Here is a 115,343-nt window from a genome sequence, read left to right as displayed (position 1 = left end):
CCTATCTCGGACTCACCCGGCACATCTGGAAGGTCCCCTACCGCGACGTCGTCGACATGGCCCGCGCGGCCGTCGTCGGAGCCGCCGACGCCCTCTTCATCAGCTGCACCAACCTCCCCACCTACGACGTCATCCCCCAACTGGAGGCCGAGCTGCGGATGCCCGTGCTCTCGGCCAACCAGGTGACGATGTGGGCCGCGCTGCGCGCCATCGGAGTCCGCGCCGTCGGCCCGTACCAGGCGCTGCTCGACCCCGTCGCGCGCAGCGGCCCGGCGGCCATGACCGGCACCCAGCCACCGCCGCGGAGCGAAGGGGGACCAACTCCCGAGGCCGCCCTGGCCGGCCCGCCGGTCCCGCCCGACGCGGAAGCGGGCGACGGTCCCGAACCGCCCCCGTACCTCCCCGACGACCCGGGCCGGCGGCCCCCGGCCTGAGCCCGGCCCGCCGCACCACCGCACACCGCACCCACCACCCGCAAGGGAGACCTGCATGGCATCGGTCGGCTTCCTCTACCCCGGTCACTCCGCCGAGGACGACTACCCCCGGCTGGAGGCACTCCTGGGCGGCGCGGTCGGCCTGCCGCTCGTCCACACCGACATCGGCGAGGACGCCCACCGCGTCGACGCCCTGCTGGAGATGGGCTCCGCGGCCCGCCTCGCGGCCGGCGTCGCCGCGCTGCGGGACCGCGGCGCCGAGGCCGTCGTCTGGGCCTGTACGAGCGCCAGCTTCGTCTACGGCTGGGAGGGCGCCCAGGAGCAGGTGCGGGAGCTGTCGGCCACCGCCGGGCTGCCCGCCTCCAGCACCTCCTTCGCCTTCGCGCACGCCGTCCGGGCCCTCGGCGCCCGGCGGGTCGCGATCGCCGCCACCTATCCGGCCGACGTCGCCGAGTACTTCCACGCCTTCCTCAAGTCCGCCGGCACCGAGGTCGTCGCCACCCGGGGCAGCGGCATCATCACCGCCGCCGAGGTCGGCACCTGGGGCCGTGAGGAGGTCCTGGAGCTGGCCCGGGCCGGCGACCACCCCGACGCCGAGGCCGTCCTGCTGCCCGACACCGCCCTGCACACCGCCGCCCATCTGCCCGCCCTCGAAGCCGCACTCGGCAAACCGGTCCTCACCGCAAATCAGGTGACGGTCTGGGAGGGCCTGCGCCTGCTGGACCGCCCCCTGGCCTGCCCCGAGCTCGGCACGCTCTTCTCCCGCCCGGCCCGCTAGGTCCCGACCGACGGGTCCGCCAGACCCCGACCGGCGGGTCCGCCAGACCCCGACCGGCGGGTCCGCACGGGCCCGCCCCGCCCCTCCCGGCGCCCGGCCCACCGCCTTACGGCACACGGCCCCCGGGCGCCTCCCACCGCTTCCCGCCCCTCACCCGTCCGGACGCATCGCCCCACCCGGGAATAACCGGAGAACTGCTCCGGTTACCCCCTCGCAGACCCGCAGACCACCGACGTCAGAAGCGCGACGCGAGGAGGACCCGCACCGTGAGCGGCGAAGACCAGCAGACCCCGGGCACCGACGGCAAAACCGGGGACGACGGCATACGCGGCACCGCCCTGGGCACCGCACCCGTCCCCCTGTCCGTGCTCGACCTCGTGACGGTCGGCGCCGGCAGCACCGCCACCGCCGCGGTCCGCACCGCCGCCGACATCGCCCGCACCGCCGAGCGCCGCGGCTACCACCGCTACTGGGTCGCCGAGCACCACTCCATGCCCGGCGTCGCCTCCTCCTCGCCCGCGGTGCTCCTGGCCCACCTCGCCGCACACACCGAGCGCATCCGCCTCGGCTCCGGCGGCGTGATGCTGCCCAACCACGCCCCCTTGGTCATCGCCGAGCAGTTCGGCACCCTGGAGGCGATGGCCCCCGGCCGCGTCGACCTGGGCCTGGGCCGCGCCCCCGGCACCGACGGCGCCACCGCCGCCGCCCTCCGCCGCACCGAGAGCCTCCACGAAGGTGCCGATCAATTCCCGCAGCAGCTCGCCGAGTTGACCCGGTTCCTCGACGACGACTTCCCCGACGGCCACCCCTACGCGCGCATCCACGCCGTCCCCGGCCCGATCCAGTCGACCTCCCCCGGCGGCGTCCAGTCCCCGCACCGCCCGCCCCTGTGGCTGCTCGGCTCCTCCGGCTTCAGCGCCCGCCTCGCCGGCACCCTCGGCCTGCCGTTCGCCTTCGCCCACCACTTCTCCGCGGCCAACACCGTCCCCGCCCTCGACCTCTACCGCGCGTCCTTCCGCCCCTCCGAGGTCCTCGCCGAGCCGTACGCCCTGATCGGCGTCTCCGCGCTGGCCGCCGAGGACGAACAGCAGGCGCTCCGCCAGGTCCGCACCGGCGCCCTCGCCATGCTCCGGCTGCGCACCGGCCGCCCCGGCCTGGTCCCCACCCCCGAGGAGGCCGCCGCCCACCACTTCAGCGCCGTCGAGCAGGACTTCGTCGACGGCTGGCTCGGCAACGTCGTCCACGGCACCCCCGACGCCGTCCGCCAGGGCCTCGACGACCTCGTCAAGCGCACCGGCGCCGACGAGCTGATGCTCACCGCCAACGCCCACACCGGCGAGGCCCGCCGCCGCTCCTACGACCTCATAGCCGACGCCTACGGGCTCCCGCAGCACTGAGGCGGCGGCGCGGGGCGCGCGGCGGCTCAGCCGCAGGCGCGCCCCGCGTCCAGCAGCGCCTCCACCCGGTCCGGTGCCACCGGCCGGGAGTAGAGCCAGCCCTGCCCGGTGTCACAGCCGATCCGGCGCAGCCGCTCGGCCTGCTCGGCGCTCTCCACGCACTCCGCCGTCACCGTCAGCCCCAGCCGGTGCGCCAGCGCGACCAGCGCCTCGACGATCATCTCGTCCGCCGGATTCGGGTGCTCCTGCGACCGGAAGCCGTGCACGAACGACCCGTCCAGCTTCAGCACCGACACCGGCAGCCGGCTCAGATAGGCGAGGTTGGAGTAGCCGGTGCCGAAGTCGTCGATGGCGATCCGCACCCCCATGTCGCTGAGCGCCTGCAGCGCCTGCAGCGGCCGTCCCGCCGACCCCATCACCGCGGACTCGGTCAGCTCCAGCTGGAGCAGCCGCGGCGGCAGCCCGGTCTCCGCCAGGATCCCGGCGACGTCCGCCACCAGGTCGGAGTCCCACACCTGACGCACGGCCACATTCACACTGACGAACAGCGGCTGGTCCCCGGGGTGCGCCAACTGCCAGGCCCGCGCCTGATAGCAGGCCCGCTCCAGCACCCAGCGGCCCAGCTCCACGATCGCGCCGTTCTCCTCGGCCAGCGCGATGAACCGATTCGGCGACAGCACCCCGAACTGCGGATGCCGCCACCGCACCAGCGCCTCCACCCCCTGCGCCCGGCCGTCCCCCAGCCCGACCAGCGGCTGGTACTCCAGCGTGAACTCCCCGCGGTCCACCGCCGGCCGCAGCGTGCTGGACAGCGCCTGCCGGGTCATCCGGTGGGCGTTGCGCTCCGGGTCGAAGAGCGTCCACCGGGCCTTGCCGTCCTCCTTCGCCCAGTACAGCGTGGTGTCCGCGGCCTGCATCAGCCCCGTCGCGGTGGTCCCGTTCGCCGCCCGCTCCACCACGCCGATGCTCGCCGACACCGACATCCGCTGCCCGGCCAGGTCGAACGGCCGCTGCAGCGCGTCCAGCGCCGACTGCGCCAGCTCCGCCAGCTGGTCGGTGCCGGTGGAGTCCTCCACCAGCAGCGCGAACTCGTCCCCGCCCAGCCGCGCCACCAGATGCCCGCCACGGCCCGGCCCGCGCTCCGCGGCCCGCTCGGCGCAGCGCGTCAGCCGCTGCGCCACCGCGCTCAGCAGCCGGTCGCCGACCCGGTGCCCCAGGGTGTCGTTGACCGCCTTGAAGCCGTCCAGGTCCAGATAGCACAGCCCGATCCGGCCGGTGCCGGCCCGCTCGAACGAGGCCGCCTCCAGCGCCGCCGAGAGCCGCTCGAAGAACAGCGTGCGGTTGGGCAGCCGGGTCACCGGATCGTGCATCTGCAGATGCCGGAGCCGGGCCAGCAGATCGTGCCGGTCGCTGATGTCCGCCGCCGACAGCAGCACCCGCTCCTCGCCGCCCAACGGCCCCTCGGTCACCGGCTCGACGGTCACCTCCACCCATACGGAGGTCCCGTCGGAGCGTTTCAGCCGTCGGGTGCAGCGCAGCCGCTCGCTGCGGCCGCACAGCACCTCGCGGTACGCGCTCCACACCCGCGGGTCGGCGCCCAGGTCGGTGAGGTCGGCGGCGGTGGCGGCGACCAGCTCGTCCGGGTCGGCGCCCACCAGGGCACCCAGCGCGGGATTGGCGGCGAGCACCAGCCCGTCGCGGTTGAGGACGGCCATCGGCAGGCTCGCGGCGAGGAAGGCGGCGCGGTAGTCGCCGAGCGAGGCGGCGGTGCCGTCGCAGCGCGCCGCGGCGTCGCAGGGCGGGGAGGCGGACCGGGCGACGGGGTCTTTGGTCGAACCATCACGCTCCGTCACCGATGGCAGTGTTGCTCCGGACGTGCGGCCCGGGCTGTCGGGGTGTCCGCTCACTGCTCGCTCCCGCATGGCGCTTGTCTCGTGACGGAGGGGGGACCTCGCCCTGGAAAGTGTGGCGATCATAGAGGCTGGCACGAGGGCCGATCCAGCGACGAAGCCGTGACCATCCGCACGCATGACGGAAGTTCAGCCAAATCTGCCCGGCTCTGTTCGCCCCTATTGCACCTTTAGTCGCTTGTGACTTTCCGTTACGAGACGGGGGAGGCGCGCGGGTCACCCCTTCGGGCTGCCATATCAGGACGAAGAGCATGAAATCACCTCAGGGTAAGTGGGTGTCCCGAATCCACCCCTGGAGGTCCACGTGCCGCGCGCCCAGACACCCCACGGGGTGGATCGCCGACGCATGCGGCGCGTCGCAGCCATCGCCACCTCCCTGAGCGCGCTCATCGCGACCTCCATCGTCACCGGCCCCGCCACCGCCTCCGAAGCCGCCCTCTCCTGCGCCCTGGGACGCACCGACGCCCACCACTCCGAAGGCGTCGACAGCTGGAACGGCGACTACCCCCGCCCCGACCACCGCCTCGACGCGGTGATGATCTACCTCTCCTTCCCCGACGCCCGCCCCACCTCCACCCCCCAACAGCTCTCCGGCGACTACTTCCCCGCCACCGACCGCTTCTTCGAGCGCGCCTCCTACGGCAGGTTCCGCCTCCGCACCCACGTCCACCACCACTGGGTCCGCATGCCGCACCCCTCCACCTGGTACGGCATACAACGCGACTGGGACACCGGACGGCGCTCCGCCTACCTCCGCGACGCGGTCGCCGCCGCCGACCCCGTCATCGACTTCAGCCGCTACGACCTCGTCTACCTCGCCGCCGACCCCGGCGCCCCCGGCGTCGACTCCGACGCCACCAAAGTCGTCAACCTCGACCAGCCGATGCACGTCGACGGCGTCGACATCAGCCGCTTCGTCACCGTCTTCGAGCACAGCCCGCCCGACCGCAACGTCCTCGCCCACGAAACCGGCCACGTCTTCGACCTGCCGGACCTCTACCACCGCCCCGAGAACGGCCACGGCGACTGGGACACCTACGTGGGCGACTGGGACCTCATGGGCAGCCAGTTCGGACTCGCCCCCGACCCCTTCGCCTGGCACAAGTGGCGCCTGGGCTGGATCACCGACAGCCAGGTCGACTGCGTCTCCCTGGACCGCCCCCGGATGCACGCACTGCGCCCCCTCTCGGCGCCCGACGACCCCGCCGACCGCCACCGCCCCCGCCTCCTGGTGGTCCGCACCGGCCCCGAGACCGCCCTCGCCATGGAAGCCCGCGCCGCCGAGGGCAACGACCGCTCCATCTGCACCGAGGGCGTCCTCGTCTACCGCATCCGCAGCTCCACCGCGTCCGGCTCCGGCCCCGTCCGGGTCCTCGACGGCCACCCCGGCACCTCCGCCTGCTGGGGCACCTCCGTCTATCCGCCGCTCGCCGACGCCCCGCTCGGCGTCGGGGAGAGCCTCAACGACACCGAGGACGGCGTACGCGTCCAGGTCGGGGGCCGGTCCGCCGACGGCGAATGGGCGGTCAAGGTCACCCACAGCACCGCTTAGTACGCGGCGCCGCCCAGCGCACGGCAAGCCCTGTACACGGCAACGGACCCCACGTACGACGAAGGCCCCCACCGGAGTGAGGGCCTTCGACCGTCTGTGCGCCGCCAGGGACTCGAACCCCGGACCCGCTGATTAAGAGTCAGCTGCTCTAACCAACTGAGCTAGCGGCGCCTGCTGACGGGGAAAACATTAGCATCCTGGCCGGGGAGGGCAAAAATCGATTCCCCTCAGCCGCCCGTCCGCCCCGTATCCACACCCTGAACAGCCAGTTCATGGTGCTCGCGGGCAGTCTCCCGATCGGCCCCCAGCCCACCCCGCGCGGCCCGCACACACGCCCACAACAACACCTCGGGCCCCGGCAACCACGGCTCCCGCACATCCGGCGCAACCAGCCAACGCGAGGCGGCGCCGCCCTCCCGAACCCCGGAACCGGTGAGGCCGTCACCGCCGCCGAACCCGAACCCGGCACCGACGAAGCCGACGCCGTCCTCGGCGAACCCGCAACCGGCGAAGCTGCCACCGCCCTCGGCGCCCCCGGAGGCGGCGAACCCGACGCCGACCTCGGCGAAACCGGGACGGGTGGACCCGGGACCGGACTCGGCGGGCCGGGGAGTGGTGAACCCGCGCCCGGCCGCCTGCCCCCGCCGACCACCCGCCCCGCCCGTCCTCGCCGCGCCCGTTCCCGTCCCACCCTCGGTGTGACCCGCGGCCTGGGGATGCAACGGATGCAACGGCGGTACCGTCACCGCGTCCCCGCTGCCGTGGCACAACAGGGGCGGGACCGCGCTGCCCCACTCCTCCCAGGCCAGCAGCGCGGGCAGCCGCTGGGCCGTCCCGGGGGCCGCGAACAGCAGGATCCGGCCGCGGTGCATGGCCACCGGCCCCGACCCGGGGCCGGCCGACCACAGCCGGTCCACCATGCGCCGCCCGAAGAGCGCCGGGGCGTTGATCACGTCGAAGACCGTCCCGCACGGCAGCGTGCTCGGCGCGGTGGGCCGCTCCGCCCACAGCCGGTGCTGGCCCTCCGGGTGCGGGCTGGCGGAGGCGAGCCAGTCGGCCCCGGCGAGCGTGACGTACGCCGTGGTGGGGAAGGCCAGGTTCCGCGGAGTCTCAGGCAGCCATTCGCTCATGGGACCGGTCTATCGACTCCCCGCGCCCCGCCAGAGCCGATTGGCGGAAACCGGGACAGGACGGCGCGCCGGGGAGTATCTTCTCCTCCCGCATATGCCAGGGGCCCATGATCTTGACCCAAGAGCCGAGAGATACCCCTTGAGCACCATGTGACTCCCGTGACGGGAAGGCGCCGGTGACGGGAAGGTCCCGGCACGGCCCCGCCGCGGGAAGACCCCCGTCACGGGAAGACCCGCGCTGCGGGAAGGGGAGGCGGGCGGCCGCGCGGACGGCACCGCCGCGGACGCCGGTCCCGGCGTCGTCTGGCGGCAACCGGAGCCCGCGGCTCGGCTGACCGGGGCCCGCGGCTCAGTCGGCGTCGGGCGGCACCGTGCTGCCGCTGCGCAGCAGGCTCCGGCCGAACTCGACCATCTTCTGCGCGTAGTCCTCGGTCCAGTCGGCCCGCTCGGCGACCTCCGCCAGCGGCAGCCGGTCGAAGCGACGGGGGTCGGCCAGCTGGGCCGCGGCCATCGCCTGGAACTCCGTCGCGCGGTCGGCGGCGGCGCGGAAGGCGAGCGTGAGCTCGGTCGCGCGGCCGAGGAGCGCACCGGGATCCTCCATCGACTCCAGCCCGAAGAAGTGCTCGGGGTCGGCGGTGGCCTCGGGCGGCTCGAACAACAACTGCGCGGGCCTCATGCGGCGGGGGGCGGGCGCCGTACCGCGGGGATCGGGAGCCGGCTGCGGCTCGGACATGTACCTACCTCCATCGTTGTGTGCCGCATTCCATTGTCCCGCCCGGCGCAAGGGGGCCGGTGGGCGCTTCCCGCGTCAGGGTCGGGGGGGCTGGATGGGAGGCGGGGCGGTGGGGAGGTGGGTTGGGTCGAGGCTCTCGTTGGCGTTGGCGTTGGCGTTGGCTGGCTCTGGCTCTGGCTCTGGTTTTGGTTCTGGTTTTGGTTTTGGCGGTGCGGTGGGTTGGGCGGGGCCTGGTGGGACGCCGTGGGGGCCGCCTGCCTCCTTCCTTGTTCCGGCAACGATTACGGAGCGTGAGAAGTTCCTGACTCGATCACTTAGTGTAGTTGGGTGGGCGGGGTGGCGTTAGGGATGTGGATGGCGGCGGATAGATGGGGAGGACGAGTGAAGGGGAGGGTGATGAACGGGGTGGGGGTGTGCGGGCCTGCGGGGTGATCGGTTGAGGCCGGGTCGCGCCCTGGGCCCTGTCGTCGAACTCCCGTCTGCCGTCCGGCGCCCGGCACGCACTCTCGCCGCACCGGACACCGCCCGGTCCGCCCTCCGGGCGAGCGACGGGAGTTCGACGACAGGATGACGACAGGATTCAGGGGCGTAGGGGGATTCGGTGTTCGTTCAGGTGGGAGAGGACGGCGTGGTTCGCTTCCCAGCCGTCGGGGAACTTCACGGTGACGCCCAGTTGGACGGGTTCCGTGGCGGGGTGCTCGTCGAGGAGTTCGGCGACGCCGGCGCGGCAGACGACGATGCAGGAGTGCCGGTGCCGGGAGGCGAGCACGCACAGCCGTCCGGTCTCCAGATGGAAGGCGGTCGCGTCGGGGCGGCCGGAGAGCGGGTGGAGGACGACGGTGACGTCGAACTCGCGGCCCTGGAGGCGGTTGGCGGTGTCGACGGCCACGCCGGTCACGCCGAGTTCGGCGAGGGCGGCGCGGACGGCCGCGGCCTGGTCGCGGTGGGCGGTGCCGACCGCGATCCGGGCGGCGGTCAGCGGCGCGGGTGCGTCGGCCTGTTCGCTGGTGGCGGCCCCGCCGCGGTCCAGGAGGCGGCGGACGACCAGGGCGAGGGCGCGTACCGCCTCCGGGTCGGTGCGCGGGGTGCGCCGGGCGGGTAGTTCCAGCAGCCCCCAGCCGGACTCCGCGGCCTCGTCCAGGACGCGGTCCACGGCCGAGCCGTCGCCGGCCACGCCGAACGCCAGCCGTCGGTCGCCGGGCCCGGTGCCGCTGCGGAACGGGGTGTACGGGTAGAACGCGCCGGACACCAGGGGCGCGGCGGAGGCCGGCAGCCGCCAGGAGACGGGGAGGCGGTGCTGCGGCAGGTCGGGGTTGTGCGCGAGGAGGGTGGAGACGGCGCTGGCGGACGGGTCGTAGGAGAGGCCGGCCCACTGGTCGGCGCCGACCACGCTGAACGGGTCCAACTGGCCCGGGTCGCCGACGAAGAGCGCCCGCTCGAAGAGGCCGGCGACGCTCAGCAGCGCGTCCGAGCGCATCTGGTACGCCTCGTCCACGATGGCGTGCCGCCAGGGCTCCTCGACCTTGGTCCAGGCCCACTTGGCGGCGGTGGAGACGACGACGTCCATGGCGGCGAGGTCGGCGATCCGGGCGGAGGTGCGGACGGCGGGGAGCTCCGCGAGGGCGGGGTCGAAGGCGCCGGGTTCGCTGGAGTGGAGCCGGCCCACGGGGAGGTCGGGGTCCTTCGCGGCGAGGCGCAGGACGAGGTCGTCCACCTGGGCGTTGGTCTGCGCGACGATCATCAGCCGGCGGCCGGCGGCGGCGAGTTCGCGGGCGGCGCGGACGACCAGGGTGGACTTCCCGGCGCCCGGCGGGGAGTCCACGACCACGCCGCGGCGGTTGCTGTGCAGCGTGTCGCGGAGGATCGCGTCGGTGGCCTCGGCGGCCGCCGCGGCGGGGTCGGCCGGCGGCGGCACGGACAGGGGCGGAGGGGGAGGGGGCGTCATGCCGGGGCGTTCTCCGGGGAGTTGGCGGGCGGTGGGTGGTGGGGGACGGCGCGCGGACGTCCGGCCGGGGACCGGTGCGGGAGCCCGCATCTTGCAGAGGGTCCACATCTCGCAGAGAGCCCACGTCTTGCAGGGGCCCCGCATCTCACGGAGAGCCCACACCTCGCAGGGGCCCCATACCTCGCGAGGGTCCCGCACCTCACAGGAGATTCGCCCCTCACAGGAAGTCCTCCGCCGTCACCGCGTCCTCGGCCGCGGCCGGTGGTGGCACGTCGGCGGTGTCGGCCGGCGGGCCGCCGTGGGTCCAGGGGGTGTCCTCCGGTTCCGGGAGGGTGGGGCCGCCGCGCGGGGCGTGTTCGAAGAGGGTCCAGCACAGGATGTCGCCGGGTTCCGGGACCGAGCCCGGTTCGGGGGTGCGGCCGCGGCCCATGCCACCGGTGAGCCGGAGCACCGGCGCGCCCGGGTCGTCGTCGGCGTGGGCGACGAACTCGGCGGTCTGGCTGCGGCCGTCGGCGAGCGCGCGGTGGAGCTTGGTGCCCTCGGCCAGCGGGGGGCGGTCGCCGGTGTGCAGCGTCACCAGGGGGCGCGGCATCGGCCGGGCGCCCTCGGAGAACGCCGTCTCGACGGCGGTGACCGTGCCCCGCAGTGCCTCGCCGGTCAGCCGCCGGGCGGCCATCACCAGAGGGTCGTCCAGGGCTTCCTGGGCGTCCAGTTGGGCCTGTGCGGCCTCGCGGGCGGCGAGTTTCCGGGCGGCGGTGACCGCGTCGTCCCGGGTGGGCTGCGGGGGTTCGCCGGCGCGGATCCGGTCGCGGTGGGCGGTGTACGACCAGCGGTCGCGCTTCCACCGGTCGGGGACGCGGGCGCCCTCGGGGAGCGCGCGGAGCAGGTCGACGCCCTGCCAGACGGCGTCCCAGGTGGGCCGCAGCCGGCTCTCGACGAGGGCGCGGATCTCTTCCGCGGCACCGGGGCTTCCGGCGTCGTGACGGGCGATGGCGGGGGCCAGCAGCCGGTTGTCGAAGGCGGGGTCGGTGGCGGGGCCGGCCGGCGGGCAGTGCAGTTGGCCGTCCGCGTCGCGGGCCCCTTCGGCGAACGCGGCGGCCTCCTGGGCCGGTACGCCGGGCGGCGGCGCGATCCAGGCGAGCAGCGCGCCCAGGTGCTGGTCCTCCAGGGCGCTCTGGCCGGTCGCCCAGTGGCGGGTCAGCAGACCCGTCATGGACTGCAGCAGGCAGGAGCCGGGCACCCGGGCCCGCTCGCCGAGGTGGGTGAGCCAGCGGCCCAGCAGCGGGACGTGCGGCGGCGCCGGGTGGGGCGTCTCCGGGTCCTGTTCGGCCGTCCGCCGGAACCGCATCGAGCGGCCCAGCAGCCGGACGTACTCGACGCCGGCGGCGCCGGGCACGATCAACTGCGGGGCGTCGGTGCACAGTTCGACCTGCACGGGGACCTTCTTGCCGGTCTCGGCGTCGGTCTCCTTGCGCTCCTCGTACTCGACGTCGTCGGCGAAGCCCTCCACGTAGGGCAGCACCGCCTCGGCCAGGTCGGCGAGGAAGGCGAACCGCAGGTCGCGGTCGCGGGGCTGGGGGACGGTCAGCAGCAGGGGCTTCTCCCGGTCGGTGCCGACCAGTGCGCCCAGCGGGGCGCCGGCCTCGCCGGCGGTGGTCAACGGGACGAGGACCAGCGGGTGTTCGGCGAGGTGGCGGTGGCGGACCGTGGTCAGCGGCCGGGCGCGGCCGGCGGCCACCGCCTCCATCCGGGCCAGTGTCTCGACGAGCGTCATGCGTCCTTCCCCTTCCCGTCCCGGGGCGCGGGTACGGGGGCGGCGCCGGAGAGTGCCTCGGCGCGCAGTGCGGCGGCGGTGCGGAGGGCTTGGACGGCGGGGTCGTCGAGGGCACCGGCGTCCGTGTCCGGTGTGCCGGCGGCGGCCGCCAGGGCCTCCTCGATGGTGCGCAGTCCGCCCAGTTCGCCCCGTACGGAGCGGCCCAGGGTCTCCACCGCGCCTTCCTGGCGGGCCCGCCCGCGGCAGTGGAAGGCGAGTTCGCAGGCGGCCAGGCACTCGGGGGCGTAGGCGGCGGGGACCGCTTCGACGGCCTCGGTCAGTTCCGGGGCCGGGCGGGTCGCGGTCCGGCCGTCGTCGGCGAGCCGGAGGTCGAAGGTGGTGCCCGCGGGGAGCGTGGCGGCGATCTCCTCGACGCGGGTGAGCCGGGCCAGCTGGCGGCGGGTGGTGGCGAGCTGCTTGCGGACGTCGACGGGGGCGGCGGTGGGGAGGTTGGAGAAGTCCTTGGGGCAGACCAGCAGCATCCGGTCGCGGACCCGTACGGGGCGGCCGGTGTGTGCCGCGGCGTGCTCGGCGACCGCCTCCAGGGCGAGGACGTACACGGCCGCCTGCCGGGCCGCGGCGCCGACCTTGGCGGCGTCCGCGGCGCCGTCGATCAGGGGGAAGGACTTGATCTCGACGACGGTCCAGGTGCCGTCCGGGTGCACCACCACGGCGTCCGGCTCGACGTAGGCGGGGGAGCCGGCGACGTCCATGGCCAGCAGCGGGTGGTCCAGCAGTGCCCAGCCGCCGGCGGCGGCCGCCTCGCGCAGGGCCAGCGCGGTGCGGGCGGCCCGGCCCTCGGGTCCGGCCGCGGACAGGTCGGGGCGGGCCACCGCGTCGTCCTCGGGGACGGCGGTGCCCGGTGCGAGCCGCTCGCAGAGCAGCCGCAGCAGCTCCGCGCCGCCGTCGGCCTTCACCCGGGCCTCGAAGGAGTTGCCGCGGGCCAGCGCGAACTGTGACTGGCCGTAGGGGGCGGGGGAGCCCAGTGCGTGGGCCAGCGCGCCCTTGTCGACGCCCGCGCCGTCCAGGAGTGCCCGGCGCCGGCAGCCGGGGTTGGCGGCGAGCGCGGCGAGGGCGCGGGCGTCCAGGGACCGGGGGCGCACGCCGGGGCCGCGCAGTTCGGTCAGGCGCTGCCGCAGACTGGGGACCTTGGTCGTGGCCGCCGCGGGCCGGCTTTCGCGGGAAACGTTCACCTGCCGAAGTCTGGCATCCGGGGCCCCTGGTGCGGGCACGGTCCCCCGAGGTCGTCGAAGGCCCCCGGCGGGTTCCGCGGCGGGTGCGCGATGATGGAGGGGCCGCGGTCAGCGCCGCCCGCGCCCCGCCCAGCACGACGAGAAGCCGGGACACCGGCGAGAGGTACGACCCATGGCACCGCGCATACTCCTGGCCCGGCACGGACAGACGGAGTGGTCCGTCTCCGGCCGGCACACCGGACGCACCGACATTCCCCTGCTGGACGAGGGGCGGCGGGGCGCCAAGCTGCTGGGGGAGCGGCTGCACCGCGCCCCCTTCGACGGCCTGCCGGACGTCGAGGTCCGCACCAGCCCCCTGGTGCGCGCCAAGGAGACCTGCGAGCTGGCGGGCTTCGGGGGGCGGGCGCAGGAGTGGGACGCGCTGATGGAGGTCGACTACGGCGCGTACGAGGGGCTGACGCCGGCGCAGATCAAGGCCGACCGGCCGGACTGGCTGATCTGGCGGGACGGGGTGCCGGCGGGCGAGACGCTCGCCGAGGTCTGCGCGCGGGCCGACGCGGTGGTCGACTGGGCGCGCTCGGCCGACCGCGACGTGCTGGTCTTCGCGCACGGCCACATCCTGCGGGTGCTGGGCGCGCGCTGGCTGGGGCTGGACGTCTCCTTCGCGGCGCGGCTCCGGCTGGCGCCGACGTCGCTGTCGGTGCTCGGCTGGGCGTACGGCGAGCCGGCCGTGGTGAGCTGGAACGAGACCGGCCACCTGGACTGAGCCGGCGACGCACCGTGCGGGGCGCGGCGGCGGCCGGACCGCGGGTCAGACCGGGCGGTGTGCGGTGGGCGCGCCGGCCGCCCGGTGCCGGCGCAGGAAGTCGGCGACCGGGCCGCAGCTGCGGTAGGGGCGGAGTGCGGTCGCCACGCCGTCGAGCATCGTCCGGATGCGGGCCGAGCGGACCTGTTCCAGCAGGGCGAGGGTGCGCAGGGCGGCCGCGGCGGCCTCCTCGGCGGCGCCGCCGGCCGCGAGGTTGCCGGCCAGTTCGGTGCTGAACAGCGCGATGTTGCGGGTGAAGTGCGGGTCCTGCCGGGCCACCGCGCGCCGGGCGTGGTCGGCCGCGCGGCCGTGTTCGCCCAGTGCCGACCAGCACTGGGCGGTGAGGCCGGCGAGTTCGGCCTCGCCGTAGAAGCTCATCCACTCGGGGTCGTGGTCGCCGGGGCCGGCAGCGAAGAGCCGCTCGGCGCGGGCCAGTGCCTGGGTGCAGCCGGTGCGGTCGCCGAGCCCGGCCCAGCCGCCGGCCTCGCGCAGTGCCAGCAGCGACCGCAGCCGTGGTGAGCCGAGCCGTTTCGCGGCCTGTTGGGCGGCCTGTGCGGCCCGTACGGCCTCGCGCGGCCGGCCGGCGTCGCGGGCCAGGAAGGCGGTGTTGCAGAACGCGTGCGCCTCCAGGGCGGCGTCGCCGCAGACCCGGGCGGTGGACAGGGCTTCGGCGTAGTGCGAGCGGGCGTCGTCGAAGCGGCCGGAGTCGTGTGCCAACCAGCCGACGGAGATGGCGAGTTCGCCGGCGCCGGCGTGCAGCCGGTCGTAGACGGCGCGGCGTTGGACGCCGGCGTCGAGCAGTTCGTAGGCGGCGCGCAGGGGTTGGACGGCGCGGTGGTAGAGGCCGTCGGCGCCGTGCCGGTCGTCGAGCAGACGGATCCGGCGGACGGCCTCCTCGACGGCGGTGGCCTCGGTGGCGCCGGCCCGGGCGCCGGGTGCGGTACGGGGTCCGGGCACGGTCGCCGACGGGGGGAACGGTGCGTGCGCCGGGGGACAGAGGCCGGCCAGGCCCAGGGCGGCCGCCGGGCCGCCGGTGATGAACGCGCGACGTAGCACGTCGCTCTCCTCGCAGTTCTGGATACGGGTATCGCGGTGGTCGGGGTCGATCGCCAGGGACGCGGCGCCCGTACGCGCCCCCCGTCCGCGTACCGTCTCCCGCGGCGCGAACCCCATGTCGGGCAGCGTCAGCCCGGGGAACATGTGCCGGAACACCCGTTCGTAGGCGTAGTTCGGGCACCGGATCTCCCCGGACTCGACGCGGCCCACATAGCGGGCGTCGCACGAGACCTGCTCGCCGATCTCACGGGCGGCCCGTCGGACCGCCGCCGCGAACTCGCCGGGCGACAGCCGGCCGCGCAGCTGTCGGAAGGCGGAGTTCGGGCGGGCGGGTACGGTGCGGGACGACGCTGAACGCTGAGCTTGCGACGCCATGGCGGACCTCTCCGTGCCCCAGGGCCCGCCCGGTGGTTTCACGGCCGGGTCCGACCCCGATCCACCGGCAGGCCCTCCTCCGTGCCATCGTGTGACCTGGGGCGCTTCTGACGGATCCCCGTGGACGTCACGGGGATCCGTCAGAAGCGCCCCAGCCGCATCCTGGCGGTGCGGCGGGACGACGGTACCGGCTGTGACGGGTCCACCACCCTGAGTTTGGCTACAAACCGGAATATCTCACCCGCGATCCGCCATGAAGTGCCATCCTTTGCAGCGTTCCGCCGCCGTAGCTGTTGACGCGTTTCCCCGTTGGAGACGGTGTAAAGGGTGTGGCGCGTGCAGGAGGAGGGGTTCTCCGTGTGGGAGACCGGCGTCAGCAGGGGCGGCAAGGAGTCCGCGGGCCGGATCGCGGCCCGCGAGGGGCGCACCGCCCCGGGGATCGTCGCCCAGCCCTGTGACCTGGTCACGGTCCCGGCCCGGCAGGGGCTGGAGGCGGTGGACATCCTGCGGCTGCGGGACGGCGTCGGCCCGGTCCTGCACGACGGTGCCTGCGACACCCTCGGTTTCCTGGTCCCGCCGGGGACGGCCGACGGCTGGGACGTGCCGGGCAGCGCCTGCACCCAGACCTCCGGGCGCGGGATCTCCCTGGCCGGACCGGCGGACGGGCCGCACGCCGGACCCGGCGGCGCCGTGCCGGAGCCGCCGGTGCAGGGGACCGGCTGGCTGGTGCCCCCGGAGGGGGCCTACGCCGATGCCACCGACCCGGTGGTGCTGCGGGCGGCGCTGGGCGAGGCGGCCCGCACGATCGAGGCGGTCGACCGCTGCCAGTGAGGCGGGGGTGGCACGCGGTGCGGCGGCGGGGCGCCCCCGGGCCGTCCCGCCGCCGCACCGCTCCCGGCCGGTCAGCGGTTGGAGAGCGAGTGCCCGTCCGGGGCCGGCGCGGGTGAGGGGTCGGGCAGCGAGAAGCCCGGGGGCAGGCCCGGGGGGCCGGCGGGCAGGTCGGCGGGTTCCGGCGCCGGGTGGTTCCGGCGGGCGGTGGCCAGCGCCTGCTCGTAGACGGCCGTCAGCTCCCGGGCGCTGCGGTCGATGTCGTAGCGGTGCACCACCGGAGGCACCGGCAGGCGGCCCGGTTCGGTGCGCCGCAAGTCCCTGAGCACGGCGGTCAGTTCGTGGACGCCGTGGCCGAAGCGGCGGGCGCCGGGGGCCTGGTCCTCGGGGAGGTCGTCGACGGCCGGGCAGCTGCCGTGGAGGACGTGCAGTCCGGACGCCAGGGCCTCCAGGACGGCCAGGCCGAACGCCTGGTCGGGGGCGGGCGAGACGAAGGCGTCGGCGGCCGACAGCATGCGGGGGACGCCCGGGCCGTCGCCGGGGACCGGTCCGGGCTCGCCGCCGTCGGCGCCGAGCAGGTGGATCCGGTCGCCGGAGCCGAACTGCCCGGCTGTCCGCCGCAGCAGTTCCAGTTCGGGCCCGTCGCCGGCCAGCAGCAGGTGGACGCCGGGGAGTTGGGTCACCGCCCGGACCAGGACGTCGAACCGCTCGCCGGGCACCAGCCGGCCGGCGCCGCCGACCACGAAGGTGTCGGGCGACAGGCCGAAGCGGGCCCGGAGGGTGGCCCGGGCGGCCGGATCGTAGGCGAAGCGGTGCGCCTCGATGCCGTTGGGCACCACGTGGATCCGCCGCTCGGGGATGCCCCAGCGGCGGAGCCGGGCGGCGACGGTGTCGGAGACCGCGACGGTCGCCGAGCCCAGCCGCTCGGTGGCCCGGTACAGGGTGCGGACGCCGCGGGTCAGCCGGCGGCCCTCGATGACGGCGTCGCCCAGCGAGTGCTCGGTGGCGACGATCGCGCGGACGCCGGCCCGCCGGGCGGCGATCCGGCCGTAGACGCAGGCCCGGTAGAGGTGGGTGTGGACGAGGTCGGGGGCGGTGTCGCGGATCAGGGCGGTCAGGCGGGTGAGTGCGGACAGGTCCCGGTTGCCGGTCATGCCGAGGTGGGTGACGGGGGTGCCGTCCGCCTCGATGGCCTCGGCGAGCGGGCCGGGGTTGGTCAGGGTGACGACCTCGCAGTGGGCGGGCAGCCGGCGCAGCAGCAGCCGCAGCTGCTGTGCGGCGCCGCCCACTTCGAGGCCGGTGATGACGTGCAGGACTTTCACCGGATCCCTCCAAGGGGTAGCGGCCAGGGTGGCCTGGTCAGCGGTCGGGTCGGCCTCGTCGGGGGCGGGCGCACGGCGGTGCGGCGGCTGCGGGGTGCGGGCGGCCGGCGTGGTCATCGGGCCGCCCGGCGCGGCAGCGGCCGGCACGCGGCCCGCAGCAGGATCCGCAGGTCCTGCCCCGGCGACCAGCCGTCGATGTAGAGGTTGTCGAAGCGGGCCCGCTCCTCGGCGGGGGCGCCGTCGCGCAGCCCGTGCACCTGTGCCAGGCCGGTGAGGCCGGGCGGCATCCGGTGCCGGGCGGCGTAGTCGGGGTGGCGGCGGGCGAACTCCGCGGCCCGGGCCGGCCGTTCGGGGCGCGGCCCGACCAGGCTCAGGTCGCCGCGCAGGACGTTCCACAGCTGCGGCAGCCCGTCCAGACGGGTGCGGCGCAGCCACCGTCCGAGGCGGCCGGGCCGGGCGCCGGGGCGGGCGGTGCGGAACCGCAGCACGGCGCAGCGGCGGCCGTCCCGGCCCAGGCGCTCCAGCCGGCGGATCACGCCGGGCCCGTCGGTGATCCGCAGGGCCAGCGCGCAGCCGAGCAGCAGCGGCGCCGCCGGCAGCAGCGCCGCGGACGCCAGGACGAGGTCCAGGGCCCGCTTGGCGGGGCCGCCGGGCCGGGCGCCGGCGGCCTCCCACGGCCGGCAGGCGAAGCCCCACAGGTGGCCGGTGCCCGCTCCGGCGGGCCGGCCGTCGCGGGCCGCGGCGGCGCCGGCCAGCCAGACGGCCGTGCCCTGGCCGAGGAACCGGCGGAGCAGCGCCGCGGCGTACGGGTCGCTCTCCGGCGGCTGCAGGAACACCGCGTCGCGGACGGTGTGGCGGATGACGGCGCGGGTGACCGCGTCGGACGAGCGGAGCGCCGGCGGCGTCGCGCCCGCCGGGTCGGTGCGCGGGGCGGCCGGCCCGGTCGGCACCACGCCCACCGGGCGCAGCCCGTACTCCGGGTGCGTCCGCAGCGCCGCGGCCAGCTGCCGGGCGACGGGTTCGGGGCCGACGAGGAGCGCCGACCGGGGCCGGCGCCGGGCGACGGCGCGCCGCACCCGGTACACGGCGGCCCGCCCGGCCGCGGCCAGCGCCGTCTGGGCGGCCACCGCGGCCGGCAGGGCGACCGGGCCGAGCGCCTGCCCGGGGCGGAGCGCGGCCAGCGCCGCGGCCGCCGCGCACCAGGTGGTCGCGGCCCGGCCGAGCAGCGGCCCCAGTTCGTCGAGGGCGGCCGGTGCCGGGCCCGGGCGGTGGTGCCCGGCGCGGAAGGTGAGCAGCAGCAGGAGCGGCACCAGGCCGGCGAGCAGCGCCGGGTCGGCGCCCACGAGGAGCGCGGCACCGGCGGCGGCCAGGGCGTCGGCCGCGGTCAGCAGGGCGGGGGCGGCCCGGCGCGGCGCGGTCCGGGCGGGGAGGACCGGCGGGGGCGGAAGCGCCGGGCGGGCGGACGGGGCGGCGGGGCGGGGCAGTGCGCCGGCCGGCGGCCGGGGGCGGCCTCCCGGGCCGGCGGGGGGCGCGTCCGCGCGTTCGGCCGTCATCGTCCGCCCCGCGCCAGGGCCAGGGCGGGCGGCACGGCGAGCAGCTCCCGGTAGAGGTTGAGCACCGCGCCCGCCGTGCGCCGCCCGTCGTGCGCCATCCGTACGTGGTCCCGCAGCCGTTCGCCGAGCGCGGCGCGCCGGTCCGCGTCGGTCAGCAGGGCGCTGACGGCCCGGGCCAGCGCGGCCGGGTCGTCCGGCGGCACCAGGCAGTCGTCGTCGGCGCCGGCCGGCAGGCACTCCCGGGCCCCGCCGACGTCGCTGAGCACCACGGCCCGGCCGCAGGCCATCGCCTCCAGGGGGACCAGCGCCATCCCCTCCCACCGGGACGGCACCACCACCAGGTCCGCGGCCCGGTACCAGGGGACGGGGCTGTCGGCGGCGCCCGCGAAGAGCACCCCGGGCGGCGCGGCCCGGCGCAGCGCCGCCAGGTCCGGCCCGTCGCCGACCAGCACCAGCCGCGCGTCCGGCACCTTGGTGGCCACCGCGGGCCAGGCCCGCAGCAGCGTCGACTGCCCCTTCTGGGGGCACAGCCGCGCCACGCACACCACCAGCGGCGCGCCGGCCGGCACCGTCCCGCGCAGCGCGGGCAGCGAGGTCCGCAGGATCTCCCGGGTCTCGTCGTCGGTGGGCGAGAAGCGCCGCAGGTCCACGCCGTTGGGGATCACCACCCACCGGCCGGCGACCCCGGCGGCGGTGCCGCGGGTCCGCTGCGCCTCGCTGACGCACAGCATCCGGTGCGTCCAGCGCGCCGCGCGCCGCTCCCAGACCGGCGCCGTCCGGGCGAGCAGCCCGCCGACCGCCTCGAACGGCCAGCAGTGCGGCTGGTGGACGGTCGGGATGCGTCCGCGCACCGCGCGCCGGGCGACGAACCCGGCCCGGGCGCCGTGGACGTGCACGAGGTGCGGGCCGGTGTGCCGGACCAGCCGGGCCAGCCGCCGCGACGCGGACAGCGCCGACCCCAGGGTGCCGCGGGCGTGCCACAGCACCACCTCGGCGCCCGCGGTCGCGGCCTCGGCGTGCAGGGTGCCGCCGGGCGGCGCGGCCACCACCACTCGCAGTCCGGCCGCGACCTGGGACCGCACCAGGCCGGCGACGACCCGGGCGATCCCGCCGTCGACCGGCTGGGACACATGCAGGACGGTGAGCCGCTCCTGGGACGGCGGGTCTTGTGGCGGCACGCGCACTGCTCCCCTGATTACCGGGCTGTCAGGACTCCGCGGGAATTGTCGACGCCGCCGCTCAGCGCCCGAGATCGGCCTGGACGAAGAGCGCGCCGAGCAAATAACCCGCCTTTCGGGTGGTGAAGCGGAATGCCAGCCGATCGCCCCCGGACCGGAGCGCCGGCGTGAGGTCGAAGACCTCGGAACCGAAACCGATGCCCTTCCGGTGAGCGGCTGCGCCGGGCGCCCGTCGACCGAAATCCAGATCTGCGGAACGGACCGCGCGATTCGCCGGACCGGCGGAATCGCGTCGCGCGACCGGAGTAATGCGACCGGTCCGAGCCGAGACTTTCCCGTGGTTTTCCCGCGTTCCGTGGTATGCCACGACGCCGGCCCGTCCCCGGGAATGCGCCGGAATGCCCAGCCCGGCCAGTTCCACCGCGAACGTCCGGCGGCGGCCGCCCAGCGCCTCGAATCCGTCCCAGAGCGCGAGCCGCCGCAGCGGCTCCGCGGGGTTCTCGTAGGCGACGACCAGCACCCAGCCGCCCCGGGCCCGGGCCCCGGCCCGGGAGCTGCCGGAGCCCGCCCGCGCCACCGTGTAGGTGCCCGCGCCACCGCGCCGCACCAGGGGGGTGACGTCGGCGGCGGCCTGGTAGTCGTCGCTGCGGGCGGTGGTGCGGCGGCCGATCGGGCCCTCCGCGCGGATCCGCTCGTAGGAGCCGCGGGGGCTGCCGAGCAGCACCTGACCGGCGTCCTCGGCCGCCCGGTGCCCGCCGGCCCGCAGGTCGCCGCCCCAGTAGAGCCGGGCGTAGCGCACCCGGGAGCCGGCCGGCAGCCGCAGCCGGGCGCTGCTGGAGCCGTCGGTGCGCGGATCGCCGTCGACGTCGCGGCGCGCGGTGCGGCGGGCGTGCCGGGGCGCCGCACAGGCCGGGCCGGCCGGCCCCGTGCGCCGCGCCGCCGGCCGGCAGACCACCGCGGCCCGCCCGGTCCGCGCGATACCGCCGTGCCCGGTCATGTGGAAGCGCTCGGCGAAAGGAATTCGGGAGGATTCCCCGGGCGGCGGGGCGGCCGCGGCCGAAGTCAGTGCGGCCGACAAAGCCAGGGCCGCGAGCGCGCATACGGCGCCGCGCCCGGTCAGCTCCCTCGACTTCGGCATGTCGTCCTCTCCGACTCCGACTCCGACTTCAATCAGTCAAACAGGAGAGCACTCTGGCAGAAATCATGTTGGAAATCGCGGCAGGCGCGCCGCAGCGTCGTCCGGGGTTTCCGTCGGCCGCCTGCCAGCCAGTCAGCCTAATGAATCCGCTTAAGTGGTAACGCCCGTATCCGTAACCCATATTGTTCGTTGTGTCCGATGCCCCATACGCGAACTGAAAAGGAGAATGGGATGAAGCGGTTCGTCAAGACCGCCGCGATGGCTGCGGCCTCCTCAGCCCTGGTGCTGGGCGGCGCGGGCGTCGCGACCGCCTACGAGGGCGGTCACCACGGCCGTAGCCACCACGGACGGTTCGACGAGGGCGGGCGCCACCACGGCCACGGAGCGCACGCCAAGGGCTTCGCGGCGAAGTCGCCGGGCGTCCTCAGCGGCAACGTAATCCAGATCCCGATCGACATTCCGATCAACGCGTGCGGCAACAGCATCGACTTCATCGGGCTGCTGAACCCGGGGTTCGGAAACATCTGCGTCAACAAGTGACCCGGTGCCGGTCCGAGGGGACATCGGACCGGCCCGGGCCCCGGCACACCAGGCGGACTGCCCGCGGCCCCGGCCGACGGGCGGTCCGCCGCCTGCTTTGCACCTCCTGACCTGCGGATTCCGCCCGACGGTGGGACGCCATACTGGAGTCATGGCGAGAAGCAGAAGCGGGCGCGGCGGCCCGGAACCCGTCACCGGGACGGTCGGCGGCGGCGTCGCGGAACTGCGGCCCGACCGGGACCGGCCGCGCGGCTGGACGCTGCTGATCGACGGCGCCCCGCAGTCCCATGTGGACCTCGACGACCCGGCGCACCTGGAGTTCTCCTACCAGCGGCGGCTGGGCCACATCGCCGACCTGGCGGCCCCGCCCGCCGCGCCGCTGCGCGTCGTCCACCTCGGCGGCGGCGCGCTGACCCTGGCGCGGTATGTCGCCGCGACCCGGCCGCGCTCCACCCAGCAGGTCGTGGAGATAGACGCCCCGCTGGTCGACCTCGTCCGCGAGCGGCTGCCGCTGGAGCGGACCTGGCGGATACGGGTGCGCGGCGCCGACGCCCGGGCCGGCCTGGCCAGGGTCCCGGACGGCTGGGCGGACCTGGTCATCGGCGACGTCTTCGCCGGCGCCCGTACGCCCGCGCATCTGACCAGCGTCGAGTTCGTGGCGGAGGTGCACCGGGCGCTGCGGCCGGGCGGCTGGTACGCGGCCAACCTCGCCGACGGGCCGCCGCTGTCGTTCCTGCGCGGCCAGATCGCCACCGTCCACACCGTCTTCCCGGAGCTGGCGCTGACCGCCGAGCCGGCCGTGCTGCGGGGCCGGCGGTTCGGCAACGCCGTGCTGCTCGCCGCCGACGGGCCGCTGCCGGTCGGCGAGCTGACCCGGCGGGCGGCCGGCGACCCGCACGCCGGCCGGGTCGAACACGGCCGGGCGCTGCGGGACTTCACCGGCGGCGCGGTCCCGGTCACCGACGCCACCGCGGTCGCCTCCCCGGCCCCGCCCGACGGCGTCTTCACCTGACGGACGACCGTCAGTCCGGCTGACGGACCGTCGACTCGCCTGCTATGCCGTGCGGTTGGTGATCTGGACGAACGGCGGGTGGCCGTTCCAGCTGCAGATCACCGACGAGTGCGAGCCGCCGCCGGTGAAGTCGACCCGGAGCCAGCCCTGCTGCTTCCACACCTGCATCTGCCAGCCCGCGTTGGGCGTCGCGGACACCAGCTCGGCGGCGTCGGCTCCCAGGGAGAGCACCACCCGGCCGCCGGCCGTGGCGTAGCTGCGGACCCGGTCGCCGGCGGACGCCGGGGCGCCGGCGCCGGGGGTGTCGGAGGGGGTGGGGGAGGGGCTGTCGACGGGGCGGGACGGAGGGCTGCTCCGTGGCGGCCGGTCGTCGTCGGAGGGGGAGGGGCTCGCGGACGGCGGGTCGGAGGGCTTGGGCCGGTGGGTGGAGGAGACCTGCGGCAGGGCCGAGGCCGCCACCTGGTCGGACAGCGGCAGTGCCCGCGGCGCGTCGTAGGCCGTGCCGGACAGCACGGTGTGCACCCCGAACCACGACAGGGCGACCGCGGCGCCGGTCGCCAGCGTCCAGGCCGCCGCATGGACCAGACCTCGTCCCGAACTCCCTCGCTCCATGCGCCCTATGGGACCACGCCGGCCGGGCGGAAGGACAACCCCGTGCGCACGGGCTTGACGGCCGGTGGACGGGAACGCAGCGCCGTGTCCCCGGCCCGCGGCGGCACCACGGCAACCGCCACAAGAGGGACGGGGCGTATGTATGCGGAGAATTCCGGGCACAGTGAGCGGACCATCGTCCACGTCTCCGGGAGGCTCCTGAAATGCGCCGTATCGCAGCCGTCGTTGTCGGAACGCTCGTCGCGCTGGGGGTGTTCACCGCATCCGCGAGCGCCGAACCGGACCCCATGGCGGGGGACGGCGCGTACGGCACCCGGATCATCGACCAGCAGGCCGGCGACACCAGCATGGTGATGCCGCACTAGGGCCCGCGCCGGAAGTCCCGTCGTCCGCCCGAAGAGCCGCCCCGCGCCGTCCGGTTGTCAACCGTGCGCGGGGCGGCTCCCTCGTATGGCGTACGGTGCCGCCCATGGTTCGAGTGCTCGTGGTCGAGGACGACCAGTTCGTACGCTCCGCGCTCATCCGGCACCTGACCGACGCCGGGCACGCGGTGCGCAGCGTCGGGACGGCGCTGGAGGCGCTGCGCGAGGTGGCGCAGGTCGGCTTCGACCTGGTCGTCCTCGACCTCGGTCTGCCCGACCTGGACGGCGGCGAGGCGCTGAAGATGCTGCGCGGCCTCACCGACGTCCCGGTGATCATCGCCACCGCCCGGGACGACGAGACCGAGATCGTCCGGCTGCTCAACGACGGCGCCGACGACTACCTCACCAAGCCGTTCTCGGTCGAGCACCTCTCGGCCCGGATGGCGGCCGTGCTGCGCCGCTCCCGGGGCGCGGCGCCCGGCGCGGAACCGCCCTCACGGGTGATCCGGGTCGGCGGGCTCGCCATCGATCCGCTGCGCCGCCAGGCCGAGTTGGACGGCACCGCCCTGGACCTCACCCGCCGCGAGTTCGACCTGCTGGCCTTCCTCGCCGAGCGCCCCGGCGTGGTCGTCGCCCGCCGGGAACTCCTCGCCGAGGTCTGGCGGCAGTCCTACGGGGAAGACCAGACCATCGACGTCCACCTGTCCTGGCTGCGCCGCAAACTGGGCGAGACCGCCGCCCGCCCCCGGTACCTGCACACCCTGCGCGGCGTCGGCGTGAAGCTGGAGCCGCCGCGATGAGCGACGCGCGCGAGGCCGCCCGGCCGCGGACGACGGTGATGGCCGCGCCTCTGCGCCTCGTGGGCGGAGAAGCGAAGAGTCAGACGCAGTGCGACGCGCGCGAGGCCGCCCGGCCGCGGACGACGGTGATGGCCGCGCCTCTGCGCCTCGTGGGCGGAGAAGCGAAGAGCCAGACGCAGTGCGACGCGCGCGAGGCCGCCCGGCCGCGGACGACGGTGATGGCCGCGCCTGCGCGCCTCGTGGGCGGAGCGGCGAACGGCCGGACGCCGTGAGGTGGGCCCTGGTCAAGGTGGCCCTGGCGGTCACCACGATGGTCGTGGTCGCGTTCGCGGTCCCGCTGGGGCTGGTGGTCCGGGAGATGGCGTCCGACCGCGCCTATTCCAACGCCGAGCGGCAGGCCGCCGCCCTCGGCCCCGTCCTCGCCATCACCACCGACCGCACCCAGCTGGAACGCGCCCTGGCCAGCGCCGAGACCGGCCCCGGCGACCGGATCGGCATCCATGTGCCGGCCGGCGGCGCGGGCGGCGGCCCCGCCGAGATCGGCGCCCGCCGGGCCGCCCCGGCCGATGTCGCCGTCGCCGTCCGGCTCGGCCGGGCCTCCATCGCCGACGTCCCCGGCGGCACCTCGCTGCTCCAGCCCACCGCGGTCGCCTCCGGCATCGCGGTCGTCGAGGTGTACGTCCCCGACGACGCGCTCACCAACGGCGTGGCCACCTCCTGGGCGGTGCTGGCCGGCGTCGGCCTGGCGCTGGTCGTCGGCTCGGTCGCGGTCGCCGACCGGCTCGGCACCCGGCTGGTGCGCCCCGCCGAGCGGCTCTCCGCGGCCGCCCACGACCTGGGCCGCGGCGACCTCGGCGTCCGCGTCCGGGAGGACGGGCCGAAGGAACTGCGCTCGGCGGCCAGCGCCTTCAACTCCATGGCCGACCAGGTCGTCCAACTCCTCGCCAACGAACGCGAACTGGCCGCCGACCTCTCGCACCGGCTGCGCACCCCGCTGACCGTGCTCCGGCTCAACGCCGCCTCCCTCGGCGACGGCCCGGCCGCCGAGCAGACCCGCGCCGCCGTCGAACAGTTGGAGCGCGAGGTCGACCGGATCATCCGCACCGCCCGCGCCCAGCGGGAGCACACCGTGGCCACCGCCGCCGCGGTCGGCTGCGACGCGGCCGAGGTGATCCGCGAGCGGATGGACTTCTGGTCGGCGCTGGCCGAGGACGAGGGCCGCACCGCCCGGGTCGCCGGCGCGGACCGCCCGGCGCGGGTGCCGGTCGCCCGCGCCGACCTCGCCGCGGCCCTGGACGCCATGCTCGGCAACGTCTTCCGGCACACCCCCGAGGGCACCGCCTTCGCCGTCGACGTGCACAACGCCGACGACGCGGTGATCGTGCTGGTCTCGGACGCCGGCCCCGGCATCGCCGACCCGGCCGCCGCGCTGCGTCGTGGCCACGGCGGTGGAGGCGACGGTTCCACCGGCCTCGGGCTGGACATCGTGCGGCGGCTGGCGGAGTCCACCGGCGGCGACGTCCGGATCGGGCACTCCGTGCTGGGCGGCACCGAGGTGCGGGTCTGGCTGGCCCTCGACGGGCGGCGGGACCGGCTCGGCGGCCGGCGCGCCCACCGGCTGCGGCGCCGGATCGGTGCCCGGGTGTTCGGCACCCGGGGCCGGCGGGCCGTCCGCGCCGCCGCCCGGGGCCCCCGCTCTTAACCGGCCCCTTCCGCTTCCTTAAGGCGGCCATAATTCCGCCAACCGCCGTACAGAACCCGGCATTTGTCCGTTTCGCTGCCGATAGCGTGCGAGGCGCACCTCCCCCTCGGTGCGCCCCCACCCCCATGTGACGACAGGCAGGCACGAGATGAGTTCCTCCGCACACCGGCGCCGGCCCAGCCGCCGGACCAAGCTGATCGGCACGGCGGTGGCCGGCACGCTGGCGGTCGGCGGCGGGTTCGCCGTCGCCGGCGTCGCGACGGCCACCAAGGCCCCCCGGCCCGCCCCCGCCACCGGCGCCCCCACCGGCACCGCCGCCAAGGCCGGCTTCGCCCCGTACGTCGACACCTCCCTCACCCCCGCCTACGACCTGACCGGCACCGCGCAGAAGACCGGGGTGAAGCACTTCACCCTCGCCTTCCTCACCTCCGGCGGCGGCTGCGTCCCCAAGTGGGGCGGCACCGGCGACCTCGGCGGCGACGCGGTCGCCAAGCAGATACCGGCGCTGCGCAAGGCCGGCGGCGACGTCCGGGTCTCCTTCGGCGGCGCCAACGGCACCGAACTGGCCGCCGCCTGCTCCTCGGTGTCCGACCTCGCCGCCGCCTACGGCAAGGCCGTCGACCAGTTCAAGCTCACCAAGGTGGACTTCGACATCGAGGGCGGCGCGCTGCCCGACACGGCCGCCAACACCCGCCGCGCCCGGGCCGTCGCGCAACTGCAGAAGCAGCACCCGGGCCTCGACGTCTCCTTCACCCTCCCGGTGATGCCCGAGGGCCTCACCCAGGACGGCGTCAACCTCCTGGCCAACGCCAAGCAGAACGGCGCGCGGATCTCCGCCGTCAACATCATGGCGATGGACTACGGAGCCTCGTACCACGGCAACATGGCCACCTACGCCACCCAGGCCGCCACCGCCACCCAGGGCCAGCTGAAGAAGGCCCTCGGGCTGAACGACGCGGACGCCTGGCGGACCGTGGCGGTCACCCCGATGATCGGCGTCAACGACGTGCAGGGCGAGGTGTTCAAGCCCGCCGACGCCGCCACCCTGGTGAAGTTCGCGCAGAGCAGGCACCTGGCATGGCTGGCCATGTGGTCCGCCACCCGCGACCGACCCTGCCCCGGTGGCCCCTCCAACTCCGCCCAGCCGACGTGCAGTTCCCTCGACCAGGCTCCGCTGGCCTTCACCAAGGCGTTCGGCGCCTACACCGGCTGACCCCCCACCGGTCCGGGCCCGCGGGCGCCCCGGACTGCCCCCGAGGCGGGGCGCGACGGCACCACCCCCCACCCGTCGCGCCCCGCCGCCTCTCTCCGCCGCACCGGTTTTCCGAGTGGCCGCACCTCCTGGTCCGCCTCCTCGCCGTGCCCGGCGGCGGCAGCTCAGCCGCCGCCCCGCACGGCGTCCCGGAACGCGATCGGCGTGAGCCCGGCCTGCCGCTGGAAGAACTTGCTGAAGTTGGTGGCGTCCGCGAAACCCAGCCGGTCCGCGATCCGCGACGCCGACTGGTCGCCGTGCGCCAGCAGCCGCTTGGCCTCCAGCACCACCCGGCGGTCGATGAACTCCTTCGCCCCGACCCCGGCCGCCGCCTCCGTGGCCCGCGACAGGGTCCGCGGCGCATAGCCCAGCGACCGGGCGTAGTCCGCGACCCGGCGGCTGCGGGCGAACCCCCGCTCCACCGCGTCCCGGAACCGCAGATACGTCTCGCTCGCCTCGCACGTCCCGTCCTGCGGGGCGTCCTCGGCGCCGCCCGGATGCGCGGCCCGCAGCACCAGGACGGCCAGCAGATGCCGCAGCACCTCCAGGTGCACCTCCAGCGGCAGCCCGCCCAGCGCCCCGAACTCCCGGTGCAGTTGCGTCAGCGCCTCGTCCAGCGCCCGGGCCGCGGCGCCCTCGGGGTGCCGCACCGCCGGCCCGTACCAGTCCTCGATCCGGGCCGCGGCCGCGGTCGCCGGGTCCAGGAAACCGGACTCGAAGAGCACCAGCCGCCCCTCCGCACCCGTCAGGTCCCCGAAGTGCTGCACCTGCCCGGGCCGCGACCACAGCAGGTCGCCGGGGGCCAGCAGGTGCTCCCGGAAGTCGACGCAGTGCACCAGCCGCCCGCGGTCCAGGAGCAGCAGGTGGTGGAAGCCGGGCCGGTGCGGGGTCGACAGCCCGCAGGCGTCCGCGCGCTCCCGCAGCTCGGCGAGGGTCAGCACCTCCACCCCGGCGGGCCGCCCCGCCGGTGCGGAGAACGCCACCGCACGGATCGCCGCTGCGTCCTCTCGGGGGTCCTGTCGCTTTCTCACCATGACCCGTCGCCTCGCTACCCCGGAATCTCCCGCTGATACCCCTAGCGTAGGAGACGTCAGCACGGCTGATGGCGGAAAACGGCAGCCGCATCCGGCGGCCGGAACACCGCGCTCCGCACCCGGGCGCACCCCGCCCGCATCGAACCACCGGGAGAACCCAGCATGTCCAAGATCGCTCTGTTCGGGGCCAACGGCACCATCGGCAGCCGCATCCTCGACGAGGCCCTGCGCCGCGGCCACCAGGTCACCGCGGTCGTCCGCGACCCCGCCAAGGTCACCACGACCCACCCGGCGCTCACCGTGGTCTACGGCGACGCGCTCGACTCGGAGTCCGTCACCGAGGTGGCCAAGGGGCAGGACGTGGTGGTCAGCGCGGTCGGCGGCGGCGACGGCGCCGGTCACATCGCCACCATCCGGCCCGCCGCCGAGGCGCTGGTCGAGGGGTTGCGGAGGCTGGGCGGCGACGCGCCTCGCCTGATCACGGTCGGCGGCGCCGGCTCGCTCCGCAAGCCCGACGGCGTCCAGGTCTGGGACACCGAGGGCCTCCCGGTCCCGCTGCTCCAGATCATGCACGCGCACGGCGACGCGCTGGACTTCTACCGCACCGTCTCCGACGTCCGCTGGACCAACCTCAGCCCGGCCGCCTCCATCGAGCCCGGCGAGCGCACCGGCAGCTACCGCACCGCCGCCGAGGACCTGATCGTCGCGGCCGACGGCAGCAGCCGGATCTCCACCGAGGACTACGCCGTCGCGCTCCTCGACGAGCTGGAGCAGCCCCACCACATCGGCGAGCGCTTCACCGTCGGCTACTGAGCATCGGCGCCCGCCTCCCGCGGCGGCACCCGGCCGGGAAACACCCGAGGCCCCCGATCCGTGGATCGGGGGCCTCGACAGTGGGGTGAGTAACGGGACTCGAACCCGCGACATCCTGGACCACAACCAGGTGCTCTACCAGCTGAGCTATACCCACCAAGACCGGTGCTGTGTGGTTCCTTTTCCCCACCGGCTGAGAAAAAGTGTACAGGTTCCAAAGGGGTGCTCGCTCCCAGGTTTCGTGCCCCTGGGAGCGAGCTGCGTCACTGTGCCGCCGACTCCGGTTCGGAGGGCAGCTTGTGCTTGGCCGCGATGGCCTTCGCGGTCTCCGAGTCCGGCCCGGGCTGGGGCACGAACACGGCCTCCCGGTAGTAGCGCAACTCCGCGATGGACTCGCGGATGTCGGCCAGCGCCCGGTGGTTGCCGTTCTTGTCCGGACTGTTGAAGTACGCCCGCGGGAACCAGCGCCGGGCCAGTTCCTTCACGGACGACACATCGACGATCCGGTAGTGCAGGTAGCTCTCCAGCGTCGGCATGTCGCGCAGCAGGAAGCCGCGGTCGGTGCCGACGGAGTTTCCGCACAGCGGCGCCTTCCCCGGCTCCGGCACATGCTGGCGGATGTACTCCAGCACCTGTGCCTCGGCCGACTCCAGCGTCGTCCCGGCATCCAGCTCGGCCAGCAGCCCGGAGGCGGTGTGCATCTGCCGCACCACCTCCGGCATGGTGGTCAGCGCCTCGGCCGGGGGACGGATCACCACATCCACTCCGTCACCCAGCACGTTCAGTTCCGAATCGGTGACCAGGGCGGCCACCTCGATGAGCGCGTCACTCGCCAGCGAGAGTCCGGTCATCTCGCAGTCGATCCACACCATGCGATCGTTCATACGTCTCACCCTACGGGGCGCTCCCGCTGACCGGGCAGTACGGGCCTGGCGGCCCCCCGCCCGACCGGGGTCTCCGGAAGCCGTGCGGCGTACCCCTCCGGCGCCGGCTTGCCCGCGTCGGCCACCTCGGCCAGCGCGTGCCCGCCCAGCGCGGCGGCGGAGAACCGCTCGCTGCCCAGTGCCGCCCGCTCGCGCTCGGGACGCTCGGCCCGCTCCGGGCGCAGCGCGGGCTCCGGTGCGCCGCTCTGCGGCCGGCGGGCGCGGTAGGCCGCCCGGTAGGCCGCGGGCGAGGCGCCCAGCTGCCGCCGGAAGTGGCCGCGCAGCGCGACCGGCGAGCGGAACCCGCAGCGGCCGGCGACCTCGTCCACGGAGTAGTCGGAGGTCTCCAGCAGCCGTTGGGCCTGGAGGACCCGCTGGGTGATCAGCCACTGGAGCGGAGCGCTGCCCGTGAGGGAGCGGAACCGCCGGTCGAAGGTGCGTCGGCTCATGTACGCCCGCGCGGCGAGCGTCTCCACGTCGAACTGCTCGTGGAGGTGCTCCAGTGCCCAGGCGACGACCTCGGCGAGCGGGTCGGCGCCGATCTCCTCCGGTAACGACCTGTCCAGGTAGCGCTGGTGCCCGAGGTCGGACGCGGTCCGCCGGGGCGGGACGACCAGCCGGCGGGCGAGCGCGTTGGCCGCGTCGGCGCCGTGGTCGGTGCGCACGATGTGCAGGCACAGGTCGATGCCCGCGGCGGTGCCCGCGGAGGTGAGCACGTCCCCGTCGTCGACGAAGAGTTCGCGCGGGTCCACATGGACGGACGGGTAGCGCTTGGCGAGCGTCGGCGCGTACATCCAGTGGGTGGTGGCCGGTCGGCCGTCGAGCAGTCCGGCCGCGGCGAGGACGAACGCCCCCGTGCACAGCCCGACGATCCTGGCCCCTTCCTCGTGGGCCCGGCGCAGTGCGTCGAGCGCCGCGGGCGGCGGGGCCTGGGTGATGGAACGCCAGGCCGGTACGACGACCGTCCCGGCACGGGAGATCGCCTCCAGCCCGTAGGGGGCGGAAAGTTCGAGCCCCCCGGTCGTGCGCAAAGGCGCGTCTTCGCCGGCGCACACAAGTAGCCGGTACCTCGGAACACCGGCGTCCTGTCGGTCGATACCGAAGACCGAGAGCGGAATGGAGCTCTCGAAAATGGGTCCGCCGCTGAAGAGGAGCACCGCGACTATTTCGCGGCGTCGTCGGGCGGCGAGCTTGCGTGCGGCATCTGGTACGGCAGCGGAGTCCTGGCTCATGGCGCTTAAGCCCCCCTCGGTCGTCTCGCCCTCTCGGTCCTGCACAGTTCCCCCGCCGTCACTGACCAAGATCGAATCTACTGTGTCCCGTGAGGATGGAGTGCCAAGTTCACCACCCGCTGGTATGTCGATATGGCAACTTGGCGCGAAGCATTCGATCACGAAGCGTTCCACTCGTCGGGCCTGCATGGGAAGTGCGCGTCTCGGCTCTGCCCGTTCGCAATAGGGCACAACCATGCCCACCGGTCCTTTCCTCCCTGCTCACGCCTGGGTTGTGGGGGGTCCGGGGCACCGTGGGGATCCGGACCGGAAGTTGGCTGAAAACGGTCGTGCGCAGACTTGCGGACGCCTCAACCGGCCGGCGTGCGCCCCTTGTAGAGGTGTCCGCCCCCTTGTACTCCCGCCCCGGTACGTCCCGTTCCGTCCCCAAGTTGTCCCATGCCTCCGGCACCGGGCGTGGGCCTGTGCGCCGGGACCGCCGCAACACTCCGCACTGCGCGCGGGTCGCCGCCGCGGGGCCGGCGGCGGCGCCGGGCGGGCCGCTCCGGACGAGCCCGCCGGGTGATCGCGGAGCCGGGCGCCGGTGCGCGGCCGGCGGCGCCCGGGGGTACGACGCGGCTCACCGGGTCGGGTGATCCACGGCGCGGTGCCGGCGCGGCGGGGATCACCGTGGACGGGCCGCCGCCGCGACGCCGTCGGCGATCACGGGCGCCGCCGGGGGTACGTACGGGGGCAGGACGGGGCATTGCCATCCGCGCCACGCTCCGGCATGCTCCGGGGAACGCTTGCGGCCCCGGACCGCCCTGTGCGGGCCTCCGATGGCCCGTGGGCGTTCTGGGCAGTGGAGGAGTAGCGCCGTACTCTTGGGGTATCGGCTTGGAAAGATGATTCCCAGTCGTATCGTTCCTCTTTGAACTATGGCTCCCGCTCCTTGATCGAGCCGCCCAGGTCAACTGCCGGATCAAGTCAATCGCCGTTCCCCGTTCGCCCCTCCGCTAAAGAGGACGTTCTCGCCGAGACACCCATGGCCGGTCACGAAACCCCCGAACCCGCGGACCGCAAGCAGGTCGCCGATCCGACGGCGGACCTCGAAGCGGCGGAACAGAAGCGCCACTCCTGCGATCCCGCCTTCCGGCACGGCGTCGTCGTCGGCTTCGACGGCTCCACGTCGAGCGAACGCGCGTTGGCGTATGCAATCGGTATGGCGCGGCGCCTGGGCTCCGGCCTGATCCTCGTCCACGTGGCCAACCGGCTGCCGACGACGGTGTGGGCGGGCTGCGAACCCCCGGTCTTCGTCGACGTCCCCGACCACCGCACCGAGGTGCTCGGGCTGGAGCTCGCCTGCGCCGACCACCTCTCCGAGGTCCCCTGGATCCTCGTCGAGCGCGGCGGCGACATCTGCCACGAACTGGAGGAGGTCGGCCGCGAGTACGAGGCCGACGCCATCGTGGTCGGCTCCACGCACGGTCTCGTCGGGCGGATCTTCGGGTCGGTGGCCGGCCGGCTGGCGCGCCGCGCCCAGCGCCCGGTCATGGTCATTCCCTGACGCCCGCAAGCGTCCCGCCCCGAGCCGGACGGCGCCGAACTCCCCTGTCCGCGGGCCCCGTTGATCGACTCTCCTCGGCATGTCCACAGTTGAGGGGGCGTCATGGGGATTGTGGGCAGCGGACTTCCGGTTGCCGGCCGGAGGTTGGCCGGGTGCCGGTGACGGGTAGAAAACGGTCACCGCGACGTGCTGCCGGCCGGGAAGTGACGGATCCCGGGGCGGCGGCATCCCGCCGGCGCAATGGGCGACGCCGGCGAAGGGGAGGCGCCGGCTCCGCGTGCGTACGGTGGCACGCACGCGGAGCCGGCGCTCGCCCTTTGCGCCCGAGCCGGCGCCGCTTTCGCGGAGGGGGCCGGGCGCCGTGGGGGTTGCTCAGTTGTCGCTTCGGTGGGACGGGGGATGCGTTTCACCGAAGCGTGGGGTGTCTCCCGTTGCTGTGCGGTGGACTACTCCACCGTCACCGACTTGGCGAGGTTGCGGGGCTTGTCGATGTCCCGGCCCAGGGCCAACGCGGTGTGGTAGGCGAGGAGTTGCAGCGGGATGCCCATCAGGATCGGGTCCAGCTCGGGCTCGTTCTTCGGGACCACGATGGTGTGGTCGGCCTTCTCCTGCTCCTGGTGGGCGACGGCGAGGATCCGGCCGCTGCGGGCCTTGATCTCCTCCAGCGCGGCGCGGTTCTTCTCCAGCAGGTCGTCGTCCGGGACGATCGCCACGGTCGGCATGGCGGGCTCGATGAGCGCCAGCGGGCCGTGCTTGAGCTCCGAGGCCGGGTACGCCTCGGCGTGGATGTACGAGACCTCCTTGAGCTTCAGGGACGCCTCGCGGGCCACCGGGTAGCCGCGCACCCGGCCGATGAACATCATCGACTTGGCGTCGGCGTACAGCGCCGAGAGCTTCTTGATGTCGTCCTCGCCCTTGAGGATCTCGTCGATCTGGCCGGGCAGCTTCCGCAGGCCCTCGATGATCCGCTTGCCGTCCGCGACCGACAGGTCCCGGATCCGGCCCAGGTGCAGGGCGAGCAGCGCGAAGGAGACCACCATGTTGGTGAAGCACTTGGTGGAGACCACGCAGACCTCCGGGCCGGCGTGCACGTAGATGCCGCCGTCGGTCTCCCGGGCGATCGCCGAGCCGACCACGTTCACCAGGCCCAGGACCCGCGCGCCCTTGCGCTTGAGCTCCTGGACGGCGGCCAGCACGTCGTAGGTCTCACCGGACTGGGAGACCGCGACGTAGAGGGTGTCGGGGTCCACGACCGGGTCGCGGTAGCGGAACTCGGAGGCCGGCTCGGCGTCCGAGGGGATGCGGGCCAGCTCCTCGATCATCTGGGCGCCGATCTGGCCGGCGTGGTACGAGGTGCCGCAGCCCAGGATCTTCACCCGGCGCACCGCGCGGGCCTCGCGGGCGTCGAGGTTGAGACCGCCGAGGTGGACGGTGGAGAAGCGGTCGTCGATCCGGCCGCGCAGCGCCCGGTCCACCGCCTCCGCCTGCTCGGAGATCTCCTTGTGCATGTAGGTGTCGTGGCCGCCCAGGTCGTAGGACTCGGCCGCGTACTCGACGGTCTCCGGCGTCGCCGTCGTCCGCGAGCCCTCGGTGGTGTAGGTGCGGTAGTCGTCGGCCTTGAGGGTGGCCATCTCGCCGTCGTCGAGGGTGACGACCTGGCGGGTGTGCGAGACCAGCGCGGCGACGTCGGAGGAGACGAACATCTCGTGCTCGCCGATGCCCAGGACGACCGGGGAGCCGTTGCGGGCGACCACGATGCGGTCGGCAAAGTCGGCGTGCAGGACGGCGATGCCGTAGGTGCCCTCGACGTGGCGGAGCGCCTCGCGGACCTTCTCCTCCAGCGTGGCGGCGGCGGAGCCGCCGATCAGGTGGGCCAGGACCTCGGTGTCGGTCTCGGAGGCGAAGACCACGCCGTCGGCGGTCAGCCGGGCGCGCAGGTCGGCGGCGTTGTCGATGATGCCGTTGTGGACGACCGCGACCTTGCCCTCGGTGTCGAGGTGCGGGTGGGCGTTCTCGTCGGTGGGGGCGCCGTGGGTGGCCCAGCGGGTGTGCGCGATGCCGGTGGAGCCCGCGAAGCGCTTCGGCAGCCGGGACTCCAGCTCCCGCACCCGGCCCTTGGCCTTGGCGGTCTTCAGCCCGCCCGCGGCCTTGCCGGTGCCCTTGGCGTGGATGGCGATACCGGCCGAGTCGTAGCCGCGGTACTCCAGGCGCTGAAGGCCCTCAAGCAGCAGCGGCGCGACGTCGCGCTTGCCGATGTATCCGACGATCCCGCACATACGGTGACCCTTCTCGTTGGCGTTCATGGGTGCCCGGCCGTCCGGCCGGTGCTGGTGTGAGTCCTCGCGGTCAGCCGTAGACCAGGCGGCGCAGCTGGCGCAGCGAGAGCGACGGGGGCGACACGGCGCGGTGCGGCAGCTCGTGTGCGATCCGCTCGAAGATCACCTCGTTCCGCAGCCCCTGGGACTGCAGCTCGCGGTGTCTGCGGCGGACGTAGCCCTCCGTGCTCTCGTCGAAGTACGCCAGCACGTCCTGCACCACCCGGGCGGCCTCGCCGCGCTGGAGCGGCGTGCTGCGGACCAGGTGGTCGATGAGGTCCTCGTGGGACGGACGGCGTTCGAGCACCCGTAGATACTGCGGGGCCGCGGCGGGATTCGCAAGAAATCTGCCCGATATCGGGCAGGTATCGCGGATCATGCCGGAATCCGGTCCAGACCTTGACCGGTTCCCGGGCCCGCGGTACGCATGGTCACCGCCCGGTCGCTCCATGCCATACGGACGGTGCGCCCGCGCCGGGACGCGCCGCCCGCCGAACGCCCCGCGGCACCCGCCGCCGACCCAGCTCGCCGAAGGGACCGTCCATGAGACGACGCAGACTCCTGTTCTCGCTGCTGCTGGTCGCGGCTGCCGGGACGGTGACCACCGCGGCCCTGCCGCAGCAGCACGCCGCGGCCGCCGCCCCCGTCCCGCTCGGCCGGGTGATCCCGGCACCCGCCTCCGTCCGCCCGGCCGGCGGCGCCTACACACTCGGCGAACGCACCCGGATCCGGGTGCCCGGCAACTCCGGTGAGGCCCGCCGGATCGGCGGCTACCTCGCGGACCTGCTGCGGCCGGCCACCGGCCTCCCACTGCCGGTCACCACCCGCGGCGGCCCGGACGGCATCGTCCTGCGGCTCGGCGGCCGGGACAGCCGCGGGCTCGGCACGGAGGGCTACCGGCTGACCTCCGGCGGCCGCGCGGTCACCATCAGCGCCGCCCACCCGGCCGGCCTCTTCCACGGCGTCCAGACCCTCCGCCAGCTGCTGCCGGCCGCCGTCGAGAAGCGCACCCGCCAGCCCGGCCCCTGGCGCGTCGCCGGCGGCACCATCGCCGACAGCCCGCGCTACGCCTACCGCGGCGCGATGCTGGACGTCTCCCGGCACTTCTTCACCGTCGCGCAGGTCAAGCGGTACATCGACCAGCTCGCCCAGTACAAGATCAACCAGCTGCATCTGCACCTCTCCGACGACCAGGGCTGGCGGATCGCGATCGACTCCTGGCCGCGGCTGGCGACGTACGGCGGTTCCACCCAGGTCGGCGGCGGGCCCGGCGGCCACTACACCAAGGACGACTACCGCGAGATCGTCCGCTACGCCGCGGACCGCTATCTGACCGTGGTCCCCGAGATCGACATGCCCGGCCACACCAACGCCGCGCTCGCCTCCTACGCCGACCTCAACTGCGACGGCCAGGCGCCGCCCCTCTACACCGGCACCAAGGTCGGCTTCAGCTCGCTGTGCGTGCCCAAGAAGACCACCTACGACTTCGTCGACGACGTCGTCCGGGAGATCGCCGCCCTCACGCCCGGCCGCTACCTCCACATCGGCGGCGACGAGGCGCACTCCACCAGCCACGCGGACTACGTCGCCTTCATGGACAAGGTGCAGCCGGTGGTCGCCAAGTACGGCAAGACCGTGATCGGCTGGCACCAGCTGACCGGGGCGCACCCGGCCAGGGGCGCGCTCGCCCAGTACTGGGGCTACGACCGGACGGGCGCGGCGGAGCGCGCGCAGGTCGTCGACGCGGCGAAGCACGGCACCGGGCTGATCCTCTCGCCCGCCGACCGCGCCTACCTCGACATGAAGTACGACAGGGACACCCCGCTGGGCCTGGACTGGGCCGGCCTCGTGGACGTCCGGCGCGCCTACGACTGGGACCCGGGCGGCTACCTGGCGGGCGTGCCCGGCACGGCGGTCCGGGGCGTCGAGGCGCCCCTGTGGTCGGAGACGCTCACGACCTCGGCCGACGTCGAGTACATGGCCTTCCCCAGGCTCCCCGGCATCGCCGAACTGGGCTGGTCCCCGGCCCACACGCACGACTGGAACGCCTACCGGACCCGCCTCGCCGCCCAGGGCCCCCGCTGGGACGCCCAGGGCGTCAACTACTACCGGGCGCCGGGGGTGCCGTGGGGCGACGGGCGGTGAGGTGACGCCTGCGCGGCGGGGCCGGGAACGCCGTCCCGGATCCGCCGCCGCGTCCCGCGCCGGCTCCGGAGCGACGGAGCGGGCTCAGGCCCGCGCCGGGGTCGCCCGCTCGTCCGCGTCCGCGAGCCAGAAGTACACCGGCGGCAGCCCGAGTTCGATCGCCATCAGCACCACCTGGAAGCCGTCCGGCCACCCCGCCACCGCGATCGACAGCACCCGGCTGAGTCCGCCCAGCAGGAACACCCCGGTCAGCAGCCGCACCGCCACCGCCGGGATGGGCATCCGCCGGGCGGCCCACAGCCAGGCCAGCCCGTACCCGGCGAAGATCGCGCCCATGAACCGGCCGAAGCTGTCGACCGTCGCGTCGCCGTCTCCGGCGCCCGGGATCGCCGACATCCCGGCGACCACGTGGAGCAGTCCGATCGCCACGCACGCGATGCCCATCACCCACGCGAGTACCCGCAGAGTCCTGGCCATGGCCCGGATCACCGCCCTCTCCACGCTTAGTTGACACGTGTCTACCAAGGTAGCGGTCACTAGTAGACGCGTGTCAAGTAACCTTCTTCCATGCCGCCCCGCCAGCGCCTCACCCCCGCCGACCGCCGCGCCCAGCTCCTCGCCGTCGGCGCGCAGCTCTTCGCCGCCCGCCCGTACGAAGAGGTGCTGATGGAGGACATCGCCGGACGGGCAGGGGTGTCCCGCGCGCTGCTCTACCGTCACTTCCCGAACAAACGTGACCTTTTCGCGGCGGTCTACCAGCAGGCGGCCGACCAGCTGCTGGTCAAGAGCCGGTTCGACCCCGCCGACACCCTGGTCGAGCAACTCGTCGAGGGCATGGAGGCCCACCTCGACTACTTCGTCGCGAACCGCAACGCCGTCCTTGCCGGCAACCGCGTTCTCGCCGGCGACCCCGTCATCCAGACGATCATCGCGAACGAGCTCGACGCCCTCCGGGCCCGCCTGCTGGGGGTCCTCCCCCTCGCGGACGACGCCGCCCGTGAGGCCGTGTCCCAGGTGCTCAAGAGCTGGCTGGTGTTCGTCCGGGTGCTCGTCGTCGACTGGCTCACCAGGGAAACCTGCACCCGGGCCGAACTCCGCGACGTGTGCGTGGGTGCCGTCCTCGGCGCCATCCGTCCGCTGCTTCCCACGGATCCCGCGCCCGACTGGCCTCGTTGACCTGCGCCCTTCGCCGTGGGTGCCTGTGCCGGTGCCCTTCGCCGTGGGTGCCGGCGGCGGGGCGGGCGAGGCGGGCGGGCCCCGGAATATCCTTCCGGGGCCTGCGCGTTGGGGCCCCGCAGGGGGCGTTGTGGACCCCTACGGGATCCGTTCGGGCACCCCCGAGGGGGTCGCCCCCCCCCGAGGCCCCGAGGCCCCGAGGCCCCGGAGCTGCCGGTCGCTACAGCCCCAACTCCCGGGCGATCAGCATGCGTTGGACTTCGCTGGTGCCCTCGCCGATTTCGAGGATCTTGGCGTCGCGCCACATGCGGGCGACCGGGTACTCGTTCATGAAGCCGTAGCCGCCGTGGATCTGGGTGCCCTCGCGGGCGTTGTCCACCGCGACCTCGGAGGAGTGGAGCTTGGCGAGCGCGGCCTCCTTCTTGAACGGCTCGCCGTGCACCAGCCGGGAGGCGGCGTCGCGCCAGGCCAGCCGGGCGGTGTGGGCGCGCATCTCCATGTCGGCGAGCTTGAACTGCACGGCCTGGTTGGCGCCGATGGGGCGGCCGAAGGCGTGGCGCTCCCTGGCGTACTTCAGCGACTCGTCGACGCAGCCCTGGGCCAGGCCCGTGGCCACCGCGGCGATGGCGATCCGGCCCTCGTCGAGGATGCGCAGGAACTGGGCGTAGCCGCGGCCCTCCTCGCCCACGAGGTTGGCGGCCGGGACGCGGACGTCGGCGAAGGACAGCTCGCGGGTGTCGGAGGCGTTCCAGCCGACCTTGGAGTACGGGGCGGCGACCGTGAAGCCGGGGGTGCCGGACGGCACGATGATCGCGGAGATCAGGGGCGAGCCGTCGGGCCGGCGGCCGGTGACCGCGGTGACCGTCACCAGGCCGGTGAGGTCGGTGCCGGAGTTGGTGATGAAGCACTTGGTGCCGTTGATCACCCAGCTGTCGCCGTCCCGGACGGCGGTGGTGCGGGTGGCGCCGGCGTCCGAGCCGCCGTCCGGCTCGGTGAGGCCGAACGCGCCGAGCATCTCGCCGCTGCACAGCTTCGGCAGCCAGGCGCGCTTCTGCTCCTCGGTGCCGAAACGGTAGAGGGGCATCGCGCCGAGCGAGACCCCGGCCTCCAGGGTGATGGCCACCGAGGAGTCGACCCGGGCCAGCTCCTCCAGGGCGATGCCGAGTGCGAGGTAGTCGCCGCCCATCCCGCCGTACTCCTCGGGGAACGGCAGGCCGAACAGGCCCATCTGGCCCATCTGGCGGACGATGTCGTAGGGGAAGGCGTGCCGTTCGTAGTAGTCGCCGATCTGCGGGGCGACGACGTCGTGTGCGAACGCCTCGACCGTGCGCCGGAGTTCTTCCAGCTCGTCGGGCAGGCGGTGGTCCAGGGACATGGGTCACTCCTTGTGGGAGAGGGCACGGACGGTGCGCGAGGGGCTGGGGCGGCCCAGGACGTCGGCCAGCCAGACGCTGGTCTCGACCAGCCGCCCCAGATCGACACCGGTCTCGATGCCGAGGCCGTGCAGCATCCATACGAGGTCTTCGGTGGCGAGGTTGCCGGTGGCGCTCCTGGCGTAGGGGCAGCCGCCCAGGCCGCCCGCGGAGGCGTCGACGGTGGTGACGCCGTGCTGGAGCGCGGCGAAGGTGTTGGCGAGGGCCTGCCCGTAGGTGTCGTGGAAGTGCACGCCCAGCCGGGAGGTGGGTACCCGGGCCTCGTTGAGCGCGGCGAGCAGGTGCTGGACGTGGCCGGGGGTGGCCACGCCGATGGTGTCGCCGAGGCTCAGCTCGTCGCAGCCGAGGTCGAGCAGGGCCCGGCAGACCCGGACGACCTGGGTGATCGGCACCGGGCCCTCCCAGGGGTCGCCGAAGCACATCGACAGATAGCCGCGGACGTGGATCTTCTCGTCCCGGGCGCGGCGGACGACCGGCTCGAACATGGCCAGTGCCTCGTCGACGGTGCGGTTGAGGTTGGCCCTGGCGAACGACTCGGTGGCGCTGCCGATCACCGCGATCCGGCGGGCGCCCAGCGCCAGCGCGCGTTCCAGTCCCCGCTCGTTGGGCACCAGCACCGGCAGCCGCCGCGGGTCCAGGTCGTCCACCATCGGGAACAGCCGCTCGGCGTCGGCGAGTTGGGGAACCCACTTGGGGTGCACGAAGCTGGTGGCCTCGATCACCGGCAGGCCCGCGGCGGCCAGCCGGCGGATGAACTCCGCCTTGACCTCGGTGGGGACGACCGTCTGCTCGTTCTGGAGGCCGTCGCGGGGGCCGACCTCGTGGATCCGTACGCGGGTGGGCAGGCCCTCCGCGGGCACCTCCATGGGGAGCCCGGTCACCGGGGGCGTGGTCGTGCCGCTCATGCCGTGGCCTCCTCGTCCGTGCGCGGGGTGGTGCCGTCCGGGGGCGGGGCGTCGTCCTCGTGGGGGGCGACGACGGCCAGCACCTGGTCCATGGCGACCGTGCTGCCGGGGGAGACGTCCAGCTCGGTGACCGTGCCGGCGTGCGGCGCGGAGATCACGTGCTCCATCTTCATCGCCTCCACCACCAGCAGGCCCTGCCCGGCGGTGACCTCGTCGCCGACGGCGACCTTGACGACGGTGACGGTGCCGGGCATCGGGGCGGCGAGGGCGTCCACGCCGTGCCCGCGGGCCGCCGCGCGCAGTGCCTCGGCCACCGGGTCGTGGTCGGTGACGTGCCAGGCGTCGCCGTCCCGGCCCAGCCAGTCGCCGCCGCGGTGGAAGGTGTGCCGGACGCCGTCGACGGTGACCCGCACCTCGTCGTCGGTGACCGCGAAGTGCTCCGGGGCGGCGCCGGGCCGGACGTCGTAGGCCACCGGGTCGTGGCCGGGGACCCGCAGCCAGTGCCGCACCGGGGCGGGCGTGCCGCCGAGCCGGAAGCCGGTGGGGGTGGCGAACGGGTCGCGCCAGCCGTGCTCGCCGGGGGCCGGCTCCAGGGCGGCCTGGCGGACCGCGGCGGCCGCCGCGTAGACCTCGTCCGGCACCGCGGTGTCGACGAGGTCGGCCGCGACCCGCTCGACGAGGCCGGTGTCCAGCTCGCCGGAGACCACGTCCGGGTGGGCCAGCAGCCGGCGCAGGAAGCCGGCGTTGGTGGGCACGCCCAGGGTGACCGTGGCGGCCAGCGCGGCCCGCAGCTTCCGCAGGGCGCTCGCCCGGTCCGGGCCGTGTGCGACGACCTTGGCGAGCATCGGGTCGTAGCGGCTGCCGACCTCGGCGCCCTCGGTGAGGCCGGAGTCGGTGCGCTCCCCGTCGCCGTGCGGCTCGCGCAGGGTGAGGACCGTGCCGCCGGTCGGCAGGAAGGCGGGGGCGCCCCCCTTGACGGACAGGGTCTCGGCGCAGATCCGGGCCTCCACGGCGTGCCCGGTGAAGGCGAGGTCCTCCTGGGCCCAGGGGAGTCGCTCGCCGGCGGCGACCCTCAGCTGCCATTCGACGAGGTCGAGTCCCGTGATGAGCTCGGTGACGGGGTGCTCCACCTGGAGACGGGTGTTCATCTCCATGAAGCAGTAGCCGGCCGGGTCCTTGCCGGGGACGATGAACTCGACGGTGCCGGCGCCGCGGTAGCCGCAGGAGCGGGCCGCCTGGACGGCCGCCGCGCCCATCGCGGCGCGGGTGGCCTCGTCCAGCAGCACCGAGGGGGCCTCCTCGATGATCTTCTGGTGGCGGCGCTGGAGGGAGCACTCGCGCTCGCCGAGGTGGAGGACGGTGCCGTGGCCGTCGGCCAGCACCTGGATCTCGATGTGCCGGGGGCGGTCGATCCAGCGCTCCACCAGCAGGGTGTCGTCCCCGAAGGACGAGCGGGCCTCGCGGCGGGCGGCGGCGATGTCATCGGCCAGTTCGGCGGCGTCCCGGACCAGGCGCATGCCCTTGCCGCCGCCGCCGGCCGACGGCTTCAGCAGCACCGGCACGCCGATCTCCCGGGCGGCGGCGGCCAGTTGGGCGTCGCTCAGCCCACTGCCCGAGGAACCGGGGACGACCGGGACGCCGGCGGCGCGGACCGTCTCCTTGGCCCGGATCTTGTCGCCCATCAGCTCGATGGCGTCCGCGGGCGGCCCGATGAACACCAGCCCGGCGTCGGTGCAGGCGCGGGCGAAGGCGGCGTTCTCGGCGAGGAAGCCGTAGCCGGGGTGGACGGCCCGGGCGCCGGTGCGGGCGGCGGCGTCCAGCAGGTGCTCGATCGACAGATAGCTCTCCGCGGCCGGGGCCGGGCCGATCCGGACCGCGGTGTCGGCCTCGCGGACGTGCCGGGCGTCGGCGTCCGCGTCGCTGTACACCGCGACCGAGCGGATGCCGAGGGCGCGCAGCGTCCGGATGACGCGGACCGCGATCTCCCCGCGGTTGGCGACCAGGACGGTGTCGAACAGGCCGGTGTCGAAGGTGGTCATAGGTCCTCTCACATCCGGAAGACGCCGAAGCCCGGCGCTGCGCCGTCCCGTTGGGGGAGCGGGGCGTTGGCGCACGCGGTCAGTGCCAGGCCCAGCACCTGGCGGGTCTCCAGCGGGTCGATGACGCCGTCGTCCCAGAGCCGGGCGGTCGCGTAGTAGGCGTTGCCCTGGGTCTCGTACTGGGCGCGGATCGGGTCCTTGAAGGCGGCCTCGTCCTCGGTGCTCCACTCCTCGCCGCGCGCCTCCAACTGGTCGCGCTTGACGGTGGCGAGGACGGAGGCGGCCTGCTCGCCGCCCATCACGGAGATCTTGGCGTTGGGCCACATCCACAGGAAGCGGGGGGAGTAGGCGCGGCCGCACATCGAGTAGTTGCCCGCGCCGTAGGAGCCGCCGACGACGACGGTCAGCTTGGGGACGCGGGTGCAGGCGACGGCGGTGACCATCTTGGCGCCGTGCTTGGCGATGCCGCCCGCCTCGTAGTCGCGGCCGACCATGAAGCCGGAGATGTTCTGAAGGAAGAGCAGCGGGATGCCGCGCTGGTCGCACAGCTCGACGAAGTGGGCGCCCTTCTGGGCGGATTCGGAGAACAGGATGCCGTTGTTGGCGACGATCCCCACCGGGTGCCCGTGGATGTGGGCGAAGCCGGTGACCAGGGTGGTGCCGTACTCGGCCTTGAACTCGGCGAAGCGGGAGCCGTCGGTGATCCGGGCGATCACCTCGCGGACGTCGTAGGGCGTGCGGGAGTCGACCGGCACCGCGCCGTAGAGCCCCGCCGGGTCGGCCTTGGGCTCCTCGACGGGCCGGACGGCCCAGGGGAGCGGCGGGCGGTCGCCGAGGGTGGCGACGATGGTGCGGACGATCCGCAGGGCGTGCGCGTCGTCCTCGGCGAGGTGGTCGGTGACGCCGGAGGTGCGGGAGTGCACCTCACCGCCGCCCAGCTCCTCGGCGCTGACGACCTCGCCGGTGGCGGCCTTCACCAGCGGGGGGCCGCCGAGGAAGATCGTGCCCTGGTTGCGGACGATGACCGCCTCGTCGCTCATCGCCGGGACGTAGGCGCCGCCGGCGGTGCAGGAGCCGAGGACCGCGGCGATCTGCGGGATGCGGGCGGCGGACATCCGCGCCTGGTTGTAGAAGATCCGGCCGAAGTGCTCGCGGTCGGGGAAGACCTCGTCCTGCATGGGCAGGAAGGCGCCGCCGGAGTCGACGAGGTACAGGCACGGGAGGCGGTTCTCCAGCGCCACCTCCTGGGCGCGCAGGTGCTTCTTGACCGTCATCGGGTAGTACGTGCCGCCCTTGACCGTGGCGTCGTTGGCGACGATCACGGTCTCCCGGCCGCTGACCCGGCCGATGCCGGCGATCACCCCGGCGGCCGGCGCGGCCCCGTCGTACATCCCGTCCGCGGCCAGCGGCGCCAGCTCCAGGAAGGGGGAGCCGGGGTCCAGCAGGGCGTCGACGCGGTCGCGGGGCAGCAGCTTGCCGCGGGCCGTGTGCCGCGCCCGGGCCTTCTCGCCGCCGCCCAGCCGGGCCGCGGCCAGCTTCTCGCGGAGCTGCTCGGACAGCTCGCGGTGGGCGGCCTCGTTGGCCCGCCAGGCGTCGGACGCCGGGTCGTCGGTGCCCGCCAGCACCGGTGCCTGCTCGATGGCCTCCATCGCCATGGGCCCCCTCGCTCGGTCGGCTGCCCCGGAGCACCGCGGGGCGTGCTCGGGGCCATACGCGTTAATGGTCGTTAACCTCTCGTCCTTCAGGTTAACGACCACTAACCCGCCTGTCTACAATCGACCCCATGAGCAACGCGCACGCCCCCGCCCCGACCAGCCGCCGCGAGCAGATCCTCAAGGAGGCCGCCCGGCTCTTCGCCGAGCGCGGCTTCCACGGCGTCGGCGTGGACGAGATAGGGGCGGCCGTGGGCATCTCCGGCCCCGGGCTCTACCGGCACTTCGCCGGCAAGGACGCGATGCTCGCCGAGCTGCTCGTCGGGATCAGCGAACGGCTGCTGGCCGGCGGCCGGATGCGGGTCGACGAGGGCGGGGAGAGCCCCGCGGCGGTGCTCGACGCGCTGATCGACGGGCACATCGACTTCGCCCTCGACGACCGCCCCCTGATCACCCTGCACGACCGCGAGCTGGACCGGCTGCGGGAGGCCGACCGCAAGCGGGTCCGGCAGCTCCAGCGGCAGTACGTCGAGCTGTGGGTGGAGGTCGTCCGGCAGGTCCACCCCGCGCCCGCGGAGTCCGAGGTGCGGGCGGCGGTGCACGCGGTCTTCGGGCTGCTGAACTCCACCCCGCACCTGGGGCGCCCCGGCTCGCTGCCGGGCCGCACGGAGATGGCGCACCTGCTGCACCGGCTGGCGCTGGGCGCGTTCGCGGCGGTCGATGCGGACGGGGCCGCAGGGGTCGCCGAGGGCGTCGTGGCCGCGCACCGGGCGGGCTGACGGCGGGGCTCCCACCGGCCGGCAACGGCCCCGCCGCACCTCTGGACAGTGCAGGTGACCGGCCGGTAGCTTTCGCTGAGCAAACGCTTAGTGTGGTGGGTGAAGGAGGCCAAGGGCATGCGCCGGACGGTGTTCAACGAGGATCACGAGGCGTTCCGCGAGACCATACGCGCCTTCGTCGAGGCCGAGGTCGTACCGGTCTACGACGACTGGTACGCCGCCGGCCAAGTGCCCCGCGACTTCTACTACAAACTCGCCGAGCTGGGCATCTTCGGCATCCGCGTCCCCGAGGAGTACGGCGGCGCCGGCATCGACTCGCACAAGTTCGAGGCCGTGATGTACGAGGAGACGGCCCGCGCCGGCGTCACCTTCGGCGGCTCCGGCGTCCATGTGCTGCTCGGCCTGCCGTACATCGAGATGCTCGCCACCGAGGAGCAGAAGAAGCGCTACCTCCCCAAGTTCGTCTCCGGCGAGGAGATGTGGGCCCTGGCGATGACCGAGCCCGGCACCGGCTCCGACCTCGCCGGCATGAAGACCACCGCCAAGCTCTCCGCCGACGGCACCCACTACGTCCTCAACGGCTCCAAGACCTTCATCACCGGCGGCGTGCACGCCGACCGCGTCATCGTCTGCGCCCGCACCTCCGCGCCGCGCGAGGACGACCGCCGCCACGGCATCTCCCTCTTCGCCGTCGACACCACGTCCGAGGGCTACTCGATCGGCCGCAAGCTCGACAAGCTCGGCCTGAAGGTCTCCGACACCGCCGAGCTGGCGTTCGTCGACGTCAAGGTGCCCGTCGAGGACCTGCTCGGCGAGGAGAACAAGGGCTTCTCCTACCTCGGCCGCAACCTCCCCTCCGAGCGCTGGGGCATCGCCTTCGGCGCCTACGCGCAGGCCAAGGCCGCCGTCCGCTTCGCCCAGAGTTACGTCCAGGAGCGCACCGTCTTCGGCAAGACCGTCGCCTCCTTCCAGAACACCAAGTTCGAACTGGCCGCCTGCCAGGCCGAGGTGGACGCCGCCGAGGCGGTCGCCGACCGCGCCCTGGAGGCCCTGGACGCCGGCGAACTGACCGCCGCCGAGGCCGCCTCCGCCAAGCTCTTCTGCACCGAGGTCGCCCACCGCGTCATCGACCGCTGCCTCCAACTCCACGGCGGCTACGGCTTCATGAACGAGTACCCCATCGCCCGCCTCTACGCCGACAACCGCGTCAACCGCATCTACGGCGGCACCAGCGAGGTCATGAAGTCCATCATCGCCAAGTCCATGGGCCTGTAGGGGCACGGGGACCCACGCACGTGAACGACGCACTCCGGTCGCTGCTCGAACTGCTGGACCTGGAACGGATCGAGCAGGACATCTTCCGCGGGCAGAGCCGCGCCTCCGTGGTGCCCCGGGTCTTCGGCGGCCAGGTCGCCGCCCAGGCCCTGGTCGCGGCCGGCCACACGGTCCCCGCCGAACGGCCACCGCACTCCCTGCACGCGTACTTCCTGCACCCCGGCGACCCCGGCGCGCCGATCGTCTACACCGTCGACCGGATCCGCGACGGCCGGTCCTTCACCACCCGCCGGGTCGTCGCCGTCCAGCACGGCCGGCAGATCTTCCACCTCACCGCGTCATTCCACGCGTACGAGTACGAGGAGGGGGCGGGGGCGCTGGAGCACCAGGAGCCGATGCCGGCCGCGCCCGACCCGCTGGAACTGCCCACCGCCGCCGAGACGCTGCCCCGGCACGCCGAGCGGTACCTCTCGCCGGAGGTGGCCGAGCGGCTGCTGGAGGCCCGGGCCGCGATCGACCTGCGGTACGCCGACGAGCCGCCCTACGCCACCGTCGGCCGGCCGCGCGAGCCCCGCTCCCAGGTGTGGTTCCGCACCCAGGGCAAGCTCGACGATGCCGGTGACGGCATCCCCCGCCCGCTCCTCGACGTCTGCCTGGTCACCTACGTCTCCGACATGACGCTGCTGGACTCGATCCTGCTGGCGCACGGCCGCGGCGGCTGGGCGGTCGGCGACGTGGTCGGCGCGAGTCTGGACCACGCGATGTGGTTCCACCGCCCGCTGCGCGCCGACGAGTGGCTGCTCTACGACCAGGAGTCGCCCACCTCCCGGTCCGGCCGCGGGCTCGGCCAGGGACGCATCTTCACGGCGGACGGACAGCTGGCGGTGACGGTGATCCAGGAGGGGGTCGTGCGGGTGCCGCGGGGGTAGGGGGCGCGGCTGCTGTCGGCGGATGACGGACGGCGGGCGTCAGGGGGCGGGTTCCAAGGGCGGTGTCAGGGGTTGTCGGGGGCGTCTCAGAGACAGGGGCGTCTCAGGGGTCGGTCAGGGGTGATCCCTGATGTCATCCGGCGCCGTCCCGCGGAGAGTTGACGGTAGTTCACCGTCCCTTCCGGTCCTGTGGCCGGCGCCCTTGGGAGCAGCCCGATGCGACTCCGCCGTTCCGCCCCACGCCGTTCCGCCCCACGCCGGTCCGTCCGCCGTCGGCTGGCCGTCGCCGGCGTCGCCCTCGCCGTGATCGCCGCAGGGGCCTGCGCGCCCGCCGTGATGGCGTCCCCTGCCGTTCCGCACCGGACGGCTGCCGGCGCCCCGTTCGATCCCGCACCGATGCGGGAACTGCTCGCCCGTCTGCCCGATCGCGTCGTCGCCGGCGCGCTGGTCAGGGTGGCGGGGGACGGCCGGGCGACGCCGTGGACCGGCACCGCGGGGGAGGTGTCCCCCGACGCCCACTTCCGCATCGGCAGCGTGACGAAGATCTTCACCAGCACGATCGTGCTCCAGTTGGTCGCCGAGCGCCGGATCGCCCTCGACGCTCCCGTCCGCCGCTATCTGCCCGACCTCGTTCCCGCCGCCTACGGCACCGTCACCGTGCACGAACTCCTGGACCACACCAGCGGCCTGCCGGCCCCGGCCGGCATACCGGGGCCCGCGGACGGGCCGGGGTGGTGGCGCAAGGGCGTCTCGCCGCAGGACGTGGTGCGCAACGCCTTCGCGGCCGCCGCGGGCCGGAAGCCGGGGCAGCGGCCCGTACCCGGCCGCGTCCAGCAGTACAACGGCGTCAACACCTTCGTCCTCGGCCTGCTGGTCGAGAAGGTGACCGGCCGCACCTTCGGCGACGCACTCACCCGCCGTATCATCCGGCCGCTGGGGCTGCGCCACACCGGCCTCCCCGCGCGGGACGACATGTCCCTACCCGTCCCGCACGCCCGCGTGTACGTCGGCGAGGACGAGGTGACCGAGCAGAGCCCCTGGGCCTGGGCCGAGGGCGGCATGATCTCCACCGCCGCCGATCTGGACCGGTTTACGACCGCCCTGTTCCGCGGCCGGCTCCTCCCGCCCGCCCAGCAGAAGCTGGTGTTCACCGTGCCCGCGGTGGACAGCGCGCCGACCAACACCAACTGCATCAACGGGAAGAGCTGCTTCAGCGCCGGCGGCCTGATGCGGATCGTGCTCGACAACGGCGTCACCGTCTGGGGCAAGACCGGTTCCCTGCCCGGGTGGACCAACGGTGTCTTCACCACCCGCGACCTGAAGCGCCGCGTGGCCTACTCCCTCAACCCCACGGGCACGACCTCCGAACGCCCCTACGTGATGGCGGTCCTGAACGCCGCCTTCAAGAACGCCGGTTTCAGGGACACGACCTTCAAGGACGCCGGCTGAACCACCGGGGCGGGCAGGCCGGTTCAGAGCAGGTCCGCCGCCGCCAGGAGGTAGCGGGTCGGCGGGTCGTAGTGGCGGGGGCTCAGGACGTGGTCGTCGAGGGGGACGGTGACCTGGACGGTGCCCTCGGCCTCGGCGAGGAAGAGGGCGGGGTCGTTGCAGTCGGCGAAGCCGATCGTGGGGATGCCGCGCTGGCCCGCGCAGCCGGCCCAGCCGTGGTCGGCCATGACCAGGTCCGGCAGCGGGCGGCCGGCGCGCTCCAGGCCGTCCAGGATCGCGGCCATCGGCTCCGGGGAGTGGGTGTGCCACAGCGTCGCCCCGCGCTCCAGCACCGCCACGTCGCCGAACTGGAACACCATCCCGTCGGCGGCCTGCAGCCCGTCGGGGACGACCATGATCTCGCAGTCGCGCTCGCGCAGGGCCTGGGCGGTGGCACGGTGGACGTCCAGCAGGCCGCCGGGGTGGCCGGTGGCGAACAGGACGCGCTGGCGGTCGGCGGCCGCCTTGCGCAGCACCGCGGCGGCGCGCTCCAGCGCGTCCACGGTCAGCTCCGGGTCGATGGTGTCCTGGCCCTGCCGGTGGTCCGGGTCGTCGTTGACGCCGCAGCGCTCCGCCATCACGGCCAGCACGTCCTGCTCGTCCGTCCAGCGGTCGCCCAGCTCCAGGCCGAACCAGTAGTGGCGGTCGCCGTTCGCGAGCCGGCGGTAGTGCAGCAGGTTGTTCTCGCGCGGGGTGGCGACGGCCCCCGCGATCCGGGTGCGGACGAGATGGTCGATGAGTTCGGCACGCGAGGGGGCCGGAGCGGCTATCGGCATAGCGTCATTGTGCCCGGCGGGCCCCGGCGGGGCGGGGCGTTCCACAGCCCGGACACCGACGGAAACCGACAGAAACCGACGGAAGGGGGCGACGTGGCGGGGCGGGGCGGCGCCGCGGGCGGGAAGCGGCGGCAAGCGGCGGGAAGCGGTGCGGAGCGCGGTGGCAGACGGATGGACCGAATACGGATGGACAGAATGTCGAACGGAATTGCGGCGAGGCCCGCAAATGTCCATGTGCCGGGAGGGGGCCGGTGCCTACGCTCGGCGCCATGACCACCGCATCGCACGAGCCCGTGGGCCCCGTCGACTCCTCCCGCATTCCGCGCTACGCCGGGCCCGCGACCTTCGCCCGGCTGCCCCGCCTCGACGAGGTCGGCGGCCGGACCGATGTCGCCGTCGTCGGTGTCCCCTTCGACACCGGCGTCTCCTACCGCCCGGGCGCCCGCTTCGGCGGCAACGCGATCCGTGAGGCGTCGCGGCTGCTGCGGCCCTACAACCCGGCGCAGGACGCCTCGCCGTTCGCGCTGGCGCAGGTCGCCGACGCCGGGGACATCGCGGCCAACCCGTTCGACATCCACGAGGCCGTGGAGACCATCGAGGCCGCCGCGGACGACATCCTGGGCACCGGCGCCCGCATGATGACGCTCGGCGGCGACCACACCATCGCCCTGCCGCTGCTCCGCTCGGTCGCCAGGAAGCACGGCCCGGTGGCGCTGCTGCACTTCGACGCGCACCTCGACACCTGGGACACCTACTTCGGCGCCGAGTACACCCACGGCACCCCGTTCCGCCGCGCCGTCGAGGAGGGCATCCTCGACACCTCCGCCCTCTCCCACGTCGGCACCCGCGGTCCGCTCTACGGCAAGAAGGACCTCACCGACGACGAGAAGATGGGTTTCGGCATCGTCACCTCCGCGGACGTCTACCGCCGCGGCGCCGACGAGGTCGCCGACCAGCTGCGGCAGCGCATCGGCGACCGGCCGCTGTACATCTCGATCGACATCGACTGCCTGGACCCGGCGCACGCCCCCGGCACCGGCACCCCCGAGGCCGGCGGCATGACCTCGCGGGAGCTGCTGGAGATCCTGCGCGGACTGGCGTCCTGCAACCTGGTGTCCGCGGACGTGGTGGAGGTGGCCCCCGCCTACGACCACGCCGAGATCACCGCCGTGGCCGCCTCGCACACCGCCTACGAGCTGACCACGATCATGTCCCGGCAGATCGCGGACGCCCGGGGCTGACCCGCGCGCACAGCACGACCGCCGGCGGGCCTCGGGCCTGCCGGCGGTCTTTTCACGGGCGGGTAGCGCCCCCGCTCATGCGCTCATTCAGGCCGCCACGCGGCCCTGCACCAGCTGGGACAGGGCGGCGTGCACCTCCTCGACCGACCGCTGGGGCTGGAACGACTGCCAGTCCAGCGCCGCGACCAGCACCATCCCCAGCAGCGCGGAGGCGGTGAGCGGCACATCGAGTTCGTCGCTCAACTCCCCGGCGCGCACCGCGTCCTGCAGCACCGACTCCACGACCGCCAGGGCGCGGCCCCGGACGGAGGTGAGGGTGGCGCGCCAGGTGCGGTTGGTGCGCCACAGCTCGGCGACGTAGAGCTGGGTGAGGGCGGGGGAGCCGGCGATGAAGTCCAGGCCGGCGCGGATCATCGCGTCGAGCGCGTCGACCCGGCTGCCGCCGCGGGCCGCGGTGTCGTCCGCGGCGGTGCGCAGCGAGGCGGCGAGCAGGTCGACGCCGTCCCGCAGCAGTTCCTCGTAGAGGACGTTCTTGCTGCTGAAGTTGTAGTAGACGGTGCCCTTGGCGACGCCCGCGCGCTCGGCGATCTCCTCGACCGTGGTGGCGGAGAAGCCCTGTTCGGCGATGAGCGTGACGGCGGCGTCGAAGAGCCGGCGCCGGGTGGGGGTGCGGCGGGGGGCGGCGCCGGAGATGGCGCCGCCCCCGTTGCCGGAGCGGGTGCTCACAGGCTGAGCTCCGGGTGCAGGTCCTTCATCCGCACCACCTGGCGGCTGCGCGCCGCGAGGGCGGTGAGGGCCAGCGCGCCCACCGTGAACGCGGCGAGCACGATGCTGCCCTGCCAGACGACGTCCAGGTCACCGCCGGTGATCAGCCGGCGCAGGCCGTCGACGACGTAGCTCATCGGCAGGAACGGGTGGATCCAGGAGAAGAACCCCGGACTGGTCTGCACCGGGTAGGTGCCGCCCGCCGACGTCAGCTGGAGCATCAGGACGACCAGCGTCAACACCCGGCCGGCCGGCCCGAAGAAGGCGCTCAGCAGCTGGATGAGGGCGGTGAAGCAGGCGGTGCCCAGCATCAGGAACCCGATCGTGGCGCCCGCGCGCTCCATCTCCAGACCCAGCGCCCAGTGCAGCACGGCCATCAGGGCCAGCACCTGGACGACGCCGATGGCGAACGCCGGCAGCCAGGAGCCGAGCGCGATCCGCCAGCCGGGCGCGCCCGCGGCCAGCGCCCGCTTGCCGAGCGGCGCGAGCAGCATGTACGCGACCATCGCGCCGACCCAGAGGGAGAGCGGGATGAAGTACGGGGCGAGGCCGGTGCCGTAGTTGGGCGCCTTGTGCATCGACTTGGCGGCCAGCTTGACCGGGTCGGACATCACGTCGGTGCGGGTGTCCCGGTCCTTCTTGTCGTAGTCCGGGATCTTGGCGACACCACTGTGCAGCCCGGTGGCCAGCTGGTTGGCGCCGTCCTTGAGCTTGTACAGACCGCCGCTGAGCTTCTCGGCGCCGTCGTGGGCGGTGCCGAGACCGTTGTGCAGCTGGCCTGCGCCGTTGGCGAGGTCACCGGCGCCGTTGGCCAACTGGCCTGCGCCGTTGGCGAGGTCACCGGCGCCCTTGTGCAGCTGGCCTGCGCCGTTGGCGAGGTCACCGGCACCGTTGTGGAGCTGGCCTGCGCCGTCGGCGAGCTGGCCGGCACCGTTGGCGAGGGCACCGAGACCGCCGGCGAACTGCCCGGCGCCCTGGGCGACCTGGTGCGCACCGGTGTTGAGCTTGTTGAGCTGGGCGAGCTGACCGTCGGCGTTCTTCACGATGTCGGGCACCTGGTCGGCGACCATCTGGGCACCCTGTTGCACCTCGCGCAGCTTGGCGCGCAGCTGGCCGAAGTCCGCCTGTGAGATGGCGTTGTCGACCTTCTTCGCCAGGTCGGCCGCGTCGGCGGTGCCGACCGCGATCCCCTTCAGGCGCGCGCAGTCCGCGTCGGTGTTCCCGCCGGTGCACCGCGCCTCGTACAGCGCCTGGGCATCGTCGGCGCTCTTGCGCGTCTGGGCGGCGGCCTTGGACGAGTTCGCGGGGAGCTTGGACAGGAGGTCGTCCACGTCCTCGGTCACTTTGACGACGAACCGTGCGCCGTCGGCGATCTCCTTGCCGTGCTGCTTGAGGTAGGGCAGGTCCTTCTTGGCGAGGCCGCCGATCTGGTCGACGAGCTGCTGGGTGCCGTCCGCGACCTGACTCGCGCCCTGGCTGAGCTCCTTGGCCTTGGCAGCGGCCTGGGCCGCGCCGTTGCTGAGGTCGCCGGCGCCCTTGTCGAGCTTGCCCGCGCCGTTGCTGAGGTCGCCGGCGCCCTTGTCCAGCTTCCCGGCGCCGTTGCTGAGGTCGCCGGCGCCCTTGTCCAGCTTCCCGGCGCCGTTGCTGAGGTCCCCCGCCCCCTTGTCGAGCTTGCCCGCGCCGTCGTTCAACTTGCCCAGCCCGTCGGCCAGTTCGCCCGTCTTCTCGCGGGCGGTGCCCAGGCCGTCGTTGACCTTGCCGGCGCCGTCGGCGGCCTTGGCGGTCTCGTCGTGCAGGTCCGAGAACGACACGAAGATCTTGTCGAGGAAGGCCCGGCTGGACTTCGCCGAGGTCTTGGCGCGGATCTCGGAGAACACCGTCTTGGAGATCGAGCCGACGATGTAGTTGTTGGCGTCGTTGGTGCGGACCTGGAGCGCACCGGTCTGCGGGTCGTCACCGCCGCTGGAGGCGATCCGCTCGCTGAAGTCCTTGGGGACGGTCAGCGAGAGGTAGTAGTCGCCCTTCTCCAGACCCTTGGCGGCGTCGGCGGCGCTGACCTCCTCCCAGTCGAAGGTCTTGCTGTCCTTGACGTTGCGGGCCAGGTCGGCGCCGGCGGTCAGCTTCTTGCCGCCGGAGGTGGCGCCCTGGTCCTCGTTGACGAGGGCGACCGGGATCTTGTCCAGGCGGCTGTAGGGGTCCCAGAAGGAGCAGAGGTAGAGCGCTCCGTACAGCAGCGGGATGAGCATCAGGGCGACCAGGCCCAGCCGGGGGAGCTTGCCCCGGCCGAACCGCCGCAACTCAAGCGCGGCCAGTCTCGGCGAACGCATGCGCCGCTTCCTCCTCGTGGGTGTCGGGCCGGTGGGTGTCGGTGGCGGTCGCCGGTGCCGCGGCGGTGGAGACGCACAGGGCGTCCGCCGGTGCGTCGGAGGCGACCGCGACCACGGTGGTGCCGCCCAGCGCCAGATCCCGCAGCATCTGCCAGGCGGCGGCGCGCTCGTCGGAGGAGAGCTTGAGGTCGAGGTCGTCGACGGCCAGCAGGTGCGGCCGGTGCATCACCGCGAGCGCCACCGACAGCCGCAGCGCCTCCAGTCGTTCCAGGTCGCGGACGCAGGTCCGCAGGCCCTTCGGCAGGGTCTCCGGGTCGAGTCCGGCGGCCGCCAGCGCGGCGTCGACCAGCGCCTTGGTGGCCTCCTTGCGGCGGCGGCCGAAGAGGAGCGCGGCGCCCCGGTGGCCCAGGAGGGCCTGTTCCCGGAGGTGTTCGGCGACGGTGAGGGCGGGTTCGAGGTCGGCGATGCCGGGCACGTGCGCGATCGCGGTACAGCCGCGGACCGTCCCCATGCGCTTGGGCAGCGGGAAGCCGGCGACGGTGGCCTGGCCCTCGGCGATCCGCATGCGTCCGGTGAGCGCGAGCAGCAGGCAGGTGCGGCCGGAGCCCGACGGACCCTGCACCGCGATCAGCGACCCGGGGTCGGCGGTGACGTCGACGCCCCGAAAGGCCCACCCGCGTGGGCCCTTCACTCCTATTCCCCGGGCGTTGACGGCCGCCCCCTGGCGGGTGGTCTCCACAACCCCTCCTTTTGATCTGACTGGTCAGTCTAAAAGTGTGCCGTACGCGGGCCGCATTGACCAATCCGGGGGCGCACACGGGGCCGGAAAACGCGGGTCGCGGCCGGAAATCGATGGATCGTGCATTCAACGGTGACCCGCGTCACCGGCGGCTCGTAGGGTGCGCTGACGTTGGGCAGAGCCGAGGCTGGGTCCGTGCCCCAAGGGCGCGTACCGGCCGCAGGGACGGAGCAGCATGGACCACACGGAACGGACGGCGCGGCAGGGCGCGCGGAACGACGACACGGCGCGCCCGGAGCCGCCGGCCGCCCCTCCACGGGCGACCCGTAGGCGACGCGGGACGCTCGCCGCCCTGATAGCCGGCACCCTCGTCGCGGCCCTCGCCCCGGCGACCGCCGCCACCGCGGGGACCCCCGGGCCGGCGGCCGCCGGGTCCGCCTCCTGCACCGCCGACGGCTGGGCCCCCACCGCCACCGCCATCGACCCCAAGGACAGCCACCACGCCTACGTCGGCAACGGCTACCTCGGCCAGCGGGTCCCGCCCAACGGCATGGGCTACGCCGCCCCCGGCGGCACCACCGGCTGGCCCCTGAAGACCCCCGAGTACGACGGGTCCTTCGTCTCCGGCCTCTACGCCAAGGGCCCCGCCGACCTCAAGGGCCGCCAGGCGATAGCCGCCCTGCCCACCTGGACCACCCTCGACGTCACCACCGGCGGCCCGCACCCCGAGACCTTCTCCTCGGCCACCGCACCCGGCCGCATCAGCAACTACCGCCAGACCCTCTCCCTGCGCTGCGGCTTCGTCCGCACCTCGCTGACCTGGACCGCCGCCGACGGCCGGGCCACCGACCTGGTCTACGACGTGCTCGCCGACCGCGCCGACGCGCACACCGCCGCGGTCCGGCTGCGGATGACCCCGCACTGGACCGGCCGGACGACCGTCACCGACACCCTCGACGGCCGCGGCGCCCGCCGCATGCAGCCGTCCGGACCCACCCCCCGCGACCGCACCGCCCCACCCGGCACCGTCACCGTCGGCTTCCGCACCGACGGCACCGGCACCGAGGGCGCCGTCGCCTCCACCCTCCGCGCCGGCCGCGGCATACCGGACACCCGCCCCAGCCCCGAGCCGCCCGCCAGGGCCACCGGCTCCGGCGCCACCACCGCCGAACAGCTCAGCGCCCACCAGCGCCTGACCTTCCCGGTCCACCGCGGCCGCACCTACGAACTGACCAAGTACGTCGGCGTGGACACCGCGCTCACCTCCCACGGCCCCCGCACCACCGCCGAGAACGCCTCCCGCCGCGCCGCCGACTCCGGCTGGGCCGACCTCACCGCCCGGCACCGCGCCGCCTGGCAGAAGCTCTGGCGCAGCGACATCGAGGTCGCCGGACAGCCCGAGCTCCAGTCCTGGATCCGCTCCGCCGAGTACGGACTCCTGGCCGCGACCCGCCGAGGCAGCGCCAACAGCATCGGCCCCACCGGCCTGACCAGCGACAACTACGCCGGCGAGATCTTCTGGGACGCCGAGACCTGGATGTACCCCGGACTCCTGGCCACCCACCCCGACCTCGCCCGGTCCATCGTCGACTACCGCTACCGCACCCGGGACGCCGCCCGCGCCAACGCCCGCCGCCTCGGCTACCAGGGCCTCTTCTACTCCTGGACCAGCGGCGGCACCGGCGACCTGTGGACCGAGTGCCACAGCTGGGACCCGCCGCACTGCAAGACCCAGAACCACCTCATGGGCGACATCTCGCTGGCCGCCTGGCAGTACTACCTCGCCACCAAGGACACCGCCTGGCTGAAGTCCCGCGGCTGGCCCGTCCTTTCGGGCATCGCCGACTTCTGGGCCTCCCGCGCCACCCGCAACGCCGACGGCAGCTACTCGATCAAGAACGTCGCCGGCCCCGACGAGTACAGCAACGGCGTCGACGACGCGGTCTTCACCAACGCCGGCGCCGCCACCGCCCTGCGCGACGCCGCCCGCGCCGCCACCCTCCTGGGCCGACCCGTCCCTGCCGCCTGGAAGACCGTCGCCGACAAGCTGCGCATCCCCTACGACGGCAACCGCAAGATCTTCGAGCAGTACGCCGGCTACAAGGGCACCACCATCAAGCAGGCCGACACCGTGCTCCTGATGTACCCGCTGCAGTGGCCCATGACCCGGCAGCAGGCCGCCGCCACCCTCGACTACTACGCCGCCCGCACCGACCCCGACGGCCCCGCCATGACCGACTCGGTGCACGCCGTCGACGCCGCCGCCCTCGGCGAACCCGGCTGCGCCACCTACACCTACCTCCAGCGCGCCATCAGGCCGTTCGTCCGCGGGCCGTTCGCGGAGTTCTCCGAGGCCCGCGGCGACAAGGCCGGCGCCGGCGACCCGCACGCCGGCCGCCCCGCCCAGGACTTCCTCACCGGCAAGGGCGGCTTCCTCCAGGTCTTCACCAACGGCCTGACCGGCCTGCGGATGACCGAGGACCGGGTACGCCTGGACCCGATGCTGCCGCCGCAGCTCTCCGCCGGCGTCACCCTGCGCGGACTGCACTGGCAGGGCCGCACCTTCGACGTCGCGCTCGGCGCCCACCAGACCACCGTCCGCCTCACCTCCGGGCCCGCCCTGCCGCTCGCCACCCCCGAGGGCGACAAGCTCGTCAGCCGCGGCGTCCCCACCGTCCTCAAGACCCGCCGGCCCGACCTCGCCGCCACCACCGACGCCGCCCGGTGCACCACCGCCACCGCCGGCTCCGAGGAACCCGGCATGTACGCCGGCGCCGCCGTCGACGGCAACACCACCACCGCCTGGGTCCCGGACGCTGCCGACGGCACCCTCACCGTCGACCTCGGCCGCACCGTCACCATCGGCCGGATCACCCCGCACTGGACCGCCACCCGCCCGACGTCCTACACCGTCCAGATCTCGCGCGACGGCCGCCACTGGACCGGCACCGACGCCGCGGGCCGCAGCACCGCCCGCTACGTCCGCGTCACCGTCCACGGCGACCACCGCCCCGCACCCGGCGGCAAACCCGCCCCGCGCCCGGGCATCACCGAGCTGACGGTGACACGGGCGCAGTGACCCGAGCCCGGGACCCCCTAGGGGTCCCGGGCCCGTCCTGCGGGATGTCCCGGATTTCTCCGGCCGGACTGTTACGGCGGGATGAAATCCGGGGCCCTCGGCGTTGGCCCGTGCGGCAGACGACGCATGGGAGGCATCGGGTGGCGGGGACGGACACGACACACAAGGGATGGGCACGGCGGCTGGGCCGGGACTGCTGGCGCCACCGCAAGGACGTGCTGCTGGCGCTCGGCGCCTCGCTCGCCGGGATGGCGGTCACGGCCCTCGTCCCGCTCATCCCCAAGCTGATCATCGACGACGTGATCGTCCGGCACGAGCGGGCCCTCGCCCCCTGGGCCACCCTCCTCGTCGCCGCCGCCCTCGTCGTCTACGTCCTCACCTACCTCCGCCGCTTCTACGGCGGCCGGCTCGCCCTGGACGTCCAGCACGACCTGCGCACCCGCATGTTCGACGCGATAGCCGGCCTCGACGGCCGCCGCCAGGACGAACTCAGCACCGGCCAGGTCGTCGGCCGCGCCACCAGCGACCTCCAGCTCATCCAGAGCCTGCTCTTCATCCTCCCGATGATGATCGGGAACATCCTCCTCTTCGCCGTCTCGCTCGCCGTGATGGCCGTCCTCTCCCCGCTCCTGACGGTCATCGCGCTGGCCGTCGCCCCCGCCCTGTGGATCATCGCCCGCCGCAGCCGCACCCGCCTCTTCCCCGCCACCTGGTACGCCCAGGGCCAGGCCGCCGCGGTCGCCTCCGTCGTGGACGGCGCGGTCTCCGGCGTCCGGGTCGTCAAGGGCTTCGGCCAGGAGGAGCAGGAGACCGGCAAACTCCGCGCCGTCGGCCGCCGGCTGTTCGCCGCCCGGCTGCGCACCGTCCGGCTCAACGCCCGCTACACCCCCGCCCTCCAGGCCGTCCCCTCCCTCGGCCAGGTCGCGATGCTGGCACTCGGCGGCTGGATGGCCACCCGGGGCCACATCACCCTCGGCACCTTCGTCGCCTTCTCCACCTACCTCGCGCAACTGGTCGGCCCCGTCCGGATGCTCGCCATGATGCTCACCGTCGGCCAGCAGGCCCGCGCCGGCGTCGAGCGGGTCTACGAACTCATCGACACCGAGCCGACCATAGAGGAGCACCCGGACGCCCGCGCCCTGCCCGCCGACGCCCCCGCGACCGTCGTCTTCGACCACGTCACCTTCGGCTACGGCCCGCACCACGACCCCGCCGCCGACGAGACCGCCGACCGCCCGGACCGGCCCGTCCGCCCGGTGCTCGACGAATTCTCACTGCGCATGGACGCCGGCGAGACGGTCGCCGTCATCGGCGCCTCCGGCAGCGGCAAGTCCACCGTCTCCCTGCTGCTGCCCCGCTTCTACGACGTCACCGCCGGCCGCGTCCTCGTCGGCGGCCACGACGTCCGCGACCTCACCCTGGAATCCCTGCGCGCCGCCATCGGCCTCGTCCCCGAGAGCAGCTTCCTCTTCTCCGACTCCATACGGGACAACATCGCCTACGGTCACCCCGAGGCCACCGACGAGCAGATCCGCGCCGCCGCCCGCGCCGCCCAGGCCGACGGCTTCATCACGGCGCTGCCGAACGGCTACGACACCGAAGTCGGCGAACAGGGCCTGACCCTCTCCGGCGGCCAGCGGCAGCGCATCGCCCTGGCCCGCGCCATCCTCACCGACCCCCGGCTGCTGGTCCTCGACGACGCCACCTCCGCCGTCGACGCCCGCGTCGAGCACGAGATCCACGAGGCGCTGCGCGGCGTCATGGCCGGCCGCACCACCCTCCTGATCGCCCACCGTGCCTCCACCCTGGCACTCGCCGACCGGATCGCGGTCCTCGACGGCGGCCGGCTCGTCGACGTCGGCACCCAGGAGGAACTGGCCGGCCGCTGCGCCCTCTACCGCCGGCTGCTGACCGACCCCGAGGAACTCGGCGGCGTCCCCCACGACCCGGCGGGCGCCGCAGGCCGCGCCGTGCACGACGACGGCACCGGCGGCGTCTTCGACGGCGAGTACGCCGCCTCCGGCACCGCCGCACTGCTGGAGCCCGCCACCGACGGCGACCGGCCGCACCCCGCCGCCGGCCCCCGCCGCCCCGAACCCCTCATCGACGCCGCCCCGGACGCACCCGCCGACCCCGACGCCGCGGCCGCCACCGGCAGCATCACCCCCGAACTCTGGGTCCGCCGCGAGGAGGAGGCCGAGGCGGGCGCCGCCGGCCCCGCCCCCCGCGGCACCCCCGCCACCGGCCCCGGCATCGCCACCGCCATGGCCGGCAGCCCCGCCACCCCCGAACTCCTCGCCCAGGTCGCCGCGCTGCCCCCCGCCGCCGACACCCCCGACGTCGACGAGACCGCCGCCGTCCGCCCCGAGCCCTCCTACGGCCTGCGCCGCCTGCTGCACGGCTTCGGCCGCCCGCTCCTGGTGGCCCTCCTCCTCGTCGCCGTGGACGCGGTCGCCTCCCTGCTGCTCCCGGTCCTCATCCGGCAGGGCATCGACGACGGCGTCCGCCGCGGCATCCTCGCCGGCGTCTGGACCGCCGCCGGGCTCGCACTGGCCGTGGTCGCCGTCCAATGGGTCGCACAGATCGGCGCCAACCGCATGACCGGCCGCACCGGCGAACGCGTCCTGTACGCCCTCCGCCTGAAGATCTTCGCCCAGCTCCAGCGCCTCGGCCTCGACTACTACGAGCGCGAACTCACCGGCCGGATCATGACCCGGATGACCACCGACGTCGACGCGCTGTCCACCTTCCTCCAGACCGGCCTGGTCACCGCCGTCGTCTCGGTCCTCACCTTCTTCGGCATACTCGTCGCCCTCTTCGCCATCGACGTCCAGCTCGCCCTGGTCGTCTTCGCCACCCTGCCCCCGCTCGCCCTGGCCACCTACGTCTTCCGCAAGCGCAGCGTCAAGGCGTACGAGCTCGCCCGTGAACGCATCAGCACCGTCAACGGCGCCCTCCAGGAGAGCGTCGCCGGACTCCGGATCGTCCAGGCGTTCCGCCGCGAGGGCCACGGCGCCGAACGGTACGCCGCACACAGCGACGCCTACCGCCGGGCGCGGGTGCGCGGCCAGTTCCTGATATCCGTCTACTTCCCGTTCGTCCAGCTGCTGTCCTCCGTGGCGGCCGCCCTGGTCCTGGTCGTCGGCGCCGACCGGATCGGCGCACACACCCTCACCGCCGGCGCCCTGGTCGCCTACCTCCTCTACATCGACCTGTTCTTCGCCCCCGTCCAGCAGCTCTCCCAGGTCTTCGACGGCTACCAGCAGGCGTCCGTCTCGCTCGGCCGGATCGGCGAACTGCTCGCCCGGCCCACCTCCACCCCGCCCGCCGAACACCCCCGCCCCGTCCCCGCGCTCCGCGGCGCCCTCTCCTTCGAGGACGTCCACTTCCACTACGGCGACCACGACGAACCGGCCCTGACCGGCATCGACCTCACCATCCCCGCCGGCCAGACCGTCGCCTTCGTCGGCGAGACCGGCGCCGGCAAGTCCACCCTCGTCAAACTCGTCGCCCGCTTCTACGACCCGACCTCCGGCACGGTCCGCGTCGACGGCACCGACCTGCGCGAACTGGACCTGACCGGCTACCGCCGCCGGCTCGGCGTCGTCCCCCAGGAGTCCTACCTCTTCCCCGGCACCGTCCGCGACGCCATCGCCTACGGCCGCCCGGACGCCACCGACGCCGAAGTGGAGGCCGCCGCCCGCGCCGTCGGCGCCCACCCCATGATCGCCACCCTCGACGGCGGCTACCTCCACCAGGTCGCCGAACGCGGCCGCAACCTCTCCGCCGGACAGCGCCAACTCCTCGCCCTGGCCCGCGCCGAACTCACCGACCCCGACGTCCTGCTGCTCGACGAGGCCACCGCCGCCCTGGACCTGGCCACCGAAGCCGTCGTCAACCAGGCCACCGACCGGCTCACCGGCGGCACCACCGGAGCCCGCACCGCCCGCCCGTCGCCCGACCGCCACCCCTCCTCGAGCGCCGGCGCGCGCACCACCTTGATCGTCGCCCACCGCCTCACCACCGCCGCCCGCGCCGACCGCGTCGTCGTCCTCGACCACGGCCGGATCGTCGAGGACGGCACCCACGCCCAACTCCTCGCCCGCGACGGCCGTTACGCACAGCTGTGGCGGACCTTCACCGGCGAGGAGGAGCCCCTCACGGTGTGATCTCAGCGCCCCAATGGGGGCTGGTGGTGCCCCCGCCGCGCGGATAGGTTCGGCCCGACCTCTGTCACCCCAAGGGGAGGGCCCATGCGCAAGGGCAGAAGATGGCTGCTGACGCTCGCCGTACTCATAAGTGCGGCGAGCGTCGGCGCACCAGCGGGAGCGGCCACCACCGCCGGACCCGGCACCACCGACATCAAGGACCGGATCCTCGCGATCCCCGGAATGCGCCTCGTCGAGGAGAAACCGGTCGACGACTACCGCTACTTCGTCCTCGAATACACCCAGCCGATCGACCACCGGCACCCGGAGAAGGGCACGTTCCAGCAGCGGCTGACCCTGCTCCACAAGTCCGTGGACCGCCCGACGGTGTTCTTCACCTCCGGCTACAACGTCAGCACCACCCCGTCCCGCAGCGAACCCACCAAGATCATCGACGGTAACCAGGTCTCCCTGGAATACCGCTACTTCACCCCGTCCCGCCCGGTGCCCACCGACTGGAAGAAACTCGACATCCAGCAGGCCGCCACCGACCAGCACCGCGTCTTCCAGGCGCTGCACACGCTCTACCCCAAGAACTGGATCGCCACCGGCGGCAGCAAGGGCGGCATGACCGCCACCTACTACCGCCGCTTCTTCCCGCACGACATGAACGGCACCGTCGCCTACGTCGCCCCCAACAACACCGACCGCGACGACACCACCCCCTACGACCGCTTCTTCGCCACCGTCGGCACCCCCGAGTGCCGCGCCGCCGTCGGCCGCATCGAACGCGAGGCACTGCTCCGCCGCGACGAGATGGTCAACCGCTACGAGAAGTGGGCCGGCGAGAACAAGCGCACCTTCAGCCTCATCGGCACCGCCGACCGCGCCTACGAAGTCCTCGTCACCGACCTGGTCTTCGGCTTCTGGCAGTACCAGCCCGCCAAGACCGCCTGCGCCCAGGTGCCCGCACCCACCGCCTCCACCGACACCCTGTGGACCTGGATCGACAAGGTCGGCGGCTTCGACTCCTACACCGACCAGGGCCTGGCGAAGTTCGAGCCGTACTACTACCAGGCGGGCACCCAGCTCGGCGAGCCCAAGTACCACTACCCCAACCTCCGCGGCCTGCTGCGCTACCCGGGCATCAACGACTCCCGCAGCTTCGTGCCCCGGTCGATCCCCATGCGCTTCGACCGGCGCGCCATGCCCGACGTCGACCGCTGGGTCCGGCATCACGCCACCCGCATGATGTTCGTCAACGGGCAGTACGACCCCTGGAGCGCCAAGCACTTCGAACTCGGCCGCGGCGCCCGGGACTCGTACCTCTTCACCGTGCCCGGCGGCAACCACGGCGCCGACATCGCGACGCTCAAGGACGCCGACCGCACCAAGGCCACCGCCGAACTGCTCACCTGGGCCGGGCTCCCGGTGCCCGCCGACGGCCGGGCCGTCGCCCAGGCCCCGGCCGACAGCCGCCTCGACCGCTCGCAGCTCTCCCGGAGCACGACCCTGCGGCCGTGACGCGGCCCTAGGCCCGCGCCCCCCCGCGCGCCCTGCCGGACGGCACACGGGCGCCCGGACGCGCGGCGGGTGCGTGTCCTCCCGAGGCGAGGACACGCACCCACCGGCCCGCCGCCCTCAGTACCGCAGCCCGTGCCCGATCTGGTACAGCGCGGTCTGCGGCGCGTCCGCGCGCATTATCGGCACCGGCAGCCGGCCCTTCGGATCCCGCCGCCCGGCGATCACCCGGGCCGCCGCCCGCAGCTCCACATCCGTCCACGAATAGCTGGCCAGCGCCGCCTCCACACCGTCCAGCAGGGCGATGTCGTACGGATTGCGGATCGCCAGCTGCACCACCGGCTTCCCCGTGGCCAGCAGCTCCGCGACCAGCGTCCGCTGCGCCGACGACGCGGTGACGTCGTACGTCGCCACCACCGCCGCGTCCCGCCGGCCCAGCGCCGCCCGCGCCCGGGCGATCGCCTGCCGGGACGGCGCCGTCCCGGTGGACAGCGCGGTGGCCTCGAACCCCAGCCGGGTCAGCTCCCGCGCCAGGACCTCGGTCGGCGGGCCGCCGGTGCCGGTCGGCGCGGCCGGGTCCACCCCGGCCACCAGCAGCCGCCCGGTCCGCCGCCGGGACAGCGGCAGCAGCCCGCCGTCGTTCCGCAGCAGCGTCGTGGTGCGGTCCGCGATCCGGTCCGCGGCGACCCGGTGGGCCCGCGTCCCCACCACCCGGTCCACCTGCTGCCGCGAGGTGTACGGGTCGTCGAACAGCCCCCGGCGTTCCTTCAGCAACAGGATCCGCAGCAGCTTGGCGTCGATCTCCCGCTCGCTCAGTTCCCCGTCCCGCAGCGCCCGGACGACCGCGCCGTGCGCGACCGACAGATCCGGCGGGTTCAGCAACTGGTCCACCCCGGCCCTCAGCGCCAGCACCGGCACCCGGTCGTCCCCGTATTTCACCCGGACGCCCTCCATGCCGAGCGAATCGGTCACCACCACCCCGTCGTAACCCAGCCGCTCCCGCAGGATGCCGGTGACGATCGGCCGGGACAGCGTCGCCGGATCACCACTGGGGTCGAGGGCCGGCACCACGATGTGCGCCGTCATCACCGAGTCGATCCCGGCGGCGATCGCCGCCTTGAAGGGCGGCGCGTCCAGCCGCTCCCACTCCTCGGCGCTGTGGTGGATGTACGGCAGCCCGACGTGGCTGTCGGTATCGGTGTCCCCGTGCCCGGGGAAGTGCTTGGCACACGCCGCCACCCCCGCGTCCTGATAGCCGCCCACCTGGGCCGCGACCATACGGGCCACCGCCTCCGGGTCGGCCCCGAAGGAGCGGACGCCGATGACCGGGTTGGCGGGGTTCACATTGACGTCCGCGTCCGGCGCGTAGTCCTGCCGGAGGCCCATCGCCCGCAACTCCTGCCCGGAGATCCGCCCGGCCGTTCGGGCGTCCTCCACGGACCCGCCGGCACCCAGCGCCATCGCCCCGGGCAGCAGCGTCGCCGGCTCCCCGATCCTCGCCACTATGCCGTGCTCCTGGTCGGTGGAGATCAGCACCGGGACGGGCACGCGCAGGTCGGCGGCGGCATCCTGGATGCCGTTGGACAACTCGGCGATCTGGTGCGGGTCGCGGGTGTTGTGCGCCCAGCCGAAGTAGATGATGCCGCCGACGTGGTACCTGGCGATCAGCTCGGCGGCGTTGTCGACCCCGATCTCCTTGCGGTTGGCCGCGACGTCGGCGGGGTCCGGGTCGGTGGCGGACTCCCCGTACACCCGCATCACGAAGAGTTGCCCCGCCTTCTCCTCCGGCGACATCCGGGCGATGAGCCGGCGCAGCCGGTCCAGGGTGGCGCGCGAGGGCTGCGGAGTGGGGGAGGGGACGGAGTGCGCGGGGCCGGCGCCCAGGGCGGCGGTCGCTGCGGCTGCGGCGGCGGTGGTCAGGACGGTACGTCTGGAGTGCATCTGCGCTCCTTCCGGGGGGCTTCCTCGAACGCGTGAAGGAAACTTCCAAGGAGACACGGATAGCCGGAAAACAACTGCCGGTCAATGACGGTGGACGTCGGCGTCGTTCAGGGATTGCGGTGGCGGGTGGGGTGTGGTGGGGTTGCGGTGGGGCGGGGTTGGGCTCGCGCGTGCTTCCTTATACTTGCAACGATTACGGAGAGTGATTTGTTCCTTACGGTGGGCCTGTCTGCGGTGGCGGCCTGATCCTGGCGGTGGCGGTGACGGTGTTGCTTGTCTCTGTGTTGTCGGGTGCTGGGTGAGGTGCTGTTCCTGTCTGTATGGCCTGGCCCGTCCCGGCCAGGTTTGCCGCGCACCTGGGGCATCGGCCCTGGTCCGGTCTGCCGCGCACCTGGGGCATCGCCTCGACTGGCGTGCCGCCGCTCGTGCTTGTGCGGGCCGGTGCCCGTCTGCCCCGTCTTCATGGGGCCGGCCCGCCTGCCTTGGTGTGCATCCGTTTCCTCTTCCTCGAGTCAGCCTTGGTTGCTCGCCTCCTCGGTCAGCCGGTCCAGGTGTGCCCGGCCCTGCTTCAGCAGGGCCGGGAGTTCCGCCGCGTTCGGATACCAGCGCTTCTCGTATTCCCAGCACCACCAGTCGATGCGCCCGGGATCGAGTGTCGTCACCACTGTCGTCACCACTTCCGCTAGTGGCAGTGCTCCGGCTCCCAGCTGAAGCGGCGTCAGGTCGTGAGGCGATGCCACGTCTTTGACCTGTACGTATCCGAGATGTCGGCCCAGTGCGGCGCGGGTCGCCGTGGGGGCCTCCCCGCCGAGCCAGCTGTGCAGCACATCCCACAGCGCGCCCACGTGTGGATCGTCCACCGCGTCCAGGATCCGGGCCGCTGCTGCTCCGGTGCGGTGCGAGTCATGGGTCTCCAGCAGTACCCGCACCCCGCGCTCGGCGGCCAGTGGTGCCACCGCGGCCAGTCGCCGGACTGCGTCCGCCGCCGCGTGCTCCGCCGGACGGTCGCCGCCGCCGGGGAAGACCCGGACGTACCGGGCACCCAAGTCGGCTGCCAGCAGGACCAGTTCGGTCAGTTCGTGCGCCAGCGCCGCCTCGGCCGCCGCCCCGGGACACTCCGCCGCGACCTTGGCGTACCCGGCGACGGCCAGGACCTGCACGCCCGCGTCCGCGAAGCGCCCGCGCACCGCCGCGCGTTCCCGTATGCCCAGCAGTGGGTGGACCGGCTCCTCGGGGTGGGCCCGCAGCTCCACCCCCTGATATCCGTACTGGGCGGCCAGCCGCACCACCTCATCCACCGGCATTCCCGGCACCCCGAGCGTCGAAAAAGCAGGCCGGATGCCGACCAGTGCGCCGCGATCCTCGTCCATATCGCCTCCCGTCGTGTCCCGTCGTATCCGTCCCGCTCGTCCCGCCTGTCCTGTCTGGCCCGTCTGTTCGTTCCGTTCGTCCCGCCTGTCCAGCCTGTGCCTTCTGTTCGTCCCGCCCGTCAGTCCTGTCTTCCGGCGCCTTTGTCCGCGTCCGCATCCCCGTCCGCGTCCCCGTCCGCCCCGTTGACCTTCAGTGCCGTGCTGGGTGTGTCACGTCAGCCGCCAGACCTGCCCGAGCCGGTCCCACCCGAAACCGCGCCGCGGACGCCCTCGACGGCGGTCGCCCCGGACCGCACCGGCCCCGTCGACTCCCGGACCAGCAGCTCCGCGGGCAGCGTCGCCACCCCGCCCGGCGGTGGCGCCACCCGCCCCACCGCCAGCCGCCCGGCCCGCGCCCCGGCCTCCCGCAGCGGCAGTCGCACGGTGGTGAGCGCGGGCGTGGCGTCGGCGCTGAACGGCAGATCGCCGAAACCGGCGACCGAGACGTCCTCGGGTATTCGCAGGCCCCGGTCGCGCAGCGCCGCGCACACGCCCAGGGCGGCGGTGTCGTTGGCCGCCACGACGGCCGTCAGCGCAGGTTCCCGGCGCAGCAGCTCCAGGGCCGCGTCATAGCCCGAGGCGCGGTCGTAGGCCCCGGGGACCGTCCGCTCCGGTGCGTCCGCTATGCCGTGTGCGGCGAGCGCGTCGCGGTGGCCGGCCAGGCGCTCGGCGGTGGTGGTGCGGCCGGCCGGGCCCGCGACGCAGCCGATCCGGAGGTGTCCCAGCGCCAGCAGATGCCCCGTCAGCCGCCGGGCGCCGCCGCGGTTGTCGAACGCCAGGGTGATGGGTGGTGTGGCGGCTCGGGGCCGTCCGGTGAGACGTGGAGGTCTCCTCTTCGTCTTTGCCTCCTGCCCGTCCTGGGCGCTGGGCGGCTCCGGGCGGGGGCGGCCGCACAGCACCACCCTGGTGCCCGCCTCGGTCAGTCGAGCCAATCGGGCGGCGAGTGCCCGAGCGTGCCCCGGATCCTCCTGGGCGCCGCCGGTCAGCACCACCGCGGCCGCCCGCTGCCGCTGGAGACGGGTGAGATAGTCCAGCTCGCGCTCGGGGGAGCCGCCTGTACTGCACACCACCGCCAGCTTCTCGCCCCAGGGGCCGGCGGTCCCGCCCAACTCCCCCTGGACGGCGCCCGCCAGCACCCCGAAGAACGGGTCGGCGATGTCGTGGACCAGGATGCCCACCAGGTCCGAACCGGCGCCGGCCAGTGCGCTCGCCGGGCCGTCGACGACGTACTCCAGCTCCGCCACCGCCTGCAGCACCCGGCCGCGGGTGCCCTCCGTCACCCGATAGCGTCCGCCGAGCACCCGCGAGACGGTCGCCGACGACACCCCCGCGCGTGCCGCCACATCCGCCAGCGTCACCGCCATCACGCACCTCCCGCACGTCTCGATGTCCGCTCAATGCCTGCCGAACACACCCTTGTTGGCGACCTGCCACGCAGGCTAGCGTCCGTTCTCGAAGAAAGCGCTTACTGTCCACAGGCACCCCTCCGCACCTCCCACTCCGCACCCACTCCGCCCACCGAGCGCGAGAGAGGCCGGGCCGTGACACGCAGGACCGTACGCATCGCCATGAACGGCGTGACCGGGCGCATGGGCCACCGCCAGCACCTGGTCCGCTCCCTTCTCGCCCTGCGTGACCAGGGTGGACTCCCGCTCGACGACTCCACGGTGATCTGGCCGGAGCCGGTGTTGGTCGGCCGCTCCGGGCCGCGGGTCCGGGCGCTGGCAGACCGGTACGGCCTCGCCTGGAGCACCGATCTCGACACCGTCCTCGCCGACGACACCGTCGAGATCTACTTCGACGCCCAGGTGACCGCCGCCCGCGTACCGGCCGTGAAGAAAGCGCTTGCCGCCGGTAAGCACCTCTACGTGGAGAAGCCCACCGCCACCCGCACGACCGAGGCCCTGGAACTCGCCCGGCTCGCCCAGGAGGCCGGCGTCAAACACGGCGTCGTCCAGGACAAGCTCTTCCTCCCGGGGCTACGGAAACTCCGGCGCCTCCTGGACGGCGGCTTCTTCGGCCGGGTCCTGTCCGTGCGGGGCGAGTTCGGCTACTGGGTCTTCGAGGGCGACCGGCAGTCGGCCCAGCGCCCCTCCTGGAACTACCGTGCCGAGGACGGCGGCGGCATCGCCTCCGACATGTTCCCGCACTGGGAGTACGTGCTGCGCGAGCTGTTCGGGCCGGTCCGCGCCGTCCAGGCCCGGGTCGCCACCCACCTCCCGCGCCGCTGGGACGAGTCCGGCGCCCCCTACGAGGCCACCGCCGACGACGCGGCGTACGCCCTCTTCGAACTGGACGGCGGCGTCCTGGCCCAGATCAACTCCTCCTGGGCGGTCCGGGTGCACCGCGACGAACTCCTGGAGTTCCAGGTCGACGGAACCGAGGGCTCCGCCGTCGCCGGCCTGCGCCGCTGCCGCGTCCAGCACCGCGCCACCACCCCCAAACCCGTCTGGAACCCCGACCTCCCTTCCACCGAGCCGTTCCGCGACCAGTGGCAGGAGGTTCCCGACAACGGGGAGTTCGACAACGCCTTCAAGGCCCAGTGGGAGCTCTTTCTCCGGCATGTGGTGGCCGACGGGCCCTGGCACTGGGACCTCTGGGCGGGCGCCCGCGGCGTCCAGCTCGCCGAACTGGGCCTGCGCTCCTCGGCGGAGGGCCGCCGGCTGCCCGTTCCGGAGCCGTCCCGGTGACCGCGCCGGGGCCCGCCTCCCCGTCCGGGACGTCGCCGCGGCCGCGCTCCCGTACGGTCTTCGCCGCCGCCCATGTGGTCGCCGACCCGCGCGCCGACACCACACCGGACGGCCCGGCCGCCCTCGACTGGGACGCCACCCTCGCCTTCCGCCACCACCTGTGGGCGCACGGGCTGGGCGTGGCCGAGGCGATGGACACCGCGCAGCGCGGCATGGGCCTGGACTGGCCGCGCGCCGCCGAGCTGATCCGCCGTACGGCCGCCGAGGCCCGTACCGTCGGCGGCCTTCTGGCCTGCGGCATCGGTACCGACCAACTCCCGCCGTCCGGTGCCACGTTGGCCGATGTCCGGGCCGCCTACGAGGAGCAGCTCGCCGTGGCCGAGGACGCCGGCGCCCGGCCCGTCCTGATGGCGTCCCGCCAGCTCGCCGCGCTCGGCGCCGGCCCGGACGCCTACCGCGACCTCTACGGCCACCTGCTGCGCCAGACCTCCCGTCCGGTGATCCTGCACTGGCTCGGCCCGATGTTCGACCCGGCGCTGGCCGGTTACTGGGGCGGTGGGGACCTCGACGCCGCCACGGAGACCCTGCTCGGCATCGTCGCCGACCATCCCGGCGCGGTGGACGGTGTCAAGGTCTCCCTCCTGGACGCCTCCCGGGAGGTACGGCTGCGCCGCCGGCTGGCGGCAGTCGGGGCGGACGCAAGGACCTCGGGCAAGGAGGAGGGTGCGGGCGTGCGCTGCTACACGGGCGACGACTTCCACTATCCGGAGCTGATCGCCGGCGACGCCCACGGCTTCAGCGACGCCCTGTTGGGCGTCTTCGACCCGCTCGCCCCACTGGCCGCCGAGGCCCTGTGCCGTCTCGACGCCGGCGACCCGGCCGGCTTCCGCGCCGTCCTCGATCCGACCCTGCCCCTGGCCCGGCATCTCTTCGCGCCGCCCACCCGCTACTACAAGACCGGCGTGGTCCTGCTCGCCTGGCTGGCCGGGCACCAGTCGCACTTCACCATGGTCGGTGGTCTGCAGTCCGCCCGCTCCCTGCCGCATCTGCGCCGCGCCCACGAACTCGGCGCCGCGCTGGGCCTGTTCCCCGACCCGGACCTGGCCGCCGCCAAAATGCGCGCGCTGCTGGCCGTCCATGGTTGCGAGGAGGCGGGCAGCCTGTGACGTACACCGAGCCGCCGCCCCTGCTCTCCCGTCTGAGCCTCAATCAGGAGACGATCCGGCAGTGGTCGCTGCCCGAACTCGCCGACGGCTGCGCCCGGGCGGGCCTGCGGGGCGTCGGCCTGTGGCGGGCTCCGGTGCGCGCCTACGGGGTGCGCGCCGCGGCCCGTCTCGTACGGGACGCCGGGCTGGCCGTCACCAGTCTCTGCCGGGGCGGCTTCTTCACGGCCGAGGATCGGGGGGAGCGCCGGGCGGCCCTGGCCGACAACCGGGCGGCCGTCGAGGAGGCGGCGGCCCTGGGGACCGACACCCTGGTCCTGGTCTCCGGCGGGCTGCCGCCGGGCAGCCGGGATCTGCCCGGCGCCCGGGAGCGGGTCGCCGACGCGCTCGCCGAACTGGCCCCGTACGCGGCAGAGCGCGGCGTGCGGCTGGCCCTGGAACCGCTCCACCCGATGTACGCGGCGGACCGGTGCGTGGTCTCCACGCTCGCCCAGGCCCTGGATCTGGCGGAGCGGTTCCCCGCCGACCAGGTGGGCGTGGTGGTGGACACCTACCACCTTTGGTGGGACGACACGCTCGCCGCGCAGCTCGCCCGCGCCGCCCACCCCTGCCGCATCGCCGCCTTTCAGCTCGCCGACTGGATCACCCCGCTCCCGGAGGGGGTCCTGCTGGGGCGCGGGCAGTTGGGCGACGGCGCGGTGGATCTGCGCTGGTTCCGTGAACGGGTCGACGCGGCCGGCTACCGGGGACCCATCGAGGTGGAGATCTTCAATCCGGCCCTGTGGTCCCGCGACGGCGCAGAGGTTCTCACGGAGGTCGTCGCCCGTTTCACCGCCCATGTCGCTTGACGCCCGCCGCCGTCGCCCGCCCGGCTCCCGCACCGTCCCCGCCGCGCTGTCAGCGCCCGGCGGTACCGTCGAGGCATGGTCAACGCAGCCGTGGTGGAAGGGGTCCTGGAGCGGATCACCTACGCCAACGAGGAGAACGGTTACACCGTCGCCCGGGTCGACACCGGCCGTGGCTCCGGTGAGCTGCTGACCGTCGTCGGCGCACTGCTGGGCGCGCAGCCGGGGGAGTCGCTCCGGCTGGAGGGCCGCTGGGGCTCCCACCCCCAGTACGGCAAGCAGTTCACGGTGGAGAACTACACCACCGTCCTGCCCGCGACCGTCCAGGGCATCCGCCGCTATCTGGGCTCGGGCCTGATCAAGGGCATCGGTCCCCGGATCGCCGACCGCATCACGGAGCACTTCGGCATCGACACCCTCGACGTCATCGAGAAGGACCCGGGGCGCCTGATCGAGGTGCCCGGTCTGGGGCCCAAGCGCACCAGGCTGATCGGCGCCGCCTGGGAGGAGCAGAAGGCCATCAAGGAGGTCATGGTCTTCCTCCAGGGCGTCGGTGTGTCCACGTCCATCGCGGTGCGGATCTACAAGAAGTACGGCGACGCGTCGATCTCCGTGGTGCGGAATCAGCCCTACCGCCTGGCGGCCGACGTCTGGGGCATCGGTTTCCTGACCGCCGACCGGATCGCCCAGTCGGTGGGCATCCCGCACGACAGCCCGGAGCGGGTCAAGTGCGGCCTCCAGTACGCCCTGTCGCAGTCCACGGACCAGGGGCACTGCTTCCTGCCCGAGGAGCAACTGATCGCGGACGCGGTGAAGTTGCTCCAGGTGGACACCGGTCTGGTCATCGACTGCCTGGCCGAGCTGGCCGAGGATCCGGAGGGCGTGGTCCGGGAGAAGGTCCCCGGTGCGGAGGGCGGCGATCCGGTCACCGGGGTGTATCTGGTGCCGTTCCACCGCGCGGAGATCTCCCTGGCCGGGCGGCTGACCCGCCTGCTGCGCACCGGCGACGACCGGATGCCGTCCTTCCAGGGGGTCGACTGGGACCGGGCGCTGGCCTGGCTGGCGCGGCGCACCGGGGCGCGGTTGGCCGCCGAGCAGCAGGCGGCGGTCCGTCTGGCGCTGACGAGCAAGGTCGCGGTGCTCACGGGCGGTCCGGGCTGCGGCAAGTCCTTCACGGTCCGTTCGGTGGTCGAGCTGGCCCGAGCCAAGCAGGCCCGGGTGGTGCTGGCGGCGCCCACGGGCCGGGCGGCCAAGCGGCTGGCGGAGTTGACGGGGGCGGACGCCTCCACCGTGCACCGCCTGCTGGAGCTCAAGCCGGGCGGGGACGCCGCCTACGACGCGGACCGTCCGCTGGACGCCGATCTGGTGGTGGTCGACGAGGCGTCGATGCTGGATCTGCTGTTGGCGAACAAGCTCGTCAAGGCGGTCCCGCCGGGCGCCCATCTGCTCCTGGTGGGGGATGTGGACCAGCTGCCGTCGGTGGGCGCCGGCGAGGTCCTGCGCGATCTGTTGGCCGAACCGGGCCCGATCCCCGCGGTGCGGCTGACGAAGATCTTCCGCCAGGCCCAGGAGTCCGGTGTGGTCACCAACGCGCACCGCATCAATTCCGGAGTCCCCCCGCTGACCAGCGGCCTGAAGGACTTCTTCCTGTTCCCCGAGGAGGACGCGGAGGAGGCCGCCCGGTTGACGGTGGACGTGGTGGCGCGCCGTATCCCGGCGAGGTTCGGCCTCGATCCGCGCCGGGACGTCCAGGTGCTGGCCCCCATGCACCGTGGCCCGGCCGGTGCGGGGGCGCTCAACGGCCTGCTCCAGCAGGCGGTGACCCCGGCGCGTCCGGATCTGCCCGAGCGCCGCTTCGGCGGCCGGGTCTTCCGCGTCGGCGACAAGGTCACCCAGATCCGGAACAACTACGAGAAGGGCCGCAACGGCGTCTTCAACGGCACGGTGGGGGTGGTCACGGCCCTGGACGCCGTCGAGCAGCAGCTGACGGTCCTCACGGACGAGGACGAGGAGGTGCCGTACGACTTCGACGAACTGGACGAACTCGCCCATGCCTACGCGGTGACGATCCATCGCTCCCAGGGGAGCGAGTATCCGGCCGTGGTGATTCCGGTCACCACCAGCGCCTGGATGATGCTCCAGCGCAATCTGCTCTATACCGCCGTCACCCGGGCGAAGCGCCTGGTGGTGCTGGTGGGCTCGCGCAGGGCCCTCGGCCAGGCCGTACGCACGGTATCCGCCGGTCGTAGGCATACCGCGCTGGATCACCGGCTCACCGGAGCGATGTGAGGTCTCCCCTCTTTCCCAATCGGGGCGAACGGGAGCAGGATGGACTCCAACGCGGCACTGAGTGCCGCGATGAGGCCCTATGGCCGACCCCGAGTGCACATCCAAGGTCCAAATGGGGGAAGGTATAGGCAGTCAGGGCACCTCGAAGAAGAGGCACAACGTCGGTGAGGGATGACGTGAGCGACAACTCTGTAGTACTGCGTTACGGGGACGGCGAATACAGCTACCCGGTCGTCGACAGCACGGTCGGCGACAAGGGCTTCGACATCTCGAAGCTGCGCGCCCAGACCGGTCTGGTGACCCTGGATTCCGGTTATGGCAACACCGCGGCGTATAAATCCGCGATTACCTACCTCGACGGTGAAAAGGGCATCCTGCGTTACCGCGGTTACCCGATCGAGCAGCTCGCCGAGCGCAGCACGTTCGTGGAGACCGCCTACCTCCTCATCAACGGTGAGCTGCCCACCGTCGACGAGCTGGCGACTTTCAAGCAGGACATCACCTACCACACCCTGCTCCATGAGGACGTCAAGCGCTTCTACGACGGCTTCCCCCGGGACGCCCACCCGATGGCCATGCTGTCCTCCGTGGTCAGCGCGCTGTCGACGTTCTACCAGGACAGCCACAACCCGTTCGACGAGCGGCAGCGGAACATCTCCACGATCCGCCTGCTGGCCAAGCTGCCGACGATCGCGGCCTACGCCTACAAGAAGATGGTGGGCCACCCGGTCGTCTACCCGAGCAACGACCTCGGTTACGTCGAGAACTTCCTGCGGATGACCTTCTCGGTCCCCGCCGCCGAGTACGAGCTGGACCCGGTCGTGGTCAGCGCGCTCGACAAGCTGCTGATCCTGCACGCGGACCACGAGCAGAACTGCTCGACCTCCACCGTGCGCCTGGTCGGCTCCTCGCAGGCGAACCTCTTCGCCTCGATCTCGGCGGGCATCAACGCCCTCTGGGGCCCCCTGCACGGCGGCGCCAACCAGTCGGTGCTGGAGATGCTGGAGGGCATCCGGGACGCCGGCGGCGACGTCGACACCTTCATCCGCAAGGTGAAGAACAAGGAAGACGGCGTGAAGCTCATGGGCTTCGGGCACCGCGTCTACAAGAACTTCGACCCCCGGGCGAAGATCATCAAGGCCGCGGCGCACGACGTCCTCTCGGCGCTGGGCAAGGAGGACGAGCTCCTCGACATCGCCCTGAAGCTGGAGGAGCACGCGCTGGCCGACGACTACTTCGTCGAGCGCAAGCTCTACCCGAACGTCGACTTCTACACCGGCCTGATCTACCGGGCGATGGGCTTCCCGACCGAGATGTTCACCGTGCTCTTCGCGCTCGGCCGGCTCCCCGGCTGGATCGCCCAGTGGCACGAGATGATCACCGAGCCCGGTTCCCGCATCGGCCGCCCGCGCCAGGTCTACACCGGTGTGGTCGAGCGCGACTTCGTGCCCGTCCAGGAGCGCTGAGTCCGGTCCTCGCGCAGCGGCCGGACGAGCCCGGCTGCTACGCACTGGTGATCGATAATCGCGTAAACGCGGAGCGCCCGGCGCCGGTCAGGCCGGTGCCGGGGCCGCGTGCGTGCGCGCACAACGAAAAGCGCCCCGCCTCCGGATCCCCCCACGGGTCCAGAGTGCGGGGCGCTTCCCATGTCCCGGTGCGGATTCCCCCCACGGGATCCGGCCGGGCGTTCCGGGTTGCACCGCGCTCTGCCGGGACGCGCACATACGGGAGGGCCGCTCAAAGCTCCCCGGGCGCGTCGCCCCGGCCAACGCGGAGCCGAGCGCGGTCCCCCAAGACCTTGCACGGCTTTCGCAGTGCAAGCCCCGCCGGGGTGCCTGCACTGCCCGGTTAGACTCGCGACCCCCCTCGATGGTTACGTTCCGAAGAGTGTGATCTGAGTCTCATGCCATATGGGGTCGAATACGGTCAAGGACTTCCATTTGGAGATCGACGCCCCGAGGTATGGGTGTTGTGTCAGTTGTAAGGGCCATGTGAATTTTCGTGGCCGTGTTCTGACGTTGTGGCCGTTCGTCGCTGATCGCCCCGGTCTGCGGTGATTACCGTGGGTGCCCGGTTGGGGGAGTGCTTCCCGGGACGCGCGAGGCGCAGGCCGCCCCGCCGGAGCGGGTGCGCCCTGCGCCTCGTGAACGAGCGTGACGGCGTCGTGCCGGAGCTCAGACCTGGCCCACGAGCTCGTAGCCCGCCTCGTCCACCGCCGCGCGCACCGCCGCCTCGTCCAGCGGTGCCTGCGAGGTGACGGTCACCAGGCCGCTCGACGCGACCGCCTGCACCGCGCTCACCCCGGCGATCTCGCCGATCTCGGACGACACTGCGCCCTCGCAGTGCCCGCAGGTCATGCCCGTGACCTTGTAGGTGGTGGTCACCGTGCCGGCCTGGACAGTGCCGCCGCCGGACTGGCGGGAGGCGTCAGGGGTGCAGCAGGAGCTGTTCTCGGTCATGGATTCTCCTCGTGGTGCCGTGTGTGCCGACATGTGCCGGTACGGGCGATCTGGCCGTTGCGCTCAGTGTGGTGCCCGAGTGGTGGGGGAGAGCGTGGTGGCGCGGCCGGTGTCGTCCTCCCGGCTTTCGCAACCTTATACCCCCTAGGGGTATGAATCCAGCCCCGGGGGTCCTCGGTCGCACGCGTTGCCGCTCACCCCACCGCGCGTCAGCCTGGGGAGATGTACTCGGGGCGCGGATCCTAGGAGGCGGCCGGATGGACGGCATATTCGCCCTCTACGGCCTGCTGGCGCTCACCACCCTGCCGCCGCTGGTCCCCAACTTCGCCCTCCTGGTCTCCGCCGGCGTCCTCGCCTCCGAAGGGCACCTCGCCCTGCCCCTCGTCCTGGCCGTCGTGGCGGGCAGCGCCCTGCTCGGCGACGCCCTGATGTACCTCGCCGCCCGGCGGTTCGGCGGTCCGGTCCGCACCTGGATGCTCCGCCGCCCGCGCCGCCGCACGGCACTCGAATGGACCAGTCGGCGGATCCGGTGCCACGGGGTCCCCTTCGTGATCGCCGTGCGGTTCCTGCCCAGTGGGCGGATCGTCGGCCCCCTGGCCTCCGGGGTGCTGCGGTACTCCCCGCGCAAGTACCTGATCGGCGCCGGCCTCGCCGAATCCCTGTGGGCGGCCTACTCCATCGGCCTCGGCTACCTCGGCAGCGCCGCCGCTGCCGGCAACCGCCTCTGCGCTGCGGGCATCGGCCTCGGCGTCTCCGCCCTCGTCGCCATGGCCGGCGGCGGCGTCCAATGGGCCGCCCGCCGCCGTACCCTGCGCGCCCGGAGCGACCGCTGCGTGACCGGCGAACTCCCGCTCGCCGACCGCGGGACGGCCCGTGGGCCGGGGGGCGGGACCGGTCGTGAAGCCGGCTGCGAGGAGGGCGACGACCAGGCGTCCTCCAGCACCCCGGCATGACTGTCAGTGGTCGCCCGTAACGTTGGGGTCATGACGACGGAACGAGAAGACGCAGCAGGCAGGGAAGCGGTCAGGACCGGAGCAGGGGTGCGGATCGAGCCGTGGACGGAAGCCGGTTTCGACCTGCTCCGCAAGGCCAACGCCCCCGAGATGACCCGGTACTTGGGCGGGCCGGAGACCGCGGAGCAGCTCATCCGGCGCCACCGCAGATACCTCGACGCCGAAGGGCCGGGGCGGATGTACCGCATCCTGCTCCTGCCGGACGGCGAGGCCGTGGGCACGGTCGGCTTCTGGCAGCGGGAATGGCAGGGAGCGACCGTCTACGAGACGGGCTGGGGCGTGCTGCCCGGATTCCAGGGCCGCGGCATCGCGACGACCGCGGTCCGGCAGGTCCTCGCCGCGGCCGCCGCCGAAGGACTGCACCGCACCGTCCACGCCTTCCCCTCGGTGGCCAACACCGCGTCCAACGCACTGTGCCGCAAGGCCGGCTTCACCCTCGGGGGAGAGCGCGAACTCGAATACCCCAAGGGCCGTCTCATACGGGTCAACGACTGGTGGGTGGCGCTGCCGGAGCGCACGGGCGGAGCGACGACCGGATGACGCGGTCGGGCGCCGCCGGGTGGGCGGGGCCTCGTCCCGGGCACCCGGTCCCGCCCCTGGGGCGCCCGAGCCCGAGCCCGCCTCGCCTCAGCGCAGCAGACCGATGGCGGCGAGGGCGGTGAAGGCGAGCACCAGCCGCTCGAAGGCGCCCTGGTCGATGCGGTGCACCAGCGCGCGCCCGGCACCCGCACCGACGACCACGGCGAGCGCCAGCCACGCGTCCAGCGCGAGCCCGTCCGCCGTCACCAGCCCCAGCCCTGCGCTGAACGGCACCTTGACGAGATTGACGATCAGAAAGAACCACGCCCCCGTCCCCAGAAACCCGAGCATCCCGAAACCGGAGGAGAGGAGGTACAGCGACATCGCCGGACCCCCGGCGTTGGCGACCATGGTGGCGAAGCCGGCGATCAGCCCGAAGAGCACTGTCCGCAGGCGGTGTTGACGGGGCGTCGGGGTAGTCCCGGTGCTGGCGGGGCTCTCCTGACTCTCCTGGCTCCCCTGAGTCTCCTGATCTTCCCGGCCCTCTTGGCCCTTTCGGCTCTCTCGGCTCTCCTGACTTTCCCGGGCTCGCTTCTGGGCAGGTGTGCGGGGGCGACGGCCGGCCCGGAGCCCGGCCAGGGCGCGGGAGTCGGCGCGGAATCGGGAGCGGGACCGGGACCAGGAGCGGGAGTGGGTGCCGGCGCGAGTTCGTTGCCACCCGTGGTGCACCACCATCGTCAGCAGGAGCACGCCGATGGTGCGCCGCATGACGACGTCATCGGTCCGCGCGACGAACACCACCCCGAGCAACACCCCGGCCGCCACCGACGGCAGCAGCCGGAGCAGCACGGCCCGGTCGGCGTGCCCCCGATAGGCGCGGACGGCCAGTACATCGCCTACGAGCAGCAGCGGAAGGAGGACACCGGTGGATTCCCTGGCCGGGAGCACGGCCGCGAAGAGCGCCACGCTCAGCGCTCCCACGCCGCTGACGGCGGTCTTGGAGAACCCCACCAGCAGCGCGGCGAGCATCAGTGTGGCCCATGGCAGTACGCCCAGCGGCAGTGCGCCCGACTCCGTTCCGGGGGCGGCCGCGAGATGCTGCACCATACCGATGGCAGCGGTCCAGGAGCCGGTCCTGGAGTCGGCTCCTGGACCGGTCACGCGCCGGGGGCCGCCCCGCCGCCCGCGGCGGCCCGGACGTCCGCGACGGCCACCGGTCGACCGGTCCGCCGCGAGCGGTCGCACGCCTCCGCGACATACAGCGCCTCCAGCGCCTCGGCGGGGGTGCAGGGGCTGGGCGTACGGCCCGCGGCCACCTCGACGAAGACCCCCAGCTCGGTCACGTACGCGTCGTGGAAGCGCTCCATGAACGTGGCGTACGGGGCATCGGCCCGCGGCCAGGACAGCTTGGCCTCGGCGGACGGCATCGGTGCCCGGTCGTCCAGGCCGACGAACCGGGCGCCCCGGGAACCGCAGACCTCCAGCCGGACGTCATGGCCCGCGCCGTTGTAGCGGGTCGCGGTGACCGTGGCCAGGGTGTCGTCGTCGAAGCGCAGCAACGCGGCGCAGGTGTCCACGTCGTCGCCGTCGGCGAAGAAGTCCGCGCCGCGGTTGGCGCCCTGGGCGTAGACCGAGACCACCTCGCGGCCGGTCAGCCAGCGCATGATGTCGAAGTCGTGGATGCTGCAGTCCCGGAACAGCCCGCCGGAGGTGGGGATGAAGGCCGCCGGCGGCGGGGACTGGTCGCTGGTGCAGGCGCGCAGGGTGTGCAGCCAGCCCAGCTCGCCGGAGCGGAACGCCGCACGGGCCGCGCGGTACCCGGCGTCGAACCGCCGCTGGAACCCGATCTGTACGGGCACGGTGCTGGCTTCGGCGCGTTCGACGATGGCGCGGGTGCCCGGCACGTCCAGGGCCACCGGCTTTTCGCAGAACACCGGTACGCCTGCGTCCAGGGCCTGATGGATCAGCGCGGCGTGCGCGCTGGTCGCGGCGGTGATCACCACGCCGTCCACGCCTTCCGCGTACATCGCCTCGATGCTGCCGGTCGCCCGTACGCCCAGGGTGTCGGCGAGTGCGGCGGCCCGCGCCGGATCCGCGTCGGCGACGACGAGGCCGGTGACGCCGGGCACGTTCTGCAGGGTCGCGGCATGGAACGCACCGATATGCCCGGTGCCGATGAGACCGATCTTCATGGGGTTCCCTTCGGGAGGCGGAGGAGGGAGGAGAGGGAGAAAGGGGGGCGGGGGAAGGGCGTGTGGGAGGTGGTGGAGGAGGGGCGGGAGGGGGAGGGAGAGCCAGGAGGGGCGGGCCATGGGCGGCCGGGAGGCTGGGGGCGGCGCGAGACGGGTGTGGGGTGGCATGGGGTCACGCGGCGTTGGAACGGTCCAAAAGTTGCCTCCCGGGAACCCTGCATGTCCGTATGTCCGCATGTCAACCCTTGGGTGGGGGTCAACTGCGGGAACGCGGTGGTGTGTTCGTGCATACGTTGACGCCGACCTGCGCCGATGGAAGGATCCCGCCCATGGAACGGTCCAACGAGTCACCGGGCGAATCCCTCGCGGAGCGTCCCGGCGCAGACCGGCCTCCGACGATTCGCGGTGTCGCCGAGCGCGCCGGTGTCTCCAAGTCGCTGGTCTCGCTCGTGCTCCAGGGCTCGCCGCGGGTCAGCGACGCCAGACGGCAGGCCGTGCTGGCCGCCATCGACGAACTGGGCTACCGGCCCAATGCCGCCGCCCGCAGCCTGGTGGCCCGCCGCACCCACACCGTCGGCGTCCTGCTGAACGACATGCGCAACCCCTGGTTCGTTGACGTCCTGGACGGTCTCAACTCCCTGCTGCACGCCCAGGGTCTGCGCATGCTGATGGCCGACGGCCGGCTGGACCGGCGGACCGGCCAGGAGTTCGCCCGCACCTTCCAGGAACTGCGGGTCGACGGTCTGGTCGTCGTCGGCACCCTCCCGGACACCACCGGTCTCGCCGAGGTCGCCGAGCGGCTGCCGACCGTCATCGCCGGCAACCACGAACCCCGGCTGCCGCGGGCCGACATCGTCGCCAACGACGACGAGCGCGGCGCCCGCCTCGCCACCGAGCACCTCATCGGCCTCGGGCACCGACGGATCGCCCATGTCGCCGGACAGGGCCTGGTCGGCGAGCTGCGCCGGCGCGGCTTCGAGGCGGCGATGCGCGACCACGGGCTTACCGCGCAGGCCCAGGTGGCGAGCGGCGACGGGACGGAGGAGGGTGGCTACCGCGCCGCGGTACGGCTGCTCAGCCCGGCCCGGGGCGGTCGCCGGCCCACCGCCGTCTTCGCGTTCAACGACCTCTCCGGGATCGGTGCGTTGTCCGCCGCCGGGGAACTGGGGCTCGACGTGCCCGCCGACCTCTCCCTCGTCGGCTACGACAACACCTACCTCTCCCGCATCCGCCACCTCTGGCTGAACTCGGTCAACAACGCCAGCCACGAGGTGGGACGCCGCGCCGCGCGCTGTCTGCTGGACCGGATGGCGCGCCCCGACGCGCCCGCCGACCATCAACTCGTCACTCCGGAACTGGAGGTCAGAGGCTCCACGGCGCCGCCTCGGGAGGCGGCCGCGCCGTAGCGGCGCGGCGGGCCCGGCTCAGGTGTTCACCACCGGCCGCGTTGGCGTGGGCGCTGCGCCACCCAGGCTCTTACGGTGTCGGCGAACCAGTACGGTCTGCCGCCCTCCACCAGATCCGGATCCGGCAGCAGACCGTGCTTGCGGTAGGAACGCACGGTGTCCGGCTGCACCTGGATATGGGCGGCGATCTCCTTGTACGACCAGAGCCTGCGGTCGGTCATCTTGCGCACCTCCTTGGCACCGCACACAGGGTCGGCCCGGCGAGCCGGCGCGGGGCTGTGTGCGGGGGCGTCACTCACCCTGTGCCTGGGCAACGACACCGTCCGACCACCCGCGAGGCGCTGTTGAGGGTCTGTGACGGAAGGCGTGCGCAACAGTGACAGCCGTGACGGGGGAGGAACGCACGGGCGTACGAGACGGGTCGGACGGGGCGCCGGGGAGCCGGAATGCCACGTCCACGTGGTGGTGCGGTGGCGCGCTCGGGGGTCGGGGGTCGGGGGTCAGGAGTACAGGGCGTGCCAGGTCTTCTTGTCGACCCTGCCGTCGGTGGGCAGCCGGTGCCCGGACTGGACCTTCTCCACCGCGGTGCGGGTCTTCGCTCCGAAGGAGCCGGTGACGTCCTTCCAGGTGAGGTGGTGACGGTTCGCCAGGAGGCACTGCACCTGTAGGACGCGGTTGCCGTGCTGGCCGGGGACCGTGAGCGCGGTCCCCTTGTAGTAGGCGCAGGCGGCCAGTGCGGTGGGCCGTGCGGCGTCCGGCCGGGTCGGTGCGGCGGCCGTCGCCGGGCCGGTGAGGAGCCCGGCGGTGAGCAGGCCCGCGGCCGCCGTGAGCGCGCCTGCCCGCCGGGTGGTCCGGCCTGCGCCTTCTACGGTTCCCGTTCCCGTTCCTGATCCCGTGCCCCTGCGCGTGCTCGTACCCATGCCCATGCCCGTACCTCCGCCCGTGCCCGCAGCCGTGTCGGCTTTCACGGCTTCCATTGCTTCCCCCCGTTGGATGCGTTGCATGTGAGCGCACCCGTTTGCACGAGGGGAGGGTCGCGGGCCGTGGCCGTCAGGCCCGTTGGTCGTGTTCGGCCGGACCGGTGGGGGCGGGCCTCGGGGCGGGCTCGTCCGTGGCCGGTTCCCCGGTCCCCGTCGAGCTCCGCCGCAGTTCCTGTTCCAGGTCCTCCAGGGCCAGCCCCTTCGTCTCCGGTGCGTACCGCTTGCAGAAGAGCAGCGAGAGCACGCACATCGCGCTGAAGAGCCAGAACGTGGCCCCGGCGCCGACCGCGTCGAGCAGTACCGGGAAGAACAGTGCGATCCCGAAGTTGACCAGCCACATCACGAACACCGCGGCGCCCATGGCCAGTCCGCGCACCTTCAACGGGAACATCTCGGCCAGCAGCAGCCAGACGCCGGTGTTGAGGGTGGCCTGCATGAAGCCCATGTACAGGACCATCAGGCCGAGGACCAGGTAGCTGACGGCGGTGGAGTGCGGCAGGTGGAACGCCGCCCCCAGCAGGACCAGCGACACCGCCATGCCGGAGAGTCCCCACAGGAGCATCGGGCGGCGGCCCACCCGGTCGATCAGGGACATGCCGATCGCGGTGGCGACGACCGAGACGGCGCCCACCGCGATGGTGGCGGTGATCGCGGCGCCGGTGCCCAGGCCGGTCGTCGCCAGGATCTTGGGGGCGAAGTAGATGACCGCGTTGACCCCGGTGATCTGCTGGACGATCGCCAGCCCGATGCCGACCAGCAGCAGCCGTCGCACCCAGGGGAGTTGAAGTTCCCGCCAGGCGCCGCGCCGGGCGTCGGCCTCCAGGTTGCGGGCCCGGTCGATACGGGCCAGTTCGGCGGGGACCTCGTCGGCGGCCAGCGTACGGCGCAGCACCGCGGCAGCCTCGTCCTGCCGGCCCCGGCTGATGTACCAGCGTGGTGTGTCGGGCAGGAAGAGGACGCCGAGGAACAGCGCCACCGCGGGCAGCGCGGCCAGTCCCAGCATCCAGCGCCACGCCTCCCAGTGCGCCAGGACGGCGTTGACGAGGTACGCCAGCAGCTGACCGCTGACGATCATCAGGGAGTTGAACGACACCAGCCGGCCACGGATGTGCGACGGCGCGATCTCGGACAGGTAGAGCGGGGTGATGACGGACGCGCTGCCCACCGCGAGGCCCAGTACGAAGCGTGCGGCGGTCATGAACGGCACGGTCGGCGCCAGCGCGACGGCCAGCGCCCCGCCGATGAAGACCGCGCCCGACCACAGCAGCGAGTTGCGCCGCCCGAGCGCGTCGGACATCCGACCGCCGGCCAGCGAGCCGAACGCCGCGCCGATCAGGAGCGCGCTGGTGATGACGCCCTCGCTGAGGGAGGTGAGGCCGAAGTGCTGCTCCATGAAGGGCAGTGCGCCGGACACCACCCCGGTGTCGTAGCCGAACAGGGCCCCGCCGAGGGCCGCGATGGCGGCGATGGCGACGATGAAGCGTCTGGTGTCGCGGGCCCCCTGGGGGCTGCCGGCGTTCCCGTTCGCCTTCGGGCCGGCGGGGGGCGCGGACCGACTGGTCGGTGCTGCCATCGTCAGCTCCCGTTCGCCGGGGCGGACGGCGGGAGCGACGGCGGGGCGGACGGCGGGTCGGGTGGTGGTGGCGGGTCGGATATCGGGGCGTGCGCGGCGGACATGGTGCGGCCTTTCGGGTGGCTGTCGGTGGTCGGTCGGCGGCTGGTCGGCTCGGTGGGGCGGTGCGGGGCGGGTCGTGTTCGGTCGAGGGTTCGGGGGGTCAGCGGTAGAGGTCCGGTCGCTCGACGAGTTCCACGGCGACCCGTTCCCCGGTGGCCTGTGCCCGCACGCCCGCCTCGCACACCGCGGCGGCCGCATAGCCGTCCCAGCAGCTGGGGCCCTCGACCTCGCCGCGCCGGGTGGCGTCGACCCAGTGCTGCACCTGCCGGTCGTAGGCGTCCTCGAAGCGCTCCACGAAGCCGGGGGTGATGGTGCCGCCCCAGTGGCCGGCGGTGTTGACGAACACCCCGTGGTCGTCGCCGATCCGGGCGGTGCCGCCTTCGCAGACCGCCTCGCAGCCGACCTGGTAGCCGAAGCCGCAGTTGACGAAAAGCTCGGTGTCCACGACCTGTCCGCCGGCGGTCTCGAAGAGGATCAGCTGCGGGTCGCTCAGCCCGTCCGGCGCGTTGCCGGTCGGTGCCGGCCGCAGTACGCGTACGGCGGTGATCTCCTCGTCCAGCAGCCAGCGCGTCACATCGATCTCGTGCACCACCGAGTCGTTGATCATCATCGCGTTGGTGAAGCCGGGCGGGGTGTCGGCGTTGCGGTGCTTGTTGTGCAGCATCAGCGGGCGGCCGTAAGTGCCGCCGTCCAGCAGGGACTTCAGGGTGCGGTAGCCGGCGTCGTAGCGGCGCATGAAGCCGACCTGGACGCGCCGGTGGCCCAGTTTCCGCTCGGCCGTGAGGACGCGCAGCGCGGAGGCGGCGTCGGGGGTCAGCGGTTTCTCGCAGAGCACCGGCAGGTCGCGGGCGAAGGCGTCGAGCAGCGCCGCCTCGTGGGCCGGGCCCGGCGAGGCGATGAGTACCGCGTCCACGCCGGGGTCGTCCATGGCGGCGGCCGGGTCGGTGTAGGCGGTGGCGCCCTCGATGCCGTCGGCGAGGCGGCCCGCCCGGTCGGCGTCGAGGTCGGCAACGGCCGCCACCCTGGCCCCGCTGATCACCTCGTCGAGGCGCCGCACGTGGTCGGCCCCCATGCGTCCGGTGCCGATGACCGCCACGCCCAGCGTCCCGCGCGGCTCCTTCGCACGCGTCTCGTCCCTCTCGTCCATCCCGTTCACCTCTTGCCTCTCCCTCGTGTCGTCCGTCTCGGCCATCTGTGGTGCCTCTCGGCCCTCCGTCCCGCGTGTCACGGGTGTTGCCGGCCGGCTCACGCGCCGCAGGACCGCAGGAAGCGGCGGGTCCGCTGGGCGATCGGGAACGGCCGGTCGGGCGGGCAGGGGTACATGTCCTGCTCGACGATGGCGAAGAGGTCGACGTCCAGTTCCTGGGCGGCCTCCAGTACGGGCGGCAGCGCCGGGACGCCCAGCGGGGGTTCGCACATCACGCCCTGCTGGACGGCCGGGCCGAAGGGGGTGCCGTTGGCGACGACGTCGGCGAGGATGTCGGGGTCCACCTGCTTGAGGTGGAGGTATCCGATCCGTTCGCCGTAGGTGCGGATCAGTTTGACGCTGTCGCCGCCGCAGTAGGCGTAGTGGCCGGTGTCCAGGCAGAGGTTGACCAGGTCGGAGTCGGTGACGTCGAGGAAGCGCTCGACGTGCTCCTCGGTGTCGATGTGGGTGTCGGCGTGCGGGTGGACGACGATGTCCAGGCCGAACTCGTCGCGGACCCGCTTGCCCAGGCGCTCCATGCCGGTGGTCAGGTGCTTCCACTGCTCGACGGTCAGCTCGGGCGGTTCGATGATCTCGGCGGTCTTGTCGTCCCGCCAGAAGGAGGGGATGACGACCAGGTGCCGGGCGTCCATGGCCCGGGCGAGGGTGGCGACCTCGGTGACGTGGGCCCAGGTCCGGTCCCAGACGGACGGGCCGTGGTGCATCGAGGTGAAGATGGTGCCGGCCGAGACCTTGAGGCCGCGGCGGGTGGTCTCCTCGCGCAGGGTGGCGGGGTCGGTCGGCAGGTAGCCGTACGGGCCGAGTTCGATCCACTCGTAGCCGGCCTCGGCGACCTCGTCCAGGAAGCGCTGCCAGGGGACCTGTTGTGCGTCGTCGGGGAACCAGACGCCCCAGGAGTCGGGGGCGGAACCGATGCGGAGGCGGTCCAGGGCGGGCGAGGCGGCACGGGGTGCGGACATGCTGCGGCTCTCCTCTCGCCGGTCGGCGGTGACCGGGAGGCGCTGGGGTGGGTTGTGGGGCACAGCCTCTCTGCCGCCCTGGGGAGTGTCAAGACTTCGTCCTGACATAAGGACTTAAGGACTTGGGGTGGGAAGGGCGGTGGGAGGCGGGCGGTTGTGGCGAGTATGGCGGGGTTCGTGGCCGGGATGAGGTGGTTGACGTCATAATGTAAGGACAAAGTGTTGACAGGCTTTGCGGGTGGCCGTTAGACCTTTGGTCGGAGCGGGAACCGGTGGGCAGTGCCGCCGGTTCCGATCGACCGACCCGCCGCGCCGGCCTCCCCCAGCTCTCGGCCTCCCTTGAGCACGGGGACCCCCTCGCCGCGCCGGGCGACCCGAAGGGGCGTCTATGACCGAGCCGTACGACCTGATCACCATGGGGCGCATCGGGGTGGACATCTACCCGTTGCAGGCCGGGGTGTCGCTCGCCCAGGTGGAGACGTTCGGGAAGTTCCTCGGCGGGTCCGCCACCAACGTGGCGGTGGCGGCCGCCCGGTTGGGGCGCCGCTGCGCCGTCGTCAGCCGTACCGGGCGGGACCCGTTCGGGGACTACGTCCACCAGGCGCTGCGCGACTTCGGCGTCGACGACCGCTGGGTGACCCCGGTGGCGGACCTCCCGACCCCCGTCACCTTCTGCGAGATCTTCCCGCCGGACGACTTCCCGCTCTACTTCTACCGCCGCCCCAAGGCCCCCGACCTGGTCATCCACCCCGAGGAGCTGGACCGGGAGGCGATCGCCGCGGCCCGGATCTTCTGGATCACCGGCACCGGACTGTGCGAGGAGCCGAGCCGCGGCGCCACCCTGGCCGCGCTGGAGGCCCGCGACCGCCGGGGCATCACCGTCTTCGACCTGGACTGGCGGCCGATGTTCTGGGGCGGGGAGGGCGGCGCCTCCGGGGACGGCGGGGCGACCGGTGCCGCCGCGCGCGCAGCCGCCCGGCCGTACTACGAGGCCGCGCTGCGGCACGCGACGGTCGCGGTCGGCAACGTCGACGAGGCCGAGGTCGCCACCGGCCTGCGCGACCCGAAGGCGTGCGCCGAGGCGCTGCTCGACATGGGCGTCGAACTGGCCGTCGTCAAACAGGGGCCGAAGGGGGTGCTCGCCGTCCACCGGGACGGACGCACCGCCGAGGTGCCGCCGACCCCCGTCGAGGTCGTCAACGGGCTGGGGGCCGGCGACGCGTTCGGCGGGGCGCTGTGCCACGGGCTGCTGGCCGGCCGGGAGTTGGAGCCGATGATGCGGTACGCCAACGCCGCCGGGGCGATCGTCGCCTCCCGGCTGGCGTGTTCGTCCGCGATGCCGACCGCCGGCGAGGTCGAGGCGTTCCTCGCGGGGCGCTGAGCGGACCGGTGGCGGGGTGCGGGCCCGAAGAGCGCCCGCAGTCCCACCGCCCGCCCGTCCCGCCCCACCACCCCCACTCGTGTCCTCCAGAAGGTGAGTTGAGCCTTGACCCCTCGGATCAGTGACCTCCCGGCGCTGCGGGCCCGGCATCCCGAAGCCGTCGCGGAGGCCGCCGCGCGCCGCGCCCGGCGCCCGCTGCTCGGCGAGAGCGGCCGGCTGATGATCGTCGCCGCCGACCACCCGGCCCGGGGCGCGCTCGCCGTCGGCGACCGCCGGTTGGCCATGGCCAACCGCCTCGACCTGCTCGAACGGCTGGTCCTGGCGCTGTCCCGGCCCGGCGTCGACGGGGTGCTGGCCACCGCCGACATCCTGGAGGACCTGCTGCTGCTCGGCGCCCTCGAAGGCAAGGTCGTCATGGGCTCGATGAACCGGGGCGGCATCGCGGGCGCCGCCTTCGAGATGGACGACCGCTTCACCGGCCACCGCCCCCAGGACATCGCCCGGCTCCGCTTCGACGCGGGCAAGCTCCTGCTGCGCATCGACTACGACGACCCCGGGTCGCTGACCACCCTGGAGGCCACCGCCCGGGCCATCGACGCGATGGCGGAGCGTGGACTCCCCACGTTCGTCGAGCCGTTCCTGTCCCGGCGGGTGGACGGGGTGGTCCGCAACGACCTCGGTCCGGAGGCCGTCACCCGCTCCGTCGCCATCGCCTCCGGCCTCGGCGGCACCTCCGCCTACACCTGGCTCAAGCTCCCGGTCACCGACGACCCCGACGCGATGGCCCGGGTCTGCGAGACCTCCACACTGCCCACCGTGCTCCTGGGCGGCGATGTCGGTGGCACGGTGGAGGAGCAGGAGGCCGCCTACGAGAAGTGGCGCAAGGCGCTCCGGCTGCCGACCGTGCACGGCCTGGTCGTCGGCCGCTCGCTGCTCTACCCGGCGGACGGCGATGTGGCGGCCGCGGTCGACACGGCCGTGGGGCTTCTGTAGCGCCGCCGCGCCGCCGGAGAACTTCACTGTCAGTGGTGAGTAGGAGACTTGCAGTCATGAGTGCTGAGTTTGCAGATGCCGCGGTCGCCGCGGACGACCGCACCGCCCGCGGGGGCGCCGGCCGGCCCGCCGGTCCCGCGTCCGGCGGTGGCTTCCACCTCGCGGCCGGCCGGGCCGCCGACGGGCCGTACGCCCTCGACGTCTCGCCGGAGAAGGCCGGCTGGGGCCACTCCTCGCTGCGGATCCTCGAACTCCCGCCGGGCGGCCACCACTCCTTCGCCACCGGCGACAGCGAGTGGATCGTGCTGCCGCTCTCCGGCGGCTGCACGGTCCGGACGCACGACGCCGAAGCGGCCGTGGACGGCGGCGGGACGTTCGAACTGGCCGGGCGGGAGAGCGTGTTCAGCGGAGTGACGGACTTCGCGTACGTGCCGCGGGACGCGCGGGTCCGGATCGACAGCCGGGCCGGCGGCCGGTTCGCGCTCACCGGGGCGCGCTGCGAGCGCCGGCTGCCGGCCCGTCACGGCGCCGCCTGTGACGTGCCCGTGGAGCTGCGCGGCACCGGCACCTGCTCCCGGCAGGTCAACAACTTCGGCGCGGCCGGCGTGTTCGAGTGCGACCGGCTGATCGCGGTGGAAGTGCTCACCCCCGGCGGCAACTGGTCCTCCTATCCGCCGCACAAGCACGACGAGTGCCGCCCCGGGGAGGAGTCCGAGCTGGAGGAGATCTACTACTTCGAGATCGCCGCCGCCCACGGCACGGCGGGGCTGGGCTACCAGCGGGTGACGCCCTCCGGACACGGGCGGGGCACCGACGTCCTCGCCGAGGTCCGCACCGGCGACGTGGTGCTGATCCCCGACGGATGGCACGGCCCGTCCATCGCCGCGCCCGGACACGACATGTACTACCTCAACGTCATGGCGGGGCCGGGCGAGAAGCGCGAGTGGCTGATCTGCGACCACCCCGACCACGGCTGGATCCGCGCGACCTGGCCGCAGCAGCCGGTCGACCCCCGACTCCCTCTCTACCAAGCACCGGCAGGAGACCCGCGATGACCGCGCCCATCCACGAACCGACGACCGACGCGACGAGCGGGGCGCCCGGCACCCGCCGGCTCACCGTGGCGCAGGCCCTGGTGGAGTTCCTCGCCCACCAGTTCACCGAGCGGGACGGCCGCCGGCACCGCCTGATCACCGCCTGCTGGGGCATCTTCGGGCACGGCAACGTCGCCGGTCTCGGGCAGGCGCTGCTGGAGTCCGGCAGCGCGGCCCCCCTGGGCCCGGCCGACGGGCCGCCGAGGCTCCCCTACCTCCAGGGGCGCAACGAACAGGCCATGGTGCACGCCGCGGTGGGCTACGCCCGGCAGTGCGACCGGCTCTCCGCGCAGGCCGTGACGACGTCCATCGGGCCGGGCGCCACCAACCTCGTCACCGGTGCCGCGCTGGCCACCGTCAACCGCATCCCGGTGCTGCTGCTGCCCGGCGACGTCTTCGCCACCCGCCCCGCCGACCCGGTGCTCCAGCAGCTCGAAGTCCCCGCCGCGGGCGATGTGTCGGTCAACGACGCGCTGCGCCCGGTCTCCCGCTACTTCGACCGGATCACCCGCCCCGAGGCGCTGATCCCGGCGGCCCTCCAGGCCATGCGGGTGCTCGCCGACCCGGTCGAGACCGGCGCGGTCACCCTCGCCCTGCCGCAGGACGTGCAGGCCGAGGCGTACGACTGGCCGGTGGAGTTCTTCGCCGACCGGGTGTGGCGGGTGCCCCGTCCCGCGCCCGACGCCGACGCCCTGGCCGACGCCGTCCGGGCCGTGCGGGCGGCCCGCCGGCCGCTGATCGTCGCGGGCGGCGGCGTCCACCACAGCGAGGCGGAGGAGTCGCTGCGGGCCTTCGCCGAGGCCACCGGCATCCCCGTGGCGTCCACCCAGGCGGGCAAGGGCTCGCTGGCGTACGACCACCCGGCGGACGTCGGCGGCATCGGCCACACCGGCACCGCCACCGCCGACGGACTGGCCCGGAGGGCCGATCTGGTGCTCGGCGTCGGCACCCGCTACACCGACTTCACCACCGCCTCCGCCACCCTCTTCGCCGAGCCCGAAGTCCGCTTCGTCAACCTCAACATCGCCGCCTTCGACTCCCACAAGCTCGGCGCGCTCGCCCTGGTCGCGGACGCCCGCGCCGGACTCGACGCGCTCCGCGAGGCGCTCGCCGGCCACCGCGTCGACGCGGCCTACGAAGCCGGGTACGCCGCCGCCAAGGAGGAGTGGGAGCGGCGGGTGGACGCCGCCTTCGCGGCCGACGACCCCGCCGCGCAGCCGTCCCAGACCCAGCTCCTCGGGGCCCTGGACGCCCTCGTCGACGACTCCGACATCATCCTCAACGCCGCCGGTTCCCTCCCCGGTGATCTGCACAAACTCTGGCGCGCCCGGTCCCGCAGGCAGTACCACCTCGAATACGGCTACTCCTGCATGGGCTATGAGATCCCGGCCGCGATCGGGGTCCGGATGGCCGCTCCGGACCGGCCCGTGTGGGCGCTCGTCGGCGACGGTACGTATCTGATGAACCCCACCGAAATCGTCACCGCGGTCCAGGAGGGCGTCAACATCACCCTCGTCCTCGTCCAGAACCACGGCTACGCCTCCATCGGCGGCCTCTCCCAGGAGACCGGAGGTGAGCGCTTCGGTACCGACTACCGCTTCCGCGCCGCCGACGGTACGTACACCGGCGCTCCGCTGCCCGTCGATCTGGCCGCCAACGCCGCCTCGCTGGGCATGCGGGTGCTGCGCGCCACGACCGTCGCCGAACTGCGCACCGCGCTCGCCGAGGCGCGCGGCGCGAAAACGCCCACATGTGTCTACGTGGAGACCAGAACGACTGACACTGTGCCGGGCGCGCCACCCGCCCAGGCCTGGTGGGATGTACCTGTTGCCGAGACCGCGACGCGTCCGGCGGCCCTCGCCGCCCGCAAGGTGTACGACGAGCACGCCGCCGCCCGCCGCCGCCACCTCTGACCTCCGCTCGCACCACACGAAAGGCCCCTGGCATGAAGACCATCAACCACTGGATCGGCGGGAAGCCCGTCGAGGGCGTCTCCGGCAACTTCGGCCCGGTCTACAACCCGGCCACCGGCGCCCAGGAGAAGCAGGTCGCCTTCGCGTCCGTGGAGGAGGTGGACGCCGCGGTCCGCACGGCCAAGGAGGCGTACCGCAGCTGGGGCACCAGCTCGCTGGCCAAGCGCACCTCGGTGCTGTTCAAGTACCGCGAGCTGGTCGACGCGCACCGTGAGGAGCTGGCCCGGCTGATCACCGCCGAGCACGGCAAGGTGCACTCCGACGCGCTCGGCGAGGTCGCCCGCGGCCTGGAGATCGTCGAGCTGGCCTGCGGCATCCCGGAGAAGCTCAAGGGCGAGCTGTCCACCCAGGTGTCGACGCGGGTGGACGTGGCCTCGATCCGCCAGTCGCTGGGCGTGGTCGCCGGCATCACGCCGTTCAACTTCCCCGCGATGGTGCCGATGTGGATGTTCCCGATCGCCCTCGCCTGCGGCAACACCTTCGTCCTCAAGCCGAGCGAGAAGGTGCCGAGCGCCGCGTTCAAGCTGGCCGAGCTGGCCGCCGAGGCGGGCCTGCCCGACGGCGTGCTGAACGTCGTCAACGGCGACAAGGTGGCCGTCGACGCCCTCCTCGCGCACCCGGACGTCGCCGCCGTCTCCTTCGTCGGCTCCACCCCCATCGCCCGCTACATCCACACCACCGGCACCGCCAACGGCAAGCGCGTGCAGGCACTGGGCGGCGCCAAGAACCACATGCTGGTCCTCCCGGACGCCGACCTCGACCTGGCCGCCGACTCCGCGATCAACGCCGCGTACGGCTCGGCCGGCGAGCGCTGCATGGCGATCTCCGTGGTCGTCGCCGTCGGCGAGACCGCCGACCCGCTGATCGGCAAGATCAAGGAGCGCGCCGACCGGCTGCGCATCGGCCCCGGCGAGGACCCGGCCTCCGAGATGGGCCCGCTGATCACCAAGGCCCACCGCGACAAGGTCGCCTCCTACGTCACCGGTGCCGCCGCCCAGGGCGCCGACGTCGTCATCGACGGCACCGGCTACACCGTCGAGGGCTACGAGGCCGGCCACTGGCTCGGCGTCTCGCTGCTGGACAACGTCACGCCGGAGATGGACGCCTACCGCGACGAGATCTTCGGCCCGGTGCTCTCGGTCGTCCGCGTCGAGACCTACGAGCAGGCCATCGAGCTGATGAACTCCTCGCCGTGGGGCAACGGCACCGCGATCTTCACCCGGGACGGCGGCGCGGCCCGCCGCTTCCAGCTGGAGGTCGAGGCCGGCATGGTCGGGGTCAACGTCCCGATCCCGGTCCCGGTGGGCTACCACTCCTTCGGCGGCTGGAAGGACTCGCTCTTCGGCGACCACCACATCTACGGCAACGACGGCGTGCACTTCTACACCCGCGGCAAGGTCGTCACCACCCGCTGGCCCGACCCGGCCGACGGCGGCATCAACCTGGGCTTCCCGAGCAACCACTGAGCCACGCCCGGGACTCCGGCCGGCGGGGCGCCCCCTCACGGGCGCTCCCGCCCGGGCTCCCTGCCGGACCCCCGTCGGCAGGGAGCCCGTGTCCGCCCGCCGGCGGGGCACCGAGCCGTGGCCCAGGGGGAGACCTCGCGGGCGTGCGTTGCTACGGTGCTGGTCGCGCCACGTGATGCGGGCGTTGCGACAGCGAGAACACGGGGGATGAGATGGCACACGGCATGGCGCTGGCCAAGGGCGCCCGGATCACCGGGGGTGTCCTGTGTCTGCTGTTCTTCTTGTGGACGGCGTACTGGCTGGCCGTCGACCTCGGCGCGTTCGGCGTCGTCGGCGTGTGGGACAGCTGGATCGGCCGCCGCCCACCGGGCGTCAACGAGGTCACCAACCCCGTCCAGCTGGGCTTCGCCCTCGTCCAACTCACCGCCGCCGGCGCCGCGTTCGCCGGCCGCCGCTCGGCCGGCGGGCTGCTGGCGGTGGCCACCACCGTCACCTTCGCCACCGCCCTCCAGGCCCTGATCAGCGTCGGCAACCACACCAGCGACGAGCGCTGGTTCCGCAACGCCGAGACCGGCACCGCCACCTTCGACGGGGTCTTCCTCAGCGGGCTGCCGCTGTTCCTGCTGACGCTGGTCGCCGGCGTGGTGCTGCTGGCCGGGATGCGCTCCTGGCCGCGCCCGACCCCCGGCCTGCCGCCGGCCCGCCCCGCCCGGGCCGCCGGAGTCGTCGGCGGACTGGTGCTCGGCGCGATGGCGCTGGGCTATGTCGCCTACCAGCTCTACATCCTGACGCAGGGCGGTTCCGGCCTCTTCACCGCGCTCTACCTCGGCAAGGGCGTGCTGTCCTCGCTGCTGGCGCTCGCCCCGGGCTGGTACGCGGTGGTCTTCCTCGCGCTGACCGCGATCGCCGGCCTGAACTCCCTGATGCGCGGCTGCGCGGCCCGCGGCCTCGCCCTCGGCCTGGCCGTCGCCCTGCTGCCCGACGCCGTGCTGACGGTCGTCTCGTTCCTCGCCTCGGGTTCGCTGCTGGAGATGAGCAAGGAGACGCCCGGCCTGAGCGTGCTCGTCTACGTCCAGCTGGCGCTCGACCTGTTCGGTTCGCTGACGCTGGCGGCACTGATGGTCCGCGGCGAGCCGGTGGCGCCCGCCTGGCAGCCGCCGCAGCCGCCGGCCGTCGCCTTCGCCGGCCCCGGTTTCGTGCCGCCGGGCCCCGGTTACCCGCCGGCCGGCTGGCAGCAGCCCGGCCCGCCGCCCATGCCCCCGGTCGGCGGCCCGCCCGTGCCGCCCGGCCCGCCGCAGGCCCCGCAGCCGCCGCAGGCCCCGGGCGGCTTCGGCCCGCCGCAGTACTGATCCCGGCAGAGCGCCTTCGGGCCCGTACCACGGACGCGGTACGGGCCCACGGTGCTCTACTGCCCCCGGAGGGCACGCGGTTCCGCCCGGGGGACGGGTCGCCGGCCGGGGCCGGTACCTAGGATTCACCCCATGGATCTCCGACTGCGCGGGCGCCGGCTGTTCGCCGCCGTGGGCGCACTGGCCCTGCTCATAGGGGGCGGCACCTGGGTGGCCGCCGCCTCGGACACTCCGCCGGCGGTGCACCGCGAGGACCGGTTCCTGACGATGCCGCAGACTCCGGACGGACCGCGCACCGTGCGGATCGACACCTCGTTCTTCACCGCCGGTGACACCGGCCGCCGCCCCGCGGTCCTCCTCGGCCACGGCTTCGGCGGCAGCAAGGCCGACGTCCGCGCGGAGGCCGAGCAACTGGCCCGGGACGGCTATGCGGTGCTGACGTGGTCCGCGCGCGGCTTCGGCAGGTCGACCGGAAAGATCGGGCTGAACGACCCGGACGCCGAGGTCGCCGACGTCAGCCGGCTGATCGACTGGCTCGCCCGACGGCCCGAGGTGCTGCTCGACCGGCCCGGCGACCCGCGGGTGGGCGTCGCCGGTGCCTCGTACGGCGGCGCGATCGCGCTGCTGGCCGCCGGGCACGACCCCCGGGTCGACGCGATCGCCCCGCAGTTCACCTACTGGAACCTCGCCGACGCCCTGTTCCCCAACGGGGTGTTCAAGAAGCTGTGGGCCGGGATCTTCTTCACTTCGGGTGCGGCGGGTTCCCTCCCGGGTGCCCCGGCCGCCCCCTCCGCCGCACCCGCCCCGGCCGCCTCCGCCGAGTCGTCCGACAGCTCCGTCGCGTCCGACGCCTCCGACTCGTCCCACCCGTCCGCCGCATCCGCCCCGACCGACGGCTGCGGCCGCTTCCAGCCCGCCCTGTGCGCGATGTACCAGCGCGTCGCCGTCAGCGGGAAGCCGGACGCCGCGGCCCGCCGGCTGTTGGAGGCCCGCAGCCCCTCCGCCGTCGCCGACCGCATCAAGGTGCCCGCGCTGCTGATGCAGGGCCAGACCGACTCGCTGTTCCCGCTCGGCCAGGCCGACGCCATGGCGCGGGCGCTGCGCCACAACGGCGCCCCCGTCGCCGTCGACTGGCTCGCCGGCGGGCACGACGGCGGCGACCGCGAGACCGCCCGGGCCGCCGCCCGCACCACCGCGTGGTTCGACCGCTACCTCAAGGGCGACGCCCGCACCGCCACCGGGCCGGCGTTCCGGATCAGCCGCAGTGGGGGAGTGAACACGACCGACGGCACCGTGCGGCTGAGCGGCGCGAGCGCCGACCGCTACCCGGGGCTGGACCACGACCCGCGCCGCATCCCGCTGACCGGCCGCGAGCAGCGCTTCGCCAACCCCGCCGGCGCGGCCCCGCCCGCGATCTCCGCCGTCCCCGGCGCCGGCGCCCTCGGCAACCTCTCCGCGCTCGGCGCCGGCGGCCTCTCCCTGGACTTCCCGGGCCAGTACGCGCACTTCGACTCGGCGCCGCTGCGCACCTCCGTCCACCTCACCGGCAGCCCCACCGCCACCGTCCGGATCCGCTCCACCTCCCCGGACGCGGTGGTCTTCGCCAAGCTCTACGACGTCGCCCCGGACGGGGGCCGCCAGCTGCTGCCGTCCCAACTGGTCACGCCCTACCGCGTCGAAGGCGCCCGGGACGGCCGGACGGTACGGCTCCAACTGCCCGCCCTCGACCACGACTTCGCCACCGGCCACCGCCTGCGCCTGGTCCTCGCCGCCACCGACCTGGGCTACGCCGGCCCTGTCGAGCCCGCCGCCTACACCGTCGCACTGGCCGGCGGCACCCTCGACGTGCCCACCGTGCCCGAGGCGCGCGGCGCCGCCGCCCCGCTGCCCGCCTGGACCTGGATGCTGCCCGCGGCCGCCGCGGCGGTGGCCGCGCTGCTGCTGCTCACCGGCCGCCGCCGGACCGCGGCGCCGGCCCCCGACCCGGCCCTGGCCGACGTCCCGCTGCAGATCACCGGCCTGACCAAGCGCTACGCGAAGTCCACCGACAGGTACGCCGTCCGCGACCTGACCTTCCGGGTCGAACGCGGGCAGGTGCTGGGCCTGCTGGGGCCCAACGGCGCCGGCAAGACCACCACCCTGCGGATGCTGATGGGCCTGATCCGCCCGGACGGCGGGGAGGTCCGGGTGTTCGGCCGGGCGGTCCGGCCGGGCGCGCCGGTGCTGTCGCGGGTCGGCGCGTTCGTGGAGGGTGCCGGCTTCCTGCCGCACCTGTCCGGGCGGGCCAACCTCGACCTGTACTGGCAGGCGACCGGCCGGCCGGCCGCCGACGCGCACACCGAGGAGGCACTGGAGATCGCCGGCCTCGGCGACGCCCTGGACCGCGCGGTGCGCACCTACTCGCAGGGCATGCGGCAGCGCCTCGCGCTGGCCCAGGCCATGCTCGGCCTGCCCGACCTGCTGATCCTCGACGAGCCGACCAACGGCCTGGACCCGCCGCAGATCCGCGAGATGCGCGAGGTGATGATCCGCTACGCCGCGGCCGGCCGCACCGTGATCGTCTCCAGCCATCTGCTGGCCGAGGTCGAGCAGAGCTGCACGCATCTGGTCGTGATGGACCGCGGCCGGCTGGTCCAGGCGGGCCCGGTGGCCGACATCGTGGGCTCCGGCGACACCGTGCTGGTCGACGTCGGCGCCGCCGCGCCGCTCGCCGACGCGGTGCTGGAGAAGGTCGCGGTGCTGCCCGGCGTGGTCTCGGCGGTCCGCGCCGAGGAGGGCCTGCTCGTCCGGCTCGCCGCACCGGACGGCACCCCGCGCCTGCTGGCCGAACTCGTCCGGCTGGAGGTCCCGGTGCACCGCGTCGGCCCGCACCGCCGCCTGGAGGACGCCTTCCTCACCCTGATCGGAGACGGACGATGACCGCGACCACCCCGGCGGCACCCGGCTACCGCGCCCGGCGCACCCTGCCGCTGCGCGTCGAGGCCCGCCGCCAACTCCGGCGCCGCCGCACCCTGGTGGTCGCCGCCGTCCTGGCGCTGCTGCCGTTCGTACTGGTCGCGGCGTTCGCCATCGGCGGCGATCCGAGCACCCGGAACAGCGGCCGGATCAGCCTGATGACCACCGCCACCGCCTCCGGCGCCAACTTCGCCGCCACCGCGCTGTTCGTCTCCGCCGGCTTCCTGCTGGTGGTGCCGGTCGCGCTGTTCTGCGGGGACACCGTCGCCTCGGAGGCGAGCTGGGCATCGCTGCGCTATCTGTTGGCCGCGCCGGTGCCGCGGGCCCGTCTGCTGCTGAGCAAGCTGACCGTGGGGCTGGTGTTCAGCGCCGCCGCGATGCTGCTGCTGCCGCTGGTGGCGCTGGCGGTGGGCACCGCCGCATACGGCTGGGGGCCGCTGGAACTGCCCACCGGGGGCGCGCTCGCGCCGGGCGACGCGGTGCTGCGGCTGGCGGTGGTGACCGGCTATGTCTTCGTCGGCCAACTGGTCACCGCGGCACTGGCGTTCTGGCTGTCCACGGTGACCGACGCGCCGCTCGGGGCGGTCGGCGGCGCCGTCGGCCTGACCATCGTCGGCAACGTCCTCGACCAGGTCACCGCGCTCGGCGGCTGGCGCGCGGTGCTGCCGGCGCACTGGCAGTACGCCTGGGCGGACGTGCTCCAGCCGCGGCCCGAGTGGTCCGGGATGCTCCAGGGGGCCTCGGTGTCGGTCTCCTACGCGCTGGTGCTCACCGCCCTGGCCTTCCGCGGCTTCGCCCGCAAGGACGTGGTGTCCTGACGCGGCACCGGACCGGCGGGGGCATCGCGCCACGAACGCCGGTCTCCAACGGGAGCGGCGGCGCCCGCCGCTCCACCGCCCCTGCGCCGGCCTGGACTCGCACCCGATCACCCTCCAGGACGTCGACCGCACGGCCTGAATCCCCGGCATACGACGAGGGCGGCCGCGACGGACCGGTGTCCGCCGCGGCCGCCCTCCCGGCCCGCTCCGGCGTCAGCCGGTCGGCCCCTGCATCTGGGCGCTGACCCACTGCATGGTGCCCATGCCCAGGCCCGTGACGTAGGTGGCGCCGCTGTGCGTGCCGTTCGGCACGATCTGCAGCCGCGTCTTCACCGGCCCGTGCCCGTACTGCGCGATGAACTTCCGTACCTTCGGCAGCACGGTGTTCTCCCGGGAGCCGTCCTGGAAGGCCAGATAGACCTCGGGACCGCCGCGGGCGATCAGCCGGTGCGCCAGCACCTCGGGGTTGTTCTCCCGCATCGCCGAGAGGTGGCCCCGCCACAGCGGCGAGTCCGGCACGATGTCCGGTCCGTTGGGGATCGCGACCTTGAAGTCCTTCGGGTTCTGCAGCACGTTCTTCAGCGCCGAGAAGCCACCGGACGAGGAGCCCATGATGCACCAGGCGTTACGGGTCTTCAGGGTGCGGAAGTTCTCCCGGACCAGGTCGGGGACGTCCTTGCTCAGCCAGGTGCCCATCTTCGGCTGGCCCGGGATGTCACTGCCGTCGTAGTACTGCTTGTCGTTGGGGTTGAGCACCGGCATGACCACGATGAACGGCAGGCTCTTGCCGGCCTTCGACCAGGAGGCGAGGCTCTCCTCCAGCTTGAGGTCGGAGCCGATCCAGTAGTTCACCGGGAAGCCCTCGGCGCCGGGCAGTGCCTCCATCACCGGGAAGCCCTTGTTCGCGTTCTTCTTCTCGTAGTACTCCGGCGGCGCCCAGACCCACACCTTCCCCGTGAAGCCGGACTTCTTCCCGTGGTAGGTGGTCACGGCTATGGGGGTGTTCTCCCCGGCTCCGCCGACCTTGCTGGTCTCCTGGAAGTTGATCGGGTGGGTGGGCATCTGCACCAGCGAGTTCCGGTTGGCCGGCGCGGTCTGCATGGCGGCACCCGACTTGGGGCCGCTGAACCGTACGGGGGCGCCCTGGGAGTCGTCGCTCGTGCCGCAGCCTGTCGTGGCACCGAGGACGGCCAGGGCGAACAATGCGACCACCGGTTTGAAAAGGGATTTGCGCACGGGACCTTCTCCTTGGCGAAGCGGCCGGGAGTTGTCCCGACCGGCCAGCAAGAGGGGACGGGGCGGGGACAGGTTTCCCTCCCGCGGTGTCTGCTTTCTCGCACCGCTCCCACGGAAAAGCCTCTGACCTGCTCTGACCTGTGGTGTTTACGGTCAACGGGGAACTGGTTTACCGTGATTTTCCCGGAGGGGGCGCAACGCCGGCGCCAGAAGGCCCCCCGCACGCCCCCGCCCCGTCACCTCCCGTACACCCCCGCACCCGGCCCGTATCCTCTGGCTATGACCTGGTCGCGCGCGCTGAAGGAGGCCGCCCGCTCCGGGCTGACCATCGAACGCGCCAAGCTCACCCCGGTGATCGCGGTCCGCGGCACCGCCGGCGTGGCCCTCGTCATCGGCCTGTGCCTGTGGCTCGGCTCCCCCGCCCTCGCGGTCTCCTCCGCCTTCGGCGCCTTCTCCGCCGGCATCGTCACCTTCCAGCGCAGCATGCGGCCCCGCCCCGTCCTCGCGCTGGCCGTCGCCGGTGCCCTGGCGGTCTCCACCTTCCTCGGCTATCTGGCCGCCGCCCATCTCCTCGCGTTCGTGCTGCTGCTCACCGGCTGGACCTTCGTCGCCGGTATGGCCTGGGCGATCGGTCCGGTCTCCGGCCTCATCGGCACCCAGACCGTGGCGATCATGCTGATCACCGTCACCCTGCCGACGTCCGTCCTGGGCGCCCTGGAGCACGCCGCGCTGATCGCCTTCGGCGGCCTCGTCCAGGCCGTCCTCATCGTCGTCTTCCCGGTGCGCCCCTGGGGCATCCAGCGTGACGCCCTCGCGGACGCCCTGGCCGCCGAAGCCGACTACGCCCGCCGGCTGCGGCACGACCCGGTGGCCCCCTTCGACCCCGCGCCCCTGATGGACGCCCGGCTGGCCTCCACCATGACAGCCCGCCAGGCCAGGCGCCGCCCCGTACAGCTGCACGGCCCGCGCGGCCTCGCCGAGCGCGTCCGCCCGGTCCTCGCCTCCCTGGCCGACCCGGTCGTCGGCGCCCCCCTGGAGGGACCCGAACGCGACCGCGCCCGTGAACTCCTGGGCGCCGCCGCCACCGTCCTGGACGCCGTCGCCCACGCCGTACGGCACGACAGGCCGGTCCGGCTGCCCCCGGAGGCGATGGCCGCCCTGGAGGTCCCGGCCACCGGCCCCATGCTCACCGGCCCCGGCCGCCGCGCCGCCTACCGCCTGATCTCCCTCCTCGCCGACGCCGTCGAGCTCACCGACGAGCCCGTCGAGGCCACCCGCCCCACCACCGCCGCCGAACGCGGCCACCTGCTGCGCCCCAGCGTCCCCCGGCTCGTCCCGGTCGCCCTGCGCGCGCTGCGCCGCGAGGCCCGCTGGTCCTCCCACACCTTCCGGCACGCGCTGCGGGTCACCGCGGTCGCCGACGCCGGCTACCTGCTCGCCCACGCGCTCCACTTCGGCCACGGCTACTGGGCGCCGCTCGCCTCCGTCATGGTGATGCGCCCCGACTTCGCCCAGACCTACTCCCGCGGCGTGGCCCGCTTCGCCGGCACCGTCGTCGGTGTCACCCTCGCCGGCGCCCTGATGGCCCTGGCCCACCCCGGCGCCTACATCAGCGCCGCCTTCGCACTCTTCTGCGTCTTCCTGATGTACCTGCTGATGCGCACCGGCTTCTCCGTCACCTCGGCCTGCATCGCCGGCTATGTCGTCTTCCTGCTCGGCATCGCCGGCGCCGGCTGGGAGCAGACCGTCCAGGAACGCCTCGTCCTCACCCTCGTCGGCGGGGTCCTCGCGATGCTGTCCTACGCGCTGTTCCCCGCCTGGGAGACGCCCCGGCTCCGCGACCGCCTCGCCGACTGGCTCACCGCCAACGGCCGCTACGCCCTGGCCGTCCTCGACGGCTACGCCCGGCCCGCCGAGTGCCGCCCCCGGCAGGTCCGCGAGGCACTGCTGGACGCCCGTGCGGCCCGCGCCGCCTGGGAGGTCAGCGAGGCCCGCGCCGAGAAGGAACCGGTCCGCCACCGCGGCCTGTCGCTGCACGCCGCCCACTCCGCCAGCACGGTGCTCGCCACCATGGGCCGGGTCACGATGATCATGGAGGCCCATCTGCCCGGCAGGGAAGCCCAACCCACCCCCGGCGCCGCCGCGTTCGCGGACGCCCTGCGCCCCGCACTGGACCGCGCGGACCGGGCCCTCCGCGACGGGACGCGCCTGGACTGGAGCGCGCCCCGCGCCGCCTGGGAACGCTGGCACGGCGAGGGCGAGCCCGCCGGCGTCGCCGTCCGCGCCGGTGAACTCCTCCTGGACGCCCTCGACGACCTCGCCGAGGCGCTGCCCCCCGACCCCTGACGACCGGCCCTCCGCCGCCCCGTCACCGGGACCGTCCCCGCCCCGCAGGAACCATTCAGCAGCCCCAGTAGTCTAGATAATTGCCCGCAATTACCGTCATTGGTCGGCCAATGACGCTCTCTGCGGCGCAATGTCCTCCGAGAGAGAGCAAGCGAACTCCCCATGGCGTCCAGCACTTCGTCCGGAACGTACGACATAGGCATCGACCTCGGCACCGCCAACACCCTCGTCTACGCCCGCGGCAAAGGCGTGGTGCTGAACGAGCCGTCCGTGGTCGCCGTCAACGCCGCCGGCGAGGTCGTCGCCGTCGGCTCGGAGGCCAAACGCACCATCGGCCGCACGCCCTCCGGGATCACCGCGATGCGCCCCCTCCGGGAGGGTGTCATCGCCGACTTCGACGCCGCCGAGCAGATGCTGCGCGCCCTGATGAAGAAGGCCCTCCCCAGCCGCCGCTTCGCCCGCCCCCGGGTCGTCATCTGCGTCCCCTCCGGCATCACCGGCGTCGAACGCCGCGCCGTCATCGACTCCGCACGCGGCGCCGGCGCCCGCGAGGTGCACCTCATCGAGGAGCCGATGGCCGCCGCGATCGGCGCCGGCCTCCCGGTGGCCGAACCGGTCGGCTGCATGGTCGTCGACATCGGCGGCGGCACCACCGAGGTCGCCGTCGTCTCCATGGGCGGCCTGGTCACCGCCCACTCCGTACGGGTCGCCGGCGACGCGATGGACGTCGCCATCTCCACCTACATCAAGAAGGAACACGGCCTGGCCATCGGCGAACGCACCGCCGAGGAGATCAAGATCGCCATCGGCTCGGCGGTCTGGACCCCGGAGGAGGACGGCCTCGACGCGCTCTCCCTGGGCGCCCGCGCCGCCTCCGCCGCGAAGGCCGACGCGTCCGACGCCGAGGCGTCCGACACCGACGGGCTCCCCGACCGCGCCTCGCCCTACTCCTACACCGTCCGCGGCCGCGATCACCTCAGCGGCCTGCCCCGCCTCCAGGAGATCACCGCCGAGGAGATCCGCTCCGCCCTCGCCGAACCCGTCGAGGCGATCGTCCGTGCCGTCCACCGCACCCTCGACGAGTGCCCGCCGGAGCTCTCCGGCGACATCATCGAGCGCGGTATCGCCCTCACCGGCGGCGGCGCCCTGCTGCGCGGCCTGGACCGCCGCCTCCGCCAGGAGATGGGCGTGCCCGTCGTGGTCGCCGAGGCCCCGCTGGACTGCGTGGTCAACGGCACCGCCAAGTGCGTCGACGAGTTCGCCACCCTGCACGGCCTGCTGACGGGCGCGAAGGAACAGCCGCGCAAGACGGTGCGCCTGGGGCTGTAGCGCTACGACGGGGGCTCCGGCCCCCGGGGGTACGTAGGGCGAGCGGCCTCACGCCCGTCCTACGTACGCCTCCAGTCCGTCCAGGATCCGTTCCAGCCCGAACTCCCATGCCTGGTCCCGGGACCGGCTCTCGGCGGCGTCCGCCACCGCCGCCGCCAGAGCGGGGAAGCGCTCGGACCGCCCGACGAGCAGCTCGTTGAGCGCGGCGCTCATCACCGCCTCCGGCTCCTTCGCCCGGGCGCTGCCCAGCCCCATGGACGCCGACACCTGCGCCATGGCCCGGATGTGCCCGCTCACCACGACAACGGCGTCCAGCCGCTCGCTCCCGGTCAGCCCGGTGTCCGCGAGCGCGGCCAGCGCCCGCTCCGTCCAGCCGAGTTCGTTGGGGCCCATGACCCGCGGCCCGACGACGGCGTGCAGCAGCCACGGGTGCCGTTCGAAGACCGCCGCGAGCCGCTCCGCCCACTCCCGCAGCGCGCCCCGCCAGTCGCCGGCCGCGGCGCCCGCCGGCTCCGGCGGTTCGCCCATCGCGCTGTCGATCATCAGCGCGACCAGCTCCGACTTGCCGGGCACATAGCGGTAGAGGGACATCTTGGTGAAGTCCAGCTCCGCCGCTACCCGTTGCATGGAGACCGCGCCGAGCCCGCCGGCGTCGGCCAGGGTGATGGCGGTCTGCGTGATCCGCTCCAGGCTCAGCGCCGGCTTGGGGCCGCGGCTCCGCCGCTCGCGCCCGCCCCACAACAGCTCGACGCTGCCCGCCTGATCGCCGAACGCGCTGTTCTTCTCGTCTCCGTCTCCAGCCACGTCCGCATCCTAAAACTGTGTCCGGGGGTATACATTTCAGTGTCCGGCGGATACAGTTGTTCTGTCGCCACACCGAATCGCTGGATCACCGGGCACCGGACCAACCGGACGGACACAAGGGGGGCGTCCCATGACGCACGCATCGACATCGGCCTCGGCATCGCCATCCTCGACATCGACATCGGTATCGACGTCAACATCGGTGCCGGCCTCGGTACCGGCGGCGCTGACGGTGCTGATCTCCGGCGCCAGCATCGCCGGCCCCGCCCTCGCCCACTGGCTCGCCCGCTACGGCTACCGCCCCACCGTGATCGAGCTGGCGCCGGGCCTCCGGGACGGCGGCTTCGCGGTCGACTTCCGCGGTGCCGCACACCTGACGGTGCTCCAGCGGATGGGCCTCCTGGAAAGGATCAGACAGCACCGCACGGGCGGCAGCCCGATGACCTTCATCGACGCCCAGGGCGAGCAAGTGGCCTCCCTGCCACCCGAGTTCGCCGGCGGCGACGTGGAGATCCTCCGCTCCGAACTCTCCCGCATCCTCTATGAGGACAGCCACCCCGGGCCCACACCCCACGACGACTCGGCCACCGCCACCACCCCGCTCTCCACCGAATACCTCTTCGGCGACTCCATCGCCTCCCTGACCGAGACCGCCGACGGCGTCCACGTCACCTTCGAGCGCGGCGCGCCCCGCACCTTCGACCTCGTCATCGGTGCCGACGGCCTGCACTCCACGGTGCGCCGGCTCGCCTTCGGCCCCGAAGAGGACTTCGTCAGCCACCTCGGCTACTACGTCGCAGGCTGGGATCTGCCGAAGAGCGCGCCCCCGGACCTCGCCGCCCGCGCGGTCGGCTACAACGAACCCGGCCGACTGGTGACGGTCGGCCGCGTCCCCCGCCGAGCCGACGACCCCTCCTACGGTGGTGAGACCTTCTGCGTCTTCGCCTCCGAGCCGCTGCGGCACGACCGCCGCGACCCGCACGCCCAGCGAAAGGCCCTGGCCGGAGCCTACGAGGGCGCGGGCTGGCGCGTCGCGGAACTCGTCGACACCGTCTGGGACGCCGACGACCTCTATTTCGACTCCATCAGCCGCGTCGACGTACCGACGTGGTCGACGGGCCGGATAGCACTGCTCGGCGACGCCGCCTACGGTGCCACCGTCGGCGGGATGGGCACGGGCTCGGCGATCGTCGGCGCCTATGTCCTCGCCGGCGAACTGGCCGTCGCGGCCGGCGACCACCGCCGTGCCTTCGCCCGTTACGAGGAGAAGCTGCGCCCGTACGTCTCCCGCTGCCAGGAAGGCGGTCGGGGCACCGGCGAATTCCTGGCCCCTCCCACCCAGGAGGCACTCACCGCCCGCAACTCCGTCCTCAACGACCCGGCGGTCCTCGCCGCCATGCTCCAGGAGGGCCACGACATCTCCGCCGACATAACCCTCGACGACTACCCGTCACTCGTCCCCACCCCGACGACCTGACCGCCGCACCGGAGGCCGATGCCGACCGCCGTCGGCTCCAGAGCACCCGGGCTCCGGGTTCCCGGGTGCACCGGCTCCCGTGACTGCGGGCTCACAAGGCGGATCCGCACGCCCGTCGCACCACGCCACCACCCCCACGCGCCACAAAGGCCAGATCGTTTCCCCGGGCAGCCGGGGCAGGGATACAGTCCGGCCAGGGAGCGGACGGAGCAACGGACCAGGGGAGGGGGCTGGCGTGTTCGAGATCGTGACCGTGGGAGCGCTCACCACATTCCTCAGTGCGCTGGGGAACGGCGCCGCCGGCGAAATGGGCAAGCAGGCGCTGCTGTCGACGGGCGCGTTGGTGAGACGGACCCTGGGGCGTGAGACACCGCTGCCCGCTAGTTCGGAGGGCCGGGAGGCGCTGGCCCGCGAGCTGTACGCGCGCATGACCGGGGACCGGCAGCGCAACGGCGCCTGGGCCCAACTCCTGCGCAGCATGCCGGAACCAGAGGGGTTCCTGCGCCCCGGTGTCGGACTGCCGCCCGCCACCCGGGAGTTCACCGACCGCGAGCGGGTGCTGAAGCAGCTCACGCGCGAGGCGACGCGACCGGCGGAGGGGCGCCCGCGGGTCGCCCTCCTCCACGGCCCGCCGGGCATCGGCAGCACCGCCGTCGGCCTGCACTGGGGCGCCAACCAGATCGCCCGGTACCCCGACGGACAGTTCTACGTCGACCTCCGCAACGCGACCGCGGCGAACGCCCCGGGCCCGTCGGCCGTTCTGCTGCACCTGCTGCTCGCGATGGGAGTCCCACGGGAGAAGATCCCGCCCACGGAGGCCGGGCGCGAAGAGCGCTACCGGCGCCTGACGGCCGGTCTCCGGGCGCTGATCGTGATCGACCACGCCACCTCCGTCGCACAGGTCCGCAATCTTGTTCCCGCCACCCCGGAGGTCCTCCTCCTGGTGATCGCACCCGGCCCGGTCTTCGCGCTGGAGGCGGAGCGCATCGCCGTGCCCCCGCTCAAGGACCGGGACGCGGTCAAGATGCTGCGGAAGATCGCCGGCCCGGAGAGGATCTCGCGGGTCAAGGCGGAGCTGCCGACGTTGCTGGACCACTGCGCGGGCAACGCCTTCGCCCTGAAGGCGGCGGCATACCGGCTGCTGACGACGGAAGCGTCCGCACTGGAGCCGGCGGACGGGCCGATAGTGCCCTCACCGGTGCACGGTACGGCCCGAACCGCCTGCCGTCGGCTGGACCCTGCGACGGCCCGGCTGTGCCGACTGGCCGCGTTGGGCGGTTGGCCCGCACTCGACGCGGGCCTGGCCGGCGCCACCGCGGACGTCGCCCCGGAGGACGCCGCCCGGATGCTGGCCGAAGCGGTGGAGGCACGACTGCTGGAGCCGCTGCACGACGACCGCCACCGCTTCCGCCCCGAGGTGCAACGCTTCCTGGCCGACGCCGCGGGGCCGGAGCACGGAATAGCGGAGTCCGCCGCGGCGGTGGCCCGCGCGCTCGACCACGTCCTGAACCGCGCGGGGCATGCCGCCCATGCGGCACTGCCACGGAGTTGGCGGGTCGAGCCGGCCCCGGCCGACGGGACACCGTTCGGCGACGAGGCCGCGGGCATGGCGGCCCTGCGTGCCGAGGCAGCCAACGTGATCCGGGCGGTCGCGTTGGCCCAGGAATACGGCCACATCGACCGGGCACTGCGCCTGGCCCGCACCCTGTGGCCCCTCCAACTGAAGGCCGGCTACTGGGACGAGGTGCTGCCCGCGCTCCGGCTCGCGGCCCGCTGCGCCGCCGAACACCGCACCGACTCCCGTACGGCAGCCGCCCTCCACTTCCAACTCGCCCACTGCCTCGGCGAACTGAGGCAGGAAGAAGAGGCCGAGCGCCAGGCCCACCTCGCCGTCACCGCCGAGCGCACGGCGGGCCACCTCCTGGGCGAGGCGTCATCCGTGGAACTCCTGGGCCTGCTGGAGCTCCAGCGGTGGCGATACGACGAGGCGTACGAACGGTTCGTCGAGGCCGAGCAGTTGTACCGGCGGATCCCACCAGGACAGGACGGCGCGGACGACCTCCGGCGCGCCCTCGCCCTGGCCGAGCGCCACCAGGGCCGGGCCCTGCGCGGCATGGGCCGGCTTGCGGAGTCCCGCACCAACCTGGAGCACGCCCGGGACTTCTTCGCGGCACAGGGCGAGGCGTACAACCAGGGCCGGGTCCTCACCGACCTCGCCGAAACGCTGCACGAAGCGGGCGAAACCGACGCCGCGCTGGCCGCGATCACCGAGGCCGAACGCCTCCTCGGCCCCGAGGAAGCAACTCCCCACCTGGAGTACCTGACCCACCTCCGCCAACGCTACGAGCTCCCACCCCAAGACCAACACCAGTAACACCCCCGAAACCCGGGAAACCCGGGAAACCCGGGAAACCCGGGAAACCTAGGGAACAGGTGAATCGCCGCTACCGGGACGCGCCACGCAACCGGGGCGCGCCACCTCCACCGCATGCACCCCACCGGCCACCCGCACCCGAAGCGCCGTGGGCACCGCCGTACCGCCCCGGGGCGGTACGGCGTCCCGGGACGGCACGGCGGTGCCCCACACCAACCACGCATGCAACGCCGACGCGTACACCGCGGGGTCGGCATCCGCCCCCGACCCCGCCGACAGCCGGAGCACACCGAGGTCCCGGGTGCGTACCGTGCAGCGGTCCGGGCCGCTCACATAGGCGGCGAGCGAACAGTGCGGATACCGGTCGAGCACCTCCGCGGCCCACTCCTCCGGGCTGCCGAATCGGGGGTCGTCCGGCGGCCCGTCACGCAGGATCACATCGGCCGTCGCCAGGTCCGCGGGATCCACGGTGTCCTCGTGCACCGCACGATGCGTCTCACCCCCGGCTCCGTACGGATGCCCCTGGGCGCGCTCGATCACGACCTCCGCACCGCGGACCCGCGCGCGGACATCCAGCGGACCGGTCCGCCGCGGCGGCTCGTACGGCGGCAGCGGCAACGGCTCCAGCCGCGCGGGAGCAACAGGCTCGGCGAGATCCATCAGCGTGTAGAAGTGCTGCCGCAACAGTGCCGCGGAGGCGCCCGGGGCCGAGCTGGTGAACTCCGCGGGCCTGGCGAACGGCCGGTGCCGCGCCAGTAGTTCCGCCAGCTGACCGGGCAGCGGGCCGTACGGATCGAGCCGCGGAGCCTGCCGGACGAACGCCGCCAGCGGCGCCTCCGGATCCAGCTTCTCCTCCCCGGCGGCCGCCAGCAGCACGGGTATGCCCAGCGCCGCGGCATATAGGAGACCGCCCCGAAGTCACCCACCACGGCATCCGCCGCCAGAAGTGCCTGCCGCCACGCGTGCACCGGGTCGATCAGGGTCAGTCCGCCGCGGCGGGCCCGGTCCAGCCACACCCGGATCTGGCCCGGGCCGTGCCCGTACCAGATGTTCGGGTGCAGAACGGCCGCCAGCCGGTAGTCGTCGGCCGGCAGTTCGGCGGCGAGCCGGGGCAGCAGACTCGGCAGCAGGTCCTGGTCACCGCCGTTGCCGAACAACCCTTCCGGATTCCAGGTCGAGTTCAGGACGACGAGCCGCTGCCCCCGGCGCACCCCCAGGGCACGCCGGAACCGCTCCCGATACGGTCGACCGGCCAGCATGCGGTCGAAACACGGGTCGCCGGCGAGTACCGCGGCCTTCTCGGCCTCCGGGCAGGCACGACGCAACCGCGCCAACTGCTCCGGGTGGGACAGCACCAGCCCGTCCACGAACGGCTCGCCCTCGGCCAGCAACCACTCCCGCGACAACCCGAACGTCGGCTCCCGGCTCCCGGCTCCCGGCTCCCGGCTCCCGGCTCCCGGCTCCCGGCTCCCGGCTCCCGGCTCCCGGCTCCCGGCTCCCGGCTCCCGGCGTGGCCAGTCTCTTAGTGTAGCCAACCCCATGCGACAAGACAGTCAACTTGCCGTCAATCAGGTGCAGTTCCCCACCAAAGCTGGCAGAAACCGCAAGGTCCACCGGTGTCCGCAGCGCCTGCTCCCACGGCACCACGGGCAGCCCCAACTCCTCGAACAGCTCCCGCAGCCCACCCTGGAACGCCGACGACTCCGTGGCAGTCACCAGCAGTTGTACCCGGAAGTCGTCATGGAACAGTGGCAGCACATCCAGCAGCCGCCCCGCAGAGGTCACGTTGTGCACCACGAGCAGCACCCGACGCTGCACCGCCCGACTGACCCAGCGATCGGCACCCTCCCCGACCGGCACACGTATCACGGGGGAACCAGACGGCCCCACCTGTCACCTCCTGCTGACTGGACGACCTCCACCGCGCCTCCTGATCACCCTAGCCAGCCCCCCACCCCCGAAGCCCCCCACCCCAACCAACCGCGGCCCCGACCAGCAACGGCCCCCTCCCGAGGCGGCTGCTCGCGACCCACCGCCGGACGGCCTACTGCCAGTGGGGACGGCCGCTTTGCATGGCGCAGTGGAGCTGATTGCCGTGTGCGTCACGCGTGGTCAGGCCAAGATGGGACTTCTTGCAGAACTGACCGCGCTGGTAGTGGTTCCCCGAGGGCGCAAGAATGACGCCGGCTGTATCGCGCCCCCCGGAAGCCCCACCGGACGAAGCCCCACCGGACGCCCCCGCCCCGGACTTCGAACCGGACGAGGAGCCAGCCCCCACCCTCACCTCAGAAGGCTTCACCACAGGCGCGGACGTCGGGGACGCGCTCGCCGCAGGCGACGAAGGAGAGCCACTCGACGCACCGGAAGAGGGAGACGGCACCCCCGATACCGACGCCGACGCCGAAACCGAAGCCGAAACGGAGGGCGACGGACGCGCCTTGCCCCCGTCACCTGAACCGGGCTGGCAGCCCGTAAGGGCGAGCAGCGCCGCCGTCACAACTGCCGCGGCAGACAAAGAGGCACGTCGGCAGGCTCGGCTACGTATCACAGGATCACTCCCTGAAGGCAAGAGAAGAAAACGGGACAAGGTATGCGCACTCCACACGCAGCGCAGACCTTATGTCGATATCTCGCCCGTGTACCGACATCTGGCTTGAATGAGACATACAGGATCCGACCAGGCCGTTCGTTGCCACGCCCCCGGATGCATCACACGCCTCGCAGGACAGCGTTTCCGTGGCCGCCCCGCGACGCCCCGGCCGACGTCACCTCCCCGCCCCCCCGGACCTCGCACTGCTCACCCCGCACCCGGCCAGCGCCCCACCGCGCGACGGATGACGGCACGACCACGGGCGCATCGCCGACACGACGGTGAACGCGCCAACGCACCAACACGACATCGGCTGTTGCCCAGCAGTGCCGGACACGGACAGCGAGTCGGCTCCGAAGGGTTCACCGAGTCCACTGGCGATCTCGGTAAGTGGTCCCCGCAGGGCCGACAGCGCGTAGCGCATGTCTTCGGCGCGCCCCCAACGGCGTTCATGCCCGACGGTGCTCGTGGCGGCCGGCCGGGCGGCCCCATGGACCTCCGGCACCGAGTGCCACACGCTCGGGAAAGGCCGAAGGTGATCGCTGACAAGGGCGCCCACGAGCCGATGAAGCCGGAAGGCCGAGACGCAACTGCCGCCCCGTCGTCACAGGGCACCCCATGGGTGGACGGCAGCCCCCCGCCCGCCCTCTCTCCTCGCGCCTTACGACGCACTGCGCCCCCGCTCTCCGCCGACCCGCAGCAACACATAGAGCGGCCTGAACAACTCCCGCCCGCGCCGATGTCGACCACCAAACGGCCCCGACCAGCAAAAAGACCCTCCCGAAGGAGGGTCTGCTCTGGCGCCCCCGGCGGGGCGCGATGCAGATGGGAAAGGGTGTGACGTGCGGTTTTCCGGGTCCATGATCACTGTTGAGGACCTGTACGACCTCTCGTAGCCACTCCGAAGGTGGTGCGTTGATCACTTGCAGATGCCATCCTTTGACGACAGACGGGAGTGGCAGGCGGGCCAAGCGAAACAGCCAGTTCAGTCAGAGCGTCACGTCATGTGACGCCAAGCTGTGCTCTCTGCTTGGTTCTTACTTGACCCCCTAGCGTCGTGCGCTCGCGCCTGGCGTGCTGGCGTCATGTTTCCGCGAACGGGCCGGTGGCGACAAAGCGGTGGAGTTGGCGGGCGAAGCTCTGCGCCTCCTTGGGTGGCCAGGAGGCGAGGGACGCCTCGATCAGGGTGGCGAGGCGCTGCCGGGTGGCCTCCACCGCCCGCTGTCCGGTTTCGGTCAGGGCGAGCAGGGTGGCGCGGCGGTCGTCGGGGTCGGGTTCGCGGCGCAGCAGGCCGGCTTCCTCCAGGCGGGTGGCGCGGCGGGTGACGCCGGAGCGGTCAAGGCTGATCTCGCCCGCGAGGTCAGCAGCGCTGCACGGGCCGGTCCGGGCGAGCCCGCTGAGGACGGGGTAGGTGATCTCGTCCACCGCCTCGCCCAGACCGTCCGTCAGGCGCGCGTACAGCCGTGCTCGGGTGCTTCGCCTGAGCAGGGCTCCAAGAGCGTCGGCGATCTCGTGTCCCACGTCGTTAGGCATGACCCAAGGTTAGCGTGCGCGACGCACGCAATCTGCAGTACGGCGTGCATGCGTGCTCGACGCACGCACTTTCTGTCGAAACGTGAACTCCAAGGAGACCGTCATGACCACTGCCAGCACCCACACCGACGCCCGCACAGCCCTCACTGACCTGCTCCTCACCCCGGGCCTCGACCTCGACGAGGCCGCCGACCGGCACTTCGCCCCCGACTACCGCCAGCGCACCGACGGAAGCTGGGCGGACCGCACCGAGTTCCTCGCTCACATCGCCCACCTGCGCACGGTGGTCGCCGGCGGCTCGGTCGAGGTGCACGACGAGCTCTCGTCCGGCGATCGCTACGCCGACCGTCACACGATGGAGGTCATCAAGACCGACGGCTCCACCGTCCGCATGGAGGTCTACCTCTTCGGCGAGTTCGCCCCCGACGGCCGCTTCCGCCGTATCGAGGAGACCACTCTCATGCTCGAAGGCGCCGACGCCGACCGGAATCTCGGCAGCGCCCGCTGAGTCACATTGCCCGCCTGACCAGCCGAGCCGCATTGCCCACCTGACGCCACGAGGCCGCCCCTGGGCTGGCGCATCGACGCGCCGCCGTCATGGCGCATCGTCCCAAGGTGAGAGGAAGCGGTTGTCATGCTCGACGTACTCATCGCGGGGGCCAGCCCGGTGGGGCTCTGGCTCGCTGCGGAGTTGCGCCTGCATGGGGTGGAGGTGACCGTCGTGGAACGCCGGGCGGCACCGGACGGACGGTCGCGCGCGGTCGGCATGCAGGCCGGCACGCTGGACACCTTCGCCACCCGCGGACTCGCGGAGCGGTTCATCGAACAGGGCACCCCGGTGCCGACCGGCCACTTCGGGGCGGCGACCACCAGGCTGGACTTCTCCACGGTCGGAGCGGTGCACCCGTTCATGCTGGCGCTCGGGCAGTCCGTCACCGAACAGCTCCTGGAGGAGCACGCAGTTGCCGTGGGCGCCCGGGTGCTGCGCGGGGAGGAGGTCGTCTCGCTCACCCAGGGGCCGGACGCCGTCGAGGTGGTGGTCCGGGCCGGCGGCACCCACCGGTCCGTGCGAGCCCGCTGGGTGGTGGGCTGCGACGGCACCCGCAGCGCGGTACGCCAGGCCGCCGGCATCGACTTCCCCGGCCAGGACACCACCCTGACCGGGTGGCTCGCCGACGTCGAACTCGACGACCCGCCCACCGCGCCGCTCGCCGCCACCGGACCGGCCGGCTCGTTCCTGGCGGCCCCGATCGGCGACGGCGTCCACCGGCTGGCGGGCCTGTCCACGGCCACCATGCACCATGGCACCGGTGTACCGCTGACCTTGGAGGAGGTGCGCGAGCAGACCCGCACGCTCCTGGGACGGGACCTGGGCATCCGCAACCCCCGCTGGCTGTCGCGCTACGGCAACGCCACCCGCCAGGCCGCGCAGTACCGAGCCGGACGGGTGCTGCTGGCCGGGGACGCGGCACACATGTTCTTCCCGGCCGGTGGCCAGGGCATGAACCTCGGCATCCAGGACGCCACCAACCTCGGCTGGAAGCTCGCCGCCACCCTCCAGGGCCGGGCGCCCGACGCACTGCTCGACAGCTATGACACGGAGCGCCGGCCGGCCGCCCGCGCCGTCATCGACAACACCCGCGCACAGCTTGCCCTGTTCGCCGCGGCGAGCCCGGAACAGATCGCGCTGCGCGAGGTCTGGTCCGCCGCGCTCGCCGAACCGCATACCAACCGCCGGTGGGCCCGCCGGATCGCCGGCTTCGACGACCCACACCCCGCCGACACCACACCCGGCGCGCACCCGCTGAACGGCACGCGACTGGCCGGCCTCGCCCTGGACACCGCCGACGCACCCACCGCCCACCCGCTGATGCACCACGGCCGGCCACTGCTGCTGGACCTCAGCGGGACCCACACACCGTGCTCCGCGGACGGCCTGGAACAGCAGGTGGCCGCCGTCAACACCGTTACGGCAGACCCGATCTGGCGGGACGCCACCGCCGTCCTCATCCGGCCGGACGCCTGGATCGCCTGGGCCAGCACCGACAGCGACCCGCAACGCCGGGCCGCGGACTACCTCACCACCTTGCGCACCCAGTGCCGCTGAACGCCGCTCGATGAACCCACCCGCCAGCCTCGCTCAGCGGCCCAGCCTGAGCCACGCGTTCTGGTCGGCGCGCCGTACCCCGTCCTTGTCTTCTCGGGCCGGTTGTCCTCGACGTGCTGGGTCGCGTCGCGGTCGAGCTGCTGCACACGGGCCTCGGTGGCGGTGCCGAACCGGTCGGGTGCCGCGACGGCCGGTGTGCGCGGGGTGCTGCTCGTGGTGACCGACAGATCCCTGCTTGTCAGGGTCCCCCTGGATGCCCGTCACACCGTTTCTGTACCAGGCTTTGTGTCGCCTGGATCCCGGATATGTGAGCTTATCTGGGGTCCAGGACGCGCCCCGCCCGCTGGCGGGCCGACCCGGACAACCGGCGGCACGAGATTCCGCTTAGCTCCAACTCCGGGGCCGCGACGCCGTTCCGCCCTCCCATGCGGTACCCGCCCACCTGGCGGCCGAAGCGGCGACTCCCCCTCTCCTGTGATGAACGCCACACTGGTGCGGGGTGTCCGGAGGGGGGCGCGGACGCCGTGGGGGACTGTCCGACGCGGAACCGCGCGCCCGGTCTCACCAGGGCTTCGGTTGCCTCGCCTCACCCGCAGCGATGGCGGAGCCCGGTCAGAGCACCCTCCGCCGAACGGCGGGTGGCTGTCGAGCGCCGTGAGGAGGAGGCTCCTCCCGCACAGGGCTCACCGTGGGCGAGCGGTTGATGTCCGGCGGCTGCCAACTGGCAGGGCGCCAGGGAAATCCCTTCCGAATACCGATGTCTTCGAGGGCCCCCGCCGCACCTCACTCGGCGGCACGCAGCACCGCGGGACGGGCCAGCCACTGCTGGGATCAATCTCGTTGGGATTTCCGGCGCCCAACTCCGCACGATCCCGTCTCGCCGTTTCGGCCGCGGATTCTGTGTGGTGTTTCGGGGTGGGGTGGGTCGGCTTCGAGGGCATCCCCGTTCGTTTCGGGAGCACGTTCCTCGGCTTCAGGTCCGTTTCGGGAGCACGCCCTGGGGCTTCGAGGCCGGCGGGTCTCGTCTCGGTCTCACGCCGCCGGGTCTCGGTCTCACGGGCACAGGTCTCG

At 73.5% G+C, this 115,343-nt stretch carries 88 protein-coding genes and 2 tRNA genes (1 of these 90 only partly in view); 47 read left to right on the top strand and 43 right to left on the bottom strand.

The window, feature by feature from the left end:
* The 3 genes from K2224_RS01915 to K2224_RS01905 form a co-directional block, all read left to right on the top strand.
* A protein-coding gene (locus K2224_RS01915; RefSeq protein ID WP_221904914.1) for an aspartate/glutamate racemase family protein crosses the window boundary here: on the top strand, window positions 1-434 show its 3' portion. It extends 475 nt beyond the left edge of the window; only the last 434 of its 909 coding nucleotides appear in the window; its start codon lies beyond the left edge, outside the window; it ends in the stop codon at window positions 432-434.
* A gap of 55 nt (window positions 435-489) precedes the next feature.
* On the top strand, window positions 490-1,212 hold the full coding sequence (locus tag K2224_RS01910; protein WP_221904913.1) for an aspartate/glutamate racemase family protein: 723 nt from the start codon (window positions 490-492) through the stop codon (window positions 1,210-1,212).
* A 266-nt stretch (window positions 1,213-1,478) separates the two neighbouring features.
* A complete protein-coding gene (locus K2224_RS01905) occupies window positions 1,479-2,609 on the top strand; it encodes an LLM class flavin-dependent oxidoreductase (RefSeq protein ID WP_221904912.1) in 1,131 nt (376 codons plus the stop codon).
* A gap of 26 nt (window positions 2,610-2,635) precedes the next feature.
* Here the strand turns inward: K2224_RS01905 and K2224_RS01900 are convergent, their stop codons facing one another.
* Window positions 2,636-4,462 carry a bifunctional diguanylate cyclase/phosphodiesterase gene (locus tag K2224_RS01900; protein ID WP_221904911.1) on the bottom strand — a complete coding sequence of 609 codons (1,827 nt, stop codon included), beginning with the start codon at window positions 4,460-4,462 and terminating at the stop codon, window positions 2,636-2,638.
* A gap of 403 nt (window positions 4,463-4,865) precedes the next feature.
* Between K2224_RS01900 and K2224_RS01895 the strand changes: the two genes are divergently transcribed.
* Entirely contained in the window at window positions 4,866-6,071 is a 1,206-nt protein-coding gene (locus tag K2224_RS01895; protein WP_221904910.1) for a M6 family metalloprotease domain-containing protein, read from the top strand.
* Between the two features lie 97 nt (window positions 6,072-6,168).
* On the opposite strand, the gene K2224_RS01890 is transcribed toward K2224_RS01895, so the two are convergent.
* The 6 genes from K2224_RS01890 to K2224_RS01865 form a co-directional block, all read right to left on the bottom strand.
* A tRNA-Lys gene (locus K2224_RS01890) sits at window positions 6,169-6,242 on the bottom strand.
* A gap of 56 nt (window positions 6,243-6,298) precedes the next feature.
* Window positions 6,299-7,201 (bottom strand): bifunctional DNA primase/polymerase, encoded by a 903-nt coding sequence (locus tag K2224_RS01885; RefSeq protein ID WP_221904909.1) that lies wholly within the window; start codon window positions 7,199-7,201, stop codon window positions 6,299-6,301.
* 349 nt (window positions 7,202-7,550) lie between these two features.
* Complete coding sequence (locus K2224_RS01880) at window positions 7,551-7,934, bottom strand: hypothetical protein (RefSeq protein ID WP_221904908.1); 384 nt, start codon at window positions 7,932-7,934, stop codon at window positions 7,551-7,553.
* A 580-nt stretch (window positions 7,935-8,514) separates the two neighbouring features.
* Window positions 8,515-9,879, bottom strand: coding sequence for an AAA domain-containing protein (locus tag K2224_RS01875; protein WP_221904907.1), 1,365 nt, complete (start codon window positions 9,877-9,879; stop codon window positions 8,515-8,517).
* A 217-nt stretch (window positions 9,880-10,096) separates the two neighbouring features.
* The gene (locus K2224_RS01870) at window positions 10,097-11,653 is read right to left on the bottom strand and encodes a hypothetical protein (RefSeq protein WP_221904906.1); all 1,557 of its coding nucleotides are present in this window, start codon (window positions 11,651-11,653) and stop codon (window positions 10,097-10,099) included.
* A complete protein-coding gene (locus K2224_RS01865) occupies window positions 11,650-12,885 on the bottom strand; it encodes a hypothetical protein (RefSeq protein WP_260692296.1) in 1,236 nt (411 codons plus the stop codon). Before K2224_RS01865 ends, K2224_RS01870 begins: the two co-directional genes overlap by 4 nt.
* A 172-nt stretch (window positions 12,886-13,057) precedes the next feature.
* Between K2224_RS01865 and K2224_RS01860 the strand changes: the two genes are divergently transcribed.
* Window positions 13,058-13,651 carry a histidine phosphatase family protein gene (locus K2224_RS01860; RefSeq protein WP_221904905.1) on the top strand — a complete coding sequence of 198 codons (594 nt, stop codon included), beginning with the start codon at window positions 13,058-13,060 and terminating at the stop codon, window positions 13,649-13,651.
* A 45-nt stretch (window positions 13,652-13,696) separates the two neighbouring features.
* Here K2224_RS01860 and K2224_RS01855 read toward each other — a convergent pair whose 3' ends face one another.
* Window positions 13,697-15,121, bottom strand: a complete 1,425-nt coding sequence (locus tag K2224_RS01855) for a tetratricopeptide repeat protein (protein WP_221904904.1) — start codon at window positions 15,119-15,121, stop codon at window positions 13,697-13,699.
* Between the two features lie 327 nt (window positions 15,122-15,448).
* Here K2224_RS01855 and K2224_RS01850 point away from each other — a divergent pair, with 327 nt between their 5' ends.
* Window positions 15,449-15,952: a hypothetical protein gene (locus tag K2224_RS01850; protein WP_260692295.1), complete on the top strand. Its 504-nt coding sequence runs from the start codon at window positions 15,449-15,451 to the stop codon at window positions 15,950-15,952.
* 71 nt (window positions 15,953-16,023) lie between these two features.
* Here the strand turns inward: K2224_RS01850 and K2224_RS01845 are convergent, their stop codons facing one another.
* The 4 genes from K2224_RS01845 to K2224_RS01830 form a co-directional block, all read right to left on the bottom strand.
* The gene (locus K2224_RS01845) at window positions 16,024-17,271 is read right to left on the bottom strand and encodes a glycosyltransferase (protein WP_221909374.1); all 1,248 of its coding nucleotides are present in this window, start codon (window positions 17,269-17,271) and stop codon (window positions 16,024-16,026) included.
* Window positions 17,272-17,384: 113 nt separating this feature from the next.
* Window positions 17,385-18,824: a sugar transferase gene (locus tag K2224_RS01840; RefSeq protein WP_221904903.1), complete on the bottom strand. Its 1,440-nt coding sequence runs from the start codon at window positions 18,822-18,824 to the stop codon at window positions 17,385-17,387.
* The gene (locus K2224_RS01835; protein WP_260692294.1) at window positions 18,821-20,002 is read right to left on the bottom strand and encodes a glycosyltransferase family 4 protein; all 1,182 of its coding nucleotides are present in this window, start codon (window positions 20,000-20,002) and stop codon (window positions 18,821-18,823) included. Before K2224_RS01835 ends, K2224_RS01840 begins: the two co-directional genes overlap by 4 nt.
* Window positions 20,003-20,063: 61 nt before the next feature.
* Entirely contained in the window at window positions 20,064-21,140 is a 1,077-nt protein-coding gene (locus tag K2224_RS01830; RefSeq protein WP_221904902.1) for a hypothetical protein, read from the bottom strand.
* Between the two features lie 231 nt (window positions 21,141-21,371).
* Here K2224_RS01830 and K2224_RS01825 point away from each other — a divergent pair, with 231 nt between their 5' ends.
* Window positions 21,372-21,680, top strand: a complete 309-nt coding sequence (locus K2224_RS01825; protein WP_221904901.1) for a chaplin — start codon at window positions 21,372-21,374, stop codon at window positions 21,678-21,680.
* 151 nt (window positions 21,681-21,831) lie between these two features.
* On the top strand, window positions 21,832-22,692 hold the full coding sequence (locus K2224_RS01820; protein WP_221904900.1) for a spermidine synthase: 861 nt from the start codon (window positions 21,832-21,834) through the stop codon (window positions 22,690-22,692).
* A 42-nt stretch (window positions 22,693-22,734) separates the two neighbouring features.
* On the opposite strand, the gene K2224_RS01815 is transcribed toward K2224_RS01820, so the two are convergent.
* Window positions 22,735-23,304: a hypothetical protein gene (locus tag K2224_RS01815; RefSeq protein WP_221904899.1), complete on the bottom strand. Its 570-nt coding sequence runs from the start codon at window positions 23,302-23,304 to the stop codon at window positions 22,735-22,737.
* A 203-nt stretch (window positions 23,305-23,507) separates the two neighbouring features.
* Here K2224_RS01815 and K2224_RS01810 point away from each other — a divergent pair, with 203 nt between their 5' ends.
* The 5 genes from K2224_RS01810 to K2224_RS01790 all read left to right on the top strand — a co-directional run bounded on the left by K2224_RS01810 (window position 23,508) and on the right by K2224_RS01790 (window position 27,381).
* A complete protein-coding gene (locus K2224_RS01810; RefSeq protein ID WP_221904898.1) occupies window positions 23,508-23,669 on the top strand; it encodes a hypothetical protein in 162 nt (53 codons plus the stop codon).
* 104 nt (window positions 23,670-23,773) lie between these two features.
* On the top strand, window positions 23,774-24,466 hold the full coding sequence (locus tag K2224_RS01805) for a response regulator transcription factor (RefSeq protein WP_221904897.1): 693 nt from the start codon (window positions 23,774-23,776) through the stop codon (window positions 24,464-24,466).
* Window positions 24,463-24,738 (top strand): hypothetical protein, encoded by a 276-nt coding sequence (locus tag K2224_RS01800; RefSeq protein WP_221904896.1) that lies wholly within the window; start codon window positions 24,463-24,465, stop codon window positions 24,736-24,738. The genes K2224_RS01805 and K2224_RS01800 overlap by 4 nt, the downstream gene beginning before the upstream one ends.
* Window positions 24,735-26,168 carry a HAMP domain-containing sensor histidine kinase gene (locus K2224_RS01795; protein WP_221904895.1) on the top strand — a complete coding sequence of 478 codons (1,434 nt, stop codon included), beginning with the start codon at window positions 24,735-24,737 and terminating at the stop codon, window positions 26,166-26,168. The genes K2224_RS01800 and K2224_RS01795 overlap by 4 nt, the downstream gene beginning before the upstream one ends.
* Before the next feature lie 148 nt (window positions 26,169-26,316).
* Window positions 26,317-27,381: a chitinase gene (locus K2224_RS01790; RefSeq protein WP_221904894.1), complete on the top strand. Its 1,065-nt coding sequence runs from the start codon at window positions 26,317-26,319 to the stop codon at window positions 27,379-27,381.
* Window positions 27,382-27,545: 164 nt separating this feature from the next.
* On the opposite strand, the gene K2224_RS01785 is transcribed toward K2224_RS01790, so the two are convergent.
* A complete protein-coding gene (locus K2224_RS01785; protein WP_221904893.1) occupies window positions 27,546-28,454 on the bottom strand; it encodes an AraC family transcriptional regulator in 909 nt (302 codons plus the stop codon).
* A 162-nt stretch (window positions 28,455-28,616) separates the two neighbouring features.
* Between K2224_RS01785 and K2224_RS01780 the strand changes: the two genes are divergently transcribed.
* Window positions 28,617-29,267, top strand: a complete 651-nt coding sequence (locus K2224_RS01780) for an NAD(P)-dependent oxidoreductase (protein ID WP_221904892.1) — start codon at window positions 28,617-28,619, stop codon at window positions 29,265-29,267.
* An 81-nt stretch (window positions 29,268-29,348) separates the two neighbouring features.
* Here the strand turns inward: K2224_RS01780 and K2224_RS01775 are convergent.
* The 3 genes from K2224_RS01775 to K2224_RS01765 form a co-directional block, all read right to left on the bottom strand.
* Window positions 29,349-29,424 (bottom strand) — tRNA-His (locus tag K2224_RS01775).
* A gap of 106 nt (window positions 29,425-29,530) precedes the next feature.
* Entirely contained in the window at window positions 29,531-30,151 is a 621-nt protein-coding gene (gene orn / locus K2224_RS01770) for an oligoribonuclease (protein ID WP_221904891.1), read from the bottom strand.
* A 5-nt stretch (window positions 30,152-30,156) separates the two neighbouring features.
* A complete protein-coding gene (locus K2224_RS01765) occupies window positions 30,157-31,422 on the bottom strand; it encodes a GlxA family transcriptional regulator (RefSeq protein WP_221904890.1) in 1,266 nt (421 codons plus the stop codon).
* A gap of 1,024 nt (window positions 31,423-32,446) precedes the next feature.
* Here K2224_RS01765 and K2224_RS01760 point away from each other — a divergent pair.
* Window positions 32,447-32,968, top strand: coding sequence for a universal stress protein (locus K2224_RS01760; protein WP_221904889.1), 522 nt, complete (start codon window positions 32,447-32,449; stop codon window positions 32,966-32,968).
* 446 nt (window positions 32,969-33,414) lie between these two features.
* On the opposite strand, the gene glmS is transcribed toward K2224_RS01760, so the two are convergent.
* Window positions 33,415-35,244, bottom strand: coding sequence for a glutamine--fructose-6-phosphate transaminase (isomerizing) (gene glmS / locus K2224_RS01755; protein WP_221909372.1), 1,830 nt, complete (start codon window positions 35,242-35,244; stop codon window positions 33,415-33,417).
* A gap of 70 nt (window positions 35,245-35,314) precedes the next feature.
* Window positions 35,315-35,590 carry a hypothetical protein gene (locus K2224_RS01750; RefSeq protein WP_221904888.1) on the bottom strand — a complete coding sequence of 92 codons (276 nt, stop codon included), beginning with the start codon at window positions 35,588-35,590 and terminating at the stop codon, window positions 35,315-35,317.
* 236 nt (window positions 35,591-35,826) lie between these two features.
* Between K2224_RS01750 and K2224_RS01745 the strand changes: the two genes are divergently transcribed.
* Window positions 35,827-37,428 carry a beta-N-acetylhexosaminidase gene (locus tag K2224_RS01745; protein ID WP_221904887.1) on the top strand — a complete coding sequence of 534 codons (1,602 nt, stop codon included), beginning with the start codon at window positions 35,827-35,829 and terminating at the stop codon, window positions 37,426-37,428.
* A gap of 84 nt (window positions 37,429-37,512) precedes the next feature.
* Here K2224_RS01745 and K2224_RS01740 read toward each other — a convergent pair whose 3' ends face one another.
* Entirely contained in the window at window positions 37,513-37,905 is a 393-nt protein-coding gene (locus K2224_RS01740) for a DUF4345 domain-containing protein (protein ID WP_221904886.1), read from the bottom strand.
* A 90-nt stretch (window positions 37,906-37,995) separates the two neighbouring features.
* Between K2224_RS01740 and K2224_RS01735 the strand changes: the two genes are divergently transcribed.
* Window positions 37,996-38,604 (top strand): TetR/AcrR family transcriptional regulator, encoded by a 609-nt coding sequence (locus K2224_RS01735; RefSeq protein WP_221904885.1) that lies wholly within the window; start codon window positions 37,996-37,998, stop codon window positions 38,602-38,604.
* 220 nt (window positions 38,605-38,824) lie between these two features.
* On the opposite strand, the gene K2224_RS01730 is transcribed toward K2224_RS01735, so the two are convergent.
* From K2224_RS01730 to K2224_RS01715, 4 genes are read right to left on the bottom strand one after another with little or no spacing between them, the layout of a single operon-like run.
* Window positions 38,825-39,973 (bottom strand): acyl-CoA dehydrogenase family protein, encoded by a 1,149-nt coding sequence (locus K2224_RS01730; protein ID WP_221909371.1) that lies wholly within the window; start codon window positions 39,971-39,973, stop codon window positions 38,825-38,827.
* Between the two features lie 9 nt (window positions 39,974-39,982).
* Window positions 39,983-40,942 carry a hydroxymethylglutaryl-CoA lyase gene (locus K2224_RS01725; RefSeq protein WP_221904884.1) on the bottom strand — a complete coding sequence of 320 codons (960 nt, stop codon included), beginning with the start codon at window positions 40,940-40,942 and terminating at the stop codon, window positions 39,983-39,985.
* Entirely contained in the window at window positions 40,939-42,981 is a 2,043-nt protein-coding gene (locus K2224_RS01720) for a biotin carboxylase N-terminal domain-containing protein (RefSeq protein ID WP_221904883.1), read from the bottom strand. The genes K2224_RS01725 and K2224_RS01720 overlap by 4 nt, the downstream gene beginning before the upstream one ends.
* A gap of 8 nt (window positions 42,982-42,989) precedes the next feature.
* Complete coding sequence (locus K2224_RS01715) at window positions 42,990-44,621, bottom strand: carboxyl transferase domain-containing protein (RefSeq protein WP_221909370.1); 1,632 nt, start codon at window positions 44,619-44,621, stop codon at window positions 42,990-42,992.
* Between the two features lie 143 nt (window positions 44,622-44,764).
* On the opposite strand from K2224_RS01715, the gene K2224_RS01710 reads away from it, so the two are divergent.
* The 4 genes from K2224_RS01710 to K2224_RS01695 all read left to right on the top strand — a co-directional run bounded on the left by K2224_RS01710 (window position 44,765) and on the right by K2224_RS01695 (window position 49,065).
* Window positions 44,765-45,412, top strand: a complete 648-nt coding sequence (locus K2224_RS01710) for a TetR/AcrR family transcriptional regulator (RefSeq protein ID WP_221904882.1) — start codon at window positions 44,765-44,767, stop codon at window positions 45,410-45,412.
* Window positions 45,413-45,529: 117 nt separating this feature from the next.
* The gene (locus K2224_RS01705; RefSeq protein WP_221904881.1) at window positions 45,530-46,687 is read left to right on the top strand and encodes an acyl-CoA dehydrogenase family protein; all 1,158 of its coding nucleotides are present in this window, start codon (window positions 45,530-45,532) and stop codon (window positions 46,685-46,687) included.
* A 20-nt stretch (window positions 46,688-46,707) separates the two neighbouring features.
* Entirely contained in the window at window positions 46,708-47,616 is a 909-nt protein-coding gene (locus tag K2224_RS01700) for an acyl-CoA thioesterase II (RefSeq protein WP_221904880.1), read from the top strand.
* A gap of 216 nt (window positions 47,617-47,832) precedes the next feature.
* The gene (locus K2224_RS01695; RefSeq protein ID WP_221904879.1) at window positions 47,833-49,065 is read left to right on the top strand and encodes a serine hydrolase; all 1,233 of its coding nucleotides are present in this window, start codon (window positions 47,833-47,835) and stop codon (window positions 49,063-49,065) included.
* A 23-nt stretch (window positions 49,066-49,088) separates the two neighbouring features.
* On the opposite strand, the gene K2224_RS01690 is transcribed toward K2224_RS01695, so the two are convergent.
* Complete coding sequence (locus K2224_RS01690) at window positions 49,089-49,880, bottom strand: phosphatase (protein WP_221904878.1); 792 nt, start codon at window positions 49,878-49,880, stop codon at window positions 49,089-49,091.
* Between the two features lie 269 nt (window positions 49,881-50,149).
* Between K2224_RS01690 and speB the strand changes: the two genes are divergently transcribed.
* The gene (speB, locus tag K2224_RS01685) at window positions 50,150-51,121 is read left to right on the top strand and encodes an agmatinase (protein WP_221904877.1); all 972 of its coding nucleotides are present in this window, start codon (window positions 50,150-50,152) and stop codon (window positions 51,119-51,121) included.
* An 87-nt stretch (window positions 51,122-51,208) separates the two neighbouring features.
* On the opposite strand, the gene K2224_RS01680 is transcribed toward speB, so the two are convergent.
* From K2224_RS01680 to K2224_RS01670, 3 genes are read right to left on the bottom strand one after another with little or no spacing between them, the layout of a single operon-like run.
* The gene (locus tag K2224_RS01680) at window positions 51,209-51,847 is read right to left on the bottom strand and encodes a TetR/AcrR family transcriptional regulator (RefSeq protein WP_221904876.1); all 639 of its coding nucleotides are present in this window, start codon (window positions 51,845-51,847) and stop codon (window positions 51,209-51,211) included.
* The gene (locus tag K2224_RS01675; RefSeq protein WP_221904875.1) at window positions 51,844-54,213 is read right to left on the bottom strand and encodes a YhgE/Pip domain-containing protein; all 2,370 of its coding nucleotides are present in this window, start codon (window positions 54,211-54,213) and stop codon (window positions 51,844-51,846) included. Before K2224_RS01675 ends, K2224_RS01680 begins: the two co-directional genes overlap by 4 nt.
* Window positions 54,185-54,952: an ATP-binding cassette domain-containing protein gene (locus K2224_RS01670; RefSeq protein WP_221904874.1), complete on the bottom strand. Its 768-nt coding sequence runs from the start codon at window positions 54,950-54,952 to the stop codon at window positions 54,185-54,187. The genes K2224_RS01675 and K2224_RS01670 overlap by 29 nt, the downstream gene beginning before the upstream one ends.
* A gap of 235 nt (window positions 54,953-55,187) precedes the next feature.
* Here K2224_RS01670 and K2224_RS01665 point away from each other — a divergent pair, with 235 nt between their 5' ends.
* From K2224_RS01665 to K2224_RS01655, 3 genes are all read left to right on the top strand, one after another.
* Window positions 55,188-58,031 carry a discoidin domain-containing protein gene (locus K2224_RS01665; protein WP_221904873.1) on the top strand — a complete coding sequence of 948 codons (2,844 nt, stop codon included), beginning with the start codon at window positions 55,188-55,190 and terminating at the stop codon, window positions 58,029-58,031.
* Between the two features lie 140 nt (window positions 58,032-58,171).
* Window positions 58,172-62,200, top strand: coding sequence for an ABC transporter ATP-binding protein (locus K2224_RS01660; RefSeq protein ID WP_221904872.1), 4,029 nt, complete (start codon window positions 58,172-58,174; stop codon window positions 62,198-62,200).
* 84 nt (window positions 62,201-62,284) lie between these two features.
* Window positions 62,285-63,703: a S28 family serine protease gene (locus tag K2224_RS01655; protein ID WP_221904871.1), complete on the top strand. Its 1,419-nt coding sequence runs from the start codon at window positions 62,285-62,287 to the stop codon at window positions 63,701-63,703.
* A 117-nt stretch (window positions 63,704-63,820) separates the two neighbouring features.
* On the opposite strand, the gene K2224_RS01650 is transcribed toward K2224_RS01655, so the two are convergent.
* From K2224_RS01650 to K2224_RS01640, 3 genes are all read right to left on the bottom strand, one after another.
* Window positions 63,821-65,641: a glycoside hydrolase family 3 protein gene (locus K2224_RS01650; protein ID WP_221904870.1), complete on the bottom strand. Its 1,821-nt coding sequence runs from the start codon at window positions 65,639-65,641 to the stop codon at window positions 63,821-63,823.
* 512 nt (window positions 65,642-66,153) lie between these two features.
* Complete coding sequence (locus K2224_RS01645) at window positions 66,154-67,011, bottom strand: sugar phosphate isomerase/epimerase (protein WP_221904869.1); 858 nt, start codon at window positions 67,009-67,011, stop codon at window positions 66,154-66,156.
* Between the two features lie 215 nt (window positions 67,012-67,226).
* Window positions 67,227-68,414, bottom strand: a complete 1,188-nt coding sequence (locus tag K2224_RS01640) for a LacI family DNA-binding transcriptional regulator (RefSeq protein WP_221904868.1) — start codon at window positions 68,412-68,414, stop codon at window positions 67,227-67,229.
* 177 nt (window positions 68,415-68,591) lie between these two features.
* Here K2224_RS01640 and K2224_RS01635 point away from each other — a divergent pair, with 177 nt between their 5' ends.
* The 5 genes from K2224_RS01635 (at window position 68,592) to K2224_RS01615 (ending at window position 75,503) form a co-directional block, all read left to right on the top strand.
* The gene (locus tag K2224_RS01635) at window positions 68,592-69,740 is read left to right on the top strand and encodes a Gfo/Idh/MocA family protein (RefSeq protein WP_221904867.1); all 1,149 of its coding nucleotides are present in this window, start codon (window positions 68,592-68,594) and stop codon (window positions 69,738-69,740) included.
* The gene (locus K2224_RS01630) at window positions 69,737-70,906 is read left to right on the top strand and encodes a dihydrodipicolinate synthase family protein (RefSeq protein ID WP_221904866.1); all 1,170 of its coding nucleotides are present in this window, start codon (window positions 69,737-69,739) and stop codon (window positions 70,904-70,906) included. The genes K2224_RS01635 and K2224_RS01630 overlap by 4 nt, the downstream gene beginning before the upstream one ends.
* On the top strand, window positions 70,903-71,751 hold the full coding sequence (locus tag K2224_RS01625) for a sugar phosphate isomerase/epimerase (protein ID WP_221904865.1): 849 nt from the start codon (window positions 70,903-70,905) through the stop codon (window positions 71,749-71,751). Before K2224_RS01630 ends, K2224_RS01625 begins: the two co-directional genes overlap by 4 nt.
* Window positions 71,752-71,826: 75 nt before the next feature.
* Window positions 71,827-74,037: an ATP-dependent RecD-like DNA helicase gene (locus K2224_RS01620; protein WP_221904864.1), complete on the top strand. Its 2,211-nt coding sequence runs from the start codon at window positions 71,827-71,829 to the stop codon at window positions 74,035-74,037.
* Window positions 74,038-74,213: 176 nt separating this feature from the next.
* Window positions 74,214-75,503 carry a citrate synthase gene (locus tag K2224_RS01615; protein WP_221904863.1) on the top strand — a complete coding sequence of 430 codons (1,290 nt, stop codon included), beginning with the start codon at window positions 74,214-74,216 and terminating at the stop codon, window positions 75,501-75,503.
* Between the two features lie 708 nt (window positions 75,504-76,211).
* Here K2224_RS01615 and K2224_RS01610 read toward each other — a convergent pair.
* A complete protein-coding gene (locus K2224_RS01610; RefSeq protein ID WP_221904862.1) occupies window positions 76,212-76,496 on the bottom strand; it encodes a heavy-metal-associated domain-containing protein in 285 nt (94 codons plus the stop codon).
* Between the two features lie 257 nt (window positions 76,497-76,753).
* Between K2224_RS01610 and K2224_RS01605 the strand changes: the two genes are divergently transcribed.
* On the top strand, window positions 76,754-77,449 hold the full coding sequence (locus K2224_RS01605) for a DedA family protein (protein WP_221904861.1): 696 nt from the start codon (window positions 76,754-76,756) through the stop codon (window positions 77,447-77,449).
* Between the two features lie 30 nt (window positions 77,450-77,479).
* Entirely contained in the window at window positions 77,480-78,049 is a 570-nt protein-coding gene (locus K2224_RS01600) for a GNAT family N-acetyltransferase (RefSeq protein WP_221904860.1), read from the top strand.
* A gap of 87 nt (window positions 78,050-78,136) precedes the next feature.
* On the opposite strand, the gene K2224_RS01595 is transcribed toward K2224_RS01600, so the two are convergent.
* Entirely contained in the window at window positions 78,137-79,189 is a 1,053-nt protein-coding gene (locus K2224_RS01595) for a TSUP family transporter (protein ID WP_399017408.1), read from the bottom strand.
* Entirely contained in the window at window positions 79,186-80,220 is a 1,035-nt protein-coding gene (locus tag K2224_RS01590) for a Gfo/Idh/MocA family oxidoreductase (protein ID WP_221904859.1), read from the bottom strand. The genes K2224_RS01595 and K2224_RS01590 overlap by 4 nt, the downstream gene beginning before the upstream one ends.
* 329 nt (window positions 80,221-80,549) lie before the next feature.
* On the opposite strand from K2224_RS01590, the gene K2224_RS01585 reads away from it, so the two are divergent.
* Entirely contained in the window at window positions 80,550-81,626 is a 1,077-nt protein-coding gene (locus tag K2224_RS01585; RefSeq protein ID WP_221904858.1) for a LacI family DNA-binding transcriptional regulator, read from the top strand.
* 26 nt (window positions 81,627-81,652) lie between these two features.
* Here K2224_RS01585 and K2224_RS01580 read toward each other — a convergent pair whose 3' ends face one another.
* The 5 genes from K2224_RS01580 to K2224_RS01560 all read right to left on the bottom strand — a co-directional run bounded on the left by K2224_RS01580 (window position 81,653) and on the right by K2224_RS01560 (window position 86,447).
* Window positions 81,653-81,847 (bottom strand): MerR family transcriptional regulator, encoded by a 195-nt coding sequence (locus K2224_RS01580; RefSeq protein WP_221904857.1) that lies wholly within the window; start codon window positions 81,845-81,847, stop codon window positions 81,653-81,655.
* 279 nt (window positions 81,848-82,126) lie between these two features.
* Window positions 82,127-82,546, bottom strand: a complete 420-nt coding sequence (locus tag K2224_RS01575; RefSeq protein ID WP_221904856.1) for a peptidoglycan-binding protein — start codon at window positions 82,544-82,546, stop codon at window positions 82,127-82,129.
* Window positions 82,547-82,676: 130 nt separating this feature from the next.
* Window positions 82,677-84,179 carry a sugar porter family MFS transporter gene (locus K2224_RS01570; protein WP_221904855.1) on the bottom strand — a complete coding sequence of 501 codons (1,503 nt, stop codon included), beginning with the start codon at window positions 84,177-84,179 and terminating at the stop codon, window positions 82,677-82,679.
* 202 nt (window positions 84,180-84,381) lie between these two features.
* Window positions 84,382-85,428 (bottom strand): Gfo/Idh/MocA family protein, encoded by a 1,047-nt coding sequence (locus K2224_RS01565; protein WP_221904854.1) that lies wholly within the window; start codon window positions 85,426-85,428, stop codon window positions 84,382-84,384.
* 98 nt (window positions 85,429-85,526) lie between these two features.
* The gene (locus K2224_RS01560; RefSeq protein WP_221904853.1) at window positions 85,527-86,447 is read right to left on the bottom strand and encodes a sugar phosphate isomerase/epimerase; all 921 of its coding nucleotides are present in this window, start codon (window positions 86,445-86,447) and stop codon (window positions 85,527-85,529) included.
* A 388-nt stretch (window positions 86,448-86,835) separates the two neighbouring features.
* On the opposite strand from K2224_RS01560, the gene iolC reads away from it, so the two are divergent.
* From iolC to K2224_RS01520, 8 genes are all read left to right on the top strand, one after another.
* Window positions 86,836-87,828 (top strand): 5-dehydro-2-deoxygluconokinase, encoded by a 993-nt coding sequence (gene iolC, locus K2224_RS01555; protein ID WP_221904852.1) that lies wholly within the window; start codon window positions 86,836-86,838, stop codon window positions 87,826-87,828.
* Window positions 87,829-87,933: 105 nt separating this feature from the next.
* Window positions 87,934-88,821 carry a deoxyribose-phosphate aldolase gene (locus K2224_RS01550; protein WP_221904851.1) on the top strand — a complete coding sequence of 296 codons (888 nt, stop codon included), beginning with the start codon at window positions 87,934-87,936 and terminating at the stop codon, window positions 88,819-88,821.
* Window positions 88,822-88,877: 56 nt separating this feature from the next.
* The gene (iolB, locus tag K2224_RS01545) at window positions 88,878-89,876 is read left to right on the top strand and encodes a 5-deoxy-glucuronate isomerase (protein ID WP_221904850.1); all 999 of its coding nucleotides are present in this window, start codon (window positions 88,878-88,880) and stop codon (window positions 89,874-89,876) included.
* On the top strand, window positions 89,873-91,828 hold the full coding sequence (iolD, locus tag K2224_RS01540) for a 3D-(3,5/4)-trihydroxycyclohexane-1,2-dione acylhydrolase (decyclizing) (protein ID WP_221904849.1): 1,956 nt from the start codon (window positions 89,873-89,875) through the stop codon (window positions 91,826-91,828). Before iolB ends, iolD begins: the two co-directional genes overlap by 4 nt.
* Before the next feature lie 32 nt (window positions 91,829-91,860).
* Entirely contained in the window at window positions 91,861-93,354 is a 1,494-nt protein-coding gene (locus K2224_RS01535) for a CoA-acylating methylmalonate-semialdehyde dehydrogenase (protein ID WP_221904848.1), read from the top strand.
* Between the two features lie 212 nt (window positions 93,355-93,566).
* The gene (locus K2224_RS01530) at window positions 93,567-94,703 is read left to right on the top strand and encodes a hypothetical protein (protein WP_260692288.1); all 1,137 of its coding nucleotides are present in this window, start codon (window positions 93,567-93,569) and stop codon (window positions 94,701-94,703) included.
* Between the two features lie 132 nt (window positions 94,704-94,835).
* Complete coding sequence (locus K2224_RS01525) at window positions 94,836-97,622, top strand: CocE/NonD family hydrolase (RefSeq protein WP_221904847.1); 2,787 nt, start codon at window positions 94,836-94,838, stop codon at window positions 97,620-97,622.
* Complete coding sequence (locus K2224_RS01520; RefSeq protein ID WP_221904846.1) at window positions 97,619-98,476, top strand: ABC transporter permease; 858 nt, start codon at window positions 97,619-97,621, stop codon at window positions 98,474-98,476. The genes K2224_RS01525 and K2224_RS01520 overlap by 4 nt, the downstream gene beginning before the upstream one ends.
* A 213-nt stretch (window positions 98,477-98,689) precedes the next feature.
* Here the strand turns inward: K2224_RS01520 and K2224_RS01515 are convergent, their stop codons facing one another.
* Window positions 98,690-99,712, bottom strand: coding sequence for an esterase family protein (locus K2224_RS01515; protein ID WP_221904845.1), 1,023 nt, complete (start codon window positions 99,710-99,712; stop codon window positions 98,690-98,692).
* 279 nt (window positions 99,713-99,991) lie between these two features.
* Here K2224_RS01515 and K2224_RS01510 point away from each other — a divergent pair, with 279 nt between their 5' ends.
* Together K2224_RS01510 and K2224_RS01505 are read left to right on the top strand one after the other, a co-directional pair.
* On the top strand, window positions 99,992-102,058 hold the full coding sequence (locus K2224_RS01510; protein ID WP_221904844.1) for an FUSC family protein: 2,067 nt from the start codon (window positions 99,992-99,994) through the stop codon (window positions 102,056-102,058).
* Window positions 102,059-102,220: 162 nt separating this feature from the next.
* Window positions 102,221-103,387, top strand: a complete 1,167-nt coding sequence (locus K2224_RS01505; RefSeq protein ID WP_221904843.1) for a rod shape-determining protein — start codon at window positions 102,221-102,223, stop codon at window positions 103,385-103,387.
* Window positions 103,388-103,435: 48 nt separating this feature from the next.
* Here K2224_RS01505 and K2224_RS01500 read toward each other — a convergent pair whose 3' ends face one another.
* Window positions 103,436-104,191: a TetR/AcrR family transcriptional regulator gene (locus K2224_RS01500; RefSeq protein WP_221904842.1), complete on the bottom strand. Its 756-nt coding sequence runs from the start codon at window positions 104,189-104,191 to the stop codon at window positions 103,436-103,438.
* 232 nt (window positions 104,192-104,423) lie between these two features.
* On the opposite strand from K2224_RS01500, the gene K2224_RS01495 reads away from it, so the two are divergent.
* Together K2224_RS01495 and K2224_RS01490 are read left to right on the top strand one after the other, a co-directional pair.
* Window positions 104,424-105,668: an FAD-dependent monooxygenase gene (locus K2224_RS01495; protein WP_221909367.1), complete on the top strand. Its 1,245-nt coding sequence runs from the start codon at window positions 104,424-104,426 to the stop codon at window positions 105,666-105,668.
* Between the two features lie 235 nt (window positions 105,669-105,903).
* A complete protein-coding gene (locus tag K2224_RS01490) occupies window positions 105,904-108,042 on the top strand; it encodes an ATP-binding protein (protein WP_221904841.1) in 2,139 nt (712 codons plus the stop codon).
* Between the two features lie 48 nt (window positions 108,043-108,090).
* Here K2224_RS01490 and K2224_RS41280 read toward each other — a convergent pair whose 3' ends face one another.
* Window positions 108,091-108,918 carry a hypothetical protein gene (locus tag K2224_RS41280; protein ID WP_313904742.1) on the bottom strand — a complete coding sequence of 276 codons (828 nt, stop codon included), beginning with the start codon at window positions 108,916-108,918 and terminating at the stop codon, window positions 108,091-108,093.
* Between the two features lie 2,797 nt (window positions 108,919-111,715).
* A complete protein-coding gene (locus K2224_RS01480; RefSeq protein ID WP_221904840.1) occupies window positions 111,716-112,165 on the bottom strand; it encodes a MarR family winged helix-turn-helix transcriptional regulator in 450 nt (149 codons plus the stop codon).
* A 103-nt stretch (window positions 112,166-112,268) separates the two neighbouring features.
* Between K2224_RS01480 and K2224_RS01475 the strand changes: the two genes are divergently transcribed.
* Both K2224_RS01475 and K2224_RS01470 read left to right on the top strand, forming a co-directional pair.
* On the top strand, window positions 112,269-112,673 hold the full coding sequence (locus K2224_RS01475) for a nuclear transport factor 2 family protein (protein WP_221904839.1): 405 nt from the start codon (window positions 112,269-112,271) through the stop codon (window positions 112,671-112,673).
* A 126-nt stretch (window positions 112,674-112,799) separates the two neighbouring features.
* Window positions 112,800-114,272 carry an FAD-dependent monooxygenase gene (locus K2224_RS01470; RefSeq protein WP_221904838.1) on the top strand — a complete coding sequence of 491 codons (1,473 nt, stop codon included), beginning with the start codon at window positions 112,800-112,802 and terminating at the stop codon, window positions 114,270-114,272.
* Window positions 114,273-115,343: the final 1,071 nt, after the last annotated feature.

Source organism: Streptomyces sp. BHT-5-2, from assembly GCF_019774615.1.
GTDB lineage: Bacteria > Actinomycetota > Actinomycetes > Streptomycetales > Streptomycetaceae > Streptomyces.
Note: the sequence above shows the minus strand (reverse complement) of the source record. Positions and strands in the feature narration are given on the sequence as shown.

Bases quoted from the DNA above. Each gene is read 5' to 3' on its own strand.
- K2224_RS01910 (WP_221904913.1), top strand. From the start codon at position 490: ATGGCATCGGTCGGCTTCCTCTACCCCGGTCACTCCGCCGAGGACGAC.
- K2224_RS01895 (WP_221904910.1), top strand. From the start codon at position 4,866: ATGCGGCGCGTCGCAGCCATCGCCACCTCCCTGAGCGCGCTCATCGCG.
- K2224_RS01885 (WP_221904909.1), bottom strand. From the start codon at position 7,201: ATGAGCGAATGGCTGCCTGAGACTCCGCGGAACCTGGCCTTCCCCACC.
- K2224_RS01880 (WP_221904908.1), bottom strand. From the start codon at position 7,934: ATGTCCGAGCCGCAGCCGGCTCCCGATCCCCGCGGTACGGCGCCCGCC.
- K2224_RS01875 (WP_221904907.1), bottom strand. From the start codon at position 9,879: ATGACGCCCCCTCCCCCTCCGCCCCTGTCCGTGCCGCCGCCGGCCGAC.
- K2224_RS01870 (WP_221904906.1), bottom strand. From the start codon at position 11,653: ATGACGCTCGTCGAGACACTGGCCCGGATGGAGGCGGTGGCCGCCGGC.
- K2224_RS01860 (WP_221904905.1), top strand. From the start codon at position 13,058: ATGGCACCGCGCATACTCCTGGCCCGGCACGGACAGACGGAGTGGTCC.
- K2224_RS01855 (WP_221904904.1), bottom strand. From the start codon at position 15,121: ATGGCGTCGCAAGCTCAGCGTTCAGCGTCGTCCCGCACCGTACCCGCC.
- K2224_RS01840 (WP_221904903.1), bottom strand. From the start codon at position 18,824: ATGACGGCCGAACGCGCGGACGCGCCCCCCGCCGGCCCGGGAGGCCGC.
- K2224_RS01830 (WP_221904902.1), bottom strand. From the start codon at position 21,140: ATGCCGAAGTCGAGGGAGCTGACCGGGCGCGGCGCCGTATGCGCGCTC.
- K2224_RS01825 (WP_221904901.1), top strand. From the start codon at position 21,372: ATGAAGCGGTTCGTCAAGACCGCCGCGATGGCTGCGGCCTCCTCAGCC.
- K2224_RS01820 (WP_221904900.1), top strand. From the start codon at position 21,832: ATGGCGAGAAGCAGAAGCGGGCGCGGCGGCCCGGAACCCGTCACCGGG.
- K2224_RS01815 (WP_221904899.1), bottom strand. From the start codon at position 23,304: ATGGAGCGAGGGAGTTCGGGACGAGGTCTGGTCCATGCGGCGGCCTGG.
- K2224_RS01810 (WP_221904898.1), top strand. From the start codon at position 23,508: ATGCGCCGTATCGCAGCCGTCGTTGTCGGAACGCTCGTCGCGCTGGGG.
- K2224_RS01805 (WP_221904897.1), top strand. From the start codon at position 23,774: ATGGTTCGAGTGCTCGTGGTCGAGGACGACCAGTTCGTACGCTCCGCG.
- K2224_RS01800 (WP_221904896.1), top strand. From the start codon at position 24,463: ATGAGCGACGCGCGCGAGGCCGCCCGGCCGCGGACGACGGTGATGGCC.
- K2224_RS01790 (WP_221904894.1), top strand. From the start codon at position 26,317: ATGAGTTCCTCCGCACACCGGCGCCGGCCCAGCCGCCGGACCAAGCTG.
- K2224_RS01785 (WP_221904893.1), bottom strand. From the start codon at position 28,454: ATGGTGAGAAAGCGACAGGACCCCCGAGAGGACGCAGCGGCGATCCGT.
- K2224_RS01780 (WP_221904892.1), top strand. From the start codon at position 28,617: ATGTCCAAGATCGCTCTGTTCGGGGCCAACGGCACCATCGGCAGCCGC.
- orn (WP_221904891.1), bottom strand. From the start codon at position 30,151: ATGAACGATCGCATGGTGTGGATCGACTGCGAGATGACCGGACTCTCG.
- K2224_RS01765 (WP_221904890.1), bottom strand. From the start codon at position 31,422: ATGAGCCAGGACTCCGCTGCCGTACCAGATGCCGCACGCAAGCTCGCC.
- K2224_RS01760 (WP_221904889.1), top strand. From the start codon at position 32,447: ATGGCCGGTCACGAAACCCCCGAACCCGCGGACCGCAAGCAGGTCGCC.
- glmS (WP_221909372.1), bottom strand. From the start codon at position 35,244: ATGTGCGGGATCGTCGGATACATCGGCAAGCGCGACGTCGCGCCGCTG.
- K2224_RS01745 (WP_221904887.1), top strand. From the start codon at position 35,827: ATGAGACGACGCAGACTCCTGTTCTCGCTGCTGCTGGTCGCGGCTGCC.
- K2224_RS01740 (WP_221904886.1), bottom strand. From the start codon at position 37,905: ATGGCCAGGACTCTGCGGGTACTCGCGTGGGTGATGGGCATCGCGTGC.
- K2224_RS01735 (WP_221904885.1), top strand. From the start codon at position 37,996: ATGCCGCCCCGCCAGCGCCTCACCCCCGCCGACCGCCGCGCCCAGCTC.
- K2224_RS01725 (WP_221904884.1), bottom strand. From the start codon at position 40,942: ATGAGCGGCACGACCACGCCCCCGGTGACCGGGCTCCCCATGGAGGTG.
- K2224_RS01720 (WP_221904883.1), bottom strand. From the start codon at position 42,981: ATGACCACCTTCGACACCGGCCTGTTCGACACCGTCCTGGTCGCCAAC.
- K2224_RS01710 (WP_221904882.1), top strand. From the start codon at position 44,765: ATGAGCAACGCGCACGCCCCCGCCCCGACCAGCCGCCGCGAGCAGATC.
- K2224_RS01705 (WP_221904881.1), top strand. From the start codon at position 45,530: ATGCGCCGGACGGTGTTCAACGAGGATCACGAGGCGTTCCGCGAGACC.
- K2224_RS01695 (WP_221904879.1), top strand. From the start codon at position 47,833: ATGCGACTCCGCCGTTCCGCCCCACGCCGTTCCGCCCCACGCCGGTCC.
- K2224_RS01690 (WP_221904878.1), bottom strand. From the start codon at position 49,880: ATGCCGATAGCCGCTCCGGCCCCCTCGCGTGCCGAACTCATCGACCAT.
- speB (WP_221904877.1), top strand. From the start codon at position 50,150: ATGACCACCGCATCGCACGAGCCCGTGGGCCCCGTCGACTCCTCCCGC.
- K2224_RS01675 (WP_221904875.1), bottom strand. From the start codon at position 54,213: ATGCGTTCGCCGAGACTGGCCGCGCTTGAGTTGCGGCGGTTCGGCCGG.
- K2224_RS01665 (WP_221904873.1), top strand. From the start codon at position 55,188: ATGGACCACACGGAACGGACGGCGCGGCAGGGCGCGCGGAACGACGAC.
- K2224_RS01655 (WP_221904871.1), top strand. From the start codon at position 62,285: ATGCGCAAGGGCAGAAGATGGCTGCTGACGCTCGCCGTACTCATAAGT.
- K2224_RS01650 (WP_221904870.1), bottom strand. From the start codon at position 65,641: ATGCACTCCAGACGTACCGTCCTGACCACCGCCGCCGCAGCCGCAGCG.
- K2224_RS01645 (WP_221904869.1), bottom strand. From the start codon at position 67,011: ATGGACGAGGATCGCGGCGCACTGGTCGGCATCCGGCCTGCTTTTTCG.
- K2224_RS01640 (WP_221904868.1), bottom strand. From the start codon at position 68,414: ATGGCGGTGACGCTGGCGGATGTGGCGGCACGCGCGGGGGTGTCGTCG.
- K2224_RS01620 (WP_221904864.1), top strand. From the start codon at position 71,827: ATGGTCAACGCAGCCGTGGTGGAAGGGGTCCTGGAGCGGATCACCTAC.
- K2224_RS01610 (WP_221904862.1), bottom strand. From the start codon at position 76,496: ATGACCGAGAACAGCTCCTGCTGCACCCCTGACGCCTCCCGCCAGTCC.
- K2224_RS01605 (WP_221904861.1), top strand. From the start codon at position 76,754: ATGGACGGCATATTCGCCCTCTACGGCCTGCTGGCGCTCACCACCCTG.
- K2224_RS01600 (WP_221904860.1), top strand. From the start codon at position 77,480: ATGACGACGGAACGAGAAGACGCAGCAGGCAGGGAAGCGGTCAGGACC.
- K2224_RS01590 (WP_221904859.1), bottom strand. From the start codon at position 80,220: ATGAAGATCGGTCTCATCGGCACCGGGCATATCGGTGCGTTCCATGCC.
- K2224_RS01585 (WP_221904858.1), top strand. From the start codon at position 80,550: ATGGAACGGTCCAACGAGTCACCGGGCGAATCCCTCGCGGAGCGTCCC.
- K2224_RS01580 (WP_221904857.1), bottom strand. From the start codon at position 81,847: ATGACCGACCGCAGGCTCTGGTCGTACAAGGAGATCGCCGCCCATATC.
- K2224_RS01575 (WP_221904856.1), bottom strand. From the start codon at position 82,546: ATGGGTACGAGCACGCGCAGGGGCACGGGATCAGGAACGGGAACGGGA.
- K2224_RS01570 (WP_221904855.1), bottom strand. From the start codon at position 84,179: ATGGCAGCACCGACCAGTCGGTCCGCGCCCCCCGCCGGCCCGAAGGCG.
- K2224_RS01565 (WP_221904854.1), bottom strand. From the start codon at position 85,428: ATGGACGAGAGGGACGAGACGCGTGCGAAGGAGCCGCGCGGGACGCTG.
- K2224_RS01560 (WP_221904853.1), bottom strand. From the start codon at position 86,447: ATGTCCGCACCCCGTGCCGCCTCGCCCGCCCTGGACCGCCTCCGCATC.
- iolC (WP_221904852.1), top strand. From the start codon at position 86,836: ATGACCGAGCCGTACGACCTGATCACCATGGGGCGCATCGGGGTGGAC.
- iolB (WP_221904850.1), top strand. From the start codon at position 88,878: ATGAGTGCTGAGTTTGCAGATGCCGCGGTCGCCGCGGACGACCGCACC.
- iolD (WP_221904849.1), top strand. From the start codon at position 89,873: ATGACCGCGCCCATCCACGAACCGACGACCGACGCGACGAGCGGGGCG.
- K2224_RS01535 (WP_221904848.1), top strand. From the start codon at position 91,861: ATGAAGACCATCAACCACTGGATCGGCGGGAAGCCCGTCGAGGGCGTC.
- K2224_RS01530 (WP_260692288.1), top strand. From the start codon at position 93,567: ATGGCACACGGCATGGCGCTGGCCAAGGGCGCCCGGATCACCGGGGGT.
- K2224_RS01525 (WP_221904847.1), top strand. From the start codon at position 94,836: ATGGATCTCCGACTGCGCGGGCGCCGGCTGTTCGCCGCCGTGGGCGCA.
- K2224_RS01520 (WP_221904846.1), top strand. From the start codon at position 97,619: ATGACCGCGACCACCCCGGCGGCACCCGGCTACCGCGCCCGGCGCACC.
- K2224_RS01510 (WP_221904844.1), top strand. From the start codon at position 99,992: ATGACCTGGTCGCGCGCGCTGAAGGAGGCCGCCCGCTCCGGGCTGACC.
- K2224_RS01505 (WP_221904843.1), top strand. From the start codon at position 102,221: ATGGCGTCCAGCACTTCGTCCGGAACGTACGACATAGGCATCGACCTC.
- K2224_RS01480 (WP_221904840.1), bottom strand. From the start codon at position 112,165: ATGCCTAACGACGTGGGACACGAGATCGCCGACGCTCTTGGAGCCCTG.
- K2224_RS01475 (WP_221904839.1), top strand. From the start codon at position 112,269: ATGACCACTGCCAGCACCCACACCGACGCCCGCACAGCCCTCACTGAC.
- K2224_RS01470 (WP_221904838.1), top strand. From the start codon at position 112,800: ATGCTCGACGTACTCATCGCGGGGGCCAGCCCGGTGGGGCTCTGGCTC.